This window comes from Nocardia pseudobrasiliensis NBRC 108224 (assembly GCF_001613105.1).
Classification (GTDB): domain Bacteria; phylum Actinomycetota; class Actinomycetes; order Mycobacteriales; family Mycobacteriaceae; genus Nocardia; species Nocardia pseudobrasiliensis.
This window is the reverse complement of the sequence record NZ_BDBS01000002.1, coordinates 1-113,436: the sequence shown is the minus strand read 5'-3', so window position 1 is coordinate 113,436 and position 113,436 is coordinate 1. Positions and strand designations below refer to the sequence as shown.

111 protein-coding genes and 1 other RNA gene (1 of these 112 only partly in view) are annotated in these 113,436 nt (G+C 67.5%); 41 read left to right on the top strand and 71 right to left on the bottom strand.

All coding sequences use genetic code 11. From position 1 onward, the window contains the following. The 3 genes from NP4_RS01780 to NP4_RS01770 all read left to right on the top strand — a co-directional run. Nucleotides 1-461, top strand: partial view of a serine hydrolase gene (locus NP4_RS01780; RefSeq protein ID WP_147287820.1) — the 3' portion only. Its footprint begins 448 nt before the window's first position; 461 of the gene's 909 nt are visible here — the last part of the coding sequence; the start codon falls outside the window, past its left edge; its stop codon occupies nt 459-461. A gap of 22 nt (nt 462-483) precedes the next feature. Next, the gene (locus NP4_RS01775; RefSeq protein ID WP_067990784.1) at nt 484-915 is read left to right on the top strand and encodes a type II toxin-antitoxin system Rv0910 family toxin; all 432 of its coding nucleotides are present in this window, start codon (nt 484-486) and stop codon (nt 913-915) included. Nucleotides 916-1,157: 242 nt separating this feature from the next. Next, complete coding sequence (locus tag NP4_RS01770; protein WP_067990781.1) at nt 1,158-1,919, top strand: 3-hydroxyacyl-CoA dehydrogenase; 762 nt, start codon at nt 1,158-1,160, stop codon at nt 1,917-1,919. Between the two features lie 54 nt (nt 1,920-1,973). Here NP4_RS01770 and NP4_RS01765 read toward each other — a convergent pair whose 3' ends face one another. Continuing rightward, nucleotides 1,974-4,226 carry a glycoside hydrolase family 31 protein gene (locus NP4_RS01765; protein WP_114755447.1) on the bottom strand — a complete coding sequence of 751 codons (2,253 nt, stop codon included), beginning with the start codon at nt 4,224-4,226 and terminating at the stop codon, nt 1,974-1,976. A 384-nt stretch (nt 4,227-4,610) separates the two neighbouring features. Between NP4_RS01765 and NP4_RS01760 the strand changes: the two genes are divergently transcribed. Continuing rightward, nucleotides 4,611-6,236, top strand: a complete 1,626-nt coding sequence (locus tag NP4_RS01760) for a putative glycoside hydrolase (protein WP_245996908.1) — start codon at nt 4,611-4,613, stop codon at nt 6,234-6,236. Nucleotides 6,237-6,242: 6 nt separating this feature from the next. Here the strand turns inward: NP4_RS01760 and NP4_RS01755 are convergent, their stop codons facing one another. Beyond that, nucleotides 6,243-6,914: a hypothetical protein gene (locus NP4_RS01755; protein ID WP_147287819.1), complete on the bottom strand. Its 672-nt coding sequence runs from the start codon at nt 6,912-6,914 to the stop codon at nt 6,243-6,245. 152 nt (nt 6,915-7,066) lie between these two features. Beyond that, nucleotides 7,067-7,282, bottom strand: coding sequence for a hypothetical protein (locus NP4_RS01750; RefSeq protein WP_067990773.1), 216 nt, complete (start codon nt 7,280-7,282; stop codon nt 7,067-7,069). A gap of 366 nt (nt 7,283-7,648) precedes the next feature. On the opposite strand from NP4_RS01750, the gene NP4_RS01745 reads away from it, so the two are divergent. Continuing rightward, nucleotides 7,649-7,951, top strand: coding sequence for a hypothetical protein (locus NP4_RS01745; RefSeq protein ID WP_067990770.1), 303 nt, complete (start codon nt 7,649-7,651; stop codon nt 7,949-7,951). 126 nt (nt 7,952-8,077) lie between these two features. Then, complete coding sequence (locus tag NP4_RS01740) at nt 8,078-8,767, top strand: DUF899 domain-containing protein (RefSeq protein WP_067990767.1); 690 nt, start codon at nt 8,078-8,080, stop codon at nt 8,765-8,767. Nucleotides 8,768-8,851: 84 nt separating this feature from the next. Here NP4_RS01740 and NP4_RS40585 read toward each other — a convergent pair whose 3' ends face one another. Beyond that, a complete protein-coding gene (locus NP4_RS40585; protein WP_156524873.1) occupies nt 8,852-9,007 on the bottom strand; it encodes a hypothetical protein in 156 nt (51 codons plus the stop codon). Nucleotides 9,008-9,213: 206 nt separating this feature from the next. Between NP4_RS40585 and NP4_RS01735 the strand changes: the two genes are divergently transcribed. The 4 genes from NP4_RS01735 (at nt 9,214) to NP4_RS01725 (ending at nt 11,105) form a co-directional block, all read left to right on the top strand. Then, the gene (locus NP4_RS01735) at nt 9,214-9,915 is read left to right on the top strand and encodes a hypothetical protein (protein WP_067990764.1); all 702 of its coding nucleotides are present in this window, start codon (nt 9,214-9,216) and stop codon (nt 9,913-9,915) included. Then, nucleotides 9,854-10,276, top strand: a complete 423-nt coding sequence (locus tag NP4_RS43250; RefSeq protein ID WP_373863804.1) for a helix-turn-helix domain-containing protein — start codon at nt 9,854-9,856, stop codon at nt 10,274-10,276. The genes NP4_RS01735 and NP4_RS43250 overlap by 62 nt, the downstream gene beginning before the upstream one ends. Before the next feature lie 107 nt (nt 10,277-10,383). After that, nucleotides 10,384-10,767 carry a type II toxin-antitoxin system RelE/ParE family toxin gene (locus tag NP4_RS01730; protein WP_067990761.1) on the top strand — a complete coding sequence of 128 codons (384 nt, stop codon included), beginning with the start codon at nt 10,384-10,386 and terminating at the stop codon, nt 10,765-10,767. Then, nucleotides 10,764-11,105: a helix-turn-helix domain-containing protein gene (locus NP4_RS01725; protein ID WP_067990758.1), complete on the top strand. Its 342-nt coding sequence runs from the start codon at nt 10,764-10,766 to the stop codon at nt 11,103-11,105. The genes NP4_RS01730 and NP4_RS01725 overlap by 4 nt, the downstream gene beginning before the upstream one ends. Nucleotides 11,106-11,182: 77 nt before the next feature. On the opposite strand, the gene NP4_RS39535 is transcribed toward NP4_RS01725, so the two are convergent. The 6 genes from NP4_RS39535 to NP4_RS01705 form a co-directional block, all read right to left on the bottom strand. Then, nucleotides 11,183-11,449, bottom strand: a complete 267-nt coding sequence (locus NP4_RS39535) for a hypothetical protein (protein ID WP_484193546.1) — start codon at nt 11,447-11,449, stop codon at nt 11,183-11,185. Nucleotides 11,450-11,766: 317 nt separating this feature from the next. Beyond that, nucleotides 11,767-12,396 carry a DUF5343 domain-containing protein gene (locus tag NP4_RS40580; protein WP_147287817.1) on the bottom strand — a complete coding sequence of 210 codons (630 nt, stop codon included), beginning with the start codon at nt 12,394-12,396 and terminating at the stop codon, nt 11,767-11,769. 388 nt (nt 12,397-12,784) lie between these two features. Continuing rightward, nucleotides 12,785-13,154: a transfer-messenger RNA gene (gene ssrA / locus NP4_RS01720) on the bottom strand. Nucleotides 13,155-13,293: 139 nt separating this feature from the next. After that, nucleotides 13,294-14,157, bottom strand: a complete 864-nt coding sequence (locus NP4_RS01715) for an EamA family transporter (protein ID WP_174556085.1) — start codon at nt 14,155-14,157, stop codon at nt 13,294-13,296. Next, entirely contained in the window at nt 14,154-14,627 is a 474-nt protein-coding gene (smpB, locus tag NP4_RS01710) for an SsrA-binding protein SmpB (RefSeq protein ID WP_062506489.1), read from the bottom strand. The genes NP4_RS01715 and smpB overlap by 4 nt, the downstream gene beginning before the upstream one ends. 59 nt (nt 14,628-14,686) lie before the next feature. Beyond that, the gene (locus tag NP4_RS01705) at nt 14,687-15,253 is read right to left on the bottom strand and encodes a TetR family transcriptional regulator (RefSeq protein ID WP_067990756.1); all 567 of its coding nucleotides are present in this window, start codon (nt 15,251-15,253) and stop codon (nt 14,687-14,689) included. A gap of 87 nt (nt 15,254-15,340) precedes the next feature. Here NP4_RS01705 and NP4_RS01700 point away from each other — a divergent pair, with 87 nt between their 5' ends. Continuing rightward, nucleotides 15,341-16,213, top strand: a complete 873-nt coding sequence (locus tag NP4_RS01700; RefSeq protein ID WP_067991918.1) for an SDR family oxidoreductase — start codon at nt 15,341-15,343, stop codon at nt 16,211-16,213. Between the two features lie 2 nt (nt 16,214-16,215). On the opposite strand, the gene NP4_RS01695 is transcribed toward NP4_RS01700, so the two are convergent. From NP4_RS01695 to NP4_RS01650, 11 genes are all read right to left on the bottom strand, one after another. After that, nucleotides 16,216-16,977, bottom strand: coding sequence for a hypothetical protein (locus tag NP4_RS01695; RefSeq protein WP_147287816.1), 762 nt, complete (start codon nt 16,975-16,977; stop codon nt 16,216-16,218). A gap of 115 nt (nt 16,978-17,092) precedes the next feature. After that, nucleotides 17,093-17,740 carry a slipin family protein gene (locus NP4_RS01690; RefSeq protein WP_067990747.1) on the bottom strand — a complete coding sequence of 216 codons (648 nt, stop codon included), beginning with the start codon at nt 17,738-17,740 and terminating at the stop codon, nt 17,093-17,095. A gap of 312 nt (nt 17,741-18,052) precedes the next feature. Further along, complete coding sequence (locus tag NP4_RS01685) at nt 18,053-18,286, bottom strand: WLR motif membrane protein (RefSeq protein WP_067990745.1); 234 nt, start codon at nt 18,284-18,286, stop codon at nt 18,053-18,055. An 82-nt stretch (nt 18,287-18,368) separates the two neighbouring features. Continuing rightward, nucleotides 18,369-18,593 (bottom strand): WLR motif membrane protein, encoded by a 225-nt coding sequence (locus tag NP4_RS01680; protein ID WP_067990742.1) that lies wholly within the window; start codon nt 18,591-18,593, stop codon nt 18,369-18,371. 140 nt (nt 18,594-18,733) lie between these two features. After that, complete coding sequence (recQ, locus tag NP4_RS01675) at nt 18,734-21,004, bottom strand: DNA helicase RecQ (protein ID WP_444980110.1); 2,271 nt, start codon at nt 21,002-21,004, stop codon at nt 18,734-18,736. 75 nt (nt 21,005-21,079) lie between these two features. Continuing rightward, nucleotides 21,080-21,985, bottom strand: a complete 906-nt coding sequence (gene ftsX / locus NP4_RS01670) for a permease-like cell division protein FtsX (protein ID WP_067990737.1) — start codon at nt 21,983-21,985, stop codon at nt 21,080-21,082. After that, entirely contained in the window at nt 21,985-22,674 is a 690-nt protein-coding gene (gene ftsE, locus NP4_RS01665; RefSeq protein ID WP_062506480.1) for a cell division ATP-binding protein FtsE, read from the bottom strand. The genes ftsX and ftsE overlap by 1 nt, the downstream gene beginning before the upstream one ends. Nucleotides 22,675-22,759: 85 nt before the next feature. Then, the gene (locus NP4_RS43570) at nt 22,760-22,882 is read right to left on the bottom strand and encodes a hypothetical protein (protein WP_484193543.1); all 123 of its coding nucleotides are present in this window, start codon (nt 22,880-22,882) and stop codon (nt 22,760-22,762) included. A gap of 22 nt (nt 22,883-22,904) precedes the next feature. Continuing rightward, nucleotides 22,905-23,768 carry a mechanosensitive ion channel family protein gene (locus NP4_RS01660; RefSeq protein WP_067991916.1) on the bottom strand — a complete coding sequence of 288 codons (864 nt, stop codon included), beginning with the start codon at nt 23,766-23,768 and terminating at the stop codon, nt 22,905-22,907. A gap of 199 nt (nt 23,769-23,967) precedes the next feature. Continuing rightward, nucleotides 23,968-25,086, bottom strand: a complete 1,119-nt coding sequence (gene prfB, locus NP4_RS01655; protein ID WP_067990736.1) for a peptide chain release factor 2 — start codon at nt 25,084-25,086, stop codon at nt 23,968-23,970. Nucleotides 25,087-25,147: 61 nt separating this feature from the next. After that, on the bottom strand, nt 25,148-26,005 hold the full coding sequence (locus NP4_RS01650; RefSeq protein WP_067990733.1) for a helix-turn-helix transcriptional regulator: 858 nt from the start codon (nt 26,003-26,005) through the stop codon (nt 25,148-25,150). Between the two features lie 144 nt (nt 26,006-26,149). On the opposite strand from NP4_RS01650, the gene NP4_RS01645 reads away from it, so the two are divergent. Both NP4_RS01645 and NP4_RS01635 read left to right on the top strand, forming a co-directional pair. Continuing rightward, nucleotides 26,150-26,740 carry an NADPH-dependent FMN reductase gene (locus tag NP4_RS01645; protein WP_067990731.1) on the top strand — a complete coding sequence of 197 codons (591 nt, stop codon included), beginning with the start codon at nt 26,150-26,152 and terminating at the stop codon, nt 26,738-26,740. A 681-nt stretch (nt 26,741-27,421) separates the two neighbouring features. Then, on the top strand, nt 27,422-28,207 hold the full coding sequence (locus NP4_RS01635; RefSeq protein WP_067990726.1) for an inositol monophosphatase family protein: 786 nt from the start codon (nt 27,422-27,424) through the stop codon (nt 28,205-28,207). Between the two features lie 2 nt (nt 28,208-28,209). Here the strand turns inward: NP4_RS01635 and NP4_RS01630 are convergent, their stop codons facing one another. Beyond that, on the bottom strand, nt 28,210-29,637 hold the full coding sequence (locus NP4_RS01630; protein WP_067990723.1) for a glycosyltransferase family 39 protein: 1,428 nt from the start codon (nt 29,635-29,637) through the stop codon (nt 28,210-28,212). Between the two features lie 2 nt (nt 29,638-29,639). Beyond that, the gene (locus NP4_RS01625) at nt 29,640-30,230 is read right to left on the bottom strand and encodes a class I SAM-dependent methyltransferase (protein WP_067990721.1); all 591 of its coding nucleotides are present in this window, start codon (nt 30,228-30,230) and stop codon (nt 29,640-29,642) included. Between the two features lie 215 nt (nt 30,231-30,445). On the opposite strand from NP4_RS01625, the gene NP4_RS01620 reads away from it, so the two are divergent. The 3 genes from NP4_RS01620 (at nt 30,446) to NP4_RS01610 (ending at nt 33,718) form a co-directional block, all read left to right on the top strand. Further along, nucleotides 30,446-31,837, top strand: a complete 1,392-nt coding sequence (locus NP4_RS01620) for an acyl-CoA dehydrogenase family protein (protein WP_373863803.1) — start codon at nt 30,446-30,448, stop codon at nt 31,835-31,837. A 26-nt stretch (nt 31,838-31,863) separates the two neighbouring features. Continuing rightward, entirely contained in the window at nt 31,864-33,102 is a 1,239-nt protein-coding gene (locus NP4_RS01615; RefSeq protein WP_067990718.1) for an acyl-CoA dehydrogenase family protein, read from the top strand. A gap of 181 nt (nt 33,103-33,283) precedes the next feature. Beyond that, nucleotides 33,284-33,718 carry a hypothetical protein gene (locus NP4_RS01610; protein WP_147287815.1) on the top strand — a complete coding sequence of 145 codons (435 nt, stop codon included), beginning with the start codon at nt 33,284-33,286 and terminating at the stop codon, nt 33,716-33,718. Nucleotides 33,719-33,803: 85 nt separating this feature from the next. Here NP4_RS01610 and NP4_RS01605 read toward each other — a convergent pair whose 3' ends face one another. After that, nucleotides 33,804-34,241, bottom strand: coding sequence for a hypothetical protein (locus tag NP4_RS01605; protein WP_067990714.1), 438 nt, complete (start codon nt 34,239-34,241; stop codon nt 33,804-33,806). Nucleotides 34,242-34,401: 160 nt separating this feature from the next. Here NP4_RS01605 and NP4_RS40575 point away from each other — a divergent pair, with 160 nt between their 5' ends. Both NP4_RS40575 and NP4_RS01600 read left to right on the top strand, forming a co-directional pair. Continuing rightward, nucleotides 34,402-34,692, top strand: coding sequence for a hypothetical protein (locus NP4_RS40575; protein ID WP_147287814.1), 291 nt, complete (start codon nt 34,402-34,404; stop codon nt 34,690-34,692). Between the two features lie 90 nt (nt 34,693-34,782). Continuing rightward, nucleotides 34,783-35,202 (top strand): subtilase-type protease inhibitor, encoded by a 420-nt coding sequence (locus NP4_RS01600; protein ID WP_067990712.1) that lies wholly within the window; start codon nt 34,783-34,785, stop codon nt 35,200-35,202. 217 nt (nt 35,203-35,419) lie between these two features. On the opposite strand, the gene NP4_RS01595 is transcribed toward NP4_RS01600, so the two are convergent. Then, nucleotides 35,420-35,860: a hypothetical protein gene (locus NP4_RS01595; RefSeq protein WP_147287813.1), complete on the bottom strand. Its 441-nt coding sequence runs from the start codon at nt 35,858-35,860 to the stop codon at nt 35,420-35,422. Nucleotides 35,861-36,094: 234 nt separating this feature from the next. On the opposite strand from NP4_RS01595, the gene NP4_RS01590 reads away from it, so the two are divergent. The 4 genes from NP4_RS01590 (at nt 36,095) to NP4_RS01575 (ending at nt 41,791) form a co-directional block, all read left to right on the top strand. Beyond that, complete coding sequence (locus NP4_RS01590; RefSeq protein ID WP_067990709.1) at nt 36,095-37,744, top strand: acyl-CoA synthetase; 1,650 nt, start codon at nt 36,095-36,097, stop codon at nt 37,742-37,744. Between the two features lie 157 nt (nt 37,745-37,901). Then, complete coding sequence (locus tag NP4_RS01585; RefSeq protein WP_067990706.1) at nt 37,902-39,560, top strand: acyl-CoA synthetase; 1,659 nt, start codon at nt 37,902-37,904, stop codon at nt 39,558-39,560. Between the two features lie 65 nt (nt 39,561-39,625). After that, nucleotides 39,626-40,210 carry a hypothetical protein gene (locus tag NP4_RS01580; protein WP_082875435.1) on the top strand — a complete coding sequence of 195 codons (585 nt, stop codon included), beginning with the start codon at nt 39,626-39,628 and terminating at the stop codon, nt 40,208-40,210. Between the two features lie 213 nt (nt 40,211-40,423). Beyond that, on the top strand, nt 40,424-41,791 hold the full coding sequence (locus tag NP4_RS01575; protein ID WP_082875494.1) for a PepSY-associated TM helix domain-containing protein: 1,368 nt from the start codon (nt 40,424-40,426) through the stop codon (nt 41,789-41,791). Here NP4_RS01575 and NP4_RS01570 read toward each other — a convergent pair. The 8 genes from NP4_RS01570 to NP4_RS01535 are packed head-to-tail and all read right to left on the bottom strand — an operon-like array spanning nt 41,788 to nt 51,165. After that, on the bottom strand, nt 41,788-42,876 hold the full coding sequence (locus NP4_RS01570; RefSeq protein ID WP_067990704.1) for a GGDEF domain-containing protein: 1,089 nt from the start codon (nt 42,874-42,876) through the stop codon (nt 41,788-41,790). The two genes, NP4_RS01575 and NP4_RS01570, sit on opposite strands and share 4 nt — an antisense overlap. Before the next feature lie 60 nt (nt 42,877-42,936). Next, nucleotides 42,937-45,045, bottom strand: coding sequence for an MMPL family transporter (locus NP4_RS01565; RefSeq protein ID WP_067990701.1), 2,109 nt, complete (start codon nt 45,043-45,045; stop codon nt 42,937-42,939). Continuing rightward, a complete protein-coding gene (locus NP4_RS01560) occupies nt 45,042-46,235 on the bottom strand; it encodes a peptide synthetase (protein WP_067990697.1) in 1,194 nt (397 codons plus the stop codon). The genes NP4_RS01565 and NP4_RS01560 overlap by 4 nt, the downstream gene beginning before the upstream one ends. After that, entirely contained in the window at nt 46,232-47,272 is a 1,041-nt protein-coding gene (locus NP4_RS01555) for an NAD-dependent epimerase/dehydratase family protein (protein ID WP_067990695.1), read from the bottom strand. The genes NP4_RS01560 and NP4_RS01555 overlap by 4 nt, the downstream gene beginning before the upstream one ends. After that, nucleotides 47,269-47,547, bottom strand: coding sequence for a hypothetical protein (locus NP4_RS01550; RefSeq protein ID WP_067991904.1), 279 nt, complete (start codon nt 47,545-47,547; stop codon nt 47,269-47,271). The genes NP4_RS01555 and NP4_RS01550 overlap by 4 nt, the downstream gene beginning before the upstream one ends. After that, complete coding sequence (locus NP4_RS01545) at nt 47,544-49,208, bottom strand: fatty acid CoA ligase family protein (protein ID WP_067990693.1); 1,665 nt, start codon at nt 49,206-49,208, stop codon at nt 47,544-47,546. Before NP4_RS01545 ends, NP4_RS01550 begins: the two co-directional genes overlap by 4 nt. After that, nucleotides 49,205-50,104 carry a beta-ketoacyl-[acyl-carrier-protein] synthase family protein gene (locus NP4_RS01540; protein ID WP_067990691.1) on the bottom strand — a complete coding sequence of 300 codons (900 nt, stop codon included), beginning with the start codon at nt 50,102-50,104 and terminating at the stop codon, nt 49,205-49,207. Before NP4_RS01540 ends, NP4_RS01545 begins: the two co-directional genes overlap by 4 nt. 11 nt (nt 50,105-50,115) lie before the next feature. Continuing rightward, nucleotides 50,116-51,165, bottom strand: coding sequence for a 3-oxoacyl-ACP synthase III family protein (locus tag NP4_RS01535; protein ID WP_067990689.1), 1,050 nt, complete (start codon nt 51,163-51,165; stop codon nt 50,116-50,118). 424 nt (nt 51,166-51,589) lie between these two features. Between NP4_RS01535 and NP4_RS01530 the strand changes: the two genes are divergently transcribed. Next, complete coding sequence (locus NP4_RS01530) at nt 51,590-52,465, top strand: LLM class F420-dependent oxidoreductase (RefSeq protein ID WP_067991900.1); 876 nt, start codon at nt 51,590-51,592, stop codon at nt 52,463-52,465. Here NP4_RS01530 and NP4_RS01525 read toward each other — a convergent pair whose 3' ends face one another. From NP4_RS01525 to NP4_RS01515, 3 genes are read right to left on the bottom strand one after another with little or no spacing between them, the layout of a single operon-like run. Then, entirely contained in the window at nt 52,466-52,999 is a 534-nt protein-coding gene (locus NP4_RS01525; RefSeq protein ID WP_067991897.1) for an LOG family protein, read from the bottom strand. Nucleotides 53,000-53,009: 10 nt separating this feature from the next. Next, entirely contained in the window at nt 53,010-53,786 is a 777-nt protein-coding gene (locus NP4_RS01520; protein ID WP_147287812.1) for an ATP-binding protein, read from the bottom strand. A gap of 8 nt (nt 53,787-53,794) precedes the next feature. Continuing rightward, nucleotides 53,795-54,175 (bottom strand): STAS domain-containing protein, encoded by a 381-nt coding sequence (locus NP4_RS01515; protein WP_114755444.1) that lies wholly within the window; start codon nt 54,173-54,175, stop codon nt 53,795-53,797. Between the two features lie 200 nt (nt 54,176-54,375). Between NP4_RS01515 and NP4_RS01510 the strand changes: the two genes are divergently transcribed. Beyond that, on the top strand, nt 54,376-55,479 hold the full coding sequence (locus NP4_RS01510; RefSeq protein WP_067990685.1) for an agmatine deiminase family protein: 1,104 nt from the start codon (nt 54,376-54,378) through the stop codon (nt 55,477-55,479). A gap of 21 nt (nt 55,480-55,500) precedes the next feature. Then, nucleotides 55,501-56,100, top strand: coding sequence for a TetR/AcrR family transcriptional regulator (locus NP4_RS01505; protein ID WP_067990682.1), 600 nt, complete (start codon nt 55,501-55,503; stop codon nt 56,098-56,100). Here NP4_RS01505 and NP4_RS01500 read toward each other — a convergent pair. The 3 genes from NP4_RS01500 to NP4_RS01490 form a co-directional block, all read right to left on the bottom strand. Beyond that, a complete protein-coding gene (locus tag NP4_RS01500; protein ID WP_067990678.1) occupies nt 56,069-56,296 on the bottom strand; it encodes a hypothetical protein in 228 nt (75 codons plus the stop codon). The two genes, NP4_RS01505 and NP4_RS01500, sit on opposite strands and share 32 nt — an antisense overlap. Before the next feature lie 11 nt (nt 56,297-56,307). After that, entirely contained in the window at nt 56,308-58,050 is a 1,743-nt protein-coding gene (locus tag NP4_RS01495) for a sodium:solute symporter family protein (RefSeq protein WP_082875432.1), read from the bottom strand. A 118-nt stretch (nt 58,051-58,168) separates the two neighbouring features. Beyond that, nucleotides 58,169-58,393 carry a LuxR C-terminal-related transcriptional regulator gene (locus NP4_RS01490; protein ID WP_067990675.1) on the bottom strand — a complete coding sequence of 75 codons (225 nt, stop codon included), beginning with the start codon at nt 58,391-58,393 and terminating at the stop codon, nt 58,169-58,171. A 652-nt stretch (nt 58,394-59,045) separates the two neighbouring features. On the opposite strand from NP4_RS01490, the gene NP4_RS01485 reads away from it, so the two are divergent. Next, a complete protein-coding gene (locus NP4_RS01485) occupies nt 59,046-60,578 on the top strand; it encodes a GGDEF domain-containing protein (RefSeq protein ID WP_245996903.1) in 1,533 nt (510 codons plus the stop codon). A 9-nt stretch (nt 60,579-60,587) separates the two neighbouring features. On the opposite strand, the gene NP4_RS01480 is transcribed toward NP4_RS01485, so the two are convergent. Together NP4_RS01480 and NP4_RS01475 are read right to left on the bottom strand one after the other, a co-directional pair. Next, complete coding sequence (locus tag NP4_RS01480) at nt 60,588-61,337, bottom strand: DUF6319 family protein (RefSeq protein ID WP_067990672.1); 750 nt, start codon at nt 61,335-61,337, stop codon at nt 60,588-60,590. Between the two features lie 159 nt (nt 61,338-61,496). Beyond that, nucleotides 61,497-62,714, bottom strand: a complete 1,218-nt coding sequence (locus tag NP4_RS01475; protein WP_067990670.1) for an oxygenase MpaB family protein — start codon at nt 62,712-62,714, stop codon at nt 61,497-61,499. 160 nt (nt 62,715-62,874) lie between these two features. On the opposite strand from NP4_RS01475, the gene NP4_RS01470 reads away from it, so the two are divergent. Continuing rightward, nucleotides 62,875-63,660, top strand: coding sequence for a maleylpyruvate isomerase N-terminal domain-containing protein (locus NP4_RS01470; protein WP_067990667.1), 786 nt, complete (start codon nt 62,875-62,877; stop codon nt 63,658-63,660). A 12-nt stretch (nt 63,661-63,672) separates the two neighbouring features. Here the strand turns inward: NP4_RS01470 and NP4_RS01465 are convergent, their stop codons facing one another. The 3 genes from NP4_RS01465 to NP4_RS01455 are packed head-to-tail and all read right to left on the bottom strand — an operon-like array spanning nt 63,673 to nt 65,034. Continuing rightward, on the bottom strand, nt 63,673-64,518 hold the full coding sequence (locus tag NP4_RS01465) for a class I SAM-dependent methyltransferase (RefSeq protein WP_067990664.1): 846 nt from the start codon (nt 64,516-64,518) through the stop codon (nt 63,673-63,675). Continuing rightward, on the bottom strand, nt 64,515-64,862 hold the full coding sequence (locus tag NP4_RS01460) for a VOC family protein (protein WP_067990661.1): 348 nt from the start codon (nt 64,860-64,862) through the stop codon (nt 64,515-64,517). Before NP4_RS01460 ends, NP4_RS01465 begins: the two co-directional genes overlap by 4 nt. A 25-nt stretch (nt 64,863-64,887) precedes the next feature. Next, complete coding sequence (locus NP4_RS01455; RefSeq protein WP_067990657.1) at nt 64,888-65,034, bottom strand: ribbon-helix-helix domain-containing protein; 147 nt, start codon at nt 65,032-65,034, stop codon at nt 64,888-64,890. A 159-nt stretch (nt 65,035-65,193) separates the two neighbouring features. On the opposite strand from NP4_RS01455, the gene NP4_RS01450 reads away from it, so the two are divergent. Both NP4_RS01450 and NP4_RS01445 read left to right on the top strand, forming a co-directional pair. After that, nucleotides 65,194-66,003: an SAM-dependent methyltransferase gene (locus NP4_RS01450; RefSeq protein ID WP_082875430.1), complete on the top strand. Its 810-nt coding sequence runs from the start codon at nt 65,194-65,196 to the stop codon at nt 66,001-66,003. Nucleotides 66,004-66,025: 22 nt separating this feature from the next. Beyond that, nucleotides 66,026-67,345, top strand: a complete 1,320-nt coding sequence (locus NP4_RS01445; RefSeq protein ID WP_067990653.1) for a sensor domain-containing diguanylate cyclase — start codon at nt 66,026-66,028, stop codon at nt 67,343-67,345. Here NP4_RS01445 and NP4_RS01440 read toward each other — a convergent pair. Next, the gene (locus NP4_RS01440) at nt 67,342-67,527 is read right to left on the bottom strand and encodes a hypothetical protein (RefSeq protein ID WP_067990651.1); all 186 of its coding nucleotides are present in this window, start codon (nt 67,525-67,527) and stop codon (nt 67,342-67,344) included. The two genes, NP4_RS01445 and NP4_RS01440, sit on opposite strands and share 4 nt — an antisense overlap. 153 nt (nt 67,528-67,680) lie before the next feature. Here NP4_RS01440 and NP4_RS01435 point away from each other — a divergent pair, with 153 nt between their 5' ends. After that, nucleotides 67,681-68,610, top strand: a complete 930-nt coding sequence (locus NP4_RS01435; RefSeq protein ID WP_169813635.1) for an enoyl-CoA hydratase/isomerase family protein — start codon at nt 67,681-67,683, stop codon at nt 68,608-68,610. Nucleotides 68,611-68,625: 15 nt separating this feature from the next. Here the strand turns inward: NP4_RS01435 and NP4_RS01430 are convergent, their stop codons facing one another. Next, the gene (locus NP4_RS01430) at nt 68,626-69,189 is read right to left on the bottom strand and encodes a hemerythrin domain-containing protein (protein WP_067990648.1); all 564 of its coding nucleotides are present in this window, start codon (nt 69,187-69,189) and stop codon (nt 68,626-68,628) included. A gap of 287 nt (nt 69,190-69,476) precedes the next feature. On the opposite strand from NP4_RS01430, the gene NP4_RS01420 reads away from it, so the two are divergent. Then, nucleotides 69,477-69,950 carry an SRPBCC family protein gene (locus NP4_RS01420; RefSeq protein ID WP_067990643.1) on the top strand — a complete coding sequence of 158 codons (474 nt, stop codon included), beginning with the start codon at nt 69,477-69,479 and terminating at the stop codon, nt 69,948-69,950. A gap of 1 nt (nt 69,951) precedes the next feature. On the opposite strand, the gene NP4_RS01415 is transcribed toward NP4_RS01420, so the two are convergent. From NP4_RS01415 to NP4_RS01405, 3 genes are all read right to left on the bottom strand, one after another. Next, nucleotides 69,952-70,641: an HAD family hydrolase gene (locus NP4_RS01415; RefSeq protein ID WP_067990640.1), complete on the bottom strand. Its 690-nt coding sequence runs from the start codon at nt 70,639-70,641 to the stop codon at nt 69,952-69,954. 2 nt (nt 70,642-70,643) lie between these two features. After that, nucleotides 70,644-72,131, bottom strand: coding sequence for a mannitol dehydrogenase family protein (locus NP4_RS01410; RefSeq protein WP_067991883.1), 1,488 nt, complete (start codon nt 72,129-72,131; stop codon nt 70,644-70,646). A gap of 718 nt (nt 72,132-72,849) precedes the next feature. Beyond that, the gene (locus NP4_RS01405; protein ID WP_067990637.1) at nt 72,850-73,740 is read right to left on the bottom strand and encodes a DMT family transporter; all 891 of its coding nucleotides are present in this window, start codon (nt 73,738-73,740) and stop codon (nt 72,850-72,852) included. Between the two features lie 295 nt (nt 73,741-74,035). Between NP4_RS01405 and NP4_RS01400 the strand changes: the two genes are divergently transcribed. Beyond that, nucleotides 74,036-74,557, top strand: coding sequence for a dihydrofolate reductase (locus NP4_RS01400; RefSeq protein WP_169813633.1), 522 nt, complete (start codon nt 74,036-74,038; stop codon nt 74,555-74,557). Nucleotides 74,558-74,564: 7 nt separating this feature from the next. Here the strand turns inward: NP4_RS01400 and NP4_RS01395 are convergent, their stop codons facing one another. After that, entirely contained in the window at nt 74,565-75,923 is a 1,359-nt protein-coding gene (locus NP4_RS01395) for a HAMP domain-containing sensor histidine kinase (protein ID WP_245996891.1), read from the bottom strand. Then, entirely contained in the window at nt 75,920-76,588 is a 669-nt protein-coding gene (locus tag NP4_RS01390) for a response regulator transcription factor (protein ID WP_067990634.1), read from the bottom strand. Before NP4_RS01390 ends, NP4_RS01395 begins: the two co-directional genes overlap by 4 nt. Nucleotides 76,589-76,645: 57 nt before the next feature. On the opposite strand from NP4_RS01390, the gene NP4_RS01385 reads away from it, so the two are divergent. From NP4_RS01385 to NP4_RS01370, 4 genes are all read left to right on the top strand, one after another. Continuing rightward, on the top strand, nt 76,646-78,586 hold the full coding sequence (locus NP4_RS01385; RefSeq protein ID WP_245996888.1) for a glycoside hydrolase: 1,941 nt from the start codon (nt 76,646-76,648) through the stop codon (nt 78,584-78,586). Further along, entirely contained in the window at nt 78,583-79,485 is a 903-nt protein-coding gene (locus NP4_RS01380) for an endonuclease/exonuclease/phosphatase family protein (RefSeq protein WP_067990629.1), read from the top strand. Before NP4_RS01385 ends, NP4_RS01380 begins: the two co-directional genes overlap by 4 nt. Nucleotides 79,486-79,875: 390 nt before the next feature. After that, entirely contained in the window at nt 79,876-80,427 is a 552-nt protein-coding gene (locus NP4_RS01375) for a cysteine hydrolase family protein (RefSeq protein ID WP_067990626.1), read from the top strand. Then, the gene (locus NP4_RS01370; RefSeq protein WP_067990623.1) at nt 80,424-81,353 is read left to right on the top strand and encodes a GlxA family transcriptional regulator; all 930 of its coding nucleotides are present in this window, start codon (nt 80,424-80,426) and stop codon (nt 81,351-81,353) included. Before NP4_RS01375 ends, NP4_RS01370 begins: the two co-directional genes overlap by 4 nt. On the opposite strand, the gene NP4_RS01365 is transcribed toward NP4_RS01370, so the two are convergent. The 3 genes from NP4_RS01365 to NP4_RS01355 form a co-directional block, all read right to left on the bottom strand. Then, on the bottom strand, nt 81,334-82,527 hold the full coding sequence (locus tag NP4_RS01365) for a GNAT family N-acetyltransferase (RefSeq protein ID WP_067990621.1): 1,194 nt from the start codon (nt 82,525-82,527) through the stop codon (nt 81,334-81,336). The genes NP4_RS01370 and NP4_RS01365 overlap by 20 nt on opposite strands. Continuing rightward, a complete protein-coding gene (locus NP4_RS01360; protein WP_067991876.1) occupies nt 82,524-83,528 on the bottom strand; it encodes an isopenicillin N synthase family dioxygenase in 1,005 nt (334 codons plus the stop codon). Before NP4_RS01360 ends, NP4_RS01365 begins: the two co-directional genes overlap by 4 nt. 107 nt (nt 83,529-83,635) lie before the next feature. Further along, nucleotides 83,636-85,009, bottom strand: a complete 1,374-nt coding sequence (locus NP4_RS01355) for an MFS transporter (RefSeq protein ID WP_245996885.1) — start codon at nt 85,007-85,009, stop codon at nt 83,636-83,638. 190 nt (nt 85,010-85,199) lie between these two features. Between NP4_RS01355 and NP4_RS01350 the strand changes: the two genes are divergently transcribed. After that, nucleotides 85,200-85,790 carry a TetR/AcrR family transcriptional regulator gene (locus NP4_RS01350; protein WP_245996884.1) on the top strand — a complete coding sequence of 197 codons (591 nt, stop codon included), beginning with the start codon at nt 85,200-85,202 and terminating at the stop codon, nt 85,788-85,790. On the opposite strand, the gene NP4_RS01345 is transcribed toward NP4_RS01350, so the two are convergent. Together NP4_RS01345 and NP4_RS01340 are read right to left on the bottom strand one after the other, a co-directional pair. Next, nucleotides 85,781-87,592, bottom strand: coding sequence for a GTP-binding protein (locus tag NP4_RS01345; protein WP_067990619.1), 1,812 nt, complete (start codon nt 87,590-87,592; stop codon nt 85,781-85,783). The two genes, NP4_RS01350 and NP4_RS01345, sit on opposite strands and share 10 nt — an antisense overlap. A gap of 77 nt (nt 87,593-87,669) precedes the next feature. Continuing rightward, nucleotides 87,670-88,143, bottom strand: coding sequence for a MerR family transcriptional regulator (locus tag NP4_RS01340; RefSeq protein WP_082875425.1), 474 nt, complete (start codon nt 88,141-88,143; stop codon nt 87,670-87,672). 64 nt (nt 88,144-88,207) lie between these two features. On the opposite strand from NP4_RS01340, the gene NP4_RS01335 reads away from it, so the two are divergent. Further along, nucleotides 88,208-89,188, top strand: a complete 981-nt coding sequence (locus NP4_RS01335) for an MBL fold metallo-hydrolase (RefSeq protein ID WP_114755475.1) — start codon at nt 88,208-88,210, stop codon at nt 89,186-89,188. A 10-nt stretch (nt 89,189-89,198) separates the two neighbouring features. Beyond that, nucleotides 89,199-90,248 carry an aminotransferase class V-fold PLP-dependent enzyme gene (locus tag NP4_RS01330; RefSeq protein WP_067990616.1) on the top strand — a complete coding sequence of 350 codons (1,050 nt, stop codon included), beginning with the start codon at nt 89,199-89,201 and terminating at the stop codon, nt 90,246-90,248. A gap of 1 nt (nt 90,249) precedes the next feature. On the opposite strand, the gene NP4_RS01325 is transcribed toward NP4_RS01330, so the two are convergent. The 3 genes from NP4_RS01325 to NP4_RS01315 form a co-directional block, all read right to left on the bottom strand. Next, a complete protein-coding gene (locus NP4_RS01325) occupies nt 90,250-91,635 on the bottom strand; it encodes a DUF2252 domain-containing protein (RefSeq protein ID WP_067990613.1) in 1,386 nt (461 codons plus the stop codon). Nucleotides 91,636-91,712: 77 nt separating this feature from the next. Beyond that, nucleotides 91,713-92,105 carry a rhodanese-like domain-containing protein gene (locus NP4_RS01320; RefSeq protein ID WP_067990611.1) on the bottom strand — a complete coding sequence of 131 codons (393 nt, stop codon included), beginning with the start codon at nt 92,103-92,105 and terminating at the stop codon, nt 91,713-91,715. 10 nt (nt 92,106-92,115) lie between these two features. Then, on the bottom strand, nt 92,116-92,640 hold the full coding sequence (locus NP4_RS01315; RefSeq protein ID WP_067991868.1) for a cysteine dioxygenase: 525 nt from the start codon (nt 92,638-92,640) through the stop codon (nt 92,116-92,118). Nucleotides 92,641-92,823: 183 nt separating this feature from the next. On the opposite strand from NP4_RS01315, the gene NP4_RS01310 reads away from it, so the two are divergent. Continuing rightward, nucleotides 92,824-93,810 (top strand): ABC transporter substrate-binding protein, encoded by a 987-nt coding sequence (locus NP4_RS01310; protein WP_067990609.1) that lies wholly within the window; start codon nt 92,824-92,826, stop codon nt 93,808-93,810. Here the strand turns inward: NP4_RS01310 and NP4_RS01305 are convergent, their stop codons facing one another. Next, nucleotides 93,811-94,140, bottom strand: a complete 330-nt coding sequence (locus NP4_RS01305; protein WP_067990607.1) for an MmcQ/YjbR family DNA-binding protein — start codon at nt 94,138-94,140, stop codon at nt 93,811-93,813. Nucleotides 94,141-94,274: 134 nt separating this feature from the next. Between NP4_RS01305 and NP4_RS01300 the strand changes: the two genes are divergently transcribed. Then, the gene (locus NP4_RS01300; RefSeq protein WP_067990604.1) at nt 94,275-94,691 is read left to right on the top strand and encodes a hypothetical protein; all 417 of its coding nucleotides are present in this window, start codon (nt 94,275-94,277) and stop codon (nt 94,689-94,691) included. Nucleotides 94,692-95,022: 331 nt separating this feature from the next. On the opposite strand, the gene NP4_RS01295 is transcribed toward NP4_RS01300, so the two are convergent. The 11 genes from NP4_RS01295 to NP4_RS01245 all read right to left on the bottom strand — a co-directional run. Beyond that, on the bottom strand, nt 95,023-96,243 hold the full coding sequence (locus NP4_RS01295) for an AbrB family transcriptional regulator (RefSeq protein ID WP_255285350.1): 1,221 nt from the start codon (nt 96,241-96,243) through the stop codon (nt 95,023-95,025). A gap of 61 nt (nt 96,244-96,304) precedes the next feature. Further along, the gene (locus NP4_RS01290) at nt 96,305-97,096 is read right to left on the bottom strand and encodes an ABC transporter permease (RefSeq protein ID WP_062513012.1); all 792 of its coding nucleotides are present in this window, start codon (nt 97,094-97,096) and stop codon (nt 96,305-96,307) included. Further along, nucleotides 97,083-98,060 carry an ABC transporter ATP-binding protein gene (locus NP4_RS40570; RefSeq protein WP_067990597.1) on the bottom strand — a complete coding sequence of 326 codons (978 nt, stop codon included), beginning with the start codon at nt 98,058-98,060 and terminating at the stop codon, nt 97,083-97,085. Before NP4_RS40570 ends, NP4_RS01290 begins: the two co-directional genes overlap by 14 nt. Further along, the gene (locus NP4_RS39515) at nt 98,023-99,546 is read right to left on the bottom strand and encodes an SDR family NAD(P)-dependent oxidoreductase (RefSeq protein WP_082875422.1); all 1,524 of its coding nucleotides are present in this window, start codon (nt 99,544-99,546) and stop codon (nt 98,023-98,025) included. The genes NP4_RS40570 and NP4_RS39515 overlap by 38 nt, the downstream gene beginning before the upstream one ends. Continuing rightward, the gene (locus NP4_RS01275; protein WP_067990592.1) at nt 99,543-99,794 is read right to left on the bottom strand and encodes an acyl carrier protein; all 252 of its coding nucleotides are present in this window, start codon (nt 99,792-99,794) and stop codon (nt 99,543-99,545) included. The genes NP4_RS39515 and NP4_RS01275 overlap by 4 nt, the downstream gene beginning before the upstream one ends. After that, entirely contained in the window at nt 99,784-101,532 is a 1,749-nt protein-coding gene (locus NP4_RS01270) for an HAD-IIIC family phosphatase (RefSeq protein ID WP_147287811.1), read from the bottom strand. Before NP4_RS01270 ends, NP4_RS01275 begins: the two co-directional genes overlap by 11 nt. 3 nt (nt 101,533-101,535) lie before the next feature. Next, nucleotides 101,536-102,492, bottom strand: coding sequence for a cysteine peptidase family C39 domain-containing protein (locus NP4_RS01265; protein ID WP_067990586.1), 957 nt, complete (start codon nt 102,490-102,492; stop codon nt 101,536-101,538). Continuing rightward, nucleotides 102,489-104,270, bottom strand: a complete 1,782-nt coding sequence (locus NP4_RS01260; RefSeq protein ID WP_067990583.1) for a fatty acyl-AMP ligase — start codon at nt 104,268-104,270, stop codon at nt 102,489-102,491. The genes NP4_RS01265 and NP4_RS01260 overlap by 4 nt, the downstream gene beginning before the upstream one ends. Continuing rightward, a complete protein-coding gene (locus NP4_RS01255) occupies nt 104,267-109,909 on the bottom strand; it encodes a non-ribosomal peptide synthetase (protein WP_067990579.1) in 5,643 nt (1,880 codons plus the stop codon). Before NP4_RS01255 ends, NP4_RS01260 begins: the two co-directional genes overlap by 4 nt. Then, complete coding sequence (locus NP4_RS01250) at nt 109,902-112,943, bottom strand: type I polyketide synthase (RefSeq protein WP_067990576.1); 3,042 nt, start codon at nt 112,941-112,943, stop codon at nt 109,902-109,904. Before NP4_RS01250 ends, NP4_RS01255 begins: the two co-directional genes overlap by 8 nt. Then, on the bottom strand, nt 112,940-113,436 hold a 497-nt coding region (locus NP4_RS01245), incomplete at its 5' end, for a phosphopantetheine-binding protein (RefSeq protein WP_255285349.1). The genes NP4_RS01245 and NP4_RS01250, both read right to left, overlap by 4 nt.

Here is a 113,436-nt window from a genome sequence, read left to right as displayed (position 1 = left end):
ACGCCGACGGCGGGGACGAGATCGTCTATCGGATGACCGCGCTGATCGGGCTGCCGGGCACCCGGCCGCCCGACGATCCGGCCCAGTGGGGCGAAACCCGCACCACTCCACGCGATGTCGTCACCATCTACCACTACCTCACCACGACGGCCCCGCAGCCCGAACGTGATCTCGTGCTCGGCGCGCTCGGCTCGGTCAGCGAGATCGCGGCCGACGGGACCGACGAGTACTTCGGCATTCCGGCCGCGCTGCCCGGCGCGGACTGGGCCGTCAAACCCGGCTGGATGTCGCTGGACTCGTCGACCACGCTCAATACCACCGGCCTGGTCGGCACGGCCGCCGAACCGCTGCGCTACGCGGTGGTGGTCCTGACCAACCAGCCCGCCGACATCAGCTGGGCCGCGGGCGGGGCGGCCCTGACCGCGGGGGTGGCTGTGTTACGCGCCACGGCCGGATTGTGAGCCGCGCCGCTAGCATGCAGGCGTGGCAAAACTGAAGGTCTCCGTCGATGTCCCCATCTCACCCGAGCAGGCCTGGTCGCATGCGTCGAATCTGCGCGAACTCGACCAGTGGCTCGTCATGCACGAGGCCTGGCGCGGCGAAGTGCCCGAAGATCTCACGCCGGGAACCGAATTGGTCGGCATCGCCGCGGTGAAGGGCCTGCGCAACCGCGTCCGCTGGACCGTGGACACCGCCGAGGCCCCGCGGCGGCTGGTGCTCAGCGGCAAGGGTAAGGGCGGCACCAAATTCGGGCTGCAACTGCTGGTAGCGCCGCAGGGCGACGGTTCGAAGGTGACCGTGGACATCGATCTCGGCGGACGGCCGCTGTTCGGCCCCATCGGCGCGACGGTCGCGCACGCGCTGAAGGGCGATATCAACCGTTCGCTGGATCGCTTCGTCGAACTGTATTCCTGATCCCGGCGCGACTGTCGTAGAATGTAACACGTTCTAATATGTTCGCTGCGAACAATCAGCGAACCGTGTAGAACTTCCACACAGCCGTCCCCGGGCATCGCTCCAGCATTCACCTGCGCAATCGCCTGTTCCATGCCGCTCACACCATGGCATCCGTCGCCCCTTCTGAGGCGAATCGCTATTTACTTAGCGCCGCCGCAGCCGCTAACGTCGACCCGACGCAGCGCAAGAAGGGACAGCATATGCAGATCAACAACGCCGTTGCCGTGGTGACGGGCGGCGCCTCCGGACTCGGGCTGGCGACCGTACGGGAACTGCACGGCCAGGGCGCGAAGGTGGTCATCCTCGACCTGCCGTCCTCCAACGGCGAGGCCATCGCCAAGGAACTCGGCGAGAACGCGGTCTTCGCCCCGACCGATGTCACCAGCGAGGAGCAGGTCGTCGCCGCCCTCGACACCGCCGCGAGCCTCGGCGCGCTGCGCATCGCGGTGAACTGCGCGGGCATCGGCAACGCGATCAAGACGGTGAGCAAGAAGGGCGCGTTCCCGCTGCCCGATTTCACCAAGATCATCAATGTCAATCTGATCGGCACCTTCAACGTGATCCGCCTTGCGGCCGAACGCATCTCGGCCACCGAGCCGACGGGCGAGGAGCGCGGCGTCATCATCAACACCGCCTCGGTCGCGGCATTCGACGGGCAGGTCGGCCAGGCCGCCTACTCCGCGTCCAAGGGCGGTATCGTCGGCATGACCCTGCCCATCGCCCGCGATCTGGCGAGCCTGAAGATCCGCGTGGTCACCATCGCCCCCGGCCTGTTCCACACCCCGCTGTTCGCCACGCTGCCCGATGAGGCCATCGCCTCGCTCGGGGCCCAGGTGCCGCACCCCTCACGACTCGGCGATCCGGCCGAATACGCCGCTCTCGCCCGGCATATCGTCGAGAACCCGATGCTCAACGGCGAAACCATCCGCCTCGACGGCGCGATTCGCATGGCGCCCCGCTGAATTCGCGACCACGGCGACGGCCGCCCGGTGAATCCGAGCGGCCATCACCCTGTGTCACTTGCCGATTACGGTCGTGCCCGTCAGGCGCACCATCAGCGTCGCGTTGTTCAACACCCGATCGGTCTTGATGTGCACCACGCCGCCGCGATCGTTCGGGTCGTACCACCACCCGTCGGCGGAGCGATCGAAATCGGCGCGGTCGCCGCGCGCGGTCAGCGGTCCGAAACCGGTGACCACGGACTCCGGGCGTGAGCTCGTGTGCACGCTGAGGTCGTAGCCGCGCCACTGCGGTTTGCCCTCGTAGTCACCGACACTCGCGCCGATGGTCACCTCCACATCGCCCTTCCCCGACTGCGGCGCGCGCACCCGGAACTGCTGCGATGCCTGCTTGCCCTGCTGATACGCGCGGGTCACCCCGTCGTCCTCGGTCAGGGTGAAACCGCCCTCGCCCTTGGGGTAGAGGTCCAGATTCAGCACGTTCTTGTCGCGGGTCTGCCAGGAGGTGGTGCCGTCCGGCCACATCGGCACCACCGCGCCCGCGCGGACGAACAGCGGCAGGGTGTCCAGCGGGGCCTTGTACCCGTCGACGGTCGTCGGCCCGGTGTAGGTCTTGCCGGACCAGTAGTCGACCCAGGTTCCCTCCGGCAGGTAGATGCCGTTGCGGACCTCGGAATTGTCATAGACCGGAGCGACGAGAAAGTCCTTGCCGGACAGGAATTCGTAGCGCGCCTTGTCGCCCCAGGTGTTCGGATCGTTCGGATACTCCAGCACCAGCGGCCGAATCTGGCCCACGCCGGTGCGATTCGCCTCCACCGAATAGCTGTAGGTGTAGGGCAGCAGTTTCTCCTTGAGCTCCAGGTACTTTCGGTTGATGGTGGTGTAGGGCTCGCCGTATCGCCAGGGCTGCTTGTCCTTCGGCGCCCAGCCGTCCATCGACATGATCGTGGGCAGCATCGCCTTCCACTGCAGATCGCGCGTGTAGGTCTGCGGGCTGCCCTTGAAGATGCCGTCGACATCGCCTGTGTTGTAGGCGATTCCGGACATGGTCGAACCCGCGTAGGTGGGGATCTGCCAGCGAATGTAGTCGTAGGAGCCGGACTGGTCGCCGCTCCACATCACCGCGCACCGCTGCGCGCCGGCCCAGCTCACCGGGGTCCACACGAAGCCGCGGGCGTCGCTGTTCTGCTCGATGCCGCGGTGGGCGGCATCGCAACCGTCCAGGGCGAATTCGTAACCCGGACCGACCCACGCCACGTCGAGTTTGCGCACCCGCACACCGGCCTTGACCTCCTCGGCCTGATTGGGCAGGCCGTTCTCGGTCCACAGACCCAACTGCATATGGTCCTTGCGCAGGCCCTCGCCGACCTGCGGCAAATTCTCGTAGCCGCAGCCGTAACCGTCGTTGACCAGCATCCAGCCGTTGGGCATCTTGTTCTTCACGTACTGATCGGCGATCCCGACCGCGTCGAGGGAGTGCCGTTCACCGCGATTGGCGTTGTGCAGGTAGCAATCCGAATCGCCCATCTCCAGGCCGTAGATCGGCGGCAGGAACGGCCGACCGACCAGGCCCGTGTAGGCGGAGATCACGCCCTTCAGGCCGTCGCCGACCATATAGACCGCGTCGAAACGCTGCTCGTTGTGCTTGGTGCGCACCGGATCGGTGAAGGCGTACTCACCGGGTGCGAACGTATTGCGCAGTACGCCATAGCCTTTGCTGGACAGATAGAACGGCTGCGAGTTGGGCGCGCCACCGTCGTTCCAGTTGTCGTCGGCGAAGACGCGCACGGTCTTGTCGCGATGGCTGAAACGCCCGTTCTGCTCACCGGCCCCGAAGAACTGCTCGTCGCCATTGCGCGCGAGGGTCTGGGTGGTGCCGTCCTTGGCCCATGACAGCGGCTGGGCCTCGGACCAGATCTGGCGGGCGTCGGCGGCATCGAACAGTGCGAAGCGCAGCGGATGTTTGTAGGCGCGCAGGGTGAGTTTGCCGGTCGACAGCGACCAGTAGTCACCCTTGTCGGCGCGCTTCAGCGCGGCCGGCGGCGTCGTGGTGGGCAGCATGATCTTGCCCGCCGCCGGATCGGTGAATTTCCCATCGGGCGCGAGTTGCACCCGCACGGCCTCCGGGTTCGGGGCGAGGATCCGGACCGCGGCCGCACCGGCGCGCAATACCGCGGCGGGTCCGTCATCGGATATGCCGGTCAAATCGCCGAGACGGCCGTCACCGGCCTCGGCCTGGGCAGTAGGGAGGCCGACCAGGATGCCGGCGAGAACCAGCAATCCCAGGGCCATGTGCGCGACTCTGCGCATACGAGCCACCTTTCACGCGCGAACGAGCATCGGAAGCACCTTCTGTATAACGGCTCAGCTACGGCAGCCACGGGCGAAACAAGTTGGGCTACAGTAATTTTCACCGCTAATTCACGGAGAACCCCTATGCGTGCCGTTCGGACCCGGTCCTGGGGCCGGAGTCAGGGGCACTCGCCAGGCGCGGCCTCGGCCGACATCCTCCACCCCGTATCCCGTCGCCGGGCCACTCCTCGCCCGGACACCACCGACGCGCGGTCACCACTGGCGCGGCGAAGTGCCCAGGTCAGCCCGACACCTTGCGGCGGCGCGCCGTACTTGCGGCCGAAGATCGGAAATGAGCCGACTTCATCCCTGGACCGGACATAGTGGACAAACAATCGGACAGTGGACCAGGGAAGGCGGGTGTGGACGTTGCTCGTGCGGATGCGATCGCTCAGTCGGCGGCAAATGGCGCTCATCGCGGTCGGCGGGGTCCTGATCGTGCTCCTCGGGACGATGGTCGTCGGCGCCGGGCGCGGCACACCCACGGGCCTGGCGCTGCGGGGCCTTCCCGGTGAACGTGTCGGCGCGGCCACACTGCCCACCCTGGAACTGCGGGTCGACGCCCGCGGCCACGATCCGCACGCCGTGCGACTGAAGCTCGACGGCACATCGGTGGACGGCCGGATCGACGGCGACACCGTGATCTACCACCCCGAGCGGCTCGGCGACGGCCCCCACACCTTCGCCGCCGAGATCCCCCCGGGCGGACCACTGGGCTTCCTGCGCACCGGCCCGGGCGCCTTCGCGAACTTCACCGTCGACACGACGCCCCCGGAACTCGAACTCACCCCGTCCGACGCCCCGGCCACCTTCCGCCAGCCGATGACCGTGCGCGGCAAGGCAATCGGCGCCGACCGCGTCTCGATCGGCGAGCGTTCGGCGACTCCCGACGCCGACGGGCGCTTCGAGATCACGCTGCCGCACGCCCTGGTCGCGGGCGATGTGGTCGCGGTGGACGCGGCGGGCAATCGGACCGCCCGCAAGATCGAGAACGGCTTGGATCTGGGGCATATGAAGGCCGTGCACGTCACCGCGCACGCCTGGACCTACGACCCGATGCGCGAGGGCGTGCTGGAGCTGGCCCGGCAGGGCCGCATCAACACCGTGCAACTCGATATCAAGGACGAGGACGGTCTGGTCGGCTACGACACCCGGGTCGCCCTCGCGCACGAGGCCGGGGCCGTGGAAAAGCTCTACGACCCCGCGGCCGTGCTGCGTCAGCTGCACGATATGGGCCTGCGCGTGGTGGGCCGAATCGTGGCCTTCCGCGATCCGGCCGTCGCCGAATGGGCTTGGCATGCCGGACACCAGGACTGGGTGGTCCAGAATCCCTCCGGCCAGCCCTACTCGAGCAAGTACGGCGCGATCGCCTTCACCAACTTCGCCCACCCCGCGATCCGCGACTACAACATCGCCCTGGCGACCGAGGCGGCCCGACTCGGCTTCGACGGCGTCATGTACGACTATGTCCGCCGCCCCGACGGGCCGCTGTCGGGCATGGTCTTCCCCGGCCTGACCGATCACCCGAATGTCTCGGTGGCCGATTTCCTGCGCCAGAGCCGCGATCCGGTGCACGAGGCGGGCGCGCACCTCAGTGCCGCGGTCTTCGGCATCGCCGTCAACAGACCCGACGAGATCGCCCAGGACATCTCGCTGATGTCGCGCTACGTCGACTACATCGCGCCCATGTTGTACCCCTCGCACTGGAACCCCGGCGAGTACAACGTCCCCGACCCGAACGCCCAGCCCTATGACATCGTATTGCGTTCCCTACAGGACTTCCGTGCCCGCACAGCGGGTTCCAGCGCGATCGTCCTGCCGTGGCTACAGGATTTCAGCCTCGGGGTTGCCTACGGTGATGCGGAGGTACGGGCGCAGATCGATGCGACACACGCCTCGGGAATCGATGGGTACTTTTTGTGGAGTCCGGTGGTGAGCTATCACGGGGATGCGTTGGGGCAGAACTGACCGGGCCTATTCCGAACTCGCCGCCGTGCAGGTCGGTTCGGTGAAATTCGGCTTTTTGTCGCCGGACTGGTCCTTCCAGTCGTTGAAAGCCGTATCGCCGATGATCTCCATGGCTTTTTCCTCCGTCATCCTCTTCTCGGAGAAGAGGAGCTCGACCTGTGCTTCGAGTTTCGCGCGCAGGTAGTGGAGGATGCCCTCCTCGGTATCGCAGCCCGGTTTGAAGGTCGCGGCGCGCTTCTCCTTCTCGTCCTTCAGCGCGGCGACCCAATCCCGCTGCACCGACGGCTTATCACACAGCGTTCGCACGTAGAACCGCTGTGTCTCACCCGCACTGCCGCCCATGGGCGGCTCGTTGTCACCGGTGAACACGACCGGTATCGCTTCCCGGTACGGCAGGATGTCGTCCTTGTACCGCACGGGTTCCCAGCCATAGATCTTCCACCACTGCCCGATACCGTGGTCCGAGAATTCGGGTTTCTTCGCGCAGAGCGCTTCTCGCAGGTCGCCGTTGTGATCCGTGTTGCTCTCGGCGAACTTCTTCTCCACCGATCCGGCGAAGCTGGAAGGGTCCTCTTTCGAGGGCTCGTTCGCTGCACTGGCCCCGGGCCCGAGCATTACGACGGCACATCCCACCGAAGCCGCCGCAAGAACAAACCGACCGATTTTCCCGCCCATCATCCGATCTCCTCCCGTCAACCCTTCCGAATGGAATTCCGACGACACTCACCCCAATTCGGCCACCTGTTCGCGAAGGACAGGCGGCTCGCGTGTCTACAGGTCTTCGTTCCAACCGGCTCGGAGGATGGGTCCGAACGGAAAGATCTTCAGCGCTATCGCCGCCGGCTCCACCGACCTCGAGTTCGCCACTGCCCCCGCTGAACTCGATCACTGAACCCGGCTTGATGCAAAGCCAGTCCCAGCAGCCCGGCGATCACGAGCGCCGAAACCCCATACGTCACCCCCTTGTCGGCGAGGTCCAGCAACAGGGCGATGACGAACAGTACTGCGGCAGCGATAGCGAACATGTTCAGGTCATAACCCGTCATGCCCGATTCACACCGACGTGCCCGCAAGGGGGCTTGTCACCGCCGGGCCGCAGCATCGAGAATCGCTGTATCCGAACACGTTTCGCACAGTAATGACTCCATCCGCGGGTCCGGGGAGTCGGCACAGCGGGGTAGTTGGTCAGGCAGCACCACAACCGCGCGCACCGACGCGGTCAGCAGACCCCAGAGCGGGATCGAATTGGCCGGGTCCGGCAGCGGGTACCGCCAATCGTGCACGAGGTCCCCGCACGAGCGGATCCGCTTCCCCGTTCGCGAGTATGACGCGCACGACCGGCATCCTGCCCTCGGAACCAAGGGCACAGCGAGCCAATGGCTTTCGGCGAGAGCTGCGGTAGTTTTGCTGTTATGTGGACCTCGCAGCGCACTATGCAATGGAAACGCGGTATCAGCGCTCTCACCCTCGGCGGCGCGATCGCCCTGGGTGTGCTGGCGGGCCCCACCGCCACGGCAGCGGCCGACACCGGCCTGCCCCTGACCAGCGAAACCGATCCGGTCCCCGTGGCCAACGATGGCTGCACCTTCTCCTCGGTCGGCGGCTCCTGCAGCGACCCCGGCCCGGTCGGCAACGCTGTCATCGCCTTCCGCGCCTGGCTGGTGAGCCTGGGCTACGGCACCGGCAGCTCGTCGATGTCGGCCTATTTCTTCTGAGCCACAGCCTCCCCGACGGGCCGCGGTAGCCAGTTCGCACAACCGCGACGGCGACCGATGAGTTCGACGGCCACACCGGGTCTACACCTACAGCCCGCATACTGCGACCCGGCCAGGGAGGACCCCATGAGCACCAACGCACTGCCACCCATCGTCGACACCGAAACCTGGCGACGCGAACTCGACGCCCTGCGCGCCCGAGAAAAGGCCGCGACCCGAGAACTCGACGCGATAGCCGCCCAGCGCCGCCGCCTGCCGATGGTCGAACTCCCCGACTACACCCTGGAGGGCGAAGAAGGCCCCATCCGCCTGGTGGACATCTTCGACAACCGCCCCCAGCTGATCGTCTACAACCACATGTGGTTCCCCGACGAAAAGTGGCAATGCGGCGGCTGCACCGGCTTCACCGCCCAATTCACCCGCCTGGACTTCCTCAACAACTACGACGCCCGCTTCGTCATAGTCACCCAGGGGCCCATCGACGAGGCCCTCGCCTACAAACGCCGAGTAGGCAACAAAATGCCCTGGTACTCCACGGCCAACAGCCCGTTCGGCGCCGACGTGGACGCCCCACCCAACGGCGGCTTCGCGGTGAATGTGTTCCTACGCGACGGCGAAAAGGTCTACCGCACCTGGCATACCAATGGGCGGGGGACGGAACAACTTACTCACACCTTCGCGCTGATCGATCTGTTGCCTTATGGGCGACAGGAGGTTTGGCAGGATTCGCCGGAGGGGTGGCCACAGTCGCCTACGTACAGCCGGTGGAGCGGGTCGGAGGATATCGCCGCCGCGTACGGCGAGCCGGGGGTGTGAACGCTTTCCCGAAACAGCTGAGGCCCGGCTCGCCAAGGCCGGGCCTCAGCCACGAAAACTATTGAATCCCAGCCGATTCGACAGTCACCGCCGTCTCCCCCACAGCAGATAGCCTGCCGCTACGAACTGGCTCGCCGCAAGCAGCACCGCCCCTTCCGCACGGCCGAGCACGACCAGCAGGACCACCGTGGCCAGAACCAGAGCGAAGGCCACAAGATCCTGCCACCGCCCGCTACGCATGAGCCCATCCTTCCAAAACATACTTCTGGTTTGTTTACTGGCTCTATTCAGACTTGATGTCTAAACTTACCGCCGAAAGCAAGGGTCGCAGTCTGGATTGCTCGAGGACAAGCACTTCGACCCCGCTGGAGAAGATCAGGTCGAGTCCGGAGTCAGTCAGGTTGAAGTGCGGATGACCCGCAGTTCGAGCACGGAAGGTTGCATCGATGGCCAAGAAGCCGCTCAAGCCCCCGAGCGTCCCGCCGGGTGCCCGGCACAGCTTCTTCGTGTACATGCAGGGCCTGGTCGTCGACAACGGCGACCTCTCGACTCCGCAGCTCGGCCGACTACTCGACTACTCACACCAGGCTGTCTACAAGGCCTTGACCGGTCCGCGAATGCCCAGCCGCGCCATGGCCGCCAATCTCGCGAAGGTCGTCGGCGGCGAGGCCGCGGCCAAGACGGCCCTGCGGCTGTGGAGCGCGGGCGTTCACGAGGAACGTGGCCTCGCCGAAACGGCGGTGGACGATTCGGCCGACCACGAGCCACCGGCCGCACCAACGGCATTGGATATCGCCCGAGTAATCCTGGGCGACAACGAGAGAGCGGCCACCGACGAGGTCGCCCGCCGCCGCTGGTCGCTTCCCGCTCGGCCGGGCTATCGCGCACGCGCGGCACTGGCGGCCGAAATGCGCGGCCTCGCCGCCGAAGTCGGCGCGGTCGCAGACTGGTTCATCTGCGAGACAACGCGCAGGAACCTCTCCGACTGGCTGTGCGGCAGAGCCATTCCCTCCTTGCACAACCTCGTGAACTTCGGCTACGAACTGCGCCTGGACGAAGCGGGTTGGACACAATTGCTCGGACTCCATACGGCGGCGGTCGCGGAAGCGAGAGCGAATACGTCCTGGCACGTGGCATATCCGGAATAGCGCCGAGCCGGAAAACAGAAGCGGGCCCGGCTTCCGCCGGGCCCGCTTCCAGTGGACATGGCAGGAACTTACTCGAACCGGACCGATCTGCTCGAAAACTTCGCTGAACTGCGACAACGTATCGAGGAAAGCGGACCACATCGGTCAACACGATCCAACAGAGGCACGTCTGGCGGCCGGAAGAAGCAGCCGGAAGAAGCAACTGACTCCAGAAGAGACTGCGGCGATCGCAGCCAAGTACGAGGCGGGTGCTTCCATTGCCCAGCTGAGGGTCGAGCACCACATGGCCAAGCGAACTGTGGCCAAGGCATTGCGGGAGGCCGGAGTGACGATTCGACCGAGGGGCGGGCAGTACCGATGAGGGTACGGATTCCCGCAACCACGATCCGGCAGGTGGACGACTGGCGTCGAACACCAACCTAACCACCCTCTTGCTGTATGTCATCGACGACATATACTGTCAGTGGCGTGAGCGAACTGTTCGCCATCGAGATCGAGCCCGAGGTGCGGGACTGGCTGGAAGCGCTGCCGGCCAGACACTTCCTCAAGATCGACGAATATGTCGGCCTGCTCGCCGCACAGGCAGAGTCGCTGGGCGAACCCTACGCCCGATATCTTGGCGACGGGGTCCGCGAACTGCGCCCAACACTGGATGGCGCTGCCATCCGCATCACCTACTGGCTCGCACCTGGACGACGAGCCGTCCTGCTGACGGTGTTCCGCAAGACTCGAATGCGAGAAGACGCCGAGGTCAAACGCGCGAAACTCGCACAACAGACCTGCCAAGCCGAACACGAGCCCGCCCATCAGGAATTCATCCGCACAATCGAGAAGGGAGAACTGGACCGATGAGCCACGCACGCTGGAAAACCCTACGGGAACGCAAAATCGCCGAAAGTTACACCGAACCCGACGATGTCGCCGAGGCCCGCCGAGAAATCCGGCTCTCCATGGCACTGGCCAAAGCCGTCTACGACCGCCGGACCGAACTCGGCCTCACCCAGGCCGACCTCGCCGAACGTGCCGGCTTGACCCAAGCCAAAATCTCGCGCATCGAAGGTTCCGACACCGTGCCAACCCTCCCCCTACTCGCCAAACTCGCCGATGCGCTCGACGCCACCCTCAACATCACCCTCGACGCCGACGACACCCGAGTCAACTTCACCAGCCACCACACCGACGCTGCGTAAAGTTCGACTGGCACGCTCAGTTACCTGCGCTTGCGCTGAACAGCCGAGCCGACTCCAGGCCATGTTAATCGAGCCAGTTACAGGCCGACCTGCCGATTCCAATCACCTACATACATTTCCAAACGAGAAAATTCCAGCGATGACAGCATTCGATTGTGGGCGATAAAGTTCCTGGCACGCTCAAGCTCATCAAACCTTTGATTTAGCCAGTGCTGGGAAGGTATTAGATCTTCAAAATCGCTCCAGTTATTTGTTATAATTGCGCAAAGCCCGCCAAAATCCACGAATCCTAATATGTCCCGGTTTACACCCTCCAACCAAGAGTTATCGTCGGCATCTTTCATTCTAGATTCCGCAGAGGCGCGTATTCTTGCTGGCACTGACGAGTTGGACCACCAGTTGACGTCCTTTTCTGACATCCTGGCACGAATCAAATCCCGAACAGAATTTTCGAAACAGTATATTATCGCATAGAGACGCGCCATACGCAGTGCATCATTTCTAATGGCTAGCGTAAACGGGGCTAGCGACTCGTCGAGAAGGTTAGATTCCGCGCTCCGACTATCCACACCCACTCTTACGCCAGCTCGTCGGAATACCTCCGCCTCGGCCTCGAACATGAGACTTCTAAATAGCCAGTCACGAAGGCTGTCAGCTGAAATCATGACAGCAGATTCTCTCTAAGCGAACGAAATATCGCGTTGAATACTTCGATGTCTTTCGTGGCCGGAAGATGGACTTGAATTGTGTAGTGCAGTTCAGTACTGAGAGTCGATCTAGTCACGGGTTCTGGACCGTTTTCGGACTCCGCGTCTACCACGTTCTCAGGGGGAGTCCTCTGCAGGCTGGCCGGAACAGCGCGATTTACACTCTCCGCCTTGAGATCGGCATTATCAAGAAGTGCAAAAAAGGTCATCGCCTGAAGCTTCGCAACTTTGGTAGTTGAATTTAATTTGGATTTGAAAAGTCCCTCAATGGCAGGCCTATCAGCCGATGTCGGAATCTCCCGAATGTGGAATACGTCTTCGTATGCATTGCGTAACGCTTCGGCCATAACAGCGCGCGAGCGAGAGCGATCTCTATACTCATGATAACGTTGGAGGGGTGTTCCGTCGGAGGACAAGAAACCAAGATCCTTCAAAAGTGGTATAATTCCGCGATCACTACTACTCGCAAATCCAATTTTCTTGAGATGCTCTGCATTGAACTTGGCAGGCGCTACACCTTCGATAATTTTATTCAGAACCGCGCTTAGATTTTTCGTCGACACAAGGTATCGTCCCGTAAGCATGAAGACCCCTTTCGAAGGCTAGAAGCACCCCGACGGCAGACGTAAAACCAATGTCGCGCCCCAACGTAGGTTCGTTACAGCCAGTGCGACCGCGCGATGGTGGATGCATTGATTATTCCGCGCCACGTCTGAGCGGACTCACATATCAGGGAAATTCGCCAATACGTTCGACTCCGGCGACACCGAAGTAGAAACGCAAGCCTGGTCGGCAGTCACGCCAGGCCCACGAAAGCAAATAAGTCACAAGCACTGGACGGAAACCCGGACTCTGACTTGAGTTGACTCAAGGGAGCTGGACCGTCTGGCCGCCCACTGATGTGGCTTGAATGAGATTGCTGCCCAAGTGGGCCGCACGACGAAGGCCCGGTCCTGCTGGACCGGGCCTTCTCAGTGGAGCTGCCGGGAATCGAACCCGGGTCCTCCGCCGTGTCACCAGGGCTTCTCCGTGTGCAGTTCGCTGTGTCTCTGCTTGGATCTCTCGGTCACGCGAACAAGCCGAGATGACGATCCCAGTCGCTGTTTGATGTTCCGTCCGGCTCCGCGACCGAGTCGGACGGTTAGCCCTCTAGTCGATGCCAGGGACCGGGTCGAGGGCGGACCCGGGCTGACAGAGACGCTCTACTGCTTAGGCAGCGAGAGCGTACTCGCGCTGAGAAGTCTCGGCGCTTATTAGGTTGCAGCGACGCTTACGGTGGTCTCTTGCCTGCACCGACACGCTTCCCCTGAATCTACGTACGCAGTCGAAACCGTTCAGCCCCGTCTGTGTCATCGATCCAGATGACGCCCGGCTGGTGAACCGGGCTATTCATTGTAACAGCTTCGGTTGAGCGTTCATTCCGCGGGGCGTCCGGGCGCGGCGCGGGGCGCGCTGCCATAACCATTCGGGCGCAGCGGGTTTCAGGCCGTGGCGATAAGTGCGACCGACCCCAGGGCCAGGACCATTCCGATCTGTTGCAGGGGGCCTACCCGCTCCCCCAGCAACACCATCGCCAACAGCACCGTCGCGGCCGGATACAGCGAGCCGATCACGCTGACCAGCGACAGCAGCGAGCCGTGGAAGGCGTACAGCATCGCGACGTTGGCGATCACGTCCAGCACGCTCACATAGGCCGCCAGCCGCAGTGGTTTCCCGGTCGGGGCCTGGAAATGGCCGGTCGCCACAGCCGCGGTCCACACCACGAGCGTCGCCGCGACGCGGGAGGACACCAGCGGCCAGAGTCCGGCCGGACCCGCGGACTCGTGCAGGAAGACGAACGCGAAGCCGAACGCGATACCTGAACCCACGGTCAGCAGCGCCACCCGCCGGTCGAAGCGCAACTCCCGACCGCCGGTGATCTCCTCGGTCACATCGTCGGGCGATTCCTTGCTGACCAGCGCCACGGCCACGACCGCGCAGCCGATGCCGACGTAGGCGGGCGGATCGGCCCGCTCCCCCGACAGCAGTCCGATCACCACGGGCACCCCGGCCACCAGCACCGCGGTCAGCGGCGAGACGACGGCCATGGGCCCACTGGCCAGTGCGGCGTAGAACCACCACACCGCGAGCCCGCTCGCCACACCCGCCGCCGCGCCCCAGGCCAGCGCGGCCGTATCCAGCCGCGCGTCGACCAGCGGCGCGATCGCGAGCATCAGCAGCACCGACAGCGGATAGGAGACGATGACGATGCGCAGGGCGGCGACCCGGCGCGAGGCGACCCCACCGACGAAATCGCTCACCCCGTAGCCGACCGCGGCGAGCAATGCCAGCAGGACCGCGGTCACCTCATGCCCTTGACCCGACGGCCGAGCTCGCGCGTCACCTCCCGCTCCGCGGTGCGACGAGCCAGATCGTGGCGCTTGTCGTAGTCCTGCTTACCCTTGGCCAGCGCGAGTTCGACCTTGACCTTGCCGTCGGAGAAGTACATCGACAGCGGCACCAGGGTCTGCGAGGACTCCTTGGTCTTACCGGTCAGCTTGTCGATCTCGCGGCGATGCAGCAGCAGTTTGCGAGTGCGTCGCGGTGAGTGATTGGTCCAGCTGCCGTGCCCGTATTCCGGGATGTGCAGCCCGCGCAGCCACACCTCGCCGTCGTCGATCGTGGCGAAGGCATCGACCAGTGACGCCTTACCCTCACGCAGGCTCTTGACCTCGGTACCGACCAGCGCGACCCCGGCCTCGAACGTCTCCAGGATCGTGTAGTTGTGCCGCGCCTTGCGATTGGTGGCGATGACCTTGCGCCCTTTCTCCTTCATAACGGTCAACAATAATTGCCGCGGGCAATCGAATATTCCGCGCGTTCGCCGTGGGCTGATCAGGCGCCCGCGGCCGCGGCCTTCAGCACGCCGAACGCCTCGCGCACATGGTCGGCGAACTCGCGATCGTTCGGATCGTCGAGCCAGCGCTCGAAGGACACCTTGAACACCGCGATCCCGGCCTCGGCGATCAGACTCGCCGCGGGTTCGGCGACTCCGCGGGCCCGCAGGGCCTCGGCCACGGCCGCACCGAGCGTAGCGAGCTTGCTCAGCTCACGCTCCCGCAGGGCGGGATTGGCGACGATGATCTCGCGGCGTCGCCGGGCTTGATCACGCCGGTCCTGCATGACCGCCGCGACCGCCAGCACGGCCACGGCCGCGACGTCGACGGCCGCGACGGATGCGGGAGTTTCGGCGATGGCCTTCGTCATGATCTCGCGCAGCAGATCCTGGCCTCCGAACAGCACCTCGCGCTTATCGGCGTACTGACGGAAGAAGGTGCGTTCGGTCAGCCCGGCGCGTTCGGCGATCTCCGCGACGGTCGTCCGATCGAAGCCGCGTTCGCGATACAGCTCGAGCGCGGCCGTCTCCAGCCGCTCACGCGAATTGGGCTCCCATCGACTCATGGCACCGATGATATGGGATGACAGTGACTGACATCGGCGCTATGCTTATGTCAGTTACTGACATCGCATTCCTGAAAGGTGTTCATCATGCGCGTATTCGTCACCGGCGCAAGCGGTTTCATCGGGTCCGCCGTTGTTCCCGAACTTCTCCAGGCCGGTCACGAGGTCGTCGGCCTCGCCCGCTCGGACGCCTCGGCGCGGGCGCTGCTGGCCGCCGGGGCCGAGGTCCATCGCGGATCCCTCGACGATCCGGACGACCTGGGAACCGCCGCGGCGGCCGCCGACGGCGTTATTCACCTGGCATTCGTCCACGACTTCGCCAACTTCGCGCGGGCGGCGGCCACCGATGCGCGGGCCATCGAGGCGATGGCCGAGGCGTTGGAGGGTTCCGAGCGTCCGCTGGTCATCGCCTCCGGCGTACTCGTCCTGCGCGAGGGTCTCGAGGCTGGAGGAGCCGCCGGTCCGCGCGCGGCCGGTGCGCGGGCGGCGGTGGCGGCCGCGGCCCGCGGGGTCCGATCCTCGGTGGTGGGTCTGCCGCCGTCGGTGCACGACGTCTCCGATACCGGTTTCGTCCCGCGACTGATTCAGATCGCCCGTGACACAGGCGTTTCCGGCTATGTCGGCGACGGCGCCAATCGCTGGCCCGCTGTGCACCGCACAGACGCCGCCCGCCTGTTCCGTCTGGCCCTCGAAAAGGCCCCCGGTGCAACGATATTGCCCGCGACCGCCGATGAGGGCATTCCCACCCGCACGATCGCCGAGGTCATCGGCCGCCGCCTGAACGTCCCCACCGCCGCCATCGAACCCGAAAGGGCGCTGGACCACTTCGGCTGGATCGGTCCGTTCTTCTCGATCGACGCCGCGACCTCCTCCGCCACCACCCGCGAGATCCTGGGCTGGGAGCCGACCGGACCCGGCCTGATCGAGGATCTCGAGCACGGCGATTACTTCGAGAACTAGCCCTACAGCGAAATATCCACGGCGACATCGGCATCCCGCAGAGCGGCAGAGCCGCCGTCGGCATCGAAGTCCAGGCCCAGTGCGCTGATCAAAGCGGCGTTCGGTTTGTCTCCATCCGCCAGGTCGACGTCCACATCCAAGCGCGCCTCGATCGCGGTATCCGCGTCGACCTGGTCGGCGAGTGCCGTGCCGAGGGCCGCGTCGAGGGCTTTCGAGAAGTCCGCGGCAAGCCTGATGCCCTGTTCGGCGAGTTTCAGCGTAACCGTGTTCGTCCCTTTGTTTTTGACGACCTCGGCGCTGCCGGGCTCGACCACCGACCCGATTCGCGTACCGGCGCGGCCGCCGACCGTCGCGGTGACCGAACCGGTCCGAATATCGACGGAAACCTTCGAGACGACGACCTTCTTGCTGTCCTTGGACAATTGAATTCCGCCCTGCAGCAAGACCTTTCCGCCGGTGATCTTCTCCGCGTAGGTGAGCTTGCTGGCCGAATCGACCTTCAGGTTGATGCCCCCGTCGACCTTCCTCGCCGCACTCACCGCCGTCACGGTCACGCCGCCGGCGGCGAGATCGAGGGCGCTGTCCAGGTCGAGAGTCAATCCGGCTCCCGCCAGGGAGCTTTCGCCGCGCTGTACCGCTTCGGCACGCACCGAGACCGGTCCGGCCTGGGCAGGCAATGGATCAGCGAGGAAGACGATGCCTGCGGCCGCCAGCACGATCGCGCCGGTCGAGAAGAAGCGGCGTCCACAAGTCCGAATAATCACCACCGTTATTCGATCCCGGCCAGTCGGTGGATGGCTCGCGGCAGGGAATTGCGGCCTGCCGCACGATAAATCGGCGGCAGACCGCCCTGCGGTCGTTCGGACCGCAGGGCGGATCTCATGCGCGCTCGCGCGGGTCCAGGACGACCTGGGTGCCCGGCATTGCCGCGACCTGCAGGGTGCGCAGGCGCAGCAGGGTCGGGTTCTCCTCGAGCAGGCGGGCGGTGTTGGCCAGCGAGCGCAGGGCCGCCGCCTCGGCGCGGGCACGCTCGAGGTCGGCGCGGCCGCGCTCCTTGGCCAGCACGGTCTCGAGTGCCGCGCGGCGCAGTTCGCCCGGCAGCATCAGGTCGCGGGCGCGCACGCTCGATACCTGAATGCCGAGATCGCCGATGGCGATTGCCACCTCGTCGGCGCCCGACAGCAGCGACCGATCGGCGACGAGCTCGTCGAGGGTGTGCGCCGCGACCTTGTCGCGCGCGGCCTCCTGCACGGCCGCGTACAGCACGGTCTCCGGGTACTGCGCACCGACGGTGAAGGCCACCGGATCGGTGACCACCCAGGACGCGATGAAGCTGACCCGCAGCGAGAGGCCGTCGCGGGTGAGGAGTTCCTGGCCGGTCACCTGGGTCTGGCGCGGGCGCATATCGACCGTGACCAGCGTGTCGCGGCGCTGGTCGTAGCGGTGACGGCCCGGCTCGAGCACCGTGTCGAGCTTGCCGTCGCGATACCGCAACGTGCGCTGCCAGTCCATGACTGTTACGTGCATAGTGGAACTCCTTCCCCCACAATTGAATTCGGCACGGATACGCCCTGCTCCGATCACGACGAAGCGGCGGGGGCGTCCCCCGCACGAGGCGGGGAGCCCGCAGAGCCGCGACACCGCTGACGACCGGAACAGGGCGCACCGGACAAGGAATCGAACCTCGACAGACGTAAAAGGTCTGCGCCAACCCGAATGGCGTGGCCGCCCCTGACGTGGGAACGCGGGCCGGAGATTCCGGTGCGCCCTACGAGACGACCGAGAACAACGGTAGAGCGCACACGGTCGTCCGCGCGAGCCATTTTCCGCGGCTGACGCTCAGCCGGGCCGCACCTCGAGATAGAGCGCCAGCGCGGAGATGAAGATCAGCAACAGGATGACCGTGGATGCCCGCGGGCGGCCGCGCGCGGGTCGGGTGTGCGGCCGCAGCCAGCCCGAATCGACCATGCCCTCGGTCCGCCGACCCCGGGCGCGCACGAAATCCGGGGCATCGCCGGAGTCGGAGCCGGAGGTCTGATCGTTGCTGCGATCGTCGCCGCGGTGTTCGTGCATGGCGGCCCACGCTATCCGGACCGGGGTGCGAGCGTGCGGAATTCGGGCCGCCCACCGAAGATCTCGAACATTTCCCCCAGCCTTATCCGCCCGGCCGCACCTGTAGATAGAGAACGAGCACCGCCACCCACGCCATAACCAGCAGCATGGTGGAGATGCGTGGCCCGCCCAGCAGCTTGCGTGACCACAACCGCCGCGAACGAGGCCGGTCGGCGTCGGGGGTCGGTTCGGCCGTGGACACCGTGAAGACGCCACGGTCCGCGGGCAGGCCGTCCCCCAGGATCACCTCGTCGTCACCGAGCGCCATATCCTCACGGTACCCGGATAGGCGTTGTCAATAAACGCAGATCAGACAGCTCGGATAGATGCGACTAATCCGGTCGAGCGTCCTCATCGGACGACCGTACCCGAACCATTTCCCGCGCAATCGTTCTCGACCCACCCGCCTCAGTACCGATCGTCCGGCGGCGGCTCGAAATCCCAATCCGGCGGCGGTTCGTGATCCCAGTCGTCCGGCGCTGGCGAAACGTCGTTCGGAGAGGGAAGACGAGAGGCCGAAGCTGGCGAAACGTCGTTCGACGAGGAAAGACGAGAGGCCGAAGCTGGCGAAACGTCGTTCGACGAGGAAAGACGAGAGGCCGAAGCTGGCGAAACGTCGTTCGACGAGGAAAGACGAGAGGCCGCCGACGACGTGCCCTTGGACGAGGAGACACGCGAGGGCGCTGCGGCCTCGGATGAGGGGGAACCCGAGGACGACGCGTCCTCGGTCGTAGCGAAACGCGAGGTCGTTGTGGCGCTTCGACTGCCCGACGCGGAGCGGGACTTGGCGGGGCGTGAGGGTGGGGCGTCGGCGCTCTCGGCGACCGTTTGCAGGACGCCCTCGCCGTATTTGGCGCGCTTGTTCTCGCCGATGCCGCTGATGGCGCCCAGTTCGGCGAGCGTGGTGGGCTTGCGGGCCGCGATATCGCGCAGCGTCGCGTCGTGGAAGACGACGTAGGCGGGAACGCCCTGTTCCTTGGCGACCGAGGCGCGCCAGGCCCGCAGGCGCTCGAACAGGTCGGCATCGCCGGGGGCGAGTTCGGCGGCCGCGCGGGAGGTTTTGGAACGGGGGGCCTTCGCCGCCTTGACCCGCTCGGGCTCGCGGCGCAGCATCACCTTGCGACCGCGGAACAGGACCTCGTCGCTGTCCTCGGTGAGGGTGAGTACGCCGTATTCGCCGTGCACCGCGAGCAGGCGCTGGGCCAGCAGTTGGCGAATCGCGCCGCGCCACTCAGTATCTCGCAGGTCGGCGCCGACGCCGAATACCTTGAGCTCGTTGTGGCCGTGCTGCACGACCTTCGGACTGGATTTGCCCAGCAGGATATCGATGAGATGCCCGGCCCCGAAACTCTGGCCACGTTCACGTTTGAGCCGCAGCACCGTCGAGAGCACCTTCTGCGCCGCGACCGTACCGTCCCAGGATTCGGGTGGATTGGCGCAGGTGTCGCAGTTGCCGCAGGATTCGCCGCGCTGACCGAAATAGGCCAGCAGCTGGGTGCGGCGACACTGGACGGTCTCGCACAGCGCGAGCATGGCGTCCAGATGCAGCTGCAGTTGCCTGCGATGGGCCGCATCGCCCTCGGAGTTATCGATCAGCTTGCGCTGCTGCACGACATCGTTGAGCCCATAGACCATCCACGCCGTGGACGGCAGCCCGTCGCGCCCTGCGCGGCCGGTCTCCTGGTAGTACCCCTCCACCGATTTCGGCAGATCCAGATGCGCGACGAAGCGGACATCGGGCTTATCGATGCCCATGCCGAACGCGATGGTCGCGACCACCACCAGCCCGTCCTCGCGCAGGAAGCGCGCCTGATTGGTCGCGCGCGTGCGATTGTCCAGGCCCGCGTGGTACGGCACCGCGGGAACGCCGTTGGCGGACAGGAATTCGGCGGTCTTCTCCACCGAATTGCGCGACAGGCAGTACACGATGCCCGCATCGCCGGGGTGTTCGGCCTGGATGAAGGCGAGCAGCTGTTGCTCGGCCCGATTCTTCGGCTCGATGCGGTACTGGATATTGGGCCGGTCGAAGCTGGCGACGAAATGCCGTGCGCCGGTGAGGTCCAGGCGTTCGGCGATCTCCTTGCGGGTGGCCTCGGTGGCGGTCGCGGTGAGCGCGATGCGCGGCACATCCGGCCAGCGCTCGTGCAGCACCGACAGCGCCAGATAGTCGGGCCGGAAGTCGTGGCCCCACTGCGAGACACAGTGCGCCTCATCGATGGCGAAGACCGAGACCTTGGCGCGGTCGAGCAGTTGCATGGTCGATTCGAGCCGCAACCGCTCCGGAGCCAGATACAGCACATCCAGTTCGCCGGAGAGGAATTGGGCCTCGACCTCACGCCGCTGATCGGGAAACTGGGTGGAGTTCAGGAAGCCCGCACGCACGCCCAGGGCGGTGAGCGCGTCGACCTGATCCTGCATGAGCGCGATGAGCGGTGAGATCACCACGCCCACACCGGGCCGCACCAGCGCCGGAATCTGATAGCACAGCGATTTACCGCCGCCGGTCGGCATGAGGACCAGCGCATCACCCCCGGAGACCACCTGCTCGACGATCTCGCGCTGCAAGCCACGGAAGGTGTCGTAACCGAACACCCGCCGCAGAACCTGGTGCGCCGCATCGGAATTCGCGCCGGAACCGGACTGGTCGGCGGTTGTCTCGAGCGTCTCGGGGGAAGTCACCCTGGCCATCCTACGGATCTGCGGCGTGCGCGAAAGGGCCTCGCGCACAGCCGCACCCTTTATGGAAAACAAGTCTCATTCGCGCACGTAGTAGCGCAGCGTGCCGTAGGCCGTCACGGCCGCGAACACGATGCCCACCGGCACGATCGTCATCGCCACGATCAAGATGTCGTCGCCGGTGATGCGCGGAAACACCTTGGAGGCGAACAGATCACCCAGCGCCCGATCGATCACCAGCGGCCGCGCGGCCAGCAGTCCGAGCAGGGCCAGCACCGAACCGGCCAGGGCGGCGGCGACCGCCTCCAGCAGGAAGGGCAACTGCGTGTACCAGCGGGTCGCGCCGACCAGCCGCATGATGCCCACCTCCGTCCGCCGGGTGAACGCCGCGATCTGCACCATATTCGCGATCAGCAACAGCGCCGCCAGCGCCTGCAGCACCGCCAATCCGAAGGCCGCGTTGCGCAATCCGTCGAACAGGCTCACCAGCCGGTCCACGATGTCCTTGTCGTTGCGCACGAAACCGACTCCGGGACGGCCCTGGAACTTCTGGAAGATCCGCGGATACTGCGAGGCGTCTGTCATCTTGACCCGCAGCGAGGCGGGCAGCGGCGACTGGCTGACGTATTCGGCCAGTTCCGGCTGATCCTTGAACGTCTTCTCCTTGGCCTCGTGGATCGCGTCCTCACGATTGAGGAACTGCACCGTCACCACGCCCGGCGTCGCCTTCAGATCCGACAGCAGCGTTTTGCACGGATCCTTGGAACAGTCCTGATCCGAGGCGGATACATCCTCGGTCAGATACAGCCGGACCTCGAGCCGGTCCAGGAAATACTGCTCTGTCTTGTCGGCCATCCGCACGGCGAGCAGACCGCCGCCGACCATGGTCAGCGAGACCGCGATGGTCAGGATCATCGCGATGGTCATGGTGACGTTGCGGCGCAGGCCGTTGAAGACCTCGCCGAACAGGAAGCTGGCCCGCATTACCGGCCCACCCCGTACACGCCGGTGGCCTCGTCACGCACGAGCCGCCCGCGATCGAGTTCGACCACGCGCCGGCGCATGGCATCGACGATGTGGTTGTCGTGGGTCGCCATGAGCACCGTCGTACCCGTGCGATTGATGCGTTCCAACAGCGTCATGATGTCCTGACTGGTCTCCGGGTCGAGGTTGCCGGTGGGCTCGTCGGCGAGCAGGACCAGCGGCCGGTTCACGAACGCGCGCGCGATCGCCACGCGCTGCTGTTCACCACCGGACAATTCGCTCGGTAGTCGATCCGCCTTACCGGACAGATTGACCAGATCCAGCGCCTCGGGCACCGCGCGGTTGATGAATTTGCGATTCTTGCCGATCACCTCGAGCGCGAACGCCACGTTCTGCTCGACCGTCTTCTGCTGCAGCAACCGGAAATCCTGGAACACGCAGCCGATGCGCTGGCGCAGCTTGGGCACCCGGCGACCGGGCAGCCGATCGACCCGGAAATCGGCGACGTGCACCTCACCGGAGGTGGGCCGTTCCTCTTTCAGCAGCAGTCGCATGAACGTCGACTTGCCCGATCCGGACGGTCCGATGATGAAGACGAACTCGCCCTTGCCGACCTCGACGGAAACATTGTCCAGCGCGGGTCGCGTCGAGGTCTGGTAGGACTTGGTGACGTTCCGCAACGTGATCACGGGGAGCCAGTGTAGCCAGCGAATCGGTGAGTTCGCGCCGCGCGCACTGCCCGACGCGAATTGTCACAGTTACGCCACAGCCAACTTACCGGTCCGGCCCGCCCGAAATCACGGACTTCGTAATGGTATTCGTGAATGGCGAATAGCCCTGATGCTCCGGAGTAGTCGGCTTGACGAAGACATAAAGCACGAACGTGACGACCCACACGGCAACCAGGATCGTCGTGGACCTACGCGTTTTCACTCAAACCCTCCCGACGCAGGGCGGCGGCCACCCGTACACGCAGCTCCCGCCCTACCTCGAATTGTTTGCCCGGCAATGTGCGGGCAACCATCCTGATGTTCATCTGATCGACCGTGAGGTCCTCGAGGCCCATCACCGTGGGCTCGTCCAGCAGCAGCGAATTGAGCTTGCGGTCCTGGAACGCCTTGGTCCCCACGTCGTGCAGGATCTCGTTGACCTTGGTGATATCGGCGGTCGCGGGAACCGGCACGTCGATCGCGGCGCGCGCCCAGTCCTTCGACAGATTGGTGACCTTCACGATCTGCCCGTTCGGCACGGTGATCACCTCGCCGTCGGCATTGCGCAGGGTGGTGATCCGCAATGTGACGTCCTCCACCGTGCCCTCGGCCGGATCGGGCTGGCCGGTGACCGCGATGCGCACCACATCACCGAAGCCGTACTGCCTTTCGGTGATGAGGAAGAAGCCCGCGAGCAGATCCTGCACCACGCGCTGCGCGCCGAAACCGAGCGCCGCGCCGAGCACCGCGGCGGGCGCGACCAGGCCGCCGACGGTGAAACCGAAGCGCTTCAACACCTCCAGGCCCACCAGGAAGTAGACGATCGACAGCACCACCCAGGTCAGGACCTGGGCCAGCGCGTGCCGATGTTTGGCCGCCTCCGAGCGGACCAGTGAATCGCTGCTCTGGAACTGGGCGTCGATCTTGCGGGTGATGCGATCGCGCACATAGGTCGCGAAGCGACTGAACAGCATCACACCAACGATGTACAGCACGACCTCGAGACCGTTGCCGCGCAGCCACATCAGCAGGCTGACCGAGTCACCGCTGAGGGCCGCGAACTGGAGGGTCATCGACTCACCCGCCACGGCGCCCGGTGGGGACCGGCCGGAATCGTTCTGCCACCGAAATACACGTCAGACAGGCTACTACGCGAACCCGGTCCATCACACGTTGTGATTGCGCCGTGATCGGCGGCGTGGCGACAGCGCGAATCGACTGAAAACCATTGCATACGATGGCTGTACCCGTTATATGTGGCTCTTTGCGAAATTACTGTTCGGCGCCCTGCCGCATGCGCCAACGGATTCCCTCTTCGATGAAGCTGTCGATATCGCCGTCGAGCACCGAGCTGGGGTTGTTGACCTCGTAGTTGGTCCGCAGGTCCTTCACCATCTGATACGGGTGCAGGACGTAGGAGCGCATCTGGTTGCCCCAGGACGCGCCCTCGTTGGTCTTGAGCGCGTCGAGTTCGGCCCGCTCCTCCTGCCGCTTGCGCTCGAGCAGTTTGGCCTGCAGCACGCGCATGGCCGAAACCTTGTTCTGCAGCTGCGACTTCTCGTTCTGACAGGTCACCACGATGCCGGTCGGGATATGGGTGAGGCGGACCGCGGAGTCGGTGGTGTTGACGCTCTGACCACCCGGGCCCGAGGAGCGGTACACATCGACGCGGATCTCGGACTCGGGGATGTCGATGTGGTCGGTCTGCTCGACGACCGGCAGCACCTCGACCTCGGCGAAGGAGGTTTGGCGGCGGCCCTGGTTGTCGAATGGGCTGATCCGGACCAGGCGATGGGTGCCCATCTCCACCGACAGGGTGCCGTAGGCGTAAGGCGTCTTGACCGCGAAGGTGGCGCTCTTGATGCCCGCCTCCTCGGCGTAGGAGGTGTCGTAGATCTCGACGGGGTACTTGTGGCGCTCGGCCCAGCGCACATACATGCGCATCAGCATCTGTGCCCAGTCGGCGGCGTCCACGCCACCGGCGCCCGAGCGGATGTTGACCAGCGCCTCGCGCTTGTCGTACTCGCCCGACAGCAGTGTGCGCACCTCCAGCGCCTCGACATCGGCGTGCAGCGCGGTGCGTTCGGCGTCGGCCTCGGCCAGGGCCGCGGCCTGCGCCTCACCCTCCTCGCCCTCGGCGAGCTCGTAGAGCACGGGCAGATCGTCGAGGCGCTGGCGCAGGTCGGTGACCCGGCGCAATTCGACCTGGGCGTGGGACAGTTCGCTGGTGACCTGCTGCGCGTGTTCCTGGTCGTTCCACAGGTCCGGATCGGCGGCCTGCTGCTCGAGTTCGTCGATCCGGCGGCGCAGCTCGTCGATATCCAGCACCGACTCGACGGTCTTGAGGGTGGTGTCGAGTTCGGCGAGATCAGCGGAAACGTCAGGATGCACGATGCTCCAATCTACCGGTCGCCGTGGTCTGCGGTGAAATACGACAAGCCCGGGAGCTGCCTCAGCCCGAAACGGCGCGCAATCCGCCGGGGCGGCGACCGATCAGCGTGTCGAGCGCGGCCGCGGTGGCGTCGTCGGCCGGTAGGTCGACCAGGATGTGCTGATCGTCGTCGGCGGACAGTTCCAGCCGTTCGTAGGCCAGGCGCAGCGGGCCCGCCTCCGGATGGTTCATGCGGGTGATGCCGTTGCTGTCGGGGAATCCGGCGATCAATTCCATCCGGTCGGCGAATTCCCTTCCGGCGGTGAGGGTCAGCTCGTCGATCAGCGCTTGCACCATCGGATTGGACCGGTACGGGCCCTGTTTGAGGGTGGCGACGGTCTTGTCGGCCTTGTGCTCCCAGTCCGGATAGGTCTGGCGGGCACGCGGGTCGGTGAACAGATAACGCGGGAAGTTGGCGGGCAGGCCCGCGTCGAGCTGACCGCTGGGGCCGACCAGGCGGCGATAGCCGTCGGTGCAGGCCAGCACCTCGCCGAGGCGGTTGAGCACCGCGGCGGGCGCGGGTTCGAGCTGATCGAGCAGGGCCTGGATGGCCGGGCGCACAGTGCGATTGGGTTGTGGGGTGCCGTTGCAGCTGAAGCCCGGTTCGGCGCCCTTGGCCAGGCGGTGCAGGTGGACGCGTTGGGCCGGGGTCATGGCCAGCGCGTCGGCGATCGAGGTCAGTACGGCCGCGGAGGGGTGGCGGTCGCGGCCCTGTTCGAGGCGGGTCAGGTATTCGACGCTCACACCCGCCAGGGTCGCCAGCTCGGCCCGGCGCAGGCCCGGGGTGCGGCGACGCGGACCTGCCGGGAGGCCGACCTGCGCGGGGGTGGTCCGCTCGCGTGCGGTGCGTAGGAATACACCCAGATCGTTATCGCTCACGCTGTGACAGTACGTCGGCGCGTGGAGTGCGAGGGTGGCCCTGTCACTACCACTCTCGGTGCGGCCTCCCCGGGTGATCGTTCGCGCGGCAGAGTCTGATGCGACGGCCGAGCGGTCGTCGTCAGAACTCTTCAGGAGGACGAAATGTCCAGTACCACATTGCGTCTCGCGGTTGTCATCGCCAGTGTGCGGGACGGGCGATTCGGGCCCGTGGTCGCGAGTTGGTTCGCCGAGCAGGCGCGCCGCCACGACGGGTTCGAGGTGGATGTGATCGATCTGGCCGAGGCGACGGTGCCTGCCGAACTGCCCGCGGTGCCGCTGATGGCGCAGCCGGATCCGACGCGTCCGGCGGGCATGGTGGATCTGACCCGGCGGTTGGGGGCGGCCGATGCGGTCGTGATCGTGACGCCGGATATCAATCGGAGTTTCCCTGGTTCGCTGAAGAACGCGATCGACTGGCATTTCGCCGAATGGGATCGCAAGGTCGTGGGGTTCGTCGGTTACGGCGGCGGCAGCGGCGGGCTGTACGCGATCGGGCAGCTGCGTGAGGTGCTCAGCGAACTCAATGCGCACACCGTGCGGAACTATGTGTCGTTCCCGCGCTATTTCGAGCTGTTCGATGCCGAGGGCCGGTTGCACGCTCCGACCGGACCGGAAGCGGCGGCGGCCTCGATGCTCGATCAACTCTCGTGGTGGGCCCGCGCGGTCGCCGACGCCCGGGCGATCGCGGCCTGAGCCCGGCCCTCAGGAGACCTTCAGATTTTGAGGCTATCCTTATCGACAATTTCGGCTATCCGAAACATGCAGGTCTCGGAGCGAACAGGAGTTGTCATGGGATACACGGCCGAGCAGCGCCAGGGCGCATGGCTGGAAGCGATCGCGGTGGTCGAGGCCCTCCGAGCGGGCGACAAAACCCTCGCCCGCCAAGTCCTGGCCACCAGCCCCCACCCCGGCCCGGCCCTCGACGGCGTCCTCCGCCTGACCTCGGTCCTTTTACACAGCATCCCGCCCACCCAAATAGACAGCCTCCTCACAGTCGCCTACCGCTCAGCCCCACCCCCACCGATCCCCCACCCGCCTCACCTGCCGTAACCCTTCGCTGCGCTCAGGGAAACAAGAGGGCGAGCCGCTCAGGGAAACAAGAGGGCGAGCCGCTCAGGGAAACAAGAAGGCGAGCGCTCAGGGAAACAAGAACGCGAGCACTCAGGGAAACAAGAAGGCGAGCCGCTCAGAGCATTGAGAGTCGGCGCTACCGCCCGAGCGATGCCACCTCGTGTCCTGAGCACAGCGAAGGGCTACTGCCGCCTGAGCGATGCCAACTCATGTTCCTGAGCGGAGCGGAGGGGCGACTATTCGCGGCGCGGGACGGCCTACCCCCTGTCCCTGAGCGGAGCGAAGGGTCAATAGGGTTGGGGGGTGACCGAGTATTCGCGGGAATTGGAATTGGCGTTGGGGTTGGCCGATGAGGCTGATGCGATTACTCGGGGGCGGTTCGGGGCGTTGGATTTGCGGGTGGACAGTAAGCCGGATCTGACGCCTGTGTCGGATGCGGATCTGGCGGTGGAGCGGGCGCTGCGGGACGTGTTGGGGCGGGAGCGCGGTGGGGATGCGGTGTTGGGGGAAGAGTTCGGTGGGGCGGCGGAGTTTTCGGGACGGCAGTGGGTTATCGATCCGATCGATGGGACGAAGAACTTCGTGCGGGGGGTGCCGGTGTGGGCCTCGCTGATCGCGTTGCTGGAGGACGGGGTGCCCGTGGTGGGGGTGGTGAGTGCGCCCGCGCTGGGGCGGCGTTGGTGGGCCGCGCAGGGGGGCGGGGCGTGGAGTCGGTTCGAATCGGATGCGCCGCGGGCCGTTTCGGTTTCGGGCGTGCGTGAGATCGGGGCCGCGAGTCTGGCGATCTCGAGTTTGTCGGGGTGGCGGGATCTCGGTCTGCGCGATCGGTTGATCGGGCTCACCGACGAGGTGTGGCGCACCCGCGGATACGGCGACTTCTTCAGCTACTGCCTACTCGCCGAGGGCGCGGTGGATATCGCCACCGAACCGGAGGTCTCGCTGTGGGATCTGGCCCCACTCGACATCCTGGTCCGCGAGGCGGGCGGCGTCTTCACCGCACTCGACGGAACCGCGGGCCCGCACGGCGGCAGTGCGGTGGCCACCAACGGCCTCCTGCACGATGAGGTGCTGTCGCGACTGCGGCGCTGATCTCATCCGAGATGCCGCATGCGCGGCCACATACTCGCCCACGATTCGCGCGGCGTGCACACGGCCAGCGGCGCGTCCTGCTCGTCGTTGTCGATGCCCAGACCGTTGTCGATATGACCCGCGGACCGCACGTCCGCGCAGAATCGGGTGAGTAATTCGCCGCGTATCCCGACCGTCAGCACGGGCGTGGTCCCTGGCGGCGGCCCCCACCACCAGTACGCGTTGTGCACGCTGTACGGCGTGGGCAAATCGTATGCGGCCCCGAACCGTTCGAGGGCCCCGGCCTCACCGTAATTACCGGTCAGAATCCCCACCCCCGGAGCATGCCGCGCCCGCGCCTCGGCGACCTCGCGAACGAACCGCGGCCATCCGACGGTCTCGCCCGCGTCGTAGTTCACCGCCAGCACGGGTGAATCCCGCAATACCGAGATCGGCAACACCGGCAGAAACAGCACGGCCGAGGTGGCGATCTGCACGACGAACCCGAAACCCACCGCCGCCCAAACCTTCCGATGCGCCCCCAACCACGCCGCCAGCGGCACCGCCCCGGCCGCCAGCAGCGGCGGATACATCCCGCCCAGGTAGTAGGCCTTCCCACCGGCCACCACGAACACCAGGAAAAGCAGCACATACGCGACCGCGAGGGCTCGATATCGCGGCTGCCGCCACAATCGCCACAACCCGGCCACCCACAGCGGCGACGCCAGCACCCCCATCAAAACCAGCTGCAACACAACGAAATCCAGCCGCGAATTCGAGGTCCCCGACGAGCCGCCCGCGATGGCCCGACTCAACTCCCACTGCGGCCACCCATTGCGCGCCTGCCACCACAGATACGGCGCCCAGATCAACACCGCGATCCCGACCGCCAATGGAAAATACCTGGTGACGAACACTTTTCGCGGACCGACCAGCAACAGCGCACCCACCAACGCCGCCACCGCGAATATCAGCAGCACCTTGTTCGACAGGCCGATACCGGTCAGCACCCCGACCGCCAGCCACCATCGCGGATCCCCGCCCTCCCGCAACAGCCGCAGCACCACGACCACGATCGCCGACCACACGGCCAGATCGAATGCCGTGGTACCCAACATATGTCCCGCGGCCAGCACCAACGCGGATGAGGCCACCGCACCCGCGGCAAGCGCCTGAGCGCCACGCCCGCCACCGAACTCGCGAGCCATCCACCCGGCGCACAGCACCACCGCGACCATCGCCACGATCGCCGGAACCCGCAGCAGCACCAGCGAATTCGGATCGATCGCCGCCACGGCCCGCGCCACCAGCGGCGTCAGCGGCGGCTGATCGGCATATCCGAAGCTCGGATGTCGCCCGGCCGCGAGGAAGTACATCTCGTCCCGGTGATAGCCGTACCGATCGGCGAACGCCGCCAGCACGACAGCGAAAACCGCTGCGACCCAATACATTATCAGCCCGCGAGCTCGCCCACGAGTACGATCAGATCCCGTTCCGCCCAGGCCGTCTCGACCCTGAATCCGGCCTCGGTGAGCCAGCGCACCTGATCGGCGGCCGCGCTGGGCTTGTCGTAGTCGCCATCGATGGGCGTCACGACATCGGCCGGATCAACGGGAATCACAATGTCGCCCAATACGAACCGACCGCCCGGCGCCAGACCCGCCGCCACCCGCCGGAACAGCGCCGCCTTCTCATCACCGTCGAGATGATGAACAGCCAACGCCGAGACCGCCAGATCGAACGGCCCCTCCGGCAACCGGCCCTGCAACCGCCCCACCCACAGCACGGTCCCCTCCGGCAGCGCCGCCCGCGCGTGCCGCAGCATCTTCACACTCGCGTCGATTCCGACCAGTCGCGCATCCGGATACTCGGCCAGTACCGCGGCGGCGGTCACGCCCGTGCCGGTGCCCAGATCCAGCACCCTTTCCACCCCGTCCGCTCCCGCCGCGGCCGCGCGTACCGCGTCCTGCAGGCGCGGATAAGCCGGGACCTCCTCGGCCATCAGCTGCGCGTAGTTGTCCGGATCGAAGTGGAACTGCCCCATTTCCCAGACGCTATCCGGTGTCCGTCGGCAACGGGACCGTTACGGTCGTGAATTCCCGGCGATAACTAGGACAGCGCAGGTCATCATGCGATTTGGACGGTTCGCGCCGGTCGTGTGTAAGCTGCCGCTCGACGGCGTTCTTACTCTGGAGTAAGATAGACTTACTCGACAGTAAGATGATGCTGGGACCGATCACCCACCACCCGAGAAGACTGGTGATTATGAGCACTCGAGACACCGCAACGAAGCGACGTCCGGATTCGGCGGTCGGCTTGAATCCGCAGAAGCGCGATTGGATGGGCGCGGCCATGCGGGTCATGACGACCATCACCGGGTCGGAGCTCGCCGAGAAGTACAAACTGCGCAAGCCCATCGAACGCATCACCTACGAGGGCACCAAGACCGGCTTCCGCACCCTGGGTGCGGCCACCCGCGCGTTCGGCAAGGTCACCGGCGGCGGCAAGCCGAAGCGGCTGCCCGCCAACGAGTCTCGCATCAAGGACTACTTCGATCTCACCCCGAGCGACGATCAGAAGATGATCGTCGAGACGGTGCGTGAGTTCGCCGCGGAGATCCTGCGCCCGGCCGCCTATGACGCCGACAACGCCGCCAAGGCTCCGCGCGATCTGCTCGAGCGCGCCGCCGAACTGGGCATCACGCTGATCAACGTGCCCGAGGAGCTCGAGGGCGCGGCCGCCGAGCGCGGCGCGGTCACCAATTCGCTGGTCGCCGAGGCGCTCGCACACGGCGATATGGGTCTGGCGCTGCCGATCCTGGCGCCCTCGGGCGTGGCGGTCGCGCTGTCGCAGTGGGGTACCGACGCCCAGCAGAAGACCTATCTCGGCGCCTTCACCGGCGAGAACGTGCCGCAGTCCTCGGTGGTCATCGCCGAGCCGCGCGCACTGTTCGATCCGTTCGCACTGCAGACCAAGGCCACCCGCTCGCCGAGCGGTTACCGCCTCAACGGCGTCAAGAGCCTGGTCCCGGCGGCGGGCGATGCGGAACTGTTCATCGTCGGCGCCGAACTCGACGGCCGCCCGGCGCTGTTCATCGTCGAATCCGACACCCCCGGCGTGGTCATCGAGGCCGATCCGAGCATGGGTCTGCGCGCGGCCGGTCTCGGCCGGTTGATCCTGGACAATGTCGCGGTATCCACCGACGCGATTCTGGGCGAGGGCGATACCGCCCAGCACGCCGAGGATTACGCCGACGCGGTGCGGCTGGCCCGCCTGGGCTGGGCCTCGTTGGCCGTCGGCACCGGACAGGCCGTGCTGGACTACGTGATTCCGTATGTGAAGGAGCGCGAGGCGTTCGGCGAGCCGATCGCCCACCGTCAGGCGGTGGCGTTCATGGTCGCCAATATGGCGATCGAGCTGGACGGCCTACGGTTGATCACGCTGCGCGGCGCGTCGCGGGCCGAGCAGGGCCTGTCGTTCGCCCGCGAGGCCGGTCTGGCCAAGAAGTTCGCCGCCGACAAGGGCATGCAGATCGGCCTGGACGGTGTGCAGCTGCTCGGCGGCCACGGTTTCACCAAGGAGCACCCGGTCGAGCGCTGGTACCGCGATCTGCGGGCCATCGGCGTGGCCGAGGGCGTCGTACTGGTCTGACCCGACTTCACTTACGGAGACTTCCCATGATCAATCTCGAACTCCCCAAGAAGCTGCGGGCCAGCGCCAATCAGGCCCATCAGGTCGCGCAGGAGATCTTCCGCCCGATCTCGCGCAAATACGACCTCGGCGAGCACGAGTACCCGGTCGAGCTGGACACCATGGCCGCCATGGTCGAGGGCCTGGCCGACTCGGGCGCGCAGGACGTGTCCGGTGCGACCGGCGGCCGCAAGGCCAAGGAGGAGGGCGCCGCGCCCGACGAGCACGCCACCGAGCTGCTCGGAAACTCCAACGGCGGCAATATGTCCGCGCTGCTGAACGCCCTGGAGACTTCCTGGGGCGATGTCGGCCTGATGCTGTCGATCCCCTACCAGGGCCTGGGCAATGCCGCGATCGCCGCGGTGGCCACCGATGAGCAGCTGTCGCGCTTCGGCAAGGTGTGGGCCGCCATGGCCATCACCGAGCCGTCGTTCGGCTCCGACTCGGCGGCCGTGTCCACCACCGCGGTGCTCGACGGTGACGAGTGGGTTCTCAACGGCACCAAGATCTTCGTGACCGCGGGCTCGCGCGCCACCCACATCGTGGTGTGGGCCTCGGTCGACAAGACCAAGGGCCGGGCCGCCATCAAGTCGTTCGTGGTGCCGCGAGATGCCAAGGGCCTCACCGTCGCTCGCCTCGAGCACAAACTGGGCATCAAGGCCTCCGACACCGCCGAGCTGCGTCTCGAGGACTGCCGGATTCCGAAGGACAACATCCTCGGCAGCCCGGAAGTCAACGTGGAGAAGGGTTTTGCCGGGGTCATGCAGACCTTCGACAACACCCGCCCGCTGGTGGCCGGTATGGCCGTCGGCGTCGGCCGCGCCGCCCTCGAGGAACTGCGCAAGATCCTGTCCGAGGCCGGCATCGAGATCGACTACGACAAGCCCGCCAACGACCAGCACGCCGCCGCCGCGGAATTCCTCCGCCTGGAAGCCGACTGGGAGGCCGCCTACCTGCTGTCGCTGCGCGCCGCCTGGATGGCCGACAACAAGAAGCCCAACTCCCTCGAGGCGTCGATGTCCAAGGCCAAGGCCGGCCGCATGGGCACCGACGTCACCCTCAAGGCTGTCGAACTGTCCGGCACCATCGGCTATTCGCAGCGCACGCTGCTGGAGAAGTGGAGCCGGGATTCGAAGATTCTGGACATCTTCGAAGGGACGCAGCAGATCCAGCAGTTGATCGTGGCCCGGCGGGTGCTGAATCTGTCGAGCGACAAGCTGAAGTAGTAAGCGGTACAACGGAACCGGTGCGAGTCCCCTTCAGGACTCGCGCCGGTTTCTCGTTCGTTCAGACGTGCGATCAGCGACGATCAATTGGCAGAAATATCGCGGATGGTATCACCGATCTTCGCGCCTTCGAACCTTTCCGGGAGCAACCCCAGTTCTCTTCAGAGGGCGAATAAGATTCTTGGACACCCTCGGTCCGGCGTGTCACCATTTCGTCATCGCATATTCGGCGATCGCGACTGCTGTGGTGATCGCTGGATTCTTCAGCGGCGCAGTCGGTTCGGCGGAGAGCGCCGTAGCGACAGCGGTGCCCGAAGAGCACCCGTACCACCTGAAGATGACGATCACCGGCCCTAATGTGGTGGGGCAGGCGGACACTATTACGCAGACGGGCGATTGCGTTGGCTATCCAACGGCCGAACGTATCGGTGTCCGGATCGATGGACAGGATTACGCTTCGTTTGCCACCAATAGTTGTGATTCTGGCGAGTGGGGACAAACCGGCTGGACACCGCTCAGTTCGGGAGACCACACGCTGCTGGCTTACATCACGATAAGCGGCGAGTTGGTTGACTCGCTGTCGACGACCGTGACAGTCGGCACCGCTCCGCGATAGTGACCCGAACAGCGCGCATCCCACCGGGGCCATTCGAAACCCGTTGAAACGCGCCCCGGTTTCTCGTTCGTCAGGGGTGGGCTCGTTATCCGATGCGCAGGCAGGAGCTGCCGGTGTTGATGCCCGCGCCGCTCACCTCGATGCTGATGTACTGGCTGGACGTGTACTGACCCGGGATGGACTGGATGGCGATCAGGTTCTGCTGGCCCTGTCTGGTTGGTGTCCAGGTCGCGGTGACGGTCTTGGTGTCGGGGTGGAAGACGGCCTCGCCGGGGATTCGTTCGCCGTTGCCGGGAATGACACCGCCGGCGAGCATGAAGAACACCGTGCCGGTGGGGACGTCCGAATCGGTGACGTCGGCGGTGACCGTGTATTGGCATCCGGTCAGGAGACCGTCCGGTCCTGCCGCGACGTGCACGCCGGTCACCTCCGCATGAACGGGCGCTGCCACCGCAAGCAGGGCGGCCGCTGTCGCTGCCATGGTTGTCGCGCTCGCGGCGACCCGGGAAATCGATCCGTGCATCGTAGTCCCTCCTGCTGACGTCGAAGTAGAACGTCTCGAATGGTAACAATCGCCCGGAATGCGGTCGAACGGCCCGAAGTGGTAAGCGGTACAACGTTCTTTCGTAACGACTTCGTCGCCGCGGCGATGTGACCAGCGAACGCCGGATGCGGGAGGGGTCATGACGATCGACACGGGACCGAGATCGCGCAAGACTTCGCCGGAATGGCGGGCCGCCCTTCTCGAGGCTCGCCTGCTTGTGGGCATTGCCGCGGCCTTGGCGGTCTTCGGGGGCGGGGTGATGGCGTTCAGTTATGACGCGGCGCCGGGCGACCCCCTCTGGCACGTTCAGACCCTGCCGGTCATCAAACCCATGCCGGTGGTCCGCGCACCGCTGCCGACGCCGCGTCCGCCTCAGCCTCGGCTTCGGGAAGCGCGAGGTCATGAGCCCGCGGCGACACGGCCGTATTGAGGCAGGGCCCTCGTCGGGTCGGGCTATGGTCTAGGGACGCATGACGCAATGAACATTCCGGCGGCCGGTCCGAGACGAGGTGGTCGACGTATGAGCGTTCTGGTTCGGGTTATGGGTGTGGTCGGGGCGGTATTGGCGGCGGGGATGTGGGCGCCGATGGGGGCGGCGCAGGGGGAGCCGGGTGGGCGGACGGCTTCGGTGCTGGCGTTGACGGTGGCTCGCGGACCGTCGCTCGAGCAGGCTTCGTCGCAGCGCGTCGTATTTCTGATCTGTGCGCCGATCGTATGGGGGACGCATCCGAAAGCGGCGGCGGCCTGTGCTGAATTGACCACGGCGGGTGGGGATTTCACCAAAACACAGGGCGAGCCGCTGCGGGTCTGCACGCAGGAGTACGACCCGGTCACGGTGGCCGCGGACGGGACGTGGAGCAACACGACGGTCCGCTATCGCCAGACCTTCCCCAATGCGTGCGCGGTGGGCGGAAACAGCGTGGCGGTCTTCGATTTCTGACCCGCATCGATCACGGACAGGTCAGCTCGGCCCGGATCGGATTGTGGTCGGACAGCCCACGCACATCCTCGACGATCACCTCGGAGGCGGTGGCGCCGAGCGTCGCGATCACCGTCCTCGTCGTACCAGTTCTCGGCATGTACCCGGTGCAATACATTCCAGGTCACCACGGAAATCACGGCGGTACCGTAACGACCCGACCCCGGAATCGAAACCGTCACGGCACCAGCAGATACCACTCCGCGAAGTTGCCCTGCAGCGGCCAGCTGCCCGCCATGACCTTGGCCGGACCGGTTCCCACCCACAGATCGGCGGTGACGGTTCGGCCGGGGCCGGCGCCGGTTTGCACATAGACGTCGTCGGTGCGCAGGCCCGCCGAACCGAGCCAGCCGAACCGCACGTGGTTGCCGCAGGGGCCGCCGAGGTAGCCCCTCGGGGTGACGTGGGCCAGGACGTGGCCGGGGCGGGCGGGCGCGGCCTCCAGAGCCACATCGATCGCGCCCGCGCAGAACTTCGCCTCGCCGAAGGTGTTGAGCGTGGTGCCGATCGGGGTCAGTTGCGGGAGCGGATCCGCGTGCGCCGGGGCGCCTGCCAGGGCCGACAGCAGCACCGCGATCACCGCCGACACCACTCCCACCAACACTCGCCGCGCCCTCATCGGTTCGATACCCCTTCCCACGTAACAACATTCGCAGCCGCGCATACCGCACGGCCGTCACCCATATTCACCAAAAAACTGCGCGGGCGCAGGAATGTTTAGGCTGACCTAAACCGCAATCGCGCCGAGTTGGCCGGATTTGTGTATCTCCGGTCACAGCCGGCTGCTAGCGTCCACAGCACACGACCCCGGCGGTACGGTCGTGCGGAAACAGGTGGCTCGGAGGTTGGCGAGATGTTTTCTGGCTTGAATGGGTTGCAGCGCAAGGTAGTTCATGTGGCGGAAGCCTTGCGGGGGGTGGATGTATTACGCCAGCGGGGGTTCATCAATCTGCTCGATCCCGGCGAACTGCTGCAGACGGTCAAGGAATCCAAAGTGCTGGGTCCCCAGGCGACGGCCGTGCGGCACGCGGCCCGGGTCTGGCCGGAGCGCACGGCCCTGATCGACGAGCGCGGCGCGATGAGCTATCGCGAACTCGACCAACGCTCCACCGCCCTGGCGCGCGGACTGAAGACCATGGGCATCGCACCGGGTTCGGTGATCGGAATCCTGGCGCGTGATCACCGCGGACTGCTGCTGGCGATGGCCGCGGCGGGCAAGCTCGGCGTTCGCCTGGCCCTGATGAACACCGGCTTCGCCAAACCGCAGTTCGCCGAGGTGTGCGAGCGCGAGAAGGTGCGCGCGGTCCTGCACGACAGCGAATTCGTCGGCCTGCTCGACGCCCTGCCCCCGCAGCTGCCGCGCGTGCTGACCTGGGTGGACGAGAATGCCGAACTGCCCGACGGCGCGGTCACTCTCGACGAACTCATCGGCGCGAACTCCACCGACGAGCTGCCGCTGCCGGATAAGCCGGGCGGGTTCATCATCCTCACCAGCGGCACGACGGGTCTGCCCAAGGGCGCCGCCCGCAAGACCACCTCCCCGCTGCAGACCGCGCAGATCATCGACCGCATCCCGTTCCCGCATCAGGGCACCTCGATGATCGTCTCGCCGATCTTCCACAGCACGGGCCTGGCGACCTGGCTGGTCAATGTGGGCTTCGGCAATACCATCGTGCTCACCCGCCGCTTCGACGCCGAGAAGACGCTGCGGCTACTCGCCGAACATCGCGTCGAAATGCTGGTGGCCGTGCCGACCATGCTGCACCGCATGGTCGAACTCGATCCGGCGATCCGGGGCAAATACGATCTGTCGGCCCTGAAGACGATCCTGCTGGCCGGTTCGGCGCTGTCGCCGGAGCTGACGATCCGCGCCACCGAGGCCTTCGGCCCGGTGCTGTTCAATCTCTACGGCTCCACCGAATGCGCGGTCGCCACGGTCGCGAATCCGACCGATCTCGCGCTCACCCCGGGTAGCGCGGGCCGGGCGCCGGTCACCTGCGAGGTGGCGCTGTTCGACGAGAACGATCGCCGCGTCCACGGTCAGGGCGTGCGCGGGCGCATCTTCATCCGCAACATCCTGTCGTTCGAGGGGTATACCGACGGCCGCAACAAGCAGGTCATCGACGGCTACATGTCCTCCGGCGATATGGGCCATTTCGACGAGCACGGGCTGCTGTTCGTCGACGGTCGCGATGACGACATGATCGTCTCCGGCGGCGAGAACGTCTTCCCGCAGGAGGTCGAGAATCTGCTGCTGCAACGACCCGACGTCTCCGATGCCGCGGTGGTCGGCGTGGACGATACGGAATTCGGCAAACGCCTGCGCGCGTTCATCGTGCCCGAGTCGGGCGTCACACCCGACGGCGAGGAGATCAAGGCCTATGTCAAGGGCAATCTGGCTCGCTACAAGGTGCCGCGCGAGGTGGTCTTCCTCGACGAACTCCCCCGCAACGCCACCGGAAAACTCCTGCGTCGCGAATTGATCGAGTATCCGGCGCAATGATGCGAACGTCACCGAGCAATCGGTGAGTTATAACGCTACTGTCGGTTACAGAGACGCTGACCACAGCGGAAGCCAGGTGCTTGCTAGGGTTAGCGCTGCACTGGATCTCGATGTTGCGGTCCGCCAGCCACCGGCGGTATCGCGGAAGGTTGTACCTATGTCAACTGCCCTTCCGTCAGCAAGCACTGCGCTCCGGAAAGCCGGAGATCTCGCTCTGGGTGTCAATGCCATGCGCAAGCGCGGCCTGTTCAACCCGCTGCGTCCGGATCATGCGCTGCGCTCGGCGCTGAATGTCGGCAAATACGGCCCGTTCGCGGGTGTCCTCATGCACTCCGCGCAGATCACGCCGAATGCGGCCGCGCTGGTGGACGAGCTCGGTGAGATGACATTCGCCGAGGTCAACGCGCAGTCCAATCAGCTGGCCCGCGGGCTGGCGGCGCAGGGGCTGCGGCAGGGCGATGTGGTGGCGCTGTTGGCGCGCGACCACCGCGGCATGGTGCTCGCGCTCACCGCGACCGGCAAGCTGGGCGTGCGCGCGGTGCTGATGAACACCGGCTTCGCCAAACCGCAGTTCGCCGATGTGGCAGCCCGCGAGAAGGTCAAGGCGGTGCTGCACGACAGCGAGTTCGTGGAGCTGATGAGCGCGATCCCCGCGGCTATCCCGCGCGTGCTGACCTGGGTGGACGAGCAGGACAGGGTCGACCCGTCGACCCCGACGCTGGAATCGCTGAGCGCCGGACAGTCGCCCGATCCCGTGCCGACCCCGGAGAAGCCTGGCGGCATGATCATCCTGACCAGCGGCACCACCGGCACCCCGAAGGGCGCGCCGCGCGACAAGGTCAGCCCGTTCATCTCCGCGCAGTTCCTGGACCGGATTCCGATCCCGCGCAACGGTTCCATGGTGATGGCCGCGCCGGTCTTCCACGCGACCGGCCTGTCGCAGTTCACCCTCGGCCTGGCCCTGGGCAATCGGATCATCTTCCAGCAGCGTCGCTTCGACCCGGAGAAGACGCTGGCCAATATCGCCGAGTTCAAGGCGACCTCGCTGGTCGTGGTGCCGACCATGCTGCAGCGCATGCTCGACCTGCCGCAGGAGACGCTGAACAAGTACGACATGTCGTCGCTGAAGATGATCTTCGCCGCGGGTTCGGCGATCCCGCCGGACGTGGTCACCCGCAGCCTGGACTACTTCGGCGATGTGCTCTACAACGTCTACGGTTCCACCGAATGCGCGATCATCACCGTGGCCACGCCCGAGGATCTGCGCATCGCGCCGAGCACCGCGGGTAAGCCGCCGGTCGGCATCCGCCTCGCGCTCTACGACGAGAACCGCAAGCGCATCACCGCGACGAATGTGACGGGCACGATCTTCATCGAGAACGCCCACTCCTTCAAGGCCTACACCGACGGCCGCACCAAGGAGACCGTCGACGGCCTGATGTCCTCCGGCGATGTCGGCCATTTCGACGAGCACGGCCTGCTGTTCATCGACGGCCGCGACGACGACATGATCGTCTCCGGCGGCGAGAACGTCTTCCCGCAGGAGGTCGAGCACCTCATCGCCAACCGGCACGATGTCCTCGAGGCGGCGGTCATCGGCGTCGACGACCGGGAGTTCGGAAAGCGCCTGCGCGCCTTCGTCGTTCCCGGCCCGGAATCCGGACGCGACGCCCAGGAGATCAAGGATTACGTCAAGGCCAACCTCGCCCGCTACAAGGTGCCGCGCGAGGTGATCTTCCTGGACGAACTGCCGCGCAACGCCACCGGGAAACTGCTGCGCAAGCCGCTGGCGGAAATGGAAGTCGCGGCCGAGTAGATTCCATCCGGAATCATGCTGTGATAGCGGGAATTACGGCGTAAACCGTCGGCTATCATCAGCGCGTGCTCATCGACTCCGGCCGATCCCCGGCCCGCGACACGGCGGCGGCGCGCACGCGCCCGGTTGCCGAGGCGCGGTTGCGCGGGGCATCGGCCGGATCGGTTTCCGGGGCGCTTTCGGTGGCCGCGCACGGCTGGGCCTCGGGCGGGATGCCCGTATCCTCCGGCACCGTCGCGCTGCTCGTGGCGGGCGCGGCCGTGATCGGCACGCTGGTCACGAGTGTGGGGACGCTGCGCGACACCGCGATCGGTCTGGTCGTGGCCCTGCTCGGCGGACAACTGCTCGGCCACACCGCGATGTCGATCGGCATGATGCATATGCCGCACGCTCGATCGCTGTGGACCCCGGCCATGCTCGGCGCGCACGTGGCCGCGGCGATCGGCGCGGCCGTGGTGATTCTCGGCGCGGAGGCCGCCTACCGGATCGTCACCGGCGTCCTGACCCGGGTGCTGCCGGGGCTACTGGGCACCCCGGAGATCTGCGGCCCCGCACTCGCGCGGATCGGTCATCGCGATCGGGTCGTCCTGCGCGTCCTCGCCGCCGACACCTTCCGCACCCGCGGTCCGCCGCTGCTCGTTCGAGTCTGATTTCACCCGATACCCGTTCGTATCAACAGAATTCGTCAACACTCGCGTCCCGGCGGCTGCCGCCCGGGATGTCCGAGGGCTGTTTCGGCGACGGATCCTTCGAACGGGTGCCCTCGAACAGGAGCACCACCCTTGAGCATCATCGATGACCCGGTCGCCACACCGTCCCTGAAACCGAAATCGCGGTCCCGCAGCGCAGTGCAGGCGCTGGCCATGCGACTGCACTTCTATGCCGGTGTCTTCGTGGCGCCGTTCGTCCTCATCGCGGCGCTGACCGGCGCGCTGTACGCGATCTCGCCCACGCTGGAGTCGATCGCCAATCGCGATCTGCTGCACGTCGATTCGACCGGACCCGCTCGGCCCCTGTCCGAGCAGATCGCCGCGGCGACCGCGATTCGGCCCGACCTCGCCCTGGCCGCGGTGGCCCCGGCGCAGGACCCCGGCGACACCACGCGGGTGATCTTCACCGATCCGACGTTGGGCGAATCCGAGCGGCGCGCGGTATTCATCGATCCGGCCGACGCGCGGCCGGTCGGGGACGCGGTGGTGTACGGCAGTGCGGGCGCGCTGCCCATGCGCACCTGGATCGATGTGCTGCACAAGGATCTTCATCTGGGTCAGCCGGGGCGGCTCTACAGCGAACTGGCCGCGTCGTGGCTGTGGATCATCGCGCTCGCGGGGCTGGCGCTGTGGTGGCGGCGGGTGCGCTCGCGCCGCGAGCGCGGTTCGGCGGGCTGGCTGCTGCGGCCGGATCGCTCCCGCGACGGCCGCGCGCGGACGATGAATTGGCATGGCGCCGTGGGGATGTGGGTGCTGCTGCCAGTACTGTTCCTGTCCGCGACGGGTATGACCTGGTCGACCTACGCGGGTGAACATGTCGACGCACTGCGTGCGCAGCTGAGCTGGACCACGCCCGTGGTGAGCAGCGCGCTGCCCGGATCGGCCGCACCCGCGCCCGCGGACGGCGAACACGCCGAGCACGGCGGCGGGCATCGCATGGGCGCACCGGTTCCCGCCGATCGGGCGGCCGAGGTGGACAAGGTCCTCGCGGTGGCGCGCGGGCACGGCGTCGAGGGTCCGCTCGAGATCTCGGTTCCGGCGAAGGACGGGGTGGCGTTCGTGGCCAAGGAGCGCCGCCTGCCGGGTGTGCTGACCCAGGACGCCATCGCGATCGACGGGGCGACCGGCGATGTCGTCGACACCCTGCGCTACCGCGACTGGCCGCTGATGGCCAAGCTCACCAACTGGGGTATCGCGCTGCATATGGGCATCCTGTTCGGCCTGGCCAATCAGGTGCTGCTGCTGATCACGATGATCGCCCTGATCACGGTGATCGCGCGCGGATATCTGATGTGGTGGAAGCGGCGGCCGACCCGCTCCGGCAGCGCCCTCGCACTGGGCCGGGCCCCGCGGCGAGGCGCATTGCGGCGCACGCCGATTCGTATCCTCGCCCCGCTGGCCGCGGGTGCGGTTCTCATCGGATGGTTCGCGCCGCTGGTCGGCTGGAGTCTGCTGGGCTTTCTGCTCGTCGATGTGATCGTGGGGTCTGTGCGGCGGCGACGCGAGGCAGCCGCGGCCTAGCCCGCCGCGATGCGGCCGTGGTCCATCTCGACCGCGTCGCCACCGCGTTGTTTCGCGCGATACATCGCGGTGTCGGCGCGCTGCAGCAGATCCTCGAGTATCCGGCGCGGGCGAGCCTGACGCGCGGCCGCTATGGCGAATACGGCCGCGCCGATACTCGCGGTGACGGCCACCGGCACCGTCGAGTCGGCAATGGTCCGGCGCATTCGCTCCGCGATGGTGTGCGCGTCCGTACCGGGCAGGCGGCCGAAGACAGCGAATTCCTCGCCGCCGATGCGGGCGATGACGGCGTCGGGCGGGGCCGCCAGGCGTAGACAATCGGCAGTGCTACGCAGCACTTCATCGCCGACGACGTGACCCCAGCGGTCATTGACGTCCTTGAATCGATCCAGATCGATCATGATCGCGTAGACCGGTTCGGGACCGGACCGATCGATCACGGCCGCGGCGTGGAACTCGAGTCCTCGTCGGCTCCACAGCTTCGTCAAACCGTCGGACAGCAGATCGGTCCACAGCAGCCAGTAGTTGAACTGCATTCCCGGCAGCAATACCGCGTTGACGATGACGGCCACGACGATCGCGGCCACGGCCATCGGCATGGTTCCGGGCGCGAGATGCGGTATCGCGGCCGCGATGACGCATGCCATCGACCAGGCCGCATGCGCGGCGAGCACCTTCGCGCTGTGCAGAAATACGCAGTAGATTCCGGCAACCACCAACAGGTAGACCGCGGCGCCCTTGGCCAGATAGCTGTCGCTCACCAGGCACAGGACACCGAGAAACAGATCGGTGACCGCGATCGCGACGGCCGATTCGACCTTGTCCGGCCACGGCGGGAACAACCAGCGCACGGTCCACCAGGCGGATACGGCCACGCAGAGCAGCGCGATCGTGTGACCCGCAGGACGGTCGGAGGTCTCGGCGGACAAGGCGACCGCGATGGTGACCGCCAATCCGATCGCCCCACCGGAGCAGACCACCGCCCGCATCGCCGCGAGCGCGGAGTGGGAGGCGATCGTCTTCACCAGCAGATGCTGACGATCACCGTCGTGCCACCAGGACCGAACCAACTCTCGATAATCCATGCGACGACCCCTGTGCTCAGCGGTACGCAAACGATTACGAAGACTTCTTCGACCCTTAGCTTAAACGCGGCTCATCGACGTTTCGCTCAGGCGTGACGACCGCGACGTCCGCACACCGCCCGGCCACCAGTTGAGCGGACCCATCAGCTTCACCAGGGCCGGGACCAGCAGCATGCGAACCAGGGTGGCATCGATGATCAGCGCGATGATCATGCCCAGACCGAGGAACCGCATCGGAGTCAGCGGCGACAGCGTGAACGCGCCGGTGATGAAGACGAGAAGCGTTGCGGCGGCGGTGATCACGCGCGCGGTCTTGACGATGCCGATCCGCACCGCCCCGGCGGTGTCGGCGCCCTCGTGCCGGGCCTCGACCATGCGCGAGAGCAGGAACACCTCGTAATCGGTGGACAGGCCGAAGACCACGGCGATGATGAGCACCAGCATGCCCGCCGAGAGCGGCCCGACGCTGACGTGCAATGCCCCGGCCAGGTGACCGTAGAAGAAGACCCAGGTCAGAATGCCGAAGGTGGCGGCCAGGCTGAGGAAGGCCATCAGCACGGCCTTGATCGGCAGCACCAGCGAGCGAAAGGCGAGCAGCAACAGCAGCAGCGTCGCGACCACCATCACCGCGATCATCAGCGGCATGCGCGACACGATGGCGTGCACGCTGTCGACGGTGGCCGCCGACTCACCGCCGACCCGCAGCGTGGTTCCCGACGGGAGGTCGAGTTGTCTTATGCGCGTGACGATTTCGCTAGCGGATTCGGAACGGTCGGGTACGTCGAGCGCGGCGTGCAGGATGGCGCTGTCGCCGTCGCCGCGCAGCCGCACGACCTGATGGACACCCGGCACCGCGCCGATCTCCCGGCTCACCGGGTCGACGCCGCCGCCGTCGATCAGGACGGTGATCCCCGAACTCGCGGCGGGGAACCGCGAGGCGAGCTCGTCGACGGTGGCGCGCACCGGATTTCCGGCGGGCAGGGCGGTGTGGTCGATATCCCCGAGCCGAGCCCCGGCCAGCTGGGTGGCCAGCCCGAGCAGCAGCGCGGTCACCGCGAGCGCGACGACGCCGGGGCGCTTCAGGACCGCGTCGACCACCCGGCCCCAGAACCGCGCCGCCCGCCGTTCGCCGCGCTCGAACGCGTCCGCGCGCCAGGTCCACTTCCCGATCCGCGGGCCGAGCAACAGCAGCGCCGCGGGCAGCACGGTCAGCGACAGTATCGCGGCCAGTACGACCGCCGCGATCGCGCCGTAACCCAGCGAACGCAGCACCGCCTGCGGGAAGACGAAGGTCCCCGCGAACGCACACACCAGCAGCAGGGCCGAAAACCCCACGGTGCGACCGGCGGTCGCCAGCGCGCGCCCGACCGCCGCGGGCGTGGCATGTCCGGCGGCGAGCTCCTCGCGGTAGCGGCTCACCACGAAAAGCCCGTAGTCGATGGCCAATCCGAGGCCGAGCAGCGAGGCGACGTTCACCGCGAAGATGCTCACCTCGGTGTAGCGCGCGATCAGTCCGACCGCGCCGAGCGAGCCCAGCACCGCGAGCACGCCGACCAGCACCGGCAGGGCGGCCGCGATCACGCCGCCGAATACCAGCACCAGAATCGCGAGAGTGACCGGCAGCGAGACGGATTCGGCCAGCACCAGATCGTGACGCGACTGCCTGCTGATCTCGTCGGCCAGTGCGCTGTATCCGGAAAATCGGGTCTCCACGCCCGGAATCCGCAGCGCCTCGGCAATTTTCGGGAAGGAGGCGACGCGCTGATTGTCATCGCCCGCGGCGAATACCACCGCCAGCGCGTGGCGGCCGTCGGGCGAGCGCAGAAAGCCCTGTCGCGGCGGCACATTGTTCCAATAGGTGTCCACCCGCTGCGCCAGCAGCGCCGGATCCACCCGGGCCACGGCCTGCTGCACCCGCGGCCCGAGTTCGGTGAGCGTCTGACCCTGCGGCACGGTGTAGATCGCGATCACATCCGGGTTCTGCGGGCCGAGCCGCTCCCGCACGACGCTGTCGACCAGGGCCGAATCGCTGCCCGGATCGGTGAAACCCGCCGCGCTGACCCGGCTCTGCAGATCCGCGCCGAACAGCCCGGCCAGCACCGCGATACCGATCGCGGCCAGCAGCACCACCCGGGGACGGGCCGCGACGAGGGACGCCCACGCTCTCATGCGGCCGAGGAATCCTGTTGCGGCAGTTCGACTTCCAGCGTGGCGGCGATCAGGTCGAGTAGCGCCTCGAGCCGATCCTCCACGCCGCGGCCGTTGCGCGCCGAGACGGTCAGCTCGGTGCGCCCGCCGGATTCGACCATGCCGAACAGCAGCGGCATGGCCACACTGTGCTGCGGCAGCACCCGCACGGTCCGCGGCGCGAATCCGGAGACGCGCAGTTCGTCGAGATCGAAGCGGCCCATATGGGAGACGGTGGCCGAGGCCAGATTTCGGCCATAGCGGGAGCCGAGCCAGTTGGTGGTGCGCAGAATTCCGCGGCTCAGGGCGTCGGGGAAATTGGCCAATCCGCTGCTGGCCATCTGGTTCAGCTCGAGCCGCTGCCGCAGCCCGGCGCGCTTGGCCTCGTTGATCTCGGCCCAGTCCTGCCCCGGTTCGACGTCCAGGAACAGCGGCAGGGCCAGATTCGCGGTCGAACGCAGATCCGGGTCGTGGCGGCGCAGATCCACCGGGACCATGATCCGCTGTACCGTACCGGCCTGCACGGCCAGCAGTGCCGCGACCCGCGCGACCGCCCCCGAGCCGGTCGCGTGAATTGTGCGGTGCCGCAACAGATGCCGGGGCAGCCCGGGGTCCTGCCGACCGTGCCCGACCGCGGCCCGGAAGCGCGGCAGCATCGGCGTCGGCCGTCCCGGCGCACCCACCCGACGCACCAGTTCCCGATCGGCGATCGGATCGGGCATATGCCGTAACGGTTCTCCGCGCAGTGCCCGGAAGACGTTCAACGCCCAGGTCACCATGCCCATGCCGTCCATCACACCGTGGAACACCCGGAAGATCACGCTGGTCGGTTCCCCGGTCAGCAGCAGCACCTCACAGGTGGTGTCCCGGGTCGGGCCGATCGGGCTGGTGAGCACCGGATCCGCTTCCAGGCGTGGATATCCCAGCGTGTGCCCGGTGACCTCGCGCACCGCCGGGGCGATTCCGCTGTCGACCCAGTCGCGGCCCGCGCGCACCAGTCGCGCCCCGGGACAGGCCGCGGAGGCGATCTCGACCGCGCGGCGCAGCTCATCGGGATCGAGTGCGCCGCTGCCGGTGAATTCGAGCTGCATGAGAAACGGCGGAGCCAGTTCCCGCATGGGGAAATACATCCGCTCGGTCGGGGAGACGCGGCGACGGAAGGCAGTGTTCATGACAGTCTCCGGGTGAGCGTTTCGACGCCGCCGACGCCGTCGAGCCAGATGAGGAATTCGATCAGGCCGCGTTCGCGATCCACGACCGGGTGATAGCCGAAATCCCTGGTGGCCGCGCCGGTGTCGTAGGTCGCGGTGCGGGTCATCAGCGCCACGACATAGCGCGACAGCGGCGGGGACCAGCGCCGGGCGACGGCGGGAATTCGCCATACCGTCTCGATCACCGCGACGGCGGCGGCGACCACCCGCGGGTTCGGGGTGCGGCTGGGTGCGGCGTAGCCGAGTCGGCCCGCGACCTCGGCCAGGAATTTCCAGACGTCGGTGCGCTCCGCGTCGGCGATGAAATATGCCTTGCCGCCGACCTTTTCGGAGTCGGCCGCCTTGACGCAGGCGTCGACGATATTGTCCACGTGGCAGAGCGAGGCGTGCACGTCGCGTCCGAAGGACAGATCCGGCAGCTTACCCTCGGCGGTGCGGCCGAGCAGCCGCACGATCGGGCCCGACCGGTCGCCCGCACCCCAGATCGCGCGAGGCCGCAGCGCGCAGGTGGTGAAATCCGTTGCGTCGGCGGCTAATACGGCGCGCTCGGCGGCGGCCTTGGTCTCCGAGTACAGGTTCAAATAGTGCCGTGGGTACGGAATCGACTCGTCGACATCCACCTGATCGCCGCCGTCGCGGTCCATGAGCGCGCTCGGGCTCGAGATGAAGACGAATCGCGACGCGCCCGCCTCCCGGGCGGCGGCCAGTAGCCGCTGGGTGCCGCGCACGTTCTCGTCCCAGAACTGATCGCGGGTACCGCGCTCGTCCACCCGTGCGGCGCTGTGGAATACGACGTCGACGCCGGTGACCGCGCGGCGCAGCGAGGCCACGTCGGCGAGATCGCCGTAGACGACCTCGATGCCGTCCAGCGCGTCGAGCCCGCGCAGATCGCTCGTCGGCCTGGCGAGGACCGAGACCTTGTATTCGCCGTCGCGGACGAGTCGCCGCGCCAGGGCGCCGCCGAGGAATCCGGACGCGCCGGTCACCAATGCTCTCATCGCGCATTCCCTTCGGTCTGGGTACGCCACCAGGTGAGACCGAAGATCTGGGTCAGGACGGCGGTCCGCACCGGGGAACGTCCCGTCCCGTCGGCGGCGCGCAACGCGGCCGGGATCTGCGCGGCATGCACGACCACGCTGAGGAAGACATCGATCCACCACAGCGCCCGCAGGATCGGACCGCGCGGTCCGCGCCCGGTCCCCGCGGCAACCAGCCCGAGGCCGACATAGATCCAGCCCAGCACCGGAATCGACCGCAGTGCAATGGTTTTCATGACCGCTCCGATCCGCTGCGCGTCGCCGCCCACGCGGCGAGCTGCTCCCGTCCGATCTTCGCGTTGTGCCGGATGTCGACCGGGAACGACCTGTGGAACAGGAACTCCGAAATCGTCGCGGTGATATCGAATTCGGCCCCGCGCTCCTTCAGCGCGAGCGCGACCGCCGATTCGTCGGCGCCCGGCTCCGGTTCCACGCAGAGCACCGGCCGCTGCGCACCGCGCGGACCGACACCGACCAGCGCCGTGCGGGCCACGCCCGGCACCACATTGAAGATCTGCTCGACCTGCACCGAGAACATCGGACCCGCGGCGGTGACCAGGCGCTGAGATTTGCGGCCGCAGAACCAGATTCGGCCCTGCTCGTCGATCCAGGCCAGATCGCCGGTGCGATGCCAGATCACCTCGCCCTCGGCGATCTTGCCGACCTCGTTGGCCGAGCGCGGCCAGTAATAGCGGGTGCTGACATTCGGCCCGGCCACCACGAGTTCGCCGATGCCGTGCGGTGCGCTCGGCTCGCGGACCTCGTCCCAGGTGGGAATCGGATCGTCGGTGATTTCGACGACACGGGCACGCACGCCCTCGGCGGGGCGTCCGATGCAGGTGCCCTCGCCGCGATGCGCGCGTTCGGTCAACCCGTCGAACAGCTCCCGCGATTCGATGGTCGACATGGGCAGCGCCTCGGTGGAGCCATAACCGGCGTAGATCCGCACCTCGGGATCGAGCGCCGCGCGCAGACCCGCGATACACCAGTCCGGCACCGGCGCGCCGCCGGAGAAGACACTCCGCAGACCGGGCAGTTTCGCGCCGCCCTGTTCCAGATGACGCAGCAGCGGGATCAGCACCGCGGGCGAGGCGAACATGGTGCGCACGCCGAATCGGTTGATCGCGTCCACGACATGCGCGGGGTCGGTGGAGCCGACCTTGCTCGGGATCAATGGCGGTAGGACACAGCGGGATCCGAGCAGCAGATCCAGAATTCCGACCAGCGGCAGGGTGATCAGCGAGGTCCCGGGCGGAATCCGATCACGGGCCGCGTCGACCTGGTCGACCATCGCCGAGAGATTGCCGTGGGTGAGCTCGACCGCCTTGGCGGGTCCCGTGCTGCCGGTGGTGAACGCGATCAGCAGCAGTTCGGCGTCGGGCGCTGGCGTGCGGACGGGTAGCGATCCAGTCGGGGTGCGGCCCCAGTTCGCGAGCTCGGCCCCGCCCCAGAACCAGCGCCGCCCCACCGTGACCGAGGTGCGCACGCCGCGGAAGTAGCGGCGGAACAGCACGCGCGCCGCGTGAGCCTGGGGTATGCCGATGAACGCCTGCGGATCGGCGGCCTGCAGGCAGCGCAGCATCTTGCGCACACCCATACCGGGATCGATCACCACCGGTACCGCGCCGATCTTCAACAGCCCCAGCATGATCGCGTAGAGCTCCGGGCTCGGCAGCACCAGCACGATGGTGCGGGTGCCGCTGGAAACGCCTGCGGCGGAGAGCCTTTCGGCAATGGCGTCGGACCAGTCGTCGAGCTGCCGATAGGTCAGCGAGTGATAGTCTGGCAGTCGCCCGGCCGTCGAACCCTGCGGGTACAGCACCGCCTCCCGGTCCGGAGTGGCCTGGACCACCGCGCGGAACCGGTCGACGGCGCGCCAATAGGTTCCCACGGTCACGCGGGGGCCCCGACCGGGGCGGGCAGCCGGTACAGCACCGCGGCCGCCGACGGTCCGGCGCCGGCCGCGACGAACAACACCCGGGTGAACTCACGCAGCGAATCCTGTTCGACCGCAAGATCGTAGGCCAGCGGCAGGGCGGCGGTGTGCGGATCGCCGGCCGACAGATCCGGGGTCCGGATCTCGGCGATGCCGAGCCGCTCGGCCAGCGCGCGCGGGAATTCCCGGGTCGGCGTGGAGGCGATCAGCACCGTACCGGTCGTATCGCTCTCGCCGAGTGCGGCCCGGCCCGCCTCGGTGGCCGCGTCGAGCAGCCGCTGTTCGAAATCGGGCTCGCGCTCGGTGGTCATGAGGGTCCGCCCGATAGCGCCCATCGTGTTGACGTCGACATAGGACTCGATCGCCGGGGAGCCCTCGCCCGCGACGATATGCACCCGCTCGAAACCCTCCGGCTCCTCGGTCTGCTCCAGCAGCAGCGCGGCTCCCGTTGTGGCATAGGGGAATTCGTCGTCCGCCGCGGAGCGGGCCAGCGACGGATGGGTGTCGCCGGAGACGATCAGCACATGCTCGACGCCGCCGACCGCGAGGATCGACTGGGCCACTTGGACGGCGTTGAGCACGCCGACCGCGCCGTTCATCAGATCGAAGGAGAACGAGCGGGGATCGCCGTAGGAGTAGTCCAGGCCGATTCCGGCCTCTTTCTGGATCAGCGCCGACACCGCCGGTTCGACCGTATTGGAATCCCGGAAGACGCCCGCGTTGATGAGCACGCCGACCTGATCGGGCCGGATTCCCGCCCGTTCCAGGCTGTGTCGCGCCGCGCGACCACTGTGGTCCACGATGCTGAATGTGTCGCTCTCGCGGCTGATTCCGGTGGACTTGATGCGTACGCCCATATGCCAAACCCCTAGACCTTCAGAGACGAAATCGTGGTGGACAGATACCCGCCGACGACGCCGGACGCCGCGGGGACCAGCAGCAGCTTCGATCCGGCCGGGATCTCCTCGCGGCTGAGGTGATCGTGCAGCACGATGAAGTGCGAGGTGCTGGAGGTGTTTCCGTATTTGGAGATGACATTGAGGTCGGGCGGCATCGGAGCGCCGAACTCCCGCTCGGCGATGGCGTTCATGTACGGAATCGCGGCCGCGCCGAACTGGTGGTGGATGATGTAGTCGAACTTCTCCTCGGCGAAGGTGGTACCGCGCTCGACATAGAACTGCCGCTGGGAGTCGGTCCACAGCACGAACCGCGATTCGTTGTGCATCTTGCGGTTGTCGGTGTAGAGCGCGATGCCCTGACTCTTGTCGCTGGGCATGCCCAAGCACAGATGTGAGAACTCCGAGGCCGTGACCAGCTCGATGTATTCGATACGGTCGCGTTCGTCGACCGAGCGGTCGAGTACCACGGCCGCACCGGAATCGCCGACGGTCAGCGACGCGAATTGCAGATCGTACTTCTCGGAAATCTCCTCGACGGCCGTGTCGGCAATCGGCGTAATAGCCTCACCGCTGACCACCAGACCGTTTCGAACAATTCCCGCGCGGATCATCCGGTCCAGAATGTAGGTACCGGTGAGCATGCCGGCGCAGGCATTGGATATATCGAAGGCTATGGCTTTGCGAGCGCCCAGATGTTTCGCGATCGACGAGGCGAGGGTGGGCTGCATATATATGCGGCTGCCATCCTTGCTCCGCGTGATCGAGGCAGAGATGATCACATCCAAATCCGCGGCAGCGTACTGCGACCTGGAAAGACAGTCCTCGGCCGCCTTGATCGCCAGACTGAAGGAGTCCTCGGGGGAATCCGGCTCGGTGCTGCGCACACGCCGCTCCAAAACACCTGTGATCTTTTCGAGATCGAATGCGGGAGGAACCTTCAGGCGGGACACCAAATCTGCGGTACTGACGCTTTTCTCCGGCAGATACGCGCCTATGGATTCGAAGCGAGAATGCGACACGTCGCCTCCTGAAATGGGATGGATTACGACCGGAATTCCAGCTGAGCAACGTTGCTACCCGAGCGTAACTTAGCTATCCGCCAATCGCATACCCGGCATTCATCCGACCATTTACAGCGCGACCAGTCTCTGTAACCGAAAGTCTCGTTAACTGGCGATCTCTCGGCTACATAAAATTGCGGTGCGGGGTACCCAGAATCACCGATGGATGGAGCGTCGGGCAAACATTCGGACATCCTCGCGACTCATGATCTTTTGCTCTCAAAGTGAAGCTTCATTGTGAGAGAGTTCACGATCGCTTCCGGCCCGCCTACCTGACCGACGCCGACGTCTCGCGCCGGATCCGCGCCGACGCCGCGGCCGCCCTGTGCCGTGGACTCGGTACGGCCGCAGGGTGATTCACCGATGACCTAAGGTGCTGTGGATGGAATTCAGCCTTCATGTGTCCAAATTCGAATTCGACGGCGGCTCGGCGACTGTGGCGGGCGAGCTGGCCCGGATCGCCGCCGCGGCGGAGGCATCGGGTGCGGCCTGGTTGTCGTTGCAGGACCATTACTTCCAAGTTCCGATCACAGGGCTGCCGCCGGAATCGCCCATGCTGGAGGGCTATACGACGCTCGGCTATCTCGCGGCGCACACCTCGACCATCCCGCTCGGCATGCTGGTCAGCGGGGTGACCTATCGCCATCCCGGCCTGCTCGCAAAGATCGTGAGTACGCTCGACGTCCTGTCCGGCGGCCGGGCCGTACTCGGGCTGGGCGCGGCCTGGTTCGAACGCGAACATCGCGGTCTCGGTGTTCCCTTCCCGTCCACCGCCGAGCGGTTCGAGCGACTGGAGGAGGCGCTGCGCATCTGCGCGCAGATGTGGGATCCGAAGGACAACGGGCCGTTCGACGGCAAGCACTATCAACTGGCGGAAACACTGTGCTCGCCACAGCCTATCCAGCGGCCGCGGGTACTCGTCGCCGGTGACGGCGAACGTAGAACCCTGCGGTTGGTCGCGCGGTACGCCGACGCCTGCAATCTCCTCGCCACCTCCCCCGAGGTGGTCGCGCACAAGCTCGACGTGCTGCGGCGGCACTGCGACGCGGTCGGCCGCGACTACGCCGAGATCCGCACGACGATCGCACCCATGCTGCAGCCGACCCCCGATACGCGCGATGAATTCGTGCGCGCGATGGCCGATTACGCCGAGCTCGGCATTCACGAGACCGTGCTCATAATCCCGCGCGTCGGGTCCCCGGCGGCCTGGGTCGAGGATATGACCCCGACCGCACGGCGACTCGCCGAACTCGGCTAGCTAGTTCACCGTCCGTGTCAGATACTCCAGCGCGTCGGCCCCGTCGTCGGCGAAGTAGAGCAGCTCCCCCAGCGGACGCGGCAGGAAACCCTCCGCGTCCATCCGCTCGAGCTGCTGACGCAGCCCGTCGTAGAATCCGGCGGTATTGAGCAGCACGATCGGTTTGCTGTGCAGCCCATGCTTTTTCAGCTCGAGGATATCGGTCGCCTCGTCCAGGGTCCCGGTGCCGCCGACCATGATCACCACCGCGTCGGCCCGAGCCAGCAGCTGCGCCTTCCGCTCCGCCAGATCCGCGGCGATGATCATCTCGTCGGCATTGTCACGCGCCTTGTGCCGCAGGAAATCCACCGACACCCCCACCAGCCGTCCCCCTGCGCCCTGGACGCCATCGGCCACGAGTTTCATCAGTCCGACATCGGACCCGCCCCACACCAGCGTATGCCCGCCCTTGCCGAGCATTTCGGCGAATTCCCGCGCGGGTCCGGTGTAGCGCTCATCGAGTTCGGCGGCGGAGAGAAAGACGCAGATATCCACCCGCACCACTCTATGAGCCGTGATGCGATCGCCAATGCGGGCGGGTGCGATCGACCGGGAGGGTGGCCCAGACGACCTTGCCGTCGGGCCAGCGGGGTGCGCAACCCCAGGCGGTCGCGGCGCGGGCCACGACGTAGAGACCGTAGAAGCGGTCGTCGCCGGGTTTCGGTTCACGCAGTACGGCCTCGCGGGGATCGTCGTCGGTGACCGCGACAGTGAGGCGGTGATCCCACGATTCCAGGCGCAGGCCGATCTCCTCGTTGTCGCGGGCGTGCAGGAAGGCGTTCTCGACCAGTTCGGTGGTGACCAGACGAGCCTGCGCGACACAGAGATTCGGGATCTCCCACTGATCGCAGGTCTCGGAGACGAAGCGACGGGCGCGCTGAGCGCAATTGCCGGTCGGGATGAGTCCGGTGTTGGCGCGGCGGCGCAGGGGCGGGCCGTCGACGGCGGTGAGGGCCTCGGTCAAGGTGCTGTGGACGGGGACGAATCGACTCACCGCGCTCGCGGTGAGCCAGCGCTGCAGCGGGGCGTGTTCGGCGATCAGCAGGATCGGCACCGACGGCCACTGGCTGATCCGCATCCACGCGCTGGGGAAGGCGGCCAGCAGCGGTTCGGCCACGATATGCAGATCGTCGAGTTCCACGATCAGCGCGCGGGGTTCGTCGATCGCGAATTTCACCAGGGCGTCGGTGAATACGCGATAGGAGGACGCGGTCAGACGTCCGCACGGCCGGACCACGAGTGCCTCGGCTGTGCGGCGCTTCTCCCATCGGATCTCGGACACCGCGAGGATCACCCGCCCGATCTCGGCCGCGTACCACCGACCACACACAGGTGGTTGTCCAAACCGGTCGCCCGCAGCGGACCGATCACCGCCGCACCATCCGCCAGGATCCACAGCCGCACCCGTTCGCGGGCACACCAGCGCTGGATATCGGCCAGCACATGTAAGCCCGCCGCCCCGAACAGCGACAGCGTCCGCAGGTCGATCACCATCCGCCCGCTGCGCCGCGCGGGCCACTGTGCGGCGGCGATGGCGGCGGCGAAATCCGATGCGCCGCACAGGTCGACCTCTCCCGAGACCCACACGACCACACACTCGCCACCGCAGTCTCGATCCACCACCGCCCGCACCCCCGCGCATCCGTGTACCGGAAGCCCTTCGGCCCTCATGGTGTCAGGTTAGAACGATGTTCACACCCGGTCAGGCGGTTCTCGGCCAAACCACAAGGGCGACTTGGGAAATTGCCCGACTGTCATGTCAAGCGCACCAGATGCCGCCAGCCGTCCAGCGTGACGCCCGCCACGTCGACTTGACTGACTTTTTAGTCAGGATTACCGTTTCCCCAGGTCACGGACGAAGGAGAGCTGAGATGCGGCGTCGGATATTCGTGGGGAGATCAATGGCCGCGCTCGGCGGTCTACTGTTGGCAGCGTGCGGTGAGACGCCCAGGTCACGGGGTGAACGAGTCGACGGGACGGCGTGGGTGATGCCCGAGGAGGGGCAACCTCATCGGCGCACCTGGATGGCCTTCGGGGCCAGTGCCGATATCTGGGGCAAGAAGCTGCTGCCGCAGGTGCAGCGCGATCTGGCCACCGTGGCCACGACCATCGGCGGCTTCGAACCGGTCAGCATGCTGGTGCGGCCCGAGGAGTTGGAACTGGCGCGGGGCTTGGTGGGCGCGAATGTGGAGCTGGTTCCCGCCGAGATCGACGATCTGTGGATGCGCGATACCGGACCGGTTTTCGTCCGCGCCGGAAACCTGACGGCCGGTGTGGATTTCAACTTCAACGGCTGGGGTGACAAACAACGGCACCGGCGCGACGCGACGGTCGCGAAATTCGTCACCGCCCGGGCGGGCGCGCGACCCGTGCACACCGATCTCGTACTCGAGGGCGGCGGCATCGAGGTCGACGGCGAGGGCACCGCGATCATCACCGAGAGCTGTGTACTCAACGACAATCGCAATCCGGGCTGGAAGAAATCCGATGTCGAGGCCGAGCTGCGTCATCTGCTGGGTATCGAGAAGGTCATCTGGCTGCCGGGTATCGCCGGACACGACATCACCGACGGGCATACCGACTTCTATGCCCGCTTCGCGGTTCCGGGCGTGGTGGTCGCGGGGCTGGACAACGATCCGAAATCCTTCGATCACGACGTGACCCGCCGCCATCTCGACATCCTGCGCGGCGCGACCGACGCGCGCGGTCGATCGCTGCGGGTGGAGGTGCTGGCGGGACCGTCCACGGTGCGAGAGGCGTTCGCGAGCAACGACTTCGCCGCCGGATACGTCAACTTCTATGTGTGCAACGGCGCGGTCATCGCGCCGGAATTCGGTGACGCCCAGGCCGATCAGGCCGCCCACGACACCCTCACCCGGCTGTTTCCCGGCCGCCGCGTGGTGCAGATCAATATCGACGCCATCGCCGCGGGCGGCGGTGGCATCCACTGCACCACCCAGCAGGAACCGGCGTGAGGTCCCCTACTGTGAGAAATCGTGTCGGAGCGTAGAACTCAGATCCTGGAGGCGGCCGTCCGCGTCATCGCGCAGGACGGCGTGCGCGGCCTGCGCATCGAGAAGCTGGCCGCGCAGGCAGGGGTGTCCACGGCGCTGATCTACTATCACTTCTCCGATCGCGCGGGGGTCATGCACGCCGCGCTCGATCACATCAACGATCGCGCCCGCCGCTACACCGATCCGGCGCTCACCGCCTCGGACGATCCGCGCGAGCGCGTCGAGCGCATGCTGCTGCTGGAACTGCAGCCGGACGAGGACATCCGCCTCAACAGCATCGCCTGGGGCGAGTTGCGCGCCAGCGCCACCTTCCATCCGGATCTGCGCGAACAGCTGCGGGCCAGCACCCTCGCGTGGAACGCCGATGTGGAAACCCTGGTGTGTCAGGCGCGCGAGGACGGATCCGTCGCCGCGGGTGTGGATCCCGCGGCGACGGCCGAACGGTTGACCGCGCTGGTCGAGGGCCTCAGTGAACGCTGGCACAGCGGATCGATGCCGCTCGAGCGCGCTCGTGAACTGCTCGCCCAGGCCATCGCGCTGGAGCTCGGGCCTACTCCCCGCCCTCGGGCGTCTCGTGGGTGAGCGCCTTCACCGGACGCAGACGCACCCAGGTGAGGAAGGCCAGCGCGACGACGGCCATGCCGACGCCCGCCCACAGGTTGACATTCCAGCCGCCGGAGCGGTTGTGATCGTAATCGGCGGCCAGGCCGGTGACGATCAGGATCACGCCGTAGACGCCGAGCAGCGTGCCGACGATGGTGCGGATATCGAAAAGCATTACGTCACTTCCTATCCGACGACGATGTTCAGCACGATGACGATGACCAGCGCGATTCCGGCCAGTAGCACCGGACGCTGATACCACGGCAGCGAATCGGCGTCGGGATCGTTGAGCTGATCCTTCGGCGTCTCCGAGTACACCAGGCCGACCAACTCCGCGGCGGGCTTGGGCGCGGTCACCTGGCTCACCACGACGCTGAGCACGATATCCACCACGAACGCCACACCGGCGGCGAGGAAGCTGGACCCCTGGCCGGACAGGTGGAACACATGCGTCTGATGCAGGATGAAAACCAGCACCGCGGACAGGGTTCCGAACACCAGGCCCACCCAACCGGCGGTCGCGGTCATCTTCTTCCAGAACATGCCGAGGATGAAGGTGGCGAACAGCGGCGCGTTGAAGAACGAGAACAGCGTCTGCAGGTAGTCCATCATGTTCGAGAAGTTCCCGGCGATGAACGCGGTGCCGATCGCGACGACCGTCGCGCCGACGGTCGCCAACCGGCCCACGGTCAGGTAGTAGCCGTCCGGCTTGTCCTTCTTCACGTACTGCTGCCACAGGTCGTAGCTGAAAACGGTGTTGAAGGCCGAGATATTGGCGGCCATACCGGCCATGAACGCCGCCAGCAGACCCGCGAGCGCTACGCCCAGAAGTCCGTTGGGCAGTACCTCTTTCATCAGGTAGAGCAGCGCCTGGTTGTAGGTGACATCGCCGTTGCCGGTCGCCTTGTAGTCGCGGATCTGCGGTACCAGCAGCGCGCTGACCATGCCGGGGATGATGACGATGAACGGGATGAACATCTTCGGATACGCGCCGATGATCGGCGTGCGCCGGGCCGCGGAGATCGAATGCGTGGCCAGTGCGCGCTGCACCTCGACGAAGTTGGTGGTCCAGTAGCCGAACGACAGCACGAAGCCGAGGCCGAAGACGATGCCGACCACCGACAGCACATTGTTGCCGAAGCCGGACAGCTCGTTACCGGGCCAGGAGTGCAGCTGCTGCGATCCGTCCGGCAGCGCGCTCACCTTGTCCTTCAGACCGCCGACGCCGCCGATACGATGCAGACCCACCAGCGTCAGCGGCAGCAACGCCGCCACGATCACGAAGAACTGCAGCACCTCGTTGTAGATGGCCGCCGACAGTCCGCCGAGGGTGATGTAGGACAGCACGATCACCGCGGCCACGATCACCGACACCCACAGGGGCCAGCCGAGCAGCACATTCAGAATCGAGCCCAGCAGATACAGATTCACACCGGCGATGAGCACCTGGGCCAGCGCGAAACTGATGGCGTTCACCAGATGCGCGCCGGGGCCGAAGCGCCGCCGCATGAATTCGGGAACGCTGCGCACCTTGGAGCCGTAGTAGAACGGCATCATCACCACGCCGAGGAACAGCATGGCCGGCACCGCGCCGATCCAGAAGTAGTGCATGGTCGGCATGCCGTACTGGGCGCCGTTGGCGGACATGCCCATGATCTCGACCGCGCCGAGATTGGCGGAGATGAACGCCAGGCCGGTCACCCAGGCCGGTAGCGAGCGGCCGGACAGGAAGAAGTCGATACTCGACGACACCCCGCGCCGGGCGATCAGGCCGATGCCGAGAACGAAGACGAAATAGATTGCGACCAGGATGTAGTCGACGGGGGCGGCGTTCAGGCGCAGGGTGGCGCCTTCGGCGAGCACCGAGTGTGCCGGGCCTCCCGCCAGCACCGAATCGAGAAGTCCTGGGGGCGCAGCAGCGGGCGGCATTCAGCTCTCCTGTCGCGGGGATATATCGGATGACCGGTCGGGCCGTGTCCGGATCCTAGCGGGTTGTTAGCGCTCACAGGGCAAGTTCGAGCGACGTGCCGAGCCGACATCGGCGGGATCAACCGGACAGTGTGGCGAGGAGCTCGTCACGGCCGTCGCAACCGATCTTGCGGTAGATCGACTCGAGATGGTCGTTGACGGTGTGCGTGGACAGATCCAGGACGCGGGCGATCTGCTTGGCCGCCGCGCCCGTCCGGAGCTCCTGCAGCACTTGACGTTCGCGGACGGAGACCTCGTACCAGTCGCAGATCGACGGCAACAGCAGATCGCCGCGACGGTCCACGCCGGAACCGATCGGCCGCGCGCATCCGTCAGGCGATAGGTGTCGCGGCCCTCGAAATAGGCCGCCAATTGGTCGTATTCGAGGTCGGCCTCGTAACGGTGCGCGAAACCGAACGACCACAGACTCCGGTCCGCGGCGGTGCCGGCCGCGGTGACGAACGCCGCGTCGTGCGCGACGAACGGCGCGATCGCGCGGGAGACGACCTCACCCAACTCCCGGTCATCCGCGCGCTGACCTGCCGTGCCGCGCAGGTCACGGGCGGTGCGAGCCATATCGACGGCCATCGTTCCCCCTCGCCCCCCGAAGCCCTATGCCGGACATACGGACCGGCCTCGCCCCGGGTTCATCGGTGTCACCTGTGTGAGTCGCGCCCTCACTTCCTTGGGCTGGCACGGCTGTCGTGGTGACGTTAGACCGGAACATGATGGCGCAGCAATCGTTTCCGACCGGAAAGTCCCAGCGTGTCGGCCGGAAAACGTGCCACGGGGACCGCCTTTCATGACATGATCAAGTCGGTTGTCCAGATCGTGGCGGCGGCGCATCCGCCGGCTCGTCTGTTGGTACACCACCTCTCGGTTCACGTTTTGCGACCAGCGGGCGAGCGAACGTGAAAGTCGCTGTGCAGGATTCACCAAGCGGACAGGGGGGCGCAATGATGTTCGGTGATATGCCCGCGGCCGGTACCCGGCATCTGCTCGGCGCACCGCCCGCGAAACTGGGTGGCGCCGCGCTGGCCGTGGTGGGCGCGGTGGGGATCGCGCTACCGCTGCTGTACGACCGGGCCGCGATCGTGGTGACCACGCTGGTGGCCCTCGCCGCGGTCACGATGATCGGAATCGGCGTGCGACGGCATCGGCCACCGGTTCCGCTGGCCTGGTACTCGCTCGCCGCATCCGCGCTGCTGTTCGCGACCGGCACGGTATTGCGCGACGGCCTGAATCGCTGGGCCCATCCGCTCGATCACGTGGCCGTGCTGGCCGGATACGCGTGCGTGGGGCTCGCGGCATTCGCGTGGCTGCGGCCGCGCCGCAGTCACAGCTGCACACCGGATCAGATGCTGGACTCCGGACTGATCGGGCTCGGAACCCTGCTCGCCGCGTGGACCTTCCTGATCTCGCCGGTGGTGCACAACGCGTCCGGAGCCGGTCAGATGTTCGTCACCATCGCCTATCCTGTGCTCGACGCGCTGCTGCTGACGCTGGTCACCCATTCGGTGGTGGCGTCGAGCCGCTCGGAGATCTCGCTGCGGCTGGTGCATCTGAGCCTGCTGGCGCTCGTGATCACCGATATCGGTCGCGGCTTCCGCGCGGCCGGAACGCTACGGCTGGGGCATGAAACCCTGTTGATTCCCATGCTGTTCGCGTACGCGATGCTGGGACTGGCCGCTCTGCATCCGACCATGATCACCCTCGGGCGGCCGCGCCGGGTGCTGGCCCAGCAGTCGCGGCGGCGCGCGAGCATCATCGCGGTGACGCTGGTGGTGGCGTCGCTGGTGCCGACCGTCGGCGCTCGGCTGGGCAGCGTCGACCGGCTCGTGGTGTCCTCACTGCTGGCCGTGCTGCTGATCGGGGTGCTGGTGCGCAGCGAACGGGCGATCGTGCGCAGCGCCCGCAGCGAGCGACGCGCGCAGTACCAGGCCGACCACGATATGCTCACCGGCCTGTTGAACCGCTCGGCCCTGCTGCGCACCCCTGGCCGCGAACCCGAACGCTTCGCCGGGCGGCCGCTGTGTCTGCTGTTCCTGGATCTGGACGGCTTCAAGTCGATCAACGACACCCACGGCCACACCGTCGGCGACGAACTGATCGCCAACGCGGCGGCCCGAATTCGCCGCGTCATCCGGCGCGACGATGTGGCCGCCCGCTACGGCGGCGACGAATTCGCGGTGCTCACCGCGGCCGACCGCGGCGAGACGACCGTACTGGCCGAACGACTGCTGGCGGCCTTCGCCACCCCGTTCGACCTGTCGGTCGGCGAGGTGTCGATAAGCGCCAGCATCGGCATCGCCTGCGGCGGCCCGCGCAGCACCGACGCCACCGTATACGACTTACTGCGCGAGGCGGATTCGGCGATGTACCACGCCAAGGCCTACGCGCTGGGCTACTCGTTCCACGACGACGTGCGGCTGCACGGTCATACCGCCGACACCGCGCGACGCGGGTGGCGGCGGGAGACCGCGGTCTGACGAATCCGCCTAGGTGGTCAGATCGTCGAGCATGCGGCGGGCCTGCTCGAGTTCGGCCTGCAGCTGTTCGACCTTGGCGCGCTGGGACGATCGCACCGATTCGAGCACTCCGTCGACCACCTCGGCGACCTCCGGATGCAGCAGTTTGGCGGCCTGCGCGACGGCCGAACCGGATACCGACAGCCCGCGCACGGTGCGCTTCTTGCCATTGACCACATCGACGGTCCACTCGCCGTCGGCGGTGCCGGACAGGGTGACGGTGACCTCGGGTGTCTTGGCCTTGCGCGCGGCCGGGGCGGCCTTCTCCTTCGGTTTGGCCGCGGGCGCGGGCGATTTCGCCACGGGCTTGTCGGCGGCGGGCGCGGTACCGGCGGCGGGCGCGGCCGGGGGTGTCGGCGGCGACGGGGCGACGGATGGGGGCACGGTCGACGGCATGGTCACTGCGGTGTCCTTCCTTGTTGCCTTGGTCTGCTTCGTGGGCTGGCCGGTCCCGGTCGCGGTGCGACGAGCCGGTTTGGTCAGCGTCACCTCGGTGGGCGAGAACGACAGCACATCCTTGGACCCGGTGGGCCGCACCTGAAGGAAGTCGCCCTCGGCGGGATCACCGAGCGCCACCACCTTCCCAGAACGACCCTCGGGTACGCCGACAGCCGCCGCGGTGAACCACACCATCGGCGGCCGGCCACCGGCGATTTCCGTGGCGATCTGCCGAATCTCGGTGTCGGACAGCGGCTGTGGCTTGGTTCGACGGGACGACATGGTGTACTCCGGACGGGCTCGTAGACATCTGCGTGTCAAGAGCATGCCCCATGGCACCGACAAGTCCACATCGTCCGGTTTTCCCGGGCTGCGTCGAATGTCCTGGCAACCGTTGAGCTACAGCGCTGTTCGTTCTATCGGCCAGCAGGATCGTACCCGTCAGGCCGCATGGCTCACATGCCGGACCGACGCACCGATAACGGCCTCCCGCTCACCGATCAGCGTGCGCAGGAACTCCTCCTGATTACGCCGCCCGCGCGCGGCCGCACGCTCGACCCCACCGGGCAGCAACAATGCAGCACCACCTCTGCTGAGGTTGACCGGAATTCGCAGCAGCGGATACCAGGGCGGCATGTAGGCGGGCAGGCCCAGATGCCGCATCGCCTTGGGACCGAGGAAGGCGCTCGCGATGGACAGATGCTGCGCGCGGGCGATCCGGCCGCGCAGCGCCGGGAAGTTGCGATAGTGCCAGCCCAGCGGATCGTCGCCCATGGGCATCGCGAGCTGGGGCGTGGTCTCGTCGGGATTGGTGATGGCGCACATGCAGTGGTAGAGGATGCGCACCGCATCGCGGAAACCATTGGGCAGCCACTCGTCCCGCACCCCGATCAGCCAGCCCACATAGCGCGTCAGATGCGCCCCGGCATCGAGATCGGCGCGGGTGGGCACGATACCCATCGGCATGGCGCCGACGAACGGCGAGATGAGCGCGCCGACGAGGGTGGCGGCCATATCGGTCTGATTGATCGGCACACCCCATTCGGCGGCGTCCCAATCCGGCAGCGCCGCGACATGTCTGCGCACGAAGGCGTGGATCAGCCGCACCCGAATCGTCGAGCGGTAGCCCAGTCCGCCCGGCAGCATGCCGTCGTCGGAGGTGACATCCAGCGCCCACTGCAGGGTTTCGGCGAAGCGCTTGGCCGGACCCTTCTCCAGTGCGCCCGTGCGGACCAGAGTCTTGTTGAAGCCCGAGGCCAGATAGCCGCCCAGCAGCGATACATCGCGGGCGATGTAGAGACCATCGGTGCCGCCCATGCGGAACACCCGCTCGGCGCGGCGGATCTTGTCCCAGTCCACCCAGTCCGGCGGGGTCTCGTAGCGAAGGAAGAACTCCCGCAGCGGTTCCGGCGCCTCCGGCACGGCCGCGATACCCTCGGCGAGCGCCCGCTCGAACAGCGGCCGCGTCCGATCCGAACCCTCGGCGTACATCCAGTCGACCAGGCGGTCCATCGGCTCGTCGCCGACCAGCAGCGCCTCCCCCAGCGCGTCCCACTGCCGCGGCGAGGGTGCGCCGATACCCATCAGCAGGGCGAACGGCCGTAGCCCGGGAACCTTGCGTGGCGATGCCGGATGCCGACGGGGAATGGTGGGATTCATCGCTGCTCTCCTTCGAGCCGACCCGGACCGCGCTGTGTGGCAGACCACACATGAAACAATGTAGGCAGATTTCTCTCATCGCGTCAAGGCGCGAGGGGGACACCCCGAGCGGGTAACCTCCGTCTTCCATGAGGACTTCGGAGGTTGTCGGGGCCGTCCGATGAGTTCACCGCACCTACTGGCGATGCGCGACGAACGCCGGGCCGTACTCGAGTTCTGCCGCGAGCTGGACGCGACGGACTGGGCCGCGCCCAGCACCGCGCCCGGCTGGTCGGTCGCGGATGTGCTGCTGCATATGACCAGTTCGGTCCGCGCGCTGATCACCCCGGCCGCGACGGCCGTGCTGACCACGCGCGATGTGGAGCGGCTCAATGATCAACTGGTCGACGAGGGCCGTTCGCACACCACGAAATATCTACTGCGCGATTTCACCGCATGGAGCGGGCGCGGCTGTCGGGCCCTGGCGGTGCTGACCGCCCCGGGACCCGATCAGATCCGGCTGCCCATCGGCGAATTGGGCTGGTATCCCCTGCGACTCGTGCCCGCGATGTTCGTCTTCGACTGGCACACCCACCTGCGCCACGACATCGCACCGGCCCTGGACCGGCAGCCGCCGCCGACCGATCCGCGCCGCATGAGCGCGACCCTGGCCTGGCTGACCGGCCTGCTGGCCCGCTCCCATCGCGAGGCGCTGGGCTGGCTGGACGCCCCGGTCGCGCTCACCCTCACCGGTCCCGGCGGCGGAACCTGGCGCATCGAACCGCGTGCGGACCGCCTGCGGGTACGACCCGGTCAGGCCGCCGGGGCGGCCGCCCATATCGCCGGGCTGAGCCTGGAATTCCCGCAGTGGAGTACTCGGCGGGTGCCGTGGCGGGCGTGCGCGGTGGCGATCACCGGCGACGCGGAACTCGGTGCGCGCGTATTGGATTCGATCAATCTGGTCTGACCCGGAATCGAATCAGACGGTCGCGACGAGGAATTCCTCGCCCCGCGACGGCAGTACGCCGTCGGTGCGACCGGTGAAGTAGCGCTCGGCGAGATCGGCCGCCGAGACGTGCCGCGTACCGGTGAAGCCCGACTCGCGGGCCAGGGCCAGCATCTGCTCGGGGGTGAAGAAGCTGCGGAACGGCGTACCCGACGCCCGCGCGCCGCGCACGGCCATATCCAGCTGCGGACGCTGTTCGGGCTCGAGCAGTTCGCGCGGCAGCAGGAAGGTCATGGCCAGCGTCGAACCCGCCGCGAGTTCGGCGATCTGGCGCAGCGTGGCCGTGATCGCCTGCCGCGTGAGATACATGCTCACTCCCGCCGATGCCACGACCGCGGGCCGGGACAGGTCGAATCCGTTGTCCACCAACTGGTCCCACCAGGACCGCGCGGCCTCGAAATCGACCGGAACCAACCGCAGCCACGACGGGACGCCGTAGCCCAGATCGAGCAGCCGCCGCCGTTTCCACGCCTGCGTCTGCGGCTGGTCCACCTCGAATACCGTGATGCGGCCGGCGATTTCGGAATGCCGCTGGGCGAAGGTATCCAGTCCTGCGCCCAGGATCACGTACTGATCCACCCCGGCGGCGACCTGTTCGGCCACCAGATCGTCGAGGTAGCGGGCGCGGGCCACGATGCTGGCCCGGGTGCGCCGGGTGGCCTCGGGATCCATATCGGGACGGTCGAGCCAGCCGGGCTCGGGATCGACCAGCGCGAGCCCGATCTCATCGTCGAGCACATGCGGCGGCCGATCCTCCCGTACGTGCAGGGCCCGCCACAGCGCGGTCCGGACCGCGGTGTGGTCCGGAACGACGCTCATTGCCGCTTCCCGGGCGCGGACAGATTCCAGATATTTCCGTCGGGGTCGCGCACGACCATTTCCTGTGTGCCGTAATGGGTTTCGGTGAACGGCTGGACCACCTCCACATCCTCACCCGCCCGGAACTCCCGCGCGTCGGCCACCTTCAGCACGACCTGCACCCGGGTCGGCTCTGTCGGCGGCACCTCGGCGATGAACAGGTACGGCCCGTCCCCGTTGCGGAACAGGCCCGAGGAATGGTCGGTGGTGAACTCCGGTTCGAAGCCCAAAGCCTGGAAGAACCGGGCCGACCTACCCCAATTGTGCGTCTCGACGAAGACGGCCTCGAAGCCCTCGGTACTCATCGGTCTCTCCTCCAACTGTGCGATGTCATTCGTGGGTATCCAGATAGGCCCGCAGCGCCTCGGCGACCAGCGCCGACAGCGAGGTGCCGTGTTCGATCGCGTGAATCTTGACCTGCTTGATCAGACCGATCGGCAGATAGACGTTGAACTGCTTGACTTCCTCGTCGCCCACATCCCGAGGCTAGCATGCTAGCAAGCTAGCCGCCAGATCCCGTCGCCGAAGATCGAGATCGATCCATCGACGACCCGCCCGCGGGACTACGATGCGCAGTAGGGGCGGGGTCGCCGATCGCGGCGACTGGTTCGGCACGCGCAAGAAGGGTTTTTCGAGGTGGACAGGCCGGCATGGGCGCCCGAGGGCGTCGACATGACACAGGCGAGCCCGGCACGGATGTACGACGCTTTGCTGGGCGGCTCGCATAATTTCGAGATCGACCGGCTGGCCGCCGAGAGCGGTAAGAAACTGGTTCCGGATCTGCCCCGCCTCGCGCTGAGCAATCGCGCGTTCCTGCGCCGGGCCGTGCGCCATCTGGCCGCCGCCGGTATCCGGCAGTTCCTCGATATCGGCTCGGGCATTCCGACCGCGGGCAATGTGCACGAGGTCGCGCAGGCCATCGATCCCGAAATCCGGGTGCTCTACGTCGATATCGATCCGGTGGCGGTGACCCATTCGCGAACGATCCTGTACGACAACGACCGTGCCGAGGCGATCCAGGCCGACTTACGCAAACCCGAGGAGTTATTGGCCCGCGCCGAGGAGACCGGGCTGATCGACTTCTCCCAGCCGGTCGGACTGCTGCTGGTCGCGGTGCTGCATCTGCTGCAGGACGAGGAGCAGCCGCAGAAGATGGTCGCGGCCCTGCACGAGGCCGTGCCCGTGGGTTCCTACGTGGCGATTTCGCATCTGACCTCCGCGCAGCGCCCCGAGGACGCGGCGAAACTGGGCCACAATTCGGCCAATGTCACCCGCGTCGGCATCCGCTTCCGCGACCGCGACGCGATCACCTCGATGTTCACCGACTGGGAACTGGTGGAGCCCGGCGTGGTCGAACTACCCTTGTGGCACCCCGAATCCGAGCGCGACCTGCACGAAGCACCGGGCCGCTCACTCGGATTGGCGGGTGTCGGACGCAAAGCCTGAGCGGGGCGGCGGGGTAGCAGCGGTGGGTTCGTACGAACTGGCGGTGCGCTGGGCAGACGTACTCGACGGAGTCGTTGCCCCCACTCTCACGCGGACCCAGATCGAGGCCCTGCTCGCCGGGCTCGGCGAGGAACTGCTCGAATGCCTGCGCGGAACGGTCGGAATCGACGCGGCGCGCCTGGCCGCCTCGACCCTGGTCGCGGTCAACTATCGCGACGAGGCGGCGGTGAGCCGATCGGTGGCGTTCATCTGCCGCGATATGGTCGCGCAGCTCTGCCCGACCGGAACCGAACCGGATTACGAACGGGTGCGCGACCGCGCGATCACGGTCGCGGCCGAATTCGCCGCCGGATTCACCGCATCCCTGCGCATCGCGGCACTGTCCGAACAGGAGGCGACCGTGGCCGCGGCGCTCGCGGCGGTGGAGCGGGCGCAGGCGCAGCGACAACTGTCGGAGGCCCGATTCGGCGCGATCTTCGCCGGCGCCTCGGTGGGCATCGGCACCATCGACGTGACCACCGGAACCGTCGTGGATGTGAATGTCGCGCTGGCCGATATGCTCGGCGTCCCCGTCACCCAGATTCCCGGGCGCACCGTCGCGGATGTGCTCGGTGTGGAGAACATCGGCCACGCCTACGCGCAGTTCGAGCAGTTGCTGCTGGGCAATATCGACCGCTTCCGCATCGAAACCAATCACGCGCGCCCCGACGGCACCCGAACCATCATCGACCTGTCCATGTCGGCGGTGCACGACACCGAGGGCCGGGTCCGCTTCCTGGTCGGGGTGGCCGTCGACATCACCGAGCGCAAGGCGCTGTCGGATCGGCTGTGGCACGACGCGCATCACGACAATCTCACCGGACTGGCCAATCGGGTGCTGTTCTTCGATCGGCTGTCGCGGGCCACGCCGCCGATCGGGCTGTGCTATCTGGATCTCGACGGCTTCAAGGAGGTCAACGATCAGCACGGCCACACCGTCGGCGATCAGGTGCTCGCGATCGTCGCGGGACGGTTGCGCGCGGCCGCCGCGCCCGAGGGTCTGGTGGCGCGCCTGGGCGGCGACGAATTCATCGTGCTGATCGAGAACTGTACGGGCGAGGGCCAGCTGATGGAGTTGTCGGCGCGGCTGCTCGCTGGGCTCACCGACCCGATTCTCATTGCGGGACAGCATATCTCGGTGGGGGCCTCGATCGGTACCACGCTGGTCGACCGGCGGCCCGACGCGGTCGACGTGCTCATGCAGACCCTGGATTCGGCCATGTACCGCAATAAGTCCGCGCGGCATCGACCGCACCGGCAATCGCGCCTGTCGGCCCCGCAGCCCGGCGCGGCGGGAGCCTAGAAGTCCATTCCGCCCAGACCGCGCGGCGATGATTCGGGCTCACCCGGCGCGTCGTGCGACTGCGGTTCGGCGGTGACCGAACCGTGCTCGTCGCCGATCTCGGACTCGCGACTCGCACCGAACGGGGAACGACCCAGTCCCAGTGTCGCCATGAGCCGCTGCAGGCTTTCCCGGATCGACATGATCGACCTCCTCACAGGGCGAACGTCTCGTGATTGCGACATACCCGGACTCGGCCGGACTACGCGGGCACTGTGCACGGGGGCGCGGCGGACAGGTTGGGGAGTTGGGGATGGACGGGTGCGCACGAACGCGCTGTGCTGGACGGTATGTCGATGCTTATCACCGAGCAGTCCGGGGCCGTACTCACCGCCGCGATGAACAATCCGCCGTTCAACTTTCTGGATACGCCGCTGATGCTGGAACTCGAGCGGCTGATCGAGCGGGTCGACCGGGATCCGGGCGTGCGGGCGGTGATCATCACCAGCGCCGTGCCGGAGGTGTTCATCAGTCATTACGACGTCGGCGAGATTCTTCAGGGGGCCGAACGCATGCCGATTCCCGTGCCCGTGCCCTTGGCCGCGGTGGCGCTGCGCGGTCTGGCGCCGCTGCGGCGAGTGCCGGGGGTGCGCAAACTGCTCGATCACGGGCCGAGCGCGGGTGTGGCGGGGCTGCTGCGGTATCACGCGGTGATCGCCCGGATGCGGCGCAGTTCAACGGTTTTCGTGGCGGCGATCAACGGCCGGGCGCTGGGCGGTGGGCTGGAGCTCGCGCTGGGCTGCGATATTCGCGTGATGGCCGACGGTCCCTACGAGATCGGTCAGCCGGAGATCCTCATCGGTCTGCTGCCCGGCGGCGGCGGTATCCAGGCACTCAGCCGCAGCGTCGGCATCTCGGCAACCGTGGAAATGGTGCTGGAGGGGCGGCCGCTGACCCCGCGACAGGCCCTGGACGTGGGTATCCTGCATCACCTGGCCGAACCGGATCGGACGATCGCGGTCGCCACCGAAATCGCCGAGCGACTGACCCGGCGCTCCCCCGCCGCGGTGCGGGCGATCAAACACGCCGCCTACGGCGGCGCGGCCCTGAACCGAGGGCTGGCGATGGAGCGAAACTTCTTCCTGGCCTTGGCGACTCGCCGCGATACCCGCCAGGCCATGCGCGACTACCGCGACACCGTCGGCGCTTACGAGCGCTCCGGCGCGGGGCTGCCCGGCTTCGTCACCGAACAGCTGCCGCGCCTGTTGCGCGGGCGGGAGTGGTAGCGAAATACGCTGTCGCTAGCGAGGTTTGGAGATCGCGTCGCGCGCCCGGTCGAGCATTGCGGCGAACGGGCCCGCGAGCATATTCGCCGCCGCCGACTCCACGCCCGGGTGCGGACGGGTGGGCGCGGTCTTCTCGGCGAACTCCACGATGCCCCGCATCCGCTCCAGATCGGCCTGCTCGAGCCGGGTGCGCAGCTGTTCGAACTCCTCGTTCTCCTCGTGACCGGCGTGATTGATCACCGCGTCGCGCAGTTTCGCCAGCTTCACGGTGAATTCCGGCGAGGAGACATCGATCGATTCGAGTTCGGACAGTGCGTGTTTGGCCTTGTTCTCCTCCGCGAGCCGGGCGTCGACGATCTTGTCGCCATCATCGATGGCGCGGCGGGCACGCGGATGGACGATCTCCTCCTCGGCGGTCTCGTGCACCGCCAGCAGTCGGCGCAGTTCGAAGAATTTCAGTTCGCGCTCCTGCGGAGTGGGCGCGTCGGCGGTCTCGGCGAACAGCTGACGAATCCGATTGTGCTGCTCCAGCAGGAACTCGACGACATCGGCTGTGCTGTCGATGCGTTGTGCGGCCATGGTGATACCTCCCGATGGGCATGGACGGCCGGGCTGGTGGCCGTCCTTCGACGCCCTACCCGGGGTCCGGGCGCGCAAACGGTTTGCCGAGCGCCTGCGGCTCGATCAGCCGCCGAAGGAATTCGAGGCTGCGGCCGATGATGTGAAAGGGGTTGTGGCACTGGACGACAGCCGGCTCCGAGCTCCGTTCACCGGATATTTGCCGGAGCGGCGTTGCCGACCGCCGCGAATCGTGCGAGAGTGCCCGCACCGAGTGCGCAGCGGACGAGAGTTGGCGATTGTTGGCCATGGCACGGATCTTCCAAACCCGATCCGAACTCGCGATCGCGGCGACGCCGGAGGCGATCTTCGACGCCGTCACCGATCCCGATCGCTGGCCGCACACCCACCCGGTCTGTCTGGCGGTCGAGCGCGCCGCTGCGGGACCGGCGGGCGCCAAGACCACCTTCACCGAGGTGGTCGCGTTCGACACCGAGACCATCGCCGTGCACTGGCGCGTGGACAGCTGTCGGCGGCCGAGTCGCTGGGTGATCAACTCGCGCACCACCGTCGGCCCGCGACTGGGCGCGTTCACCGCGACCATGACGGTCATCTATTCGGTGGCCGATCTCGACGCCGGACATCGACTGCTGCGCCGATCCATGGTCACCGCCGTGGACACCGATACCGGGATTCCGCGGCCGCTACTGGACCTGTTCGGCGGGAACGCCTGGCACGACGCCCATCTGGCGGCGGTGAAGCGCGCGGTCGAAGCGCACTGACCTATTGGGCCGGCGCGGCAGCCGCGTTGGCGGCGGTGACGTATTCGATCACCTGATGCAGATCCGGATACACCCGGTGGGCCATCTGTCGGGTCTCCGCGGTGGGCGCCACGAGATCCGGAATGAGCATGCAGCGCAGGCCCGCGGCGTGCGCGGCGCGCAGCCCGTTGGGCGAATCCTCCACGGCGATCGTATGTTCCGGATCCGCGCCCAGCGCGGCGACCGCGGTGAGGTAGGGCTCCGGATGCGGCTTGCCGCGGGTCACGTCCGAGCGGGTCACGACCGCGTCGAAACGATCGCCGATACCGGCGACCTCCAGGTGGTGAACCGTGCGCTCGCGGCCCGAGGAGGTCGCGATGGCCCGCGGAATGCCCTGGCGGTCCAGTTCGTCGAGCAGTTCGAATACGCCGGTCTTGGTCTCCAGGCGGCCCGCGTCGACCAGTCCGGTCAGCGTGGTGTCGTGTCGGGCGAAGTACTCGTCGAGCGGGAATTCCGCCCCGAACGCCTGCATCGCCAGCTCCCGGCAGCGGTCGGCGGGCATGCCGATCAGGCTGCGGCACCACTCGAGCGGCATATCGTAGCCGAGCTCGGCGCCGGCCAGGGCCAGCGATTCGATGGCCAGTCGCTCGGAATCCAGCAGCAGACCGTCCATATCGAAGACCACGGCCCGCACGGGTTTGTCGGCACTCATCGTCACTCCTTGTCGAATTCGGGCAGCAGGCGTCGGCGCACGACGGTCGCGACCTCGTCGCGGGTCAGCTCCGCGAGGGCGTCGCCGACCTCGCGCTCCACGCGCGCCGATTCCGGCAGCGTGCCGAAAATATCGGTGCGCCGCAGGAATTCGCTCGCCCGCCGGTGCGGATCGGCGATGCCGCGGGCCAACTCGGTCAGCGAGTCGGCGCGGTCGTCGATCAGCTCCATGACGGCATCATCGGCGCCGCAGGCGTCGAACCAGCGTATCCAGCCCGCGATCAGCAGTGCGGCGGCCGGGGTCGGACGGCCCGCGGCGATATTGTCCGACATGGCGTCGATCACGCGCGGAATCATCTTGTCCGAACCATTGCGGCCCACGCGCGACATATCGTGGCGGATGGCCGGATTGCGGAACCGGCGCATGAGATCGTCGACGGTGCGCCGCAATTCGGGCTCGGCCAACGAGACCGTCGGACCCTGCTCGGCCAGCATGAACTGCCGCGCCAGCGCGCGCAGCGCCGGATCGGAGCTGGCCTCGGCGATGGTGCCGTGTCCGGCGAGGCCGCCGAGATAGGCCAGCAGCATGTGAGTTCCGTTGAGCAGGCGCAATTTCGCCAGCTCGTAGTCGGTCACATCGGAGACGAACTGCGCGCCGCCCAGCTCCCAGGCCGGACGCTCACCCTCGAAATCCTCGATGGTCCAGGTGAGGAACGGCTCGGCCGAGACCGGGGCGCGATCCTCGAGGCCGCCCAGCCAGTTGCGCGTCACGGCGGCGTCGGTCGAGGTGGCGGGCTGCACGATGCGGTCGACCACGCTGCACGGGAACTGCACATTGCGTTCGATCCAGTCCGCCAGCCGATCGTCGCGCAGTGCGGCGAAATCGATGACGGCCCGGCGCAATTGGCGGCCGTTGGCGGTCATGTTGTCACAGCTGATCACCGTCGGCGGGGTGCCGCCGCCGCGACGCACCGCGGCCAGACCCTCGACGAGCATGCCGATCGAGGTGTGCGGATTGCTGCGGCACTGCAGATCGTGGCGCACCGAATCACAGCCCGCGTCCAGGCGGCCGGTGGCCGGGGACAGGCAGTAACCGCTGGCGGTCACCGTCAGGGTGACGATCTTGACGCGCGGATCCGCGATGCGGCGCGCGACGCCGAGATGATCCGAGGGCGCGTGTACGGCCTCGCGGATCGTGCCGACCACCTCCGCGCGCACCTCGCTGCCGTCGTGCAGCAGGGTGGTGTAGAGGTTGTCCTGGGCGCGCAGGGCGTTCACGACGTCCGGGCGCGACATGGCCACCGCGGCGATACCCCAGCGACGATCGCCGGTCTGCTCGATGGCGTGCTGGGTTACCAGTGCCTGGTGGGCGCGGTGGAAGGCGCCGCAGCCCAGGTGCACGATGCCCGTGGTCAGGCTGCGCGGGGCGAACCGCGGCCGGGTGACGGCCGGTGGGAGCGTGGCCAGCTTCTCCGCCGAGAGGCGGGGCACCAAATCAGGATCAGATTTATCGGTCAACGCCGGTTCGGCGAGAACGGTGTTCCGTGCCATAAGCATGCACGAGCCTCCGTGTAGGTTTCGTAGCTGCTTTCAAAGCTGCGGTCAGCACTGACTCAGCAACATTTCAAAGCTAGACCGGACCGACGGAGATTTCGAGCGACGAGGGCCTCGAAGGGGTCGCCTTAACGCATTCGTAGCATTTTCCAACAGGGCGCAAACATGGCGTAAAAGCCCATCTCAGAGGGTGCGAATCCACCCCTTGGCAAGCGGACATTCGGGACAGCGAACCCGGCCTGGTGACCTTGCTCACCAGAGTCCGATTCGGGCCCGATTTACCTGGCATACGGTTTGGTTCGTACCCAAGTTGCTGGTCAAACGATCGCTACTGCGGGTCCAACCACCGTCGCAAGTCGGCGTACCGGCCAGTACAGCCTGCGGTGCGCAGGCTCTCGCTGCCATCGTCGGATGGCCGCCGGACGAGCGGGAACGCTCTCCCGCGACCCCCACCGGCGAGCCGGGACGGCCGTCGCGCGCATATGCGGCGACGACCGCCCGCACCGCTCGGTAACAATCGCTCGGCCAAATCGTCAGCATATGAACGGCAAATGATTCGCCTGAATTAATTGCGGGCGATCGGATTCCATTGATTCGTTCACCGCTGCGAATATCCAATATCCCGTGGCGAATTCACCGAATGGAATCCGAGCGCTCAGCCGACGGTATCGACCGGCTGCGGTTCGGCGACCACGCGTGGGCGCGCCTTGGCCGTGCCGAGGATCGAGCCGAGGATCACCAGCGGAAAGCCGATCGCCATTCCGGCGGTCAGCGGCTCGCCCAGCAGCGATACCCCGATGACCAGGGCGACCGCGGGATTGATGTAGGTGATCACTGTGGCCCGCGCCGGACCGACCTCACCGATCAGGGCGAAGAACACCAGAAACGCGACGGCCGTGCAGAGCACGGCCAAGCCGAGCACCGACCAGCCCGCGGGCGCGGTGATCCGCTCGGGCCAACGCCAGGCCACGAACGGCGCGTAGAGCGCCGCCGCCAGCACCAGCGACCCGGTGACCACGCCCATCGGCGGCAGATCGGCCAGTTTGCGATTGATGATGATCGGGCCCACCGCGTAGCCGACCGCGGTGATGCCGACCGCGGCCAGCGCGCCGAAATCCGACAGGTCGATATCCAGGCCGACCAGGGCCAGTACGCCGCCCAGGCCGACCAGCAGGCCGACCACGCGGCGACTGTCGAAGGCCTCGTGCCCCAGCGCGGTCACCACGACCACCGCCACCAGCGGCACCGCCGCGACGAGCAGGCCGACGGTCGAGCTGTTGAGCTTGGTCTCGGCATGTCCGAGCAGCAGCCACGGTCCGGTGATCTCCACCAGCGTGTAGGCCACCAGCCACGGCCAGCGCCGCAGCGCGGGCCCGAGGGATTTGCCGTACAGCGCGATGGGCAACAGCAGCAGCGCGCCGATCGCCGTGCGACCACCGGCGACGACCACCGGATCGAAGTCGCGAACCGCGATGCGAATCATCGCGTAGGGCACGCCCCAGATAACCCCGAGGGCCAGAAACAGGGCCCAGCCTCGCCTCGTCACCGCCGAATCCCCCGCCCCCGCATGTCCCCGCCCATTGATACTACGAATCGATCCACGCCGATCACGATGACAGACGGGTACGACAACCGAGTGCCCACAAAACAGGGGGTACGGAAATGATTCCGAACGGAAATATATCCTTGTCGAGAAAACGTTTTCTCATGTCAGCAACACATCAGCAAGCTTCACCGCACAGCTGACCATCGGGCGAATCGGACGTGAGATGGCCCACCGCGCAGCCATCCCGCAACGGTCGAGAAAGTTAGCGCTGGTATCGACCCACTACTCTGGGGGTATGAGCTCGGAGATGATCGAAACCAGCAAGCGGACGGTCGGGCTGATCTGGGCACAGACCCGAGACCGCGTGATCGGCGCCGGAGGAGGCATCCCGTGGGATCTGCCGGAGTATCGGCAGCACCTGCTCGAGACCATCTCCGACTACACCCTGATCGTGGGCCGCAAGACCTGGGAGGCGCTGCCGCAGCTGTTCGGCCCGCTGCCCGCCAACCGCAAGATCGTCATCACCCGTCAGCCGGACTGGTATGCCGAGGGCGCCGAGCGGGCCTCCTCGGTCGCCGAGGCGCTCGCGCTGACCGATCCACAGGAGGTCTGGATCCTCGGTGGCGGCGAGATCTTCGGCGAGGCACTGCAATTCGCGACCGTGATCGCGGTAACCGAACTGACCACCGCCTATCAGGGCGATATCCACGCCCCGGCCGTCCCGGCCGAGAGCTTCATGATGACCTACACCATCGGCTCCCGTCGCTCCGCCAACGGCCGCGACGAATACGTCTTCCGCAGTTACGCGCGTAAGTAGCCTCGGCTCAATCGAATTCGATCCACAGCACCGCTCCCCCGCCCGGCTCCGACGCGGCGGTGAGGCGCGCGCCATGCTGGGCGGCGACCTGCGCGACAATGGCCAATCCCAGGCCGTGGCCGGGTTTGCCGCGGGCCGTGCGGGAGCGATAGAAGCGGTCGAAGATATGCGGTAGATCGTCGGCGGGGATGCCGGGCCCGCGATCGCGGACGGTCAGGCGACGGGCGCGCAGTTCGATGTGGACCGTTTCGCCGGCTGGGCTGAATTTGGCGGCGTTGTCGAGCAGGTTGGTGATCGCGCGGGACAGACGGGCCGGTGCGCCGGAGATCGTTGTCGGTTCCAGATCGGTCTCGAAAGTCACCGCGGACCAATGGGTTCGGGCCACCTCGACGCGCTGGGCCACGAGCGTGTCCAGCCGCAGATCCTCGAAGGGCTCGATCAGCGCCCGGGGATCGTCGGCCCGGGCCAGATCGATGAGATCGGCGACGAGTCCGGACAGTTCACCCGCCGGGCCGTGCAGCGCCGCGGCGGTGGCGGCCAGTTGATCGGGGGTGAGGCGGTCGGCGCGGCGCAGCAGATCGATATTGGCGCGCAGGGCGGTCAGCGGCGTGCGCAGTTCGTGTGAGGCGTCGGCGACCAGACGCCGCTGGGCCGCGCGGGATTCGCGTTCGGCGGCGAGCGCCTGCTCCAGCGCGTCCAGCATGGTGTTGAAACTGGTTGCCAGCGTGGCCAATTCGTCGGATCCGGTGACCGGGATATGGCGGCTCGGATCGCGGGTGGCGGCGACGCGTTCGGCCGCCCTGGTCAGCGTGGTCACCGGCGCGAGGGCGCGTCGCGCCGCGAACCATCCCGCGGCGATCGCCAGCGCAGTACCCACCACCGCGGCGGCCAGCAGGGCCAGGCCGACCCGCCGCGTCCCGGTGTCGACCTGATCCGAACGCTGAGCCACCTGTACCGCCAGGCCGGGGCGCAGCTGCGCGGTATACATCCGCACACGCTGTCCGTCGTAGGCGATATCGCTGACGTAGGCGGCCGCGGAACCCGTTGCCACCGAACGTGTTACGTCGTCGACCGGCAGCGCGCTGTCGGGATCGTGGCCGGATTCGATCCGGCCGTCTGCGGCCACCACCTGCACGCAGCTCGGCGCGGCCAGATACCGGCACGGGCCCGAGATCGTGGCGACATCGGGTTCGGCGGCGAATTGCCGGGTGATGCGGGTGGCCTCGCGACGCAGCCCGGTGTCCAGGGCGCTGCCGAGTTCGTGGCGGACCACCGCATAGGCGGCCACACCCATCCCGGCCAGCGCGAGCACCATCGCGGCCGCGAAGTACACCGCGATCCGGGTGCGCAGGGATCGAGTCCTCACGACGATCCGAGCCGATAGCCGATACCGCGCACGGTGTGGATGAGCGCCTCCGCCTCGTGGTCGAGTTTGCGGCGCAGATAGCGGATGTAGACCTCGAGCGAATTCGACGACGAGCTCAGCTCGCGACCCCACACCCGTTCGATGAGCAGTTCGCGCGGCAGCGCCTGGTCGCGATTGCGCAACAGCACCTCGAGCAATGCGAATTCGGTTCGGGTGAGCTCGATTTCGCGCTCTCCGCGCCACACCCGATGCGCGCCGGTATCCATGGTCAGATCCGCGCACGACAGGACCGCGCTGTCCTCGGGATAGGTGCGGCGCGCCAGGGCCCGCACCCGCGCGAGCAACTCGTCCAGATCGAACGGCTTCACCAGATAGTCATCGGCGCCCGCGTCCAGGCCGTCCACCCGATCGGCCACGGCATCGCGCGCGGTCAGCATGAGTATCGGGGTGCGATCACCCCGGGCGCGCAGCTGCCGACAGGCGCTCAGGCCGTCCAGGAACGGCATGAGCACGTCGAGGATCACCACCTCCGGCTGCCAGCGCGCGATCTCCGCCAGCGCCGCGGCGCCGTCACCGGCCGCGCGGGTCCGATACCCCTCGCTGTCCATGGCCCGCACCACCGCGTCGCGGACCGCAGCCTCGTCGTCGACCACCAATACGCGCATGTTCGCCGATCATACGTTTTCATCGGATTCTCATCCCGGACCGCAAACCTGGGGCATATGAGTGGACGACGACGGGGAATGCTGTGGGCGGTGGCCGCATTGCTGCTGGTGGTGGCGGTGGCCGCGGGTGTGGCGATCATTCGGCTGCGATCCGCGACGACCGCGGGCGCACCGCCGCAGGCGGAGGGCAACCGCGTGGTGATTGCGATCGGCGGCGGCAGCGCGGTCGTGGATACCGCGACGCTCGGTGTGACGGCCGCGGGTATCGAACTGTCCGCGGCCGCCGACGGCCTCGGTCCGGTCGACGGGCCTCGGGTGAGCGGAGACGTCGCGCGGTGGAGTTATCCACAGCGGGCGCTCACGGTGACCGCGCGAGCCGAACAGGGACGGCTGCGGATGGATGTGCGTTCCGAGCGAGCGCAGCGGTTGCGCTGGCCGGTGACCGGCGGCGATCCGGGAACAGTGTCGCTGCAGGTGCCGCGCGGTGAGGGACTGTCGCTGCCGGTGGGCGATCCGTTCTGGAACTCCCCCGCCGCCGGTCTGGTCGGGGATCCGGTGGCGATGACATCGAGACTGACGATGCCGCTGTGGGGTTATCGCATCGGTGGGCGCGGGGTGAGCTATCTGGTGCCCACCGATATCGGCTCGAGCCTGGCCGTGAGTTCGGATCGGGGGCGACTGCGGGCCGCCGGTGAGCACGAATTCGGTTCGGGCGCGGATGATTACACGGTCACCTTCGCACTGACCGACACCTCGCCGGTCGCGGCGGCGCGTGATTACCGGGACTGGCTCATTACCCACGACCGGTTCCGCGCGCTCGCCGAAAAGATCCGCGACAATCCGTCGATCTCGTTGTTGCGAGGCGCTTTTCACGCCTACCTGTTCGGCGACGGGCGCACGCCCGACGCGGTGCGCCGACTGCGCGAACTCGGGGTGAGCCGGATGTGGTTGGGCTACGACTCCGACGACCGGCCCATGTCGACGGCCGCCGTGTCGGCAGCGAAACAAGCCGGATACCTTGCGGGACCGTACGATTCGTATGCCAACGCCCAGGACCCGGCGACCGCGGACAACCCGTCCTCACGCTGGCCGGACGGGGTGTGGCCGGGCGGATGCGTGCGGCGCGCGGACGGATCGCCACAGCCCGGATTCCACGATCGCGGGTGCTATCTCAGCTCGCAGGTCTTGGCACAGCGGCCGCAGCTGTATCGCGACCGATACGCGGCGATGACGGCCAACGGGGCCGACACCTATTTTCTCGACGTCGACGCCGCGGGCGAATTCTTCGACGATCACAGCCCGGACCATCCGATGAATCAGGCACAGGACCGGCGCAATCGACTCGATCGCATGCGCTGGCTCGGCGAACACGGTACGGTACTCGGCTCGGAGTCCGCCGGGGCCTGGGCCGCCCCGGTGCTGGCGTTCGACCATGGCTCGCAGACCCCGGTCAGCGACGCGCTGTGGACGGTGCAGCGCGATAGGCAGGTATGGGGCGGCTGGGCTCCCCAGGGCGCGCCCAAGTCGTTCTTCCAACCGGCGACCCTGCCGGATGCCGTGGCCCGGGCCATGTTCGATCCGGCGTACCGAATTCCGCTGCTGGAGACGGCCCTCCACGATTCGAAGATCTCCGCCGATCGCTGGGAGCTGCCGTATTACAAACTGCCCGGCCAGCAGACGATGCGGGCGCTGACGGCGATGCTGAACCAGACGCCGATGAACTTCGTGCTCGATGACGACGCGATCGCCGAGCACGGGCCCGAGATCGCCCGGCTACAGCAATATTTCGCACCGCTGCACGAGACCGCCGCGACCCTGCCGATGACCGGATTCGACTGGCTCACCGATGATCATCTGGTGCAGCGCACCGTCTTCGGCGATCACGCGCTGACGGTGACGGCCAACTTCGGCTCGCGGGCCCATGGCGAACTCCCCGCGGGATGCGTGGACGCGCGGCTGTCCGGGGACAAGACGCCGCGGCGGCTGTGTCTCGGATGAGGGCGAATGCGGCGCTGGTCGGCGCGGGCGCGCTGTTGACGCTGTTGCTGGTCGGGCACAGGCTGATTCCCGATGTGGCCGGGCTGGGTGTGCTGCTCGACAGCGCCGCGCCCTGGCTGGGCCTCGGTGTGCCGGTGCTGGCGCTGACCGCGCTGGCCTGTCGTTCGCGCCTGGGCATCGCGGCGGCGGTGGTTCCGCTGCTGGCGTGGGGATACGCGTTCGGATGGTGGTGGGGCGGGCCCGATTCGACGGGGCCTGGGCAACTGGTCGTGGTGACCCAGAATATGAGCGCCGCGAACGACGCTCCCGGTCGGGCGATTCGCGAACTTCGTGCGACGGGCGCGGATTTGATAGCGCTCCAGGAGGTTTCGGGGCAGAACGCCCGCGCGGCCGAGAATGAACTGTCCGACGACTATCCGTATCACGCGGCGGTGGGCACGGTCGCACTGTGGAGCCGATATCCCGTCTCCGGCGTCGAACCCGCCGATGTGGGCGCGGGTTGGCGGCGGGGCTTGCGGGCGCGGGTGGACGCACCCGGCGGCACGCTGACCGCGTATGTGGTGCATCTACCGTCGATTCGACTGGGTGACAACGCATCCCGCGATCACGGACTCGCCACCCTGTCGCGGGAGTTGTCGGCCGAGAAGTCGGCCCGTGTCGTCGTGCTCGGTGATTTCAACACCACCGCCACCGACCGGCACTGGCACGCCTTCGCGCCCGGCTACCACGACAGCAGGCAGGCCGCGGGCGGTCCGCAATTCACCTGGCCCGCGGCACTTCCCGTGGTCGGCCCGGATCACATCCTCATCCGGGGCCTGCGCGCGGCCACCTCGTCGGTACTGCACACCCCCGGCAGCGATCACCGCGGGCTCGCGGCGGGCCTGGCGGTGCGCGACTAGCGATCGGGACTGCAGTCGGCCGGGCGATTCAACTCGGCGCAGGGTGTGTCGCCGCGACCGCGAATGATGCCGAGACGATGCTGCGCGTCGTCGCGCACCGCGATGCCGCGGCCCGGTTTCGAATGGTCGCCCAGGGTCGCGTCACTGAGTTCGGTTACCGCCGTCCCAGTACACGGCGATTCGGAAAACGCAGGTGCATGCCCACCGACTCGTCGTCGGGCATGGCGTAATCGGAGGTGTCGACATGGGTGACACGCCCCCGCCTCGGCCACCGAATCCGCCCAACGTTGGCCGATAATTCACCTGCCGGTCCGCGGCGACCGGATCGTTCCGGTACCGGACCGAATCGGGCCTTCACCGGCCCCGACGCGCGTTGCCAGGATATGTCTCATGCAACGAGCCCTGTTGGTCATCGATGTTCAGGAGTCCTTTCGCGCCCGGCCTTCGTGGGCGGAGATCGCCGATCCGCGGATCGCGCGATCGGTCGATAGGCTGGTCCGGCTCGCCCGGACCCGCGGCGACCTCGTCGTGTGGGTGCTGCACTGCGAACCCGGCACCGGCGATGTCTTCGATCCGGCCTCGGGGCATGTGCGCCTGCTCGACGAGCTGGAGGGTCCGCTGGAAGGAGAGCCATTGCTGCACAAGACTTCCCACAACGCCTTCACCACGACGAATCTGCAGCGAGTGCTCACCGAGAAGGGCGTGCGCGAACTGGTTGTCTGCGGTATTCGCACCGAACAGTGTGTGGAGACCACCACGCGAGTGGGCAGCGATCTCGGCTACGACATGACCTTCGTCGTGGACGCTACCACCACGGATCCGGTCGGCGGCCTGAGTGCCGAGGCCGTCGTCGAGCGCACGGTGGCGGTCCTGCGGGACAGGTTCGCGCGCATCGTCACCGTGGCCGACCTCGAGGCCGAACTGGCAGTATCATCGGTGTGAGTCGCGTCGTCTTCGTGCTGCTGCCCGGATTCCATCTGATCGATCTGGCCGGTCCGGCGCACGTCTTCGATACCGCGGCGCAGTTCGGGCATCCGTACCGGCTCGAATACTTCGCCGAGCAAAGCCAGGTGCACAGCGCCCAGGGCCTGCCGGTAGCGGCCGAAACAATGTGGCCGACAACGACTTCGGCGGATCTGATCGTGGTGCCCGGCGGACGCGCGCCGAGCCTGAGGGGTGGCCCGGAGGTGTCGCGGGAACTGGGCGCGCGGTTGCGCGAACACCACACCGCCGGTGGTTTCGTGGTCAGCGTCTGCTCGGGGGCCGATGCGCTGGGACAGGCCGGATTGCTCGACGGACGTGAGTGCACCACCCATCATCAGCTGCAGGAGGAACTGGCCCGCAGATATCCGTCGGCCACGGTCGTCCGGGATGTGCTGTACACGGTCGACCGGCGGGTGGCGACCTCGGCCGGAATAGCCAGCGGTATCGACCTCGCACTGCATCTGCTGGCGGTGCGGCACGGTGCCGCCCTCGCGGGCCTGGTGGCCCGGGATATGGTTGTATTCCTGCGGCGCAATGGCGACGATCCGCAGACCAGTGCGCTGCTGCGGCATCGTTCCCACCTCGACGACGTCGTCCACCGCGTGCAGGATCTCATCGAGGCGCGATTCGACGAAACCCTCCCGCTCACCTACCTGTCCGAATCCGTGGGCGTCAGTCCCCGCACCCTGACCCGACTGTTCAGCCGCGCCACCGAGGGCCTCACCCCGCTGCGCTACCAGCAGATACTGCGTCTCGAACGCGCCGAGCATCTGATCGACCACGGCGCCACCCGCGAAACCGCCGCCGCGGCAGTCGGTTTCGAGGACGCCCGGATGCTGCGCCGTCTTCGCTCGCGCGGTCCGGTCAGAACCACGTGCCGCTGAACGGCGCTTCGCGGGTGGCGAACAGGTCGTCGGCACGGTCCAGTGCGCCGGGGGTATGTTCGGTGACGCGGCCCGCCAGGGACAGGTGTCGCCAGGTCGTGCCGCCCAGGTAGGTGGCGGCGAGGGCGGCGATATCGGTGGTGAGATCGGCGGGTTCGGCTGTGCGGGTGGTGGATTCGGCCGATATTCGATAGCTGCCGGAATTGTCGGGTAGGAGCGGATCGGTGACGGCGAGGATGATCGGGGGGCCGGGGCGGTAGGTGCGGCGGCGCAGGGCCGCGAGGGCGTCGACGAGGCGGAGCCAGGTTTCGTCGCGCAGGGCGGTCAGTGTGGTGGCCCGTTCGTCGGTGAGCAGGTGGCGCACGGGTTCGTCGGAAGCCACGGCGGGGAAGACGATTCGGTCGGCGACATCGGTGGACAGCAGGTGGCGCAGCAGGCCCGCGTAGGCGTTCGGGGTGGTGGCGAACAGATCGTCGACGACCAGGGTGCGGTCTCGGCTGCGGGGCCAGTCGGTGGTGTCCAGGGGGCGGTAGCGCAGGAATCCGTCTTCGCCGCCGGGGATTCCGTGGGTCGCGACGTAGCCGGGTGTGCCGTGGGTATATTCCTGTAGTCGCCACCAGTACTGCGGGCGGTCGATACAGCCGGGGCGTGAGAGATCCAGGGCCGCATAGATTTTGGCGAGCGATTCCCACGCGGTGGCCGCGTCGAGCAGGCGGATGGGGCCGGAGGCGGGCACGGTGTCGCGCAGGCGGGCTCGATGCGGGTCCAGTTCGAGGCGGGCCATCGAACCGGCCACGCCGTAGCCGAAGCGCTCGTAGATTCCGCCCTGTGAGGCGCGCAGGGTCGCGACGATCTCACCGCGCGCGGCGAAGTCGGCGAGCTGGCGGCGCAGCAGCGCGGTCAGCACGCCGCGGCGGGTATGGGTGGGCAGGACGCCGACATGGGTCACCGCGGCCTGCGGGAGGCGATCGCCGCCGGGAACCACCAGCCAGCTCGTATAGGAGTTGGCGGTGCCGACCAGTTCCCCGTCCACCCGCGCGCCCAGTGTCCGCCCGGGCTCCCACAGCCCGTCCGCGTCGGGCGGCAACGGCGGCAGGCCGACCATGGCCGTGCGGAAAACCCCATGGGCCCTGCGAATTTCATCCGCGCGAGCCAGCGCCTCGACGACGGTCATGAGCGCTGCGCGAGGACGTCGGACCACCAGCGCCGCGCCACCTTCGGATGCGATCGCAGCCAGCCGCGCAGCGCGTTCTCCCCGTACCGCGCGTGCAGCGGATTGTCCGCCTCCCGGCTCACCCCGCGGGCGCGCACGGCCAGTTCAGCGGGCAGATTCAGCGGTTGCACCACCGCGTCCAGCCGGGGACCGAGGAAGAACGGCACCGAGTAGCGGTCCACCCCGGCGGGCGGGCTCACCACGCGATGCCGGGTCGCGGTCAGATAGCCGCCGGTGGCGATCTCGAGCATCTCGCCGATGTTGAATACGAAGCTGCCCGGCACCGGCACGGCGTCGATCCAGCCGTCGGGCCCCTGCACCTGCAGGCCGCCGACCTCGTCCTGTTGCAGCAGGGCCAGATAGCCGTAGTCCTTGTGCGCACCGACGCCCTGATCGTCGCCGTCGGTGTCGCGGCCGGGATAGTGGACGATCTTCAGATGCGCCGCCGCCTCCGCGTCGAACCACGCGTCGAAATAGCCCTCGTCCTGTCCGAGCGCGGCGGCCAAGGCGCGCAACACCTCTCGACTCACCCGCAGCGCCTCGGCCTGCCAGGCCAGAGTGGTCTCGCGCAGCCGCGGCAGCGCCGCGGGCCACTGATTCGGACCGATCAGCCGCAGCCAGGCCGGATCGTCCGGGCCGAGCTCGAGCGCCTCGCGTTCGGGACCGATATCGATCTGTTCGCGGCGATCCGGTGCGCCCGCGGTGTATTCGTTGCCGGTGACGGTGTAGCCGCGGAACTGCGGGGAGTTGATGTTGTCGATCTCGCGCCGCTGTTGCAGCGGCAGTGCGAAGAACTGCCGGGCCACCTCGAAGATGCCCGTGGTCAGCGCGTCCGGGACACCGTGGCCGACGACATAGAAGAAGCCGACCTCGTGCGCGGCGTGGCGCAGGTCGGCGAGGAATTCGGCCCGCCGTGGGCCGCGGAATCGGGAGATATCGATGAGCGGCAGACGGGCGGTCATGGCCGGATGGTAGGCCCGGCGGCCCACCCGCCGACAGGCTTTGACTCAGGGTGATTCCGACCGGGTCCGCCGCACCCCGTTGTGCGGCGGAACACCCTGCGGCCCAATCAGTTCGACCGGCTCACCCGCGGGAAGGTGAGCGCGACCAGGAAGGTCAGGATCGCGATGACCACCGCGGCGGCGAATGCGGTGGTGATGCCGCTGACCAGCACCTGCGCCGCCGAACCCGACGCACCGCGTGCGGCCGTGCCGAAGACGGTCACCAGAATCGCCAGTCCCAGCGCGCCGCCGGTCTGCTGCAGCGTCTGCAGCGCACCGCCCGCGGCCCCGGCCTCCTCCGGGGACACCGTGGACATGATGATCACGTTCAGCGGCGAGAACGCCAGCCCGATACCGCAACCCATGAGCACCATCGCCGCCAGCAGCAGCGGGAAGTAGCCGCTGTCGGGCGTCAGCCGGGTCAGCAGCACCAGTCCGGCGATCATCGCCGCGGTGCCGGTGACCGTGATGGGTTTGGGCCCCAGGCGCGGCAGCAGTCGCGGAATCAGCCGGATCATGGCGAACATCAGCGCCGCGGTCGGCAGGAAGGCGAAACCCGTTGCCAGGGCGCTCATTCCGCGAACCTCCTGCAGATACTGGGTGAGAAAGAAGAACATAGACATCCCGGCCATCGGCCCGAGGAACATATTGGTGTAGGCCGCGGCGCGGGTGCGATCGGTGAACAGGTGCAGCGGCAGCAGCGGTTGCGGCGCACGGCGTTCCACCACCAGGAAGGCCGCCAGCAGCACCGCGCCCGCGGTCAGCGAGGTCGCGGTCGTGAGATCGCCCCAGCCGTTGGACGCGGCGCTGATGAACCCGTACACCAGCGCGGCCACACCGCCGGTCGCGGTGATCGCGCCCGGCAGATCCAAGCGCGCGGGCCGCCGCGGCGCCTCGGGCAGGTAGCGCAGCGCGAACGCGACGACGAGCAGGCCGAAGGGCACATTGATGAACAGCGCCGAACGCCAGCCCAGCCACTCGGTGAGCAGCCCGCCCACCAGCAGGCCGATCGCGAATCCGGCACTCGACATTCCGGAGAACAGGGCAAGTACCCGAATGCGCGCCTTCGGTTCATGGAAGGTCGTGGTCAGCAGGGCCAGGGTATTGGGTCCGGCCATCGCGCCGCCGATGCCCTGCAGGACCCGGGCCGCGAGCAGCCAGCCCGCCGACGGTGCGAGGCCGCCCAGCAGTGAGGCCAGGGTGAACAGCACCGTCCCGGCGATGAACAGGCGTCGCCGCCCGAACAGATCACCCGCGCGTCCGCCGAGCAGCAGCAATCCACCGAAGACCAGGGTGTAGGCGTCCATGACCCAGGACAGGCCGGTCGCACTGAAGTGCAGATCGGTCCGGATGCGCGGCAGGGCCACATTCATCACGGTGATGTCGAGAATGATCATCAACTGGCAGGTCAGCAGCGTGACCAGGACGATCCCCGTACGCAAACGCGGGGATCCGGTGTGTAGACGTGGTGGGGCGGTAATCGTGGGAGTAGACAAGGACACTCCATCGAGCGAAGGAACCAAACGGAGACAGTCTCCGTTTATCGATGGAGCTAGCATATGGAGAAGATCTCCGTTTACGCAAGCCTAAACGGAGAAAGCATCCGTTTCCAGTGGAGGAGACGTGTTTCCCGTGGAGAAGACTGTGGACGCACCGCCGACCCAGCGGCCGATGCGCGCGGACGCGCGCCGCAACTACGAGCGCATCGTGGCCAGCGCGCGCGATGCCTTCGCCGAGCACGGGCCGGAGGCGCCGCTGGACGATATCGCCCGGCGCGCGGGAGTCGGCGCCGGAACGCTGTATCGCCATTTCCCCAATCGCGACGCGCTCATCGAGGCGGTCTACCGCTCCCAAATCGAGGCGCTGGCCCAGCGCGCGTTCGAACTGCGCGATACCGAGCCGCCGGGTGAGGCCCTGCGCGGCTGGCTGCACGCGCAGGTGGATTTCGTGATGAACGAACGCAGCCTCGCGCTCACCCTCAAGGCCGCGATCGACCGCAATTCCGAAACCTTCACCCTCTGTTCGGCCCTGGTCTCCGAGGCCGCCGCGGCGGTGCTGCACCCGGCGCAGGAGGCGGGCCTGATCCGCACCGATATCGAACCGCGCGATGTCCTGCGCCTGGCCCACGGCATCGGCGCGGCCTGCGAATCCGCCGGCCGCGAGGCCGCCGATCGACTGCTGGCGGTCGCCTGGGACGGCCTGCGCGCGACCGATCAGCGGTAACCGGCCGGACGCGACCACCAATCCGCCTCACCTCGGGTGAGTGCGGGCAGCCGGTGCCGCACGGCGTCGACCGCGCGCGTCGCGATCGTTCCGGTCAGCCGCCAGGCGTCCGCGACCGCCTCGGAGTTCTGGATGCTCGCGCCGAGTGCGATGAGCGCGGTGAGTACGGGGGCGAGTGTGTCGGCGGGCAGGTCGAGTTCGAAAGCGTCTGTGGGCTCCAGGATTTCGGTTCCGGCGCGGCGCAGCGCCTGTGTGAGTACCAGTGGCGTCAGGCCGCGGAAATCGGCGGCGGTCGAGATCGGCGCCGCGAATCCGGAGCGGATGAGGGTGACGACGCAGTCGGTGATCGGTCGGCCGTCGGTTCCGCGGCGGAGTGTGGCGTGCACGGATTCGGCTATGGCGCAATGGAATGCGCGCGGAAGTGCGCCGAGTTCGGTCTCGTAGCGAAAGGTGGTTCCCGGTGGCCCGGGGTCGACGCGCAGGCCGACGGTCGCCCAGAAACCGTGCGAACTCGCTGCGCGATAACCCATTTCCTCGATCGCCGCGCCGGTGCCGGTGACACGTTCGACGCGCAGCGGTTCGGTCGCGAGGAATTCGGCATCGATGCCGTATCGGTCCGACAGCGTGGTCGCGATGATCTCCCGCTGGATCTCGCCATAGAGCAGGATCGAGGTGTCGCCGTCGGGTTCCACGCGGATATGCAGCAGCGGATCCTGTTCGGCCAGTTGCCGTAGCGCGGCATGCAGGGCCGCGGGCGTGCCCGTGCGGGCGCGGACCAGCGTGCGCAGGGTCGGTACGGCGAAGCGCGGCTGTTCGGAATCGGTTGGGACGCCGAGCGTATCGCCGACCCGCAGATCGGACGGGCCGGTGATCCGGCCGATATTCCCGGCCGTCAGGGGTCCGGACCCGCCGCCCACCACCCGCAGCGTGGTGATGCGGCCGGTGTGGCGAACGGTGGTTCCGTCGTAGTCGCGACGACTCAGGGCCAGGCGATCGCGAGTGGTGACGGTACCCGAGAACAGGCGCAGGTAGGCGGTTTTCGCGCCCGAGGCCGAGCGCTCGACGGCGAAGATCGTGCCGCGGGGCGTCGGCCCATCGGCCGATTCGGGGATGGGCAGCAGTTCGGTGATCGCCCGGATCAGCGCGTCGACACCGTGGCCGGTGAGCGCCGATCCGAAGTAGACCGGATGCACCAGGCCGCGAGCGAGTTGGTCGCGCAGGGCCGCTTGCAGTGTGGCCGGTGTCGGCGGTGGGCCGTCGACGAGTGCGGCGAGCAGCGAATCATCCTGTTCGGCAAGTGTTTCCGCGATATCGGCGAGGTCTTCGGCGATAACGAGCGGATACGGCGTGACACGCCAGGCTATTTCGGCCAGCAGTTGCTCGGGCCGCGCGTTGGGGCGGTCGATCTTGTTGACGAATATCAGTGTGGGCAAACGCATGTCACGAAGAATGCGCATCAGCGTCCGGGTGTGCGCCTGCACGCCCTCGACCGCCGAGATCACCAGTACGGCCGCGTCGAGTACGCGTAGCGCCCGATCCACCTCCGCGACGAAATCGCTGTGACCGGGCGTATCGATCACATTGACCTGTATGTCGCCCACGGTGAACGACACGACGGCCGAGCGCACGGTGATACCGCGCTGCCGCTCGATATCGCCGGTATCGGTGCGGGTGGTGCCCGCGTCGACGCTGCCGAGGGTGTCGATGGCCCCGGTGTCGTACAGCAGCCGTTCGGTCAGGCTGGTCTTACCGGCGTCGACATGGGCGACAATCCCGATATTGAGTGTGCGGTGAATTGGCATATGCGCCGAGATCCTCGAAAGTCACGGTCCGACAAGGTATCCGAAGTCCCTCGTAGAACCGGCGCATCCCAACTCCTTCAGCTGGACGGAAACGTTTCCCGCAGGCTGACATGTTCGCCCGGGGGCGCGCAACCGAATTTCGCGGCATGGCGCACGGCCGCGAAGGAGCGACAGGACGGGCAGTCGGCGATCACCGGATGTCGGCATTCGAGGATGTGTTCCAGGAAGTGGTCGGTGGCCTCGAGGACGGCCATCCGGGCGGCCAGATCCGCGCGTTTGGCGGCGATCAGATCTATTCGATCGGGGTATGCGGCGTCCGCGAGGCGACGGATCTCGAGCAGGGACATGCCGGTGCGCTGCAGCGTTCGGATCATCCGGGCCTGGTCGAGGGTTTGGCGGTCGTAGCTGCGATGGCCCGAGGGCGTGCGCGGGGGCGCGAGCAGACCGGCCGATTCCCAGTGCCGCAGCACATGGGCCTCGATGCCCAGTTCGACCGCGGCGTCGCCGATTTTCAAATCCGGCGAGGCAGACCCTTTACTTCGTGTCGACATGAAGTTTTAGGGTGCCACGGTTCCCGGCGACGATCCAGGTCGCCGACTCAGCACAGGAGTGATCATGTCCGATCCGGTACGCCGCCCGACCCTCGTCGAATGCTGCGGCGTCGCGGTGGGTTCCGCATGGGGAATGCTGCGCCCACGCCCGGCCGACCAGCGACTGCTGCGCTCGATCGTCGATGCGGGACTGCCCGCCGCCACGACGACCGTCGACATCACCGCGCTCCCGCAGACGCCGCGTTCGGTGCCGACCCCGGCCGTGGTGGAGGGCCGCTTCGCGCCGCGACGCGTCGAGAACGCGTTGACCTCGTTCGTGATTCGGCATCCGAGCGCCACCTTCGTCGTGGATCCGGCCGTCTGCCGCGACGTGGAACGTCGTGCCATCGCGCAGTTGCCCGCGATCCTGCGGGTCGCGGTGCGCCCGCCCGCGGACACCGTGGCGACGATCACCGCGCTCGGGTCGACATCGCTCGATTTCGCCCTGCCCACCCACGCCCACTGGGATCATGTCTGCGGTCTGCTCGACCTGCCGGGGCTACCCGTGCGGCTGCACCGCACCGAACGGGAATGGGTGATGAGCGGTCCCACCGCACCGGTCGGCGGCGTGCGGGATTCGCTGCGGGATCGGCCGATCTCCGAATACGAACTCGACGGCCCGCCGGTGCTGACCTTCCCGCGCAGCCACGATCTGTTCGGCGATTCCAGTGTGGTGCTGGTGGATCTGGCCGGACATACCCCGGGCAGCGTCGGCGTCCTCGCGCACACCGCGACCGGCTGGGTCCTGCTGGCAGGGGACGCGGCGTGGCATCACCTGCAGATCGACGATCTCCGGCAGAAGGCCGCCTACCCGGGCGCGCTCGCCGATCACGACCGCGACGAAACCTTCGCGACCCTGCATCGCCTGCATCTGGCCCGTCATCTCGTGCGCATCGTGCCGACCCACGATCACACCGCCGCCCGCGCCCTCGACAACGTGGCGGACGCGGCAAATCAGTCCAACGCCGAGCGGGTGGCTATGGACGACGCCGAGCGCGCCGGATGACACTGCGGATATGGATCCCTTGGCGCCCGGCGAATTCCGCAGCGAGACCGTCTATCTCAATACCGCGTCCTATGGACTGCCGCCCGCTCGCGCGTTGGCGAGCGTTGCCGCGGTCACCGAGCGATGGGCGGGCGGCTACGGCAGCCCGTCCACGCACGACGATCAGGTCGAGACGCTGCGGGCGAGTTTCGCGCGATTGCTGTCCGGGGCCACCGCCGACGATGTCGCCATCGGCCACGGCGTGGGTTCGCTCATCGGCCCAGCCGCGGTCGCGCTGCCGCCGGGCGCGGAAGTGCTTGTGCCGGAAGACGATTTCGCCTCGGTGCCCAATCCCTTCCGATACCGCGGCGATCTGATCGTGCGGGCGGTCCCGCTGGCGCGCCTGGCCGAGGAGGTGCGCCCGCAGACCGCGCTGGTGGCGGCGAGCGTGGTGCAGTCGGCCGACGGGCGCGCGATCGATCCGGCCGAATTGCGGGCGGTCACCCGGGCCAACGATGCCTGGCTGCTGCTGGACGCCACGCAGGCCGCGGGCTGGCTGCCGCTGCGCTTCGACGATGCCGACTTCTGGGTCTGCGCGACGTTCAAATGGCTGCTCGGCGCGCGCAGCGTGAGTCTGCTGGCGGTGCATCCGTCGATCGCCGACGCGGTCCGTCCGGTCTCGCCCGGCTGGTACGCCGCGGCCGATCGCTGGGCGGAAATGTATGCGCCGCAGCGTCTCTCGGATACCGTTCGCCGCCTGGACGACACTCCGGACTGGCTGGGCGTGGTGTACTCGGTGGCCGGACTGCGGTTGATCGAGGAGTTGGGCGTCGAGGCGATCGGCCGCCACAACCGGGCCCTGGCCACGCGGTTCCGCGACGGGCTCACCGAGCTGGGCCTGCCCTCGATCGCGGGCGACTCCCCTATCGTCACCCTGCCCGGTGCGGGCGAATTCGCCGATCGGCTGGCCGAATCCGGGATCGTCACCAGTGCGCGCGACGGCGGGCTGCGCGTGTCCTTCCACGTACACAACGGTTCCGACGATGTGGAGCGTGCGCTGAAAGCCTTGGCGCAGAACTGATTCAGGCGTCCTCAGCGGTGATCCGGCCGGATTCGATCGCGGTTGTCAGCGCCTCGTAGTCGGTGGCGGTCTGCTCGGTGTAGGCCATCGCGAACTCACCCATCGCCCGGTCGAAGACATCACCGGTGCCGAGGTAGGCGGCGATGGCCAGGCGGTCCCCGGAACGGGCGTGGCCGCGGGCGAGGGTATAGCCGCACAGCGCCGCGTACTGACGCAGTTCGGCGGGCCCCATATCGTCGATCGACAGCGCGCCCTTCATATCGCGCAGCTGCCGCCAGTAGTAGAACAGGCCGTCCGGACCGGTGGCCCAGCCGAGGAAGATATCGCTGGCCGACTGGGTCAGTCGCTGTCCGTGCACGACTCGATGGCCCTGATGCGGCAGGTGGGTGCGATGGGCCGGTTGACTGTGGTGGGCGTGGACATACGGCGCGAGCACCGATTCCTCGGCCTGTTTGACCTGCAGGAAAAGCGGATCGCCGATCGCGCGGCCGGTGAGCAGCGCGATGAAGCAGCGGGTACCGACGCTGCCCACGCCGACCACCTTCATCGCGTAGTCGCGCAGCTGATAGCGGTCCAGCAGCACCTGCCGTTCATCGGGGAGCGAATTGCGGTAGTCGGCCAGGATCGCCTCGAGCGGTGCGCGTTCGATATCGGGCAGGGTGAGCACCAGCGGCGGATCCTCGCGGATGCGCGGCTCGCCATCGGGTCCGGGCGCGGTGAGTTTGTCCAGGGCCTGCAGGCTGGTGCGGGTCCTGGCCTTGGTGATGATCTTCTCGGTGCGCTTGCGCACGCGCGGCCGCAGCAGTTCGGCGGCCCGCTCGGCGTCGATCATCTCGTACCAGACATCGGTCTCGCCGAGGCCCGCGAGCCGGTTCATGGTCTCGCGATATCCGGTGGCCGCGGCGGTCGCGGCCGCCTCGGCATCGGAATCGTTGTCGCCGTTGGCCCGCGCGGCCACCGCGACGCTGGCGACCAGGCGTTTGACATCCCATTCGAAGGGCCCTGGCAGGGTCTCGTCGAAGTCGTTGACGTCGAAGACCAGCGATCGCTCCGGCGAGGCGAACAGTCCGAAGTTCGACAGATGCGCGTCGCCGCACAGCTGCACCGTGAGCCCGGTGTTCGGACTCGCGGCCAGATCGGCGGCCATGATCGCGGGCGCGCCGCGATAGAACGGGAACAGTCCGGCGGCCATGCGGCCGTATCGAATCGGCACCAGCATCGGCACCCGGGTCGCGGCCTGCCGCTCGAGGATCGCGATGGGATCCGGGCGGTCCGCGCCGGGCTCCCATCTGCCCAGCGACGAGCGCGGCACTCGCTTGCGCGTGGCCTTGCCGACCTCGGCCGACGCCAGATCCTCCCCCGTGGCCCGCACAGTCGCCGTCACCATATCTGGGACTGTAATCCGCGAGGCGGGCGAAACCGTCGTGCCCGTCGCGTCGATTCGGACCCGTTATGTGCGGCGGTTCAGGGCAGCGACGCCGAACCGCCCGGGACGGTCGGCAATCCGGCCGCCCGCCAGGCCCGGAAGCCGCCGACCAGATCGGTGGCGTGGGTCAGGCCCAAACGCTGTGCGTCGGCGGCGGCCAGGCTCGAGGCGTAGCCCTCGTTGCAGATCAGCACGACCGGGGTGTCGGCGGCCAAGCCGGGCAGGCGATGGTCGCCGGTGGGATCGAGTCGCCATTCCAGCACGATGCGCTCGATGATGAGCGCGCCCGGAATCTCGCCCTCGGCGGCGCGATTGGCATGCGGTCGAATATCGATCAGCAGCGCGCCGTCGGCCTGGAGGGCGGCTGCCTGCTGGGGATCCACGCGCAGCAGGCGGGCGCGGGCGCGATCGAGAAGTTCCTGCACACTCACGGCGTCTCCTTCACAGTCCCGTGAAATCGGTCAGGTCGCGATACTCCCGCACCGGCCGCAGCGGCGGCGAATAGGCGTGCACCGAGGCGGCCGGGCCGTCGCTGGTGTTGCGTAGTTGATGTGCGCGCTGCGGTCCGAAGGCCACGGTATCGCCGATGGTCCAGTCGGCCGTGCGCAGCGGGCCGCCCGCATGCCGATACTGCTCGTGCAGTGCGCCGATGGTCACGGTGAACGCGCCGGACGCGCCGCCGTGATCATGCGGTTCGGTGCCCTGGCCGGGGGCCCACGACAGCAGCCACAGCTCCACGCCCATGGTCAGCGCCAACCGCGCCCACCAGCGCTGGCCCGCGTCGAAGCGCACGATGTCCAGCAGCGGCGTGGCCAGGGTGGCGGCCACCTCGCCGGTCAGCTCGTGCAGTTCGGCGGCCGACCACAGGGTGCGTTCGGGATGCACCGCCTCGTGTAAGGAGGGCACGTCGACTCCGGGATGAATGTCCTTGGCGTGCTTGAGGTTCACCGGTAGTGACGTGGTCACCGCGCTCCTCACGGGTCGACGGGCGTTTTCCGAATTGTCCGCCGCCGGGCCGCGATTGCCATCAACCACGATCAGCGTGAACAAAACCCGCGCCAACGGCTGTCCTTTTTGTTGGATTTCAGGTCGAGAAAGCTGTTCCGGCCCTGGGCTTCACCCGCGGCCTCGCACGAAAAGGACGCCGCCATGCTCATTTCCCGCACCGGCCGCCGCCGACGCACCCTGGCGCTGGCCGCCGCACTGGTCACCACCGCGCTGGCGGTCGGCGCCTGCGGCGGATCCGATACCGATACCGAGGTGCGCTCGGTGAACGGGCAGAGCTTCGATCTGTCGCCGCAGCAGACCGGGCGGGTGCGCGGGCAGAAGGTGGACGCGATCGCGGACCGGCTGCCCAAGGCCGTTCGCGACCGAGGCACGCTCATCGTGACCGGTTCGGCGACCGCCGGGGCGCCGCTGCGCTTCTACGCCACCGACGATCACACCATCATCGGCTCGGAGATCGACTTCGCCGCATTGGTGGCCGATACCCTCGGGCTGAAACTCGAAGTGCGCGCGGCGGATTGGGCGCAGAATTTCGTGGCCATCGATTCCGGTGCGGTGGACGCGTTCATCGGCAATGTGACCGTGACCGAGGAACGCAAGGAGAAATACGACTTCGCCACCTATCGGCTGGACAATCTGGCGCTCGAGGTGCCCAAGGGCGCGGATTGGACCTATCAGGATCGGAAATCGCTGGCGGGCAAGCGGATCGGGGTCGGCAGCGGGACCAATCAGGAACAGCTGCTGGTGCAGTGGAACGACCGCAATGTCGCGGAGGGGTTGCCGAAAATCGATATCGCCTACTATCAGCAATCCACCGATTACTATCTGGCGCTCGCCTCGCATCGGCTCGACGGATATCTCGGGCCCAATCCGGTCGCGGTCTATCATTCGGCGACCTCCGGCCAGACCGAGCTCGTGGCGACCTATTCCGGCGCGGGCGATGCGCTGCAGGCCGAGATCGCGGTGCTGACGCGTAAGGACAACGGTCTCATCGGGCCGATTCACGATGCGCTGCAGTACACGATCGAGCACGGTACCTATCAGCAGGTGTTGGATCGGTGGGGGCTGAGGTCCGAGGCCGTCACGCAGTCCCGCGTGAATCCGCCCGGGCTGCCGAAGAAGGCCGCCTGATCATTCGACCAGGTTTCGGGGCGCGGCCTGCTGCCAGGAGTCGCGCACAATGGTCTCGAGTTCCTCGCGATCGTCGAGCGCGGCCAGCCGCACCCGGACCCAGGCGTTGCCCGCCTCGTGCGCGGCGATCCAGAACTTGTCGGGTTCGGCCAGAACCAACTCGTCGCGCTCGGCTATCGGACAGCGCACCGCCATCGAGGATTCCTCCTCGGGCAGGGTGAGGAACAGTTTGCCCGCGACGCGGAAAGTCGGCATGCCCCATTGGAATTGCTCGGATGTCTCGGGTAATGACAGTGCGAAAGTACGGACATCCTCGGCGGTGGTGCTCACTCCCGAAATCCTTCCAGGTGCGGGACCGAATTCGAAACTCCGACCTCGGGGTCCCACCTACCAGGCGATATGCCGGTTACATTCCACATGCGTGTTCCGCCTGAGTACTTACCTTTCGAGAAAGGAATAGCTTCGTGCGTACGCATGTACCGCTAGGCCTGGCCGCGGCGGCGATGGTGCTGTTCGCTCCCGTCACCGCCCTGGCCGCCACCCCGACCGATCCGATGCCCACGCCCGACCGGTGCGAATCCGTCATTCCGCTGCCCAGCGTGGACGTCGTGCAGCACCGCCCGCTGGCGGAGGGCCAGGCCTGCGCGTCGAACGAGACCGCGAGCTACAGCCCCGAGGCCCGCCAGAAGCTCGATGCCTGGTGGAAGCAGATCGTCGGTGGCGACCAGCAGCAGAGCGGCGGCCAGCAGGGCAGCGGCCAACAGCAGAGCCAGCAGAGCTCGAATTCCGGGCAGCAGGGCCAACAGAGCCAGCAGGGGCAGCAGGGTCAGCAGAGCGGTGGTGCGGACCAGAAGGCTTCCACGCCGCAGAAGACTCAGTAGTGCCGGGGATCCCCGCCGTGCATCGCGCTGCGCTGCACGGCGGGGAAACTGGGGGCGACGCTGCACGGCGGGGGAACTGGGGGCAACGCTGTACTGCGGGGAATTGCGGCAGATGGTGGGTCCGCGAGAGTTCGGGAAGAAGTTGAGGGCCCGCGACATTGCGGGAGCAGTTGAGGGCCGCGACACTGCGGGAGAAGTTGAGGGCCCGCGACACTGCGGGAAGAAGCTGAGGGCCGCGACACTGCGGGAGAAGTTGAAGCCGCGATAGTGCGGGGAGAAGGCCCGCGGCGTTGCGGGGAGAAGCTGAGGGCCCACGGCATTGCGGGTGGGGTCAGCTGGTTCGGACCGGGGTGGGGTGGGGGTTTGCGGGGAGTGGGGGGAGGTCTTCGGCCTCGACTATGGGGGGCTCGGGGGTTTCGGTGGGGGTGGGGGGTTGGGCGGCGGCGAGTTTGGTGGCTATTCGGGTGGTGGCCTGGCGGGTGGTCCAGTAGCGGAACAGGCGGGCCATGAGCGGGAGCATGGCGACCATGAAGAGTAGGCGGACGCTTTGGACGCTGGTTATCAATGGCATGTTCGCGCCCATACCCTCGGCCGCGGCCAGGACCGCGTTGATACCGCCGGGCGTGGTGGCCAGGTACAGATCGGACAGTTCCAGATCGACGAACAGCGACAGCACGTACGCCAGGGCCGCGACGGCTACCGACAGCACACCGATCGCGATGGCCATACCCGGAATCATGCGGGCCATCTCCGTGACGACGGCCCGGGTGAAGCGGGTGCCGACATCGAATCCGATCAGTACGAACAGCGATTCCTTGAACAGGTTGGTCGGCGCGTAGCCGTGACTCAGGCCCAGCGCGGTCAGCGCCGCGGTAATGAGCATCGGACCGATCAGCGTGGGGCTCGGGATGCGCAGCAGCCGCCCGACCCGAATCCCGATCAGGCACAGCACGATCGCGATGCACAGCCCCGCGACCTGATCACCGCGCCCGACCATCGCCCAGTGCGGCAGCGAGGAGTTGGTCACCTTGCTGGCCACGACCGCGGGATGTTCGGTGTGATCACCGGAATCGAGCAGCGCACCCACCGCGGGGGCGCTGACCGCCACCAGCAGCACCCGCAGATACTGCATGAACGCCACCTGCCGCGGATCGGCGTCCATATCGTCGGCGCACGACACCACCGCCGCCGAACCACCGGCCAGCAGCCCCAGCGTGGCGGTCGGCAGGGCCACCTTGGTGAAGCGCGCGAACACCAGCGCCACGAGCAGACTCACCACCAGGGTCGCGGCGGTGATCGCCAGCACCGGCAACAGCGCCAGCCCGATCGAACCCAGCAGCGACACTTCGAGATAACTGCCCATCAGCACACCGAGCATGGCCTGCACCCCGACCGACACCTGCTTGGGCATCGGCGCGGGCAGCCGCCCGGTCAGGGCCAGAATCGCGCCCACGATGATCGCGACGATCATCTGGGGCGCCGGAAAACGCACTCTGTCGAGCAATTCGGCAATGGCGAGCACCGCCACCAGCAACACTATCCAACCGATCACCTGCCTCCGCGTCATTGCGGCCCGGGTGGACCGGGGCACTACTTCTGCGGACATCCGCGGATCAACTCCGTCCGATCTTGGCGTGACTCAATCTGAATCGGAAGGCGGCGATCAACGCACCGGCGACGCCGACTCCGAGCAACACAACACAGGGCGTGGCCACGGCGTCGAAGCCTCCACCCTCCAAAATCACTTCCTTGAACCCCTTCAGCGCCCAGTACTGCGGCGTGATGGGAGACAACGACTTCGCCCAGTCCGGGAGCGTGTCCCGCGGGGCGATGGTGCCGCCGAGCCCGCCCAGGGCGAGCGAGATCGGTTGCGCGATAACGGCCAGCTGATCGATGGATTTGCAGATCGACACCAGCGCGATGCCGAATCCCCAGGTGGCCACCGACAGTGCGGCGGTCAACAGGGCCAGCCAGATCACCGAACCCTTACTGTGCAGATCGAAGACCTCGAAGGCCACCACCCACACGATGGTCATCTGGATCGCCGAGAACACCAGCAGCGGAAAGGATTTCCCCGCGATGATCTCCGGGGCCCGCACCGGCGCGGCCCGCAGTCGATCCCAGGTGCCCCATTCGTGCTCCCGGAAGAACGACGCCCCCAGCAGCGAGGTGATGAAGAAGGCGAACATCACCACCGCGCCGGGACCGGCCTGCTCGACACCGTTGGCGTGCGGATAACCGCCCGCCAGCCGCAGCTGATATTTGTCGATCGGGGTCAGGAAGGCCATGAAACCGATCGGGAGCAGCGTCATGATGATCAGCTGCGCCGGATCGGAGCGGATGCGATGGAAATCCGCCCACGACAGCGTCCGCACCCTCTCCAGTGCGGAATCATGCAACAGCATCGGAACTCCTCTGTGCAGCGTCCCAACCGATTTCGGCCTCGGACTCGGCCTGGGCCGCCGCGCCGACGATGGCGAGGTAGGCGTTTTCCAGGTTGGGATGGTGGATCTCGGCCGACAGCAATCGGTCCGTCTCGCCGTTGAGGGTCGTGAACAGCTGCGCCAGCAGCTGTCCCGGACTGTCGGTGGGGATGGTGAGCAACCGGGAATCGGTCACGGTGGCGCCCGGCACGGCTCGGTAGGCCCCGAGTCCGTCCGGCACCGGGCCCGAGAACTCCAGGCTCACCGCCGATTTGGCGTACCGCTCGACCAGTTCGGCGGCATCGCCCTCGGCCAGAATGCGACCGTGGTGCAGGACCACCACGCGGGCGTTGAGGAATTCGAGTTCGGGTAGATAGTGGGTGGCGTACACCACGGCCGCCCCGCTGTCGGCGAGCCTGCGCACCTCGTTGAGCAGGTCCTGGCGCGCCGACACGTCCGCGCCGACGGTCGGTTCGTCCAGCCACAGCACCGCGGGCTCGTGCAGCAGCGCCGCGGCGGTGTGCAGGCGACGCTGCTGACCGCCGGACAGATTGTGTGCCCGGGTATCGAGAAACGGTGTGATGCCGAGGGATTCGGCCACATCCGCGATGCGGGCGGGCAGCGCCGAACGCGGCACACCCATCATCCGGCCGAAGAACTCCAGATTCTGCTTCGCGGAAAGGGTCGGATACACACCCAGTTCCTGCGGGGCCAGCCCGAGTCGCCGCCGCGCCTGGCGCGGATCCTTGCGGATATCGATGCCGTCGACCAGGACGGTGCCGGAGTCGGCCGCGGACAGACCGGCCACGATCGATGCGGTCGTGGTCTTGCCCGCGCCGTTGGGTCCGAGCAGGCCCAGCACCTCGCCGGGTCGCACGGTCAGATTCACCCCGGTGAGTACTTGTTTCTTACCGTAGGACTTGTTCAGGTCGCGAATTTCCAGCACGCCACACCTCCTCGCTCGGTGCCGTCCACGCGTTCGAACCCCCGAGCACGGTCACCTCGCCGGGCACCGCGGGAGCCAGGAAGGCTCCGACGATGCCGGCCGCGACCGGGCCGATGGGGTTGCTCTGCGCGCGCCCGCCGGGGGTATTGGTCATTTCGGTCCACAGTCGCGGCGGCCGGGCCACCACGACGCGCCACGGATGGTGGCGGGCCACATAGTGGGCGAGTCCTTCGACCACGCCCTTGGCCGCCGCGTAGTGCGGCCACCACCGCGGCGGATCGATGACGGCCTCCGAGGAGACCAGCACCACCGTCGCGTCCGGTCGCAGTCGCGCGGCGCACACCGACAGGGGGGTGAGCACCAAACGCGAACTCTCCCCGATGAAGTCGATCGCCGGATCGATCGCATCGGCCGCCAGGGGCAGCGTGGGAATCGCCGGGGCGGCGAGGCACACCACACCGTCGAGCGGTTCGTCCGGCAACGCCGCGGCCAGCGCCCGCGGATCACTGGCGTCGGCGATCACCGGGATCAGCCGATCGGCCCAGCCGGGCGCGGTGGCCAGCAGGGCCTCCGGCCTGCGCGTGCAGCCGATCAGCACCCGCGCACCCTGTCCGGCCAATGCCAGCGAAACCGCCGCGCCCAGACCGCGACTGCCCCCGACGACCAGTACGGTCCGGCCCGCCAGCGATCGCGACACCGGCAGCACCGCGGCGATCTCACCGGGTTCGGGGCCCGGGACCGGTTCGCGGACAAGGCTTTCGATCGTCACCGCGGCATCCGCGCCGCAGCGGGTGCGGGCGCGCAGTGTGATCAGGCCCGAGCGCCGATCGATATCCGGTGTCTCGGTGCCGAATTCGATCGCCCCGGTCCCCGCCCGCTCGAATTCGATCGAGCACGCCACCAGCAGCGCGTCGCGTCCCGGGGTGTGCATGCCGGTCCAGTAGCTGACCCAGCCGAGCAGCGTCGCCAGATGTTCGGGCACCCCACCGCCCGTGACCCGCTCGACCACATCCGAGATCAGCCGATACCCGACCGAGAACGCACCCGCCTCGGGCCCGGGCGGATTCGCCGGATTCAGCCGCCGCGCGGTGCGCCGATAGGGATGATTGGGCGCGGTCTCGGTCGACACCGGAAGTTCCGGGCCGAGGCCGCAGCGGATGCCGACCGCCTCGATCCCGCCGAAGCTGACCTTGCCGCGGGCCTCGCCGTCGGAGACCGACCACTCGATCTGGTAGCGCCGACCCGGAATCGCGGGCTGGCGGAAGGTCACCCGCAGCTGCCGCACGACCCGCGGATCGAGGTCCTCGAACAGCGCGCCCAGCGCCAGGGTGACGATCAGCGCGCCGTGCGCGATCGGCCGCCCGTACGGCGAGCGACGCGCGAAATCGGCATCGACGTGCAGCGGATTGCGATCACCGGTCGCCATGGCGTAATCCACCACGTCGTCATCGGTCAACCGGAACGACCGCGTGCTCATGCTGCTCATGCCGTCCGCTCCGACCGTGCGTCGACGACCGCCGCGGCGATGTCGGACAGGGAGACCTCCGAGGTCAAAAGCCGTTCGGGCAGTTCGACATCGAAGGCGCGCTCGATCGCGTAGACGAGTCGGACCTGGGCCAGGGAGTCCCAGACCTCCATATCGCCGCGGGCGGTGGCCGCGCCGTGCACGGCGTCCTCGCCCACGACCGAGGAGAACACCTCGAGCAGTTTCTCGATCACCTGATCAGTGGCCATGTTGTAGCTGGGCCTCTCGAATATGGGGGCTGCGCGGCAGCGCCCCGACGGTCAGGTCGTATCCGGAAACCGAGCCGCCCTGCTCGGTTTCGGACTCCGCGACGAATCCGCGGGCGGAGTACACCTCGCGGACCAGTCCATTGCGCGGAGTGGGCAGGTAGCGGCCGACCAGCCGCGAACAGCCACGCGCCAGCGCCCATTCCGACACCGCGGCCAGCAGGCTGTCCTCGGCGCCGCGGCCGATCACTCGGCAGCTCAACAGCAGGGTGTCGATTTCGGCGACCCCGCCGCGATCCTCGGCCAGCAGCACGCCGACGATGCCGTGATCGGCGAACCGATCACGCAGGCGCAGCGTCGCCGCGAACCACTGCGGGTCCTCGGAGATCTTCTGCACCTGGGTCTGGGTGTGGCGGCGGGTGGTGAGGTTGAACTGATTGGTCTTGGCGACCAGCTGCGCGGCCCGCTCGGTCGTCGTCGAATTGATCGGCTCGACAACGGCTTCCATATCCAGGCTCGCCAGGAACTCCTCGAGTGAACGGCCCTGCGCCAACTCCTCGGCCTCGGCCAGCGCCTGATAGGACCGCTGCCGCGCGAAGTCCTCCTCCGACAGCGCACCCGGATGCAGCCACGGCAGCGCGGCCAGGGTGGCCGGGAACTTCGCCGGGGAGGCGGGCAGGGTCAGCGTGCGCACCTCCGGATGTGCCGCGGCGACCTGGGCGCATTCGGCCCGGTTGTCGTCGACGAAGACGAAGCTGGCCAGCCCCAGCCGGACCTTCTCCGAAATCTCGCGCAGCTGTTCGGATTTCGGCCGCCAGTCCGCGACGATCCAGGTGAAGTCGTCGATGCCCAGAACCATGCCCGGCGCCTCGGCGATCGCCTTCAGCGCCAGCTCGCGATCGTTCTTACTGGCCACCGCGAGCAGTACCCCGCGCTCGGTCAGCGATTTGAGATAGCGCTGGAACTCCGCGAACGCCTCGCCCTCGGGTCCGGCGCCGATGCGGATGCCGTCGATGCCGTCCTCGCCGAGGATGCCGCCCCACAGCGTGCCGTCCAGATCCAGCACCACGCAGCGGGCCGACAGGCCGCGATCGGAGGCGACCGTATCGGCGATCGCGCTCGCCAGCCACGGCAGGCTGTCGGCGGCGTAGGGCTGGCGCACGCGGTACCAGCTGCGCGGATCCTCCCAGTTGCGCAGTCCGACCTGGGCGGCCAGCTGTTCGACGTCGACGAAACGCACCCGGCCCGGGGCCGATTCGGCCAGTTGCGCATTGACCTCACGCACCAGCGCCGAGCGCGATTTGGTGGTGCGCCAGGCCACCGGGCCATAGGTGTCGACCGCGGGCGGGGCGAAGCCGAGCTGAACCGCGCGCACGCCCAGGCGGGCCGCGGCGTCCCAGAGTCCGACCCAGCGCCGCACGGTCTCCTCGGCGGTATCGAATACGTCGTGATGGGTCGCGGCCAGGACGACGTAATCGCCCTCGCGCAACGGGGTCTGGGGATCGAACAGGATCTGCTCGATCTGGCCGAACGGGAACTGCAGCAGTTCGACGTTCAGGCCCGCGCGGGCCCCGGCCAGCGGCAGCAGTTCGGCCAGGAATTCGGTCGTGTGGGTGGCCAGCAGCGCGATCCGTACCGAATTGCCTTGTGCGGCATTTTCCTTGGCGAAGGCGGTGGCCCGCCGCACCCAGGCGTCGTAACCGTCGGCTGGCGACAGTTCCACGGCCAATTGCGTATGCACGATTCAATCTCCCTTCGTGCGGCGGGCACCGTAGGCCAGGTGCTCGTCCTCGAAATCGGCCAGCTCGGTGAGGGTTTCGGCAATGAGTCCGGTATTGACGGTGCCGCCGTGCTCGGCCCGCATCCGCGCGTGCAGCAGCAGCGGGGTCAGCGCCTGCCAGCGGGCCACCGCGCGCTCCCAGTGCGCGCGACCGGCCTCGTCCAGCGCCTCGGGATCGTGCCGTGCGGCCCACAGCAGCGTCTCGCGCTGCCGCAGCGCCTGCCACAGATCGTCGTTCTGCGCGAAATCGGCAGGGGCGCTGGCGAATCGGTACCGCGCGGCCAGGGCCAGCAGCGCGTCCTTACCGACCAGACGCCCCTCCGGGGCGGGGGTGAGCAGCGGATCGGGATCGGTCTCGAGCCAGCGGTAGGTATGTGCGCGGGCGATGTCCCGCTCACCGGCCATGGCCTGTTCGCGCAGGGTCGACGGCAGATGGTGCTCGCCCAGAGCCGTTGCCCAGGAACGCAGTTCGACCGGATCGGGGATCTGGATCCGGCTGCCGGGCTGCTGTCCCAGATCCGTCGCGAAGTCCAGCGGATCCTCGATCACCCAGCCGTCGCCGTGGTCGACCACGGCCAGCCAGTGGGTACCGTGCAATCGGCCGTGCGCGCGCTGCCAGGGCAGGTTGAAGTAGTCGGCGAGCAACACCACCGCACCGGAGCGCGAGATCTGGTCGGCCAGTGCGGCGTACGCGGTGTCCCAGTCGTCGCTGCCCGCGACGCGCAGACCCAGGCTGGGCAGCGGCGGGGCCGGGTGGTGTTCGAAACGCAGTAGTTCACCCTCGGCCGGGGCGACCGCCAGATACGGCCCCTCCGACAGCAGCGGCCGCCACCAGCGCTCGTCGCCGCGCGCGGTCAGCGCCCCGGCCAGAGCCGCGGTGAAACAGGTCAGCTTGTCGCCGTGCAGCAGTGGGGTGGTCATCTCGCCCTCAGAACTCGCAGGGATCCGTCCAGATACGCCTTGCGCGAGGCCGAGCGCTGGATCTTGCCGCTCGAGGTGCGCGGAATCGCGCCCGGGGCGACCAGCGCGACATCGTGCACGCCGACCTCGTGAACATCGAAGATGGCCTGGCGCACGGAATTTCGCAATTCCGCCGCGGTGGCCGCGCCCTCGTCGCTGTTGAGGTTCAGCCGGGCCTCCACCAGGACCACGATCTTCTCGCGATCGTTGTCGTCGATGGAGAAGATCGAGCAGCGGCTCGGCAGCACCAGCGGATGGGCCTGTTCGGCGGTGGCCTCGAGGTCCGGCGGATAGAAGTTGCGACCGTCGACGATGATCAGATCCTTCAGGCGGCTGGTCAGATACAACTCGCCGTCGTGCAGGAAGCCGATATCGCCGGTGCGCATGTAGTAGCGGCCGTCGCCCGTGGCGAGTTCGGCGCGGAAGGTCTGCTCGGTCTCCTCTGGCCGGTTGAAATAGCCGCTGGCCAGCGCCGGGCTGTCGACCCACACCTCTCCGAGCCCGTGTTCGGGCAGCGGCTCGCGGGTCGCGGGATCGACGATGAGCATCTCGACGCCGGGCACCGCCCAGCCCGCGCCCACGATCTCCGCGCCCTCGCCCTCGACCGGGACCGCCACGCCGTTGGCCAGCTGATCGCGGTCCACGGTGATCGTCTGCACCCCGCCGCCGGTGCGCCACGGGGCCGACACGATCAATGTGGCCTCGGCCAGCCCGAATCCGGCGCACAGCGTCTTCTCGCGCAGACCCTGCGGGCCGAACAGTTCGTTGAACCTGCGCATCGTGCTGACCCGCACCGGTTCGGCGCCCGCCAGGCCGTAGCGCCAGCGGCTCAGGTCCAGCCTCGCCCGCTGCTCGGTATCGATGCGCTGGGTGCACAGCTCGTATCCGAGATTCGGCGAGGCCGAGAAGGTCTGCTGGGGCACATCGCTGATGGCCTGCAACCAACGCTCGGGTCGGCGCAGGAACGCCGACGCCGACAGTTGGATCACCTGGTGGCCGTTGATGACCGGCATGACCACCCCGACCATCAGGCCCATATCGTGGAACAGCGGCAGCCAGCTGACGAAGGCCATATCGTCGCCCTCGACATCCAGGCCGGTGCGCGCGTACACGTCGTAGATCTGGTGCGCGTTGGCGAGCAGTCCGCGATGCGGCACCATGACACCGGCTGGGGTGCGGGTGGATCCGGAGGTGTACTGCAGCAGCGCGGTGTGCTCGGCGTCGATCGCCGGGTACTCCCACTTGTCGGCCAGCGCCTGGTCCACCTCACCGGTGGACAGCACCAGCCGGGTGGTCTCGATCGGTGACTCGTCCAACCACGCCGTGACCCTTGCCATCTCGTCGTCGGTGGTGATCAGGCAGGCAGGATCGGCGTCGGTGCAGACCGCATCGAGTCGCCCGTTGGCATTGTGCATACTCGGCGGGAACAGCGGCACCGCGACGATGCCCGCGTACAGGCAGCCGAAGAACGCCTTCACATAGTCCAGTCCGGGCGGCAGCAGCAGCACCGCCCGCTCCCCCGGCTGCGCCAGCTGCAGCACGCTCACCGCGAACGCCCGGGCGTAGCGGTCGATTTCGGCGAAGGTGATCGGCTCCTTGACCCCGTGCGGATCCTGGGTGTCCGGATAGTGCAGGAAGTTGTAGGCCACCGCGTCCGGCCGGATCTCGGCCTGCGCCCGCAGGGCACGGACCATGGTGTCGTAGCGCACGGCCGGCGCGGTCGGAATGGTGGCGGTCATACTTCGACCTCCTGTCGGGACGGCGGGGCCAGGAAACCGATCTTGTCGAAATAGGTCAGGTAGCGCCGGAACAGTTCGTGCGATACCGGCGGGCACACCACGCCGGAGCGTCCGATCTGCTCGTCGACCTCGAAACTCAGTGTGGGACTGAGGCCCTCGCCGGTGCCGAGCAGGCTCAGCACCCGATAGGAGGCCGAGTCGGGTCCGGCCGCGGCGGCATGCGCCTCGACCGCGTCGCGCCAGGCCAGCGGTTCGAGCAGCCGCACCGGCCAACCCGCGTCGCGAATCCAGCCGACCGCGTCGGCGAAGGCCGCGGGCCGCGGATTGCGCAGGTGGTAGATGTGCGCGCCGGGTTGCGACGACTGCCGCCGCGCGAGTTCGACCATCGCGCCCGCCGCGAAATCGGCCGGGGCCAGATCCACGGTGAAGTCGACCTCGGGGGCGAGTCCGATCTCCTGACTGGCCTTGACGAGCAGCCAGAAGAAATCGCTGGTCTGGCACGCGCCGGTGACGCTGTCGCCCGCGATGCGGCCGAGCCGGAAGATGTCGACCGGCAGTCCGCGCGCACCGGCCTCGCACACCAGCCGCTCGGCCACCCACTTGGTCTGCAGATAACCCAGCCGCAGCTGCGACGGATCGCGCGGCGCGGCGGGTTCGCCCACCCGCCCGTCCACGCCGTCGCCGGGTCCCAGCACATACAGCGAGGACACGAAATGCAATGGCAGACCGGCGGTTCGGGCCAATTCGATCAACTCGTCGGTGCCGGTCACATTGGCCGCCTCCAGCACCCGGTACGGCAGGGCGAAGTTCACCTGCGCACCGTTGTGATAAATGGCGTCGACGCCGCGGCCGAGCAGCAGGAATTCCTTCTCGCTCAAGCCGAGTCGCGGCGCGGCCAGATCGCCCAGCACCGGAATCACCCGATCGAAGTCCGCCCGCGGCAGCTCATAGCTGTCGAAGGTCTTCGCCAACCGCTCCAGCCCCTCGGCGCGACTGTCCGCGCGCACCAGGCAGTGGATGCGATAGTCGGTGCGTGCCAGCAGTTCTCGCAGGATGAACGCGCCGACGAAGCCGGTCGCGCCGGTGAGCAGCACCGCACCGGTGGCCGCGTGCGGGGTGATCTGCCACGGCCCGGCGGGCCAGTGCGCGGTGACCGCGCGCACCTCGGCCTCGTAGTCGATCGCCTCCTCGACCGCCGCGTCGCCGGACAGCAGCCCGGCCACCCCGGCCACCGAGGGCCGGGCGAACAGCGAACCGAGCGGAATATCCTCGCCGAAGGTCTCTTTCAGCCGCAGCATGAGTTGCGCCGCGAGCAGTGAATGTCCGCCCAGATCGAAGAAGTTGTCCTCGCGGCCCACCTTGGGATTGCCCAGCACCTGCGCGAAGACCGCGGCGATGCGCTGTTCGAGGACCGTGCGCGGCGGCTCGTAGGCCACCGGATTGCGGCGCAGCACCGGCGCGGGCAGCGCGCGGCGATCCAGTTTTCCGTTGGTGGTCAACGGGAATCGCTCCAGCACAACCACACCGGCGGGAACCATATGCGCGGGCAGTCGCCGCGCGAGATGCGCGCGCACCGCCACGGCCAGATCGTCGTGGGCCTTGACCCGCAACGGATCCGAGGCCAGCTCGCTGTCGCGCCATTTCTCGGCGCGAGCCGGTGCGTCGGCGACCGGGACGTCCCAGCGCGTGGCGACCACATCGAAACGGCCGCCCGCGCGGCGCAGTGCCTCGATGCGATAGGAAAGCTGGTCGGTGAGCGCGAGATACGCCTCGGGGTTGACGCCACCGGCATCGGCCAGCCGAGCGCGCAGTTCGGGGGCCGCGGCGCGACCGCGCGCCAGTTCCGCGACCACGGCCAGCGGACCGGCCACGCGGGCGTCGAGCACATCGGGCACCACGATCGCCTCGGGCTGTTCGCGATCGAGCAGATCGGCCAGCATGGCCGGGCTGGTCGTCGGGTCGAGCACCCGGGCCAGTGCGGGGCGGGTCGGCGCACCGGCGTACAGCACGGCGTCGTAGCGGAATCGCGACATCTCGTTGAGATGTTCGCCGCGGCGCAGCCGGATGCGCGAACCGCTCAGGCGCGGATGGTCGGCCGCGAGTTCGCTGAAATACCTTGGCGCGAGCAGCAATTCGGCGTCGCGGTCGCAGGCGGCGCGCACCGCGCCGGACAGCTCCGCGGCGGAGGCGGTCGGCGAGGCCGTCATCTCGATCGTGGCGTGGAACGATTCCATCAGGCCCAGATCGCGGACGTCGCCGACGAACAGCACGCCGTCCTCGGCGAGCAGATCGGCCGCATGCCGCAGCACCCGGGTCAGATAGTCCGCGCTCGGGAAGTACTGCACCACCGAGTTGATGAGGATGACGTCGTAGGGCCCGGTCAGTTCGGCGGGCAGCTCATCGGCAGCGCCCTGGAACAGCCGCACATGCCGCAGGTCCTCGTGGTCGCCGACGATGTTCTCCCGCACGTGCCCCAGGGCCGTGGCCGACATGTCGGTGCCGTCGTACACCTCCGACGCCGATGCCAGCCGCGAGAGCAGAAGTCCCGTGCCGCAGCCGATTTCGAGTACCCGCCGGGGTGCGAAACCGCGTACCGCCGACACCGTGGAGTCGACCCATTCCCGCATGTGCTCCTCGGGGATGGCGGCATTGGTGTAGGAGTCGTTCCAACCCGTGGTGTTGAAGTCGGCCTCGATATCGTCGCGGTGCTGACCGTAGGTGCTGTCGAACACCACCTCCCAGTCGGATACCTGATCGGCCTCGGCGGCCTCCGCCCGGGAGTAGACCTCCGGGCGCGGGGTCAGATACGCGACGAGCGCGACCGTGCCGCCGGCGTCCTCGCGGGCGAGCACCACCGACTGCTCGACGCCGGAGTGGTCGTCGATGACGGCCTCGATCTCGCCGAGCTCGATGCGGAAGCCGCGCACCTTCACCTGGTGGTCGATGCGGCCCAGATATTCCAGATCACCGTCGGCGCGGCGGCGGGCCAGATCGCCGGTGCGGTAGAGGCGGCGCTCACCGAGCAGGGGATGGCGGATGAAGCGTTCGGAGGTGAGCTCGTCGCGGCCCAGATAGCCGTGTCCGACGCCCGCGCCGAGAACGAACATCTCCCCCGAAACCCCGTCCGGCACGGGGCGTCCGGCCGGATCGAGAATGAGCACGCCCAGATCCGGCAGCGGTACGCCGATGAGGCTGCCCGCGGCGGATTCGATATCGGCCCGGCTCAGGGCGCGGTAGGTGACATGCACGGTCGTCTCGGTGATGCCGTACATGTTCACCAACCGCACAACCTCGCCGTGGCGGTCGTACCAGGGCCGCAGGCTCGGTAGGTCCAGGGCCTCCCCACCGAATATCACATAGCGCAGCGCCAGATCGTCACCGCGCGGGCCGTCCAGGGTCGGAATCAGCTGCAGGAAGGCCGAGGGGGTCTGGTTGAGTACCGTAACCCGCTCGCGCACAAGCAGATCCGCGAAGGATTCGGCGCTGCGGCTGATCTCGCTCGGCACCACCACGACGCGACCGCCGTGCAGCAGCGCGCCCCACATCTCCCAGACCGCGAAGTCGAAGGAGTAGGAGTGGAACATCGTCCACACGTCGGCCGGGCCGAAGTCGAACCAGCGCGCGGTGGTGGAGAACAGGCGAACCACATTGGCGTGCTCGATGATCACGCCCTTGGGTACACCGGTCGAACCCGAGGTGTAGATGACGTAGCAGGGGTCGGCCGGGGTGGCCGGCTCGAGGTCGCCCGCGGTGGCGATGGCCGCGGCGGGCTCGTCGACCAGCAGCAGATTCGGGGCGGCCGCGCGCAGCGGCTGGGCCAGCGAGGTCTGTGTGATGACCAGGCGCGCGCCGGAATCGGTGATCATGAACTCGATACGTTCGGCCGGATTCATCGGATCCAGCGGCACATAGGCCGCACCGGCCTCCAGAACGGCCAGGATCGCGATGACGACCTGCGCGGAGCGCTCGAGGTGGATGCCGACGAAATCACCGCGGCCGATGCCCTGGGCGCGCAGGCGGCGCGCGAGTTCGGCTGCGGCGTCGGCGAGTTCGGCGTAGCTCACCCGCTCGTCACCGAAGCTCACCGCCACGGCGTCGGGCGTGCGGGCGGCCTGCTGGGCGAACAGTTCGTGCAGGGTGTGCGCGGGCGGCGCGGCGTCGGCCTCGACCGGCCGGGCCGCGGTCAGGGCGCGCTGCGCCTCCTCGGCGCTGAGGAAATCCAATTCCGCCAGCGGGGTGTCCGGCCGCGCGACGGCGGCCGCGAGCAGCGCGACCAGATGCCGCTGGATCGCGGCGACGGTCGGCTCGTCGTAGAGGTCGGTGTCATATTCGATGGCGCCGACCAACTCCTCGCCGACCGGGGTCAGGGTCACCAGTACATCGAATTTGGTTGTGCCCGAGTGTACTTCGAGATACTCGGCGCGCACTCCGGCGACGGTCAACTCCGGCATGGCGGTGTTCTGCAGCACCACCGCGGTGCGGAACAGCGGCGAATGCGACAGTTCGCGGTCGGGGCGCACATGCTCGACGACCAGGTCGAAGGGGGCCTCCTGGTGATCGAAGGCGTCGAAGACCACGCCCTGTTCGCGGGCGAGCAGCTCCCGGAAGCTCGGATTGCCCGACAGATCGGTGCGCAGCGCCAGCGCGTTGACGAAGAAGCCGATCAACTGCTCGACCTCGGGCCGGGTGCGGTTGGCTATCGGGGTGCCGACGGTGATGTCCTCGGCTCCCGTGTAGTAGCGCAGCAGGGCCTTGAATCCTGCCATCAGCGCGACGAAAAGCGTTGCGGGACGGTCGTTACGGCGTACCTCGTTGGCGAGTCCGCGCAGGCCGTCGACGATCTCGGCCGGGATGGTGAACGGCAGGCGCGCGCCGCGGCTGTCCGGCTTCAGGGCGCGCGGGCGGTCCGGGTGGAAGGTCACCAGCGGCGGCTCGTCGCCGAGCACACCGCGCCAGTAGTCCAGATCGCCGCCGAAATCGTCGCGCTCCACCCGATCCCGCAGCCACTGCGCGTAATCCGGGTACTGCACGGTCAATTCGGGCAGGGCCGGGGTGCGGCCCTCGACCAGGGCGCCGTAGGCGGTCATGAGTTCGCTGGCGAATACGCCCAGCGACCAGCCGTCGGAGATGACATGGTGCATCGCGACCGCGAAGAGGGCCTCGGAGTCGCTCAGCCGGACCAGCAGCACCTCGAACAGCGAGCCGGACAGATCGAACAGGGTGCGGCTGAACTGCTCCACCCGGGCCACCGCATCGGCCTCGGGCCGCTCCGGATCCAGATCCGCGCGCTCCACGACGTGGAACGGCACCGGACCGGCCGCCCCGACGACCTGCACCGGAAGTCCTTCGCGCAGTTCGATACTCGTGCGCAGCGAGTCGTGGCGGTCGATGACCACGGCGATCGCCCGGCGCAGCGCGTCGGTGTCCAGCGGGCCGTGCAGTCGCAGGGCCAAGGGCATGGTGTAGGTGGGGCGGCCCGGGAACAGCTGTTCCAGGAACCACAGCCGCTGCTGGGCGGCCGACAGGCCCACCGCGCCGGTGTCGGTGCGACGCGGAATGGCGGAGCGATCGGTGCGGCCGGTCGCCCAACGCTTCAGCAGTTCCCGGCGGGAACCCCGGATATCGGCGAGTTCAGGCATTTTCGGTGCTCTCCTGGGTGGTGCCACGCTCGCCGAGCAGCAATTCGACCTCGCTGTCGGACATGTCGTCGAGCCGGTTGATCAGATCCTGGGCGATGACATCGGCCATGCCGGCGATGGTGGGCCGGGCGAACAGATCGCCGAGCACCAGCTGCACGGGGAAGACCGCCCGCAGTCGGGTGGCCACGTGCACGGCCATCAGGGAATCGCCGCCGACCTCGAAGAAGTTTGCGTGCGCGCCGATGCTGTCGGAACCCAATGCCTCGTACCAGATTTCGGCGACCCGCTCCCGAATGGCCTCGGTGAACTCGTCCTCGCCTTCGGTAAGGAATTCAGGAGAGGCTTCCGGGTCTGCCGGTGCGACGGGCGTTTCGGGCACCACGGACAGGTGGCCGCCGTAGGTCTCGGCCGCCACGATCGGGGTGCTGCGCTGCGGGGCCGTCGCGCGGGTGCGCGGGGCCTCCGGCGGATCGACCCAGAAGCGTTCCAGGGCAAAGGGATAGGTCGGCAGACTGACGGTGCGGTGTTCGGTATCGGCGTGGACCGCGGCCAGATCGGCCTCGACGCCGTACAGCCACAGCCGCCCCGCCGCCTCGACGATCGCCGACGCGGCGGGACGCTCACCCGTCGCGGTTCCGGCCGACGCCACGGCCACGGCTTCCCGAGAGGCGGTGCGCAGGAACGACATCAGCGATTTGCCGGGGCCGGTCTCGAGCGCGATCAGCTGCGGATGACGTCGGGTCAACTCCTCGGCCGCCTCACGGAAGCGGACGGTGCTGGTCATCTGCCGGGCCCAGTAGTCGGGATCGGTGGCCTGTTCGGCGGTGATCGGCGCACCGGTCAGGTTGGACCAGAACGACTCTCGCGGCGCCTGCCGGGCGACCGTGCCCACCAGTTCGGCGAACCGCGCGGCCGCCTCGTCCATCAGCGGCGTGTGGAACGCGTGGGAGACCGGCAGCGGCGAATTCGCGATGCCGTCGGCCGACAGCGCCTCGGCGAATCGGCCCACGGCCGCCTGGGTTCCGGCGACCACGCAGCGAGTGGCGGAGTTGTCGGCGGCCAGCCACACATCCTCGGGCAGCCGCCCGGTGAGTTCCGGTGCGCCGATCGAGACGGCCAGCATGGCCCCGGGCGGGGCGGCGGCCATGATGCGGCCGCGCCCCACCACCAGGCGCAGCGCCTCCGGCAGATCGAAAACCCCTGCCAGGGTGGCGCATACCAGTTCGCCGAGACTGTGTCCCAGCAGTTCGCGGGGCGCGACGCCGAATTCGCGCCACATCCCCGCCAGTGCGTATTCGATCGCGAACAATGCCACCTGGGTCTGCTCGGTTCCCTCGCCACCGAGCAGGGCGGCATCCAGATCGAATCCGCTGTCCTCGCGCAACAGCCGCGCGCATTCGCGCAGCCGATCACCGAATGCCGGTACGGCGCCGGTCAATTCGGCGAACAGCGATCCCAGCGCGATCCCCTGCCCGGGGAACAGCGCCACCACCGCCGGATCCACGAACGCCTGCCCAGCGCTCGGGCGGCGCAGAGCGGCGGCCGCCTCGGCCGTCGTCTCGGCGACCACCAGCCGACGATGCGGGAAGCGACGGCGGCCCTTGTCCAGGGTCCGCGCGATCGCCGCGAGGTCTTGTGCGGTATCGGCCAGATGGTCCGACAGCCGCTGCGCGAGCCGGTCCGCGTCCGCCGCGGTCCGGGCCGAAATCACCAGCGCGCGCGGTCCTTTCGCGGCCGAGGCGGCGGCGACCGGCGGCTGCTCCACGATGACGTGGGCATTGGTGCCGCCGATACCGAACGCGCTCACCGCGGCCCGGCGCACCGGCGCGTCGAACGGGCGCAGCTCGGTATTGACGAAGAACGGGCTCGCCGCGAAATCGATTTCCGGATTGGCCCGGGAGAAGTGCAGGCTGGCGGGGATCTGACCCTCCCGCACGGTCAGCACGGCCTTGATCAGGCCCGCCACCCCGGCGGCGGAGTTCAGATGTCCCAGATTGGTTTTCACCGAGCCGAGCGCGCAGAACTGGTTGGCCTCGGTGTGCTCGCGGTAGGCCGCGGTCAGCGCCGCCACCTCGATCGGATCACCGAGTTTGGTGCCGGTGCCGTGCGCCTCGACGTAGCCGATGGTGTCGGCGTCGATACCCGCCACCGACAGCGCCTCGCGAATCACGGCCCGCTGCCCGGCGATTCCCGGCGCGGTGTAGCCGACCTTGCGGCCGCCGTCGTTGTTGATCGCCGAACCGAGGATCACCGCGTGGATGTTGTCACCGTCGGCGAGCGCGTCGGACAGCCGTTTGAGCACGACCGCGCCCGCTCCCGAACCGAATACCGTCCCCGCGGCGTCGGCGTCGAAGGCCCGGCAGTGCCCGTCGGGCGAGAGGATCGAGCCCTCCTCGTAGATGTAGCCCGTCTCGTGCGGCACCTGCACGCTCGCGCCGCCGGCCAGCGCCACATCGCACTGGAAATCGACCAGCGCCTGCACGGCCTGATGCACGGCCACCAGCGAGGTGGAGCACGCGGTCTGCACCGAGACACTGGGCCCGGTCAGGTTGAGCTTGTAGGAGATTCGGGTCGCCAGATAGTCCGAGGCATTGCCGTGCAGCGCGTGCAGCTGCGCCGACGGGCTGTCGAAGGTGGCGGCGTGCCCGATCAGATTGCGCAGCAGATAGGTGCTGATACCCGCGCCCGCGAAAACACCGACCGGATTCGGATTGTCCACCGGCACGATTCCGGCATCCTCGAACGCCTCGTAGGCGCACAGCAGGAACAGCCGATGCTGCGGATCGAGGAACTGCGCCTCACGCGGGCTCATATCGAAGAATTCGGCGTCGAACTTGTCGTGATCGGCCAGCGTCGACCCCGCGTGCACATAGCCGTAGGGCGGTTCCACCGGCATGGCCGCCGAACGCAGCGGCCGGATGGATTCGTGCCCGTCGCGCAGATTGCGCCAGTAGTCCGCGATCGTGTCCGCGTCCGGCAGGCGGCAGGCCATACCGACCACGGCGATGCGGAAGTCGTTGTCTGCGTCGGTCATTCGTCACTCCCGTTGGTGTCCGGCGAGCCGGGACGGCGATGGGCGCGGCGGCGCGCGGCGGCGGCGCGCCGCTCCCGGCCGCGGTCGGTGTCCTCCGGTTCGGTGGTGCGACCGGCCAGCAGGCGGCCCAGATCCTCCACCGTCGGCGCGGCGAACAGGTCGGTCATGGCCAGCTGCACGCCGAGGCGGCGTTCCAGCAGGCCGCGGGCGCGGGCCAGGGCCAGCGAATGTCCGCCCAGATCGAAGAAGTTCTGTCCGAGTCCGACCTCACGCTCGAGCACCTCGGACCACACCTGCGCCACGGCCTTCTCCAGCTCCGTGCGGGGCGGGGTGAAGACCGGATCGGCGGCGGGCGCGATGCGGGGCAGCCGGTTCTGGTCGAGTTTGCCGGTCAGGCCGCGTGGCAGCGCCTCGAGCACCAGGTAGGCCGACGGAATCATGTACTCCGGCAACCGGCTTCGCAGATATCCCGACAGCTCGCTGTAGTCGGGGG

Excerpts from the sequence above, each read along its gene's own strand:
- NP4_RS01770 (WP_067990781.1), top strand. The coding sequence starts at position 1,158 with ATGCAGATCAACAACGCCGTTGCCGTGGTGACGGGCGGCGCCTCCGGA.
- NP4_RS01765 (WP_114755447.1), bottom strand. The coding sequence starts at position 4,226 with ATGCGCAGAGTCGCGCACATGGCCCTGGGATTGCTGGTTCTCGCCGGC.
- NP4_RS01755 (WP_147287819.1), bottom strand. The coding sequence starts at position 6,914 with ATGATGGGCGGGAAAATCGGTCGGTTTGTTCTTGCGGCGGCTTCGGTG.
- NP4_RS01750 (WP_067990773.1), bottom strand. The coding sequence starts at position 7,282 with ATGACGGGTTATGACCTGAACATGTTCGCTATCGCTGCCGCAGTACTG.
- NP4_RS01745 (WP_067990770.1), top strand. The coding sequence starts at position 7,649 with ATGTGGACCTCGCAGCGCACTATGCAATGGAAACGCGGTATCAGCGCT.
- NP4_RS01740 (WP_067990767.1), top strand. The coding sequence starts at position 8,078 with ATGAGCACCAACGCACTGCCACCCATCGTCGACACCGAAACCTGGCGA.
- NP4_RS40585 (WP_156524873.1), bottom strand. The coding sequence starts at position 9,007 with ATGCGTAGCGGGCGGTGGCAGGATCTTGTGGCCTTCGCTCTGGTTCTG.
- NP4_RS01735 (WP_067990764.1), top strand. The coding sequence starts at position 9,214 with ATGGCCAAGAAGCCGCTCAAGCCCCCGAGCGTCCCGCCGGGTGCCCGG.
- NP4_RS01725 (WP_067990758.1), top strand. The coding sequence starts at position 10,764 with ATGAGCCACGCACGCTGGAAAACCCTACGGGAACGCAAAATCGCCGAA.
- NP4_RS39535 (WP_484193546.1), bottom strand. The coding sequence starts at position 11,449 with ATGAAAGATGCCGACGATAACTCTTGGTTGGAGGGTGTAAACCGGGAC.
- NP4_RS40580 (WP_147287817.1), bottom strand. The coding sequence starts at position 12,396 with ATGCTTACGGGACGATACCTTGTGTCGACGAAAAATCTAAGCGCGGTT.
- smpB (WP_062506489.1), bottom strand. The coding sequence starts at position 14,627 with ATGAAGGAGAAAGGGCGCAAGGTCATCGCCACCAATCGCAAGGCGCGG.
- NP4_RS01705 (WP_067990756.1), bottom strand. The coding sequence starts at position 15,253 with ATGAGTCGATGGGAGCCCAATTCGCGTGAGCGGCTGGAGACGGCCGCG.
- NP4_RS01700 (WP_067991918.1), top strand. The coding sequence starts at position 15,341 with ATGCGCGTATTCGTCACCGGCGCAAGCGGTTTCATCGGGTCCGCCGTT.
- NP4_RS01690 (WP_067990747.1), bottom strand. The coding sequence starts at position 17,740 with ATGCACGTAACAGTCATGGACTGGCAGCGCACGTTGCGGTATCGCGAC.
- NP4_RS01685 (WP_067990745.1), bottom strand. The coding sequence starts at position 18,286 with ATGCACGAACACCGCGGCGACGATCGCAGCAACGATCAGACCTCCGGC.
- NP4_RS01680 (WP_067990742.1), bottom strand. The coding sequence starts at position 18,593 with ATGGCGCTCGGTGACGACGAGGTGATCCTGGGGGACGGCCTGCCCGCG.
- ftsX (WP_067990737.1), bottom strand. The coding sequence starts at position 21,985 with ATGCGGGCCAGCTTCCTGTTCGGCGAGGTCTTCAACGGCCTGCGCCGC.
- NP4_RS01660 (WP_067991916.1), bottom strand. The coding sequence starts at position 23,768 with ATGACCCTCCAGTTCGCGGCCCTCAGCGGTGACTCGGTCAGCCTGCTG.
- NP4_RS01645 (WP_067990731.1), top strand. The coding sequence starts at position 26,150 with ATGTCCAGTACCACATTGCGTCTCGCGGTTGTCATCGCCAGTGTGCGG.
- NP4_RS01630 (WP_067990723.1), bottom strand. The coding sequence starts at position 29,637 with ATGTATTGGGTCGCAGCGGTTTTCGCTGTCGTGCTGGCGGCGTTCGCC.
- NP4_RS01625 (WP_067990721.1), bottom strand. The coding sequence starts at position 30,230 with ATGGGGCAGTTCCACTTCGATCCGGACAACTACGCGCAGCTGATGGCC.
- NP4_RS01615 (WP_067990718.1), top strand. The coding sequence starts at position 31,864 with ATGATCAATCTCGAACTCCCCAAGAAGCTGCGGGCCAGCGCCAATCAG.
- NP4_RS01605 (WP_067990714.1), bottom strand. The coding sequence starts at position 34,241 with ATGCACGGATCGATTTCCCGGGTCGCCGCGAGCGCGACAACCATGGCA.
- NP4_RS40575 (WP_147287814.1), top strand. The coding sequence starts at position 34,402 with ATGACGATCGACACGGGACCGAGATCGCGCAAGACTTCGCCGGAATGG.
- NP4_RS01600 (WP_067990712.1), top strand. The coding sequence starts at position 34,783 with ATGAGCGTTCTGGTTCGGGTTATGGGTGTGGTCGGGGCGGTATTGGCG.
- NP4_RS01595 (WP_147287813.1), bottom strand. The coding sequence starts at position 35,860 with ATGAGGGCGCGGCGAGTGTTGGTGGGAGTGGTGTCGGCGGTGATCGCG.
- NP4_RS01590 (WP_067990709.1), top strand. The coding sequence starts at position 36,095 with ATGTTTTCTGGCTTGAATGGGTTGCAGCGCAAGGTAGTTCATGTGGCG.
- NP4_RS01585 (WP_067990706.1), top strand. The coding sequence starts at position 37,902 with ATGTCAACTGCCCTTCCGTCAGCAAGCACTGCGCTCCGGAAAGCCGGA.
- NP4_RS01575 (WP_082875494.1), top strand. The coding sequence starts at position 40,424 with ATGCGACTGCACTTCTATGCCGGTGTCTTCGTGGCGCCGTTCGTCCTC.
- NP4_RS01570 (WP_067990704.1), bottom strand. The coding sequence starts at position 42,876 with ATGGATTATCGAGAGTTGGTTCGGTCCTGGTGGCACGACGGTGATCGT.
- NP4_RS01565 (WP_067990701.1), bottom strand. The coding sequence starts at position 45,045 with ATGAGAGCGTGGGCGTCCCTCGTCGCGGCCCGTCCCCGGGTGGTGCTG.
- NP4_RS01560 (WP_067990697.1), bottom strand. The coding sequence starts at position 46,235 with ATGAACACTGCCTTCCGTCGCCGCGTCTCCCCGACCGAGCGGATGTAT.
- NP4_RS01555 (WP_067990695.1), bottom strand. The coding sequence starts at position 47,272 with ATGAGAGCATTGGTGACCGGCGCGTCCGGATTCCTCGGCGGCGCCCTG.
- NP4_RS01550 (WP_067991904.1), bottom strand. The coding sequence starts at position 47,547 with ATGAAAACCATTGCACTGCGGTCGATTCCGGTGCTGGGCTGGATCTAT.
- NP4_RS01540 (WP_067990691.1), bottom strand. The coding sequence starts at position 50,104 with ATGGGCGTACGCATCAAGTCCACCGGAATCAGCCGCGAGAGCGACACA.
- NP4_RS01530 (WP_067991900.1), top strand. The coding sequence starts at position 51,590 with ATGGAATTCAGCCTTCATGTGTCCAAATTCGAATTCGACGGCGGCTCG.
- NP4_RS01515 (WP_114755444.1), bottom strand. The coding sequence starts at position 54,175 with ATGAGGGCCGAAGGGCTTCCGGTACACGGATGCGCGGGGGTGCGGGCG.
- NP4_RS01510 (WP_067990685.1), top strand. The coding sequence starts at position 54,376 with ATGCGGCGTCGGATATTCGTGGGGAGATCAATGGCCGCGCTCGGCGGT.
- NP4_RS01500 (WP_067990678.1), bottom strand. The coding sequence starts at position 56,296 with ATGCTTTTCGATATCCGCACCATCGTCGGCACGCTGCTCGGCGTCTAC.
- NP4_RS01495 (WP_082875432.1), bottom strand. The coding sequence starts at position 58,050 with ATGCCGCCCGCTGCTGCGCCCCCAGGACTTCTCGATTCGGTGCTGGCG.
- NP4_RS01485 (WP_245996903.1), top strand. The coding sequence starts at position 59,046 with ATGATGTTCGGTGATATGCCCGCGGCCGGTACCCGGCATCTGCTCGGC.
- NP4_RS01480 (WP_067990672.1), bottom strand. The coding sequence starts at position 61,337 with ATGTCGTCCCGTCGAACCAAGCCACAGCCGCTGTCCGACACCGAGATT.
- NP4_RS01475 (WP_067990670.1), bottom strand. The coding sequence starts at position 62,714 with ATGAATCCCACCATTCCCCGTCGGCATCCGGCATCGCCACGCAAGGTT.
- NP4_RS01470 (WP_067990667.1), top strand. The coding sequence starts at position 62,875 with ATGAGTTCACCGCACCTACTGGCGATGCGCGACGAACGCCGGGCCGTA.
- NP4_RS01465 (WP_067990664.1), bottom strand. The coding sequence starts at position 64,518 with ATGAGCGTCGTTCCGGACCACACCGCGGTCCGGACCGCGCTGTGGCGG.
- NP4_RS01460 (WP_067990661.1), bottom strand. The coding sequence starts at position 64,862 with ATGAGTACCGAGGGCTTCGAGGCCGTCTTCGTCGAGACGCACAATTGG.
- NP4_RS01440 (WP_067990651.1), bottom strand. The coding sequence starts at position 67,527 with ATGTCGATCCGGGAAAGCCTGCAGCGGCTCATGGCGACACTGGGACTG.
- NP4_RS01435 (WP_169813635.1), top strand. The coding sequence starts at position 67,681 with ATGCTTATCACCGAGCAGTCCGGGGCCGTACTCACCGCCGCGATGAAC.
- NP4_RS01430 (WP_067990648.1), bottom strand. The coding sequence starts at position 69,189 with ATGGCCGCACAACGCATCGACAGCACAGCCGATGTCGTCGAGTTCCTG.
- NP4_RS01420 (WP_067990643.1), top strand. The coding sequence starts at position 69,477 with ATGGCACGGATCTTCCAAACCCGATCCGAACTCGCGATCGCGGCGACG.
- NP4_RS01415 (WP_067990640.1), bottom strand. The coding sequence starts at position 70,641 with ATGAGTGCCGACAAACCCGTGCGGGCCGTGGTCTTCGATATGGACGGT.
- NP4_RS01400 (WP_169813633.1), top strand. The coding sequence starts at position 74,036 with ATGAGCTCGGAGATGATCGAAACCAGCAAGCGGACGGTCGGGCTGATC.
- NP4_RS01390 (WP_067990634.1), bottom strand. The coding sequence starts at position 76,588 with ATGCGCGTATTGGTGGTCGACGACGAGGCTGCGGTCCGCGACGCGGTG.
- NP4_RS01385 (WP_245996888.1), top strand. The coding sequence starts at position 76,646 with ATGAGTGGACGACGACGGGGAATGCTGTGGGCGGTGGCCGCATTGCTG.
- NP4_RS01380 (WP_067990629.1), top strand. The coding sequence starts at position 78,583 with ATGAGGGCGAATGCGGCGCTGGTCGGCGCGGGCGCGCTGTTGACGCTG.
- NP4_RS01375 (WP_067990626.1), top strand. The coding sequence starts at position 79,876 with ATGCAACGAGCCCTGTTGGTCATCGATGTTCAGGAGTCCTTTCGCGCC.
- NP4_RS01365 (WP_067990621.1), bottom strand. The coding sequence starts at position 82,527 with ATGACCGTCGTCGAGGCGCTGGCTCGCGCGGATGAAATTCGCAGGGCC.
- NP4_RS01360 (WP_067991876.1), bottom strand. The coding sequence starts at position 83,528 with ATGACCGCCCGTCTGCCGCTCATCGATATCTCCCGATTCCGCGGCCCA.
- NP4_RS01345 (WP_067990619.1), bottom strand. The coding sequence starts at position 87,592 with ATGCCAATTCACCGCACACTCAATATCGGGATTGTCGCCCATGTCGAC.
- NP4_RS01340 (WP_082875425.1), bottom strand. The coding sequence starts at position 88,143 with ATGTCGACACGAAGTAAAGGGTCTGCCTCGCCGGATTTGAAAATCGGC.
- NP4_RS01335 (WP_114755475.1), top strand. The coding sequence starts at position 88,208 with ATGTCCGATCCGGTACGCCGCCCGACCCTCGTCGAATGCTGCGGCGTC.
- NP4_RS01330 (WP_067990616.1), top strand. The coding sequence starts at position 89,199 with ATGGATCCCTTGGCGCCCGGCGAATTCCGCAGCGAGACCGTCTATCTC.
- NP4_RS01325 (WP_067990613.1), bottom strand. The coding sequence starts at position 91,635 with ATGGTGACGGCGACTGTGCGGGCCACGGGGGAGGATCTGGCGTCGGCC.
- NP4_RS01310 (WP_067990609.1), top strand. The coding sequence starts at position 92,824 with ATGCTCATTTCCCGCACCGGCCGCCGCCGACGCACCCTGGCGCTGGCC.
- NP4_RS01290 (WP_062513012.1), bottom strand. The coding sequence starts at position 97,096 with ATGCTGTTGCATGATTCCGCACTGGAGAGGGTGCGGACGCTGTCGTGG.
- NP4_RS39515 (WP_082875422.1), bottom strand. The coding sequence starts at position 99,546 with ATGAGCAGCATGAGCACGCGGTCGTTCCGGTTGACCGATGACGACGTG.
- NP4_RS01275 (WP_067990592.1), bottom strand. The coding sequence starts at position 99,794 with ATGGCCACTGATCAGGTGATCGAGAAACTGCTCGAGGTGTTCTCCTCG.
- NP4_RS01265 (WP_067990586.1), bottom strand. The coding sequence starts at position 102,492 with ATGACCACCCCACTGCTGCACGGCGACAAGCTGACCTGTTTCACCGCG.
- NP4_RS01260 (WP_067990583.1), bottom strand. The coding sequence starts at position 104,270 with ATGACCGCCACCATTCCGACCGCGCCGGCCGTGCGCTACGACACCATG.
- NP4_RS01255 (WP_067990579.1), bottom strand. The coding sequence starts at position 109,909 with ATGCCTGAACTCGCCGATATCCGGGGTTCCCGCCGGGAACTGCTGAAG.
- NP4_RS01250 (WP_067990576.1), bottom strand. The coding sequence starts at position 112,943 with ATGACCGACGCAGACAACGACTTCCGCATCGCCGTGGTCGGTATGGCC.